This is a genomic window from Limisphaera ngatamarikiensis, assembly GCF_011044775.1.
Classification (GTDB): domain Bacteria; phylum Verrucomicrobiota; class Verrucomicrobiia; order Limisphaerales; family Limisphaeraceae; genus Limisphaera; species Limisphaera ngatamarikiensis.
The window spans coordinates 1-88,213 of the sequence record NZ_JAAKYA010000079.1; the positions used below are offsets into that span (position 1 = coordinate 1).

Below are 88,213 nucleotides of genomic sequence, written 5' to 3' on the forward strand. Positions count from 1 at the left end.
ATATTCAACGCCGAACCCAAAAAAATCTTCACCCGCCGGTGCAATACCTCAGGCGATGGCTAAGGTTTGGGGCTGCCCGGGGAACGCCCGGGACAACCCTGAGGGATCGGTCGGCCGCTGTGACATGCACAAAACAGCAGACCGGACCGGCCGGGCAGGGGGCCGAATCCAACCCGGGCGCGTGTGGTCCCTCGAAACCTCCGACCTCAGCATTGCACTGTAGCCTCCTCCACATCCCTTCCCGGGTTTTGCCGACCGGGGGATCTGCCTACGCGACCAGGTCGATGGGGGAACCCCACAGCTCATGGAACAACCTCAGTGCTGAAACCTTGATCCGGCCCCGGCGGTAAAGATTGTCCCGGTCGCCCCCAACTCCTCCGCACTTGCGCACCGCCAAAACCACTGTCCGGGGTCGGTCTGCGCGCCTCATTCCGGGGTAAGTACCCTGGCGGTCATGGCTGCCTTCGCGGGTTTCCGCGCCCTGCCGCTTCCAGGGTTACCCTCGCCGGGGTGCGGGCACCGAAGCCGCACCGCGGTTTGTTGCTCGTAAAACCGCCCCGACGTGCCCGGCCTCTTCAAAGATCGATGGGCAGGGGATCGGGAAGCGGGCCTGTAACCTCGCAGCCCGGGAAACCCGAACCCAACCACGGGAGTGTGGCTGATTGCCAAACGAGGAACGGCGATCGGTGAACTGCGCGCTGCCGGGATCTTGAAGAAATCCCGGTCGGCGAGAAGCCGGGCCACTTTTGGGCACCCGGGACCGCCCCTTGTAATTTCGTTCATGCGACAATCTTTCTGTCCCACCTTCGACCTGCGCGCCTGGTTGGCTGTCCGATGCCCGGCCGGACCAACTTTTCACCCCGCTACAGATCGGCAGGGTCATTTGGCGAGTCACATTCGCCCACTTGCTGGTACGGCCCTTCAGGGGTGCCGGGCCCTGCTAGCGCGTGGTTTTGAACACTCAAAGTCCGGGTGTAACCCAGGGTGTTGACATTTGGAAAAACGTCTCCAGATTGGCGGCGGTTCTTTGAACGTTCCGGAGTGGTCCGGAACACGCCGTGAACAAGTGCCCCGCACGAGCGGGGAGAATAGGGAAGCGGGTGAGAATCCCGCGCGGTTGCGCCGCTGTAACGAGCGACGAAACGCCTCAAAGGCCACTGTCCGTAAGGATGGGAAGGCCGGCGGAGTAGGATGACCTCGGAGCCAGAAGACCTGCTTGTTCACGCTCATCGGGCCCGGTTGGGTGACCGGGCCGCTGTCGCGCCAAACGACAGGGTGAGGAAGCCAACCAGCGCGGTTTTGGCGGCCGCGCATTCGAATCACCACCTGCCATGCTCATGCTCAACGGTGGCCGGCACCGATCGGCCCCGCGAGGTCCCTTTGACGGGACTCAAACCGTTGCCTCCGGACCGGAGGCCCTTGCAGCTGATTTGCCAACAGGAGACGCAGCAGCCGTTCTCGCCCGGCAACCGGATGCTCCGCACGCATCACCGGACCAGGGCGGGGGCACCACCAACTTCCCGGCGACCCCGGCCGGGCCTCTGCCCACCATTATCAAGCGGGACGGCCGACGCGTGTCGTTCGACGCCGAGCGCATCCGGCGCGCCCTCGAAAAAGCCTTCCGCGCCACGCTCAAACTACCTGCCGACGCGCCCCTTTCGGCCGAACTGGCCGAAGAGATCGAAGCGCTCACCGGCGCCGTGGTGCGCTGGTGCCGGGACCGCGCCGAGGTGTCTGTCGAAGAAATCCAGGACGAGGTGGAGCGCACGCTCATGCGGGCCGGACGCTACGCCGTCGCCCGCCGCTACATCCTCTACCGCGAGGCCCGCGCCGAGGCGCGCCGCCGCCAGCAACTCACCTACCGCCGCGCCGACGGCACCGAAGCACCGTTTCCGCACGAAGCGCTGCGCGTGCGCATCGAAGCGGCCTGCGACGGTCTGGACGACGTCGATCCCGGGCTGGTCCGAGAAGAGCTGCTGCGCACGGTCTATCCGGGCATTCCGGAAGACGAACTGGACAAAGCGCTGATTCTGGCGGCCCGCACGCACATCGAACGCGAGCCCAACTACACGTACGTGGCCGCCCGGCTGCTGCTGGACGCGCTCTACCGCGAGGTCTTCGGACGCCCGGTGCCGCCCGCTGAGCAGGCCGAAGCCTGTCGCGCCGGCTTCCGGGCGTACCTGGAGCACGGCGTCCGCCTGGGCCGCCTCGACGAGCGCCTGCTCCAGACGTTCGACCTCGACCGCCTGGCCGCGGCGCTCCGCTCCGAACGCGACCGTCAGTTCACCTTCCTCGGGTTGCAGACGCTCTACGACCGCTACCTGCTGCACGAGCCCGAAGGCCGCCGCTTCGAGCTGCCCCAGTATCTCTGGATGCGCGTGGCCATGGGGCTGGCGCTCGCCGAAGACGATCCCACCGCCCGCGCCATCCAGTTCTACGAGCTGCTTTCGAGCTTCCGCTTCATGAACTCCACGCCCACGCTCTTTAACGCGGGCACGCCCCATCCCCAGCTTTCGTCCTGCTACCTGACCACGGTGCAGGACGACCTGGGCGCGATCTTCAAGGCGATCCGCGACAACGCGCTGCTTTCGAAGTGGGCCGGGGGGCTGGGCAACGACTGGACGCCCGTCCGCGCTCTGGGCGCCCACATCCGGGGCACCAACGGCCGCAGCCAGGGCGTCATCCCCTTCCTGAAGATCGTCAACGACACGGCCGTGGCCGTCAACCAGGGCGGCAAACGCAAAGGCGCCGTGTGCGCCTATCTGGAAGTGTGGCATCTGGACATCGAGGAGTTTCTGGAGCTGCGCCGCAACACGGGCGACGAGCGCCGCCGCACGCACGACATGAACACCGCCTGCTGGATTCCGGATCTGTTCATGCAGCGCGTGCGGGAACGCCGGCACTGGACGCTCTTTTCGCCCGACGAGGTGCCCGATCTGCACGACCTCTACGGCCGCGCCTTCCGCGAGCGCTATGAGCACTACGAGCGCGAGGCCGAAGCCGGCCGCATCCGCAACTGGCGCCGCGTCGAGGCCGTCGATCTCTGGCGCAAAATGCTCTCGATGCTGTTCGAGACCGGCCATCCCTGGCTCACCTTCAAGGACCCCTGCAACATCCGCTCGCCCCAGGACCATGTGGGCGTCGTCCACTCGTCGAACCTCTGCACCGAAATCACGCTGAACACCTCGCCCGAAGAGGTGGCCGTTTGCAACCTGGGTTCGGTCAACCTGGTGGCGCACGTGGACGAGCGGGGCGAGCTGGATCGGGACAGGCTGCGCGACACGATCCGCACGGCCGTGCGCATGCTCGACAACGTGATCGATCTCAACTTCTACCCGATCCCGGAAGCCCGCACCGCGAACCTGCGCCACCGGCCGATCGGCCTGGGCCTGATGGGCTTTCAGGACGTGCTCTACCGCCGGGGACTCTCCTATGCCAGCGAGGCCGCCGTGGAGCTGGCCGACGAGCTCATGGAATTCATCGCTTACTGCGCCTACGAGGCCTCGTCGGACCTGGCAGCCGAGCGCGGTGCCTATCCCACGTTCAAGGGCTCCAAGTGGGATCGTGGCCTGCTGCCGCTCGACACGCTCGACCTGCTCGAAGCCGAGCGCGGCGAGCCGGTGCCCGTCCCGCGCACAGCCCGCCTCGACTGGGACGCGCTGCGCGAAAAGATCCGCCGCCAGGGCATGCGCAATTCGAACGTACTGGCCATCGCCCCTACAGCCACCATCGCCAACATCTGCGGCGTCAGCCCGTCGATCGAACCCACCTACAAAAACCTCTACGTCAAGAGCAATCTCTCGGGCGAGTTCACCCAGCCCAACCCCTACCTCGTGCGTGATCTTAAAGCACGAGGCCTCTGGGACGAGGAAATGCTGGACGACCTGAAGTATTACGACGGCTCGGTGCAGGAGATCGAGCGCATCCCGCCCGAGCTGAAGGAGCGCTACCGGACGGCCTTTGAAATCGAACCGCGCTGGCTCATCCAGTGTGCGGCCCGGCGCCAGAAGTGGATCGACCAGAGCCAGTCGCTCAACCTGTATCTGGCCGCGCCCAGCGGTCGCATGCTCAGCGAAACGTACCAGCTCGCCTGGCAGCTCGGCCTGAAGACCACCTACTACCTGCGGGCGCTGGCCGCCACCCAGATCGAAAAATCCACGCTCGACATCAACCGCCGCGGCATCCAGCCCCGCTGGATGAAAAGCCGCTCGCCTTCGAGCGACATCGTCGTCCGCCGCGACGGGCCCGCCTGCTCGCCGGACGACCCGAGCTGTGAGGCCTGCCAGTGATTAACGTCTTCCACGTCCAACCCCAAAACCAGGAACAGCCATGATGGAACTTCCCGCCTTCGGTTCGCGCCGCATTCGCGTCGAAGACAAGCGCCTGATCAACTGCCACGAGGTGGACGTCAACCAGCTCATGCCCATCAAGTACGCCTGGGCCTGGGAGCATTACCTCAACGGCTGCAAAAACCACTGGATGCCTAGCGAAATCCCCATGGCCCGCGACATCGAGCTGTGGCGTTCCAACAAGCTGACCGACGACGAGCGGCTGGTCATCCTGCGCAACCTGGGCTTCTTCGCCACGGCCGAAAGCCTGGTGGGCAACAACATCGTGCTGGCCATCTTCCGCCACGTCACGAACCCGGAGTGCCGCCAGTACCTGTTGCGCCAGGCCTTTGAAGAAGCCATCCACACGCACGCCTTCCTCTACATCGTCGAAAGCCTGGGCCTCGACGATGGTGAAGTCTTCAACATGTACCGTGAAATCCCGGCCGTGGCCCGCAAGGACGAATTCGAAATGGAGCTGACGCGCGAAGTGCTGCGGCCCGACTTCACCACAGCCACCGTCGAGGGCGCCCGGGCGTTTCTGAAAAACCTGATCGGCTACTACGTGATCATGGAGGGGATCTTCTTCTACAGCGGCTTTGCCATGATCCTCTCCTTCCATCGCCAGAACAAGATGACCGGCATCGGCGAGCAGTTCCAGTACATCCTGCGCGACGAGACAATCCACCTGAACTTCGGGATCGACCTGATCAACGGCATCAAGGCCGAAAATCCCGAGCTGTGGACGCCCGAATTTCAGCGTGAGGTGCAGCAGCTCATCGAAGAGGCCGTCGAGCTGGAGGTGGCTTATGCCTACGACTGCCTGCCACGCGGCGTGCTGGGTCTGACGGCGCCCATGTTCCGGGAGTACGTCCAGTACATCGCCGACCGACGCCTGGAGCGCATCGGCCTCAGGGCCCGCTACGGCTCGAAGAATCCGTTCCCCTGGATGAGCGAAACCATCGATCTGCTCAAAGAAAAGAACTTTTTCGAGACGCGGGTCACCGAATACCAGCAGGCCGCCGCGCTCTCGTGGGATGAGTGAGCGGGTGGAACTGGACTGGAAACAACCGGTCTCAACGCAAAACAAAACAGCAAGATGAAACCGCTGGATCGCATCACGATCAACCCGGAAATCTGCCTGGGTCAGCCCACCATCCGGGGGACACGCATCACGGTCAGCACCATCCTGAAGCTGCTGGCTGCGGGTAAAACCGTACAGGAGGTGCTGGAAGCCTATCCAGAACTGGAAGCCGAAGACATCTACCAGGCGCTTGCCTATGCGGCCTGGCATGTTTCGGAACAGGTTCATCCGGATCTGCCGGAACAGGCATGAGCGAAGCAATACGTCTGCTCGCCGACATGAACATCTCGCCCCTAACTGTTGCGCTATTGCAACAGCAGGGCTGGGATGTAATTCGTGTTTCGGATCGGCTGCCGGTCAACGCACCGGACTGGGAAGTGCTGCGACTTGCCCGGGAAGAAGGTCGCATTCTCATAACCCATGATCTTGATTTTTCATCACTTTTGGCAATTTCTGGATGGCCAAAACCCTCCCTGATCACGCTTCGCCTGTACAACGTAGATCCCAATACGGTCGCACGCCATATAGATCGTGTTCTGCGGCGATTCGGGCAACGCTTGCTCGAAGGCTATGCAGTCAGCGTAGATGAACAAAGCGTCAGATTACGCCCTTTGCCTATTTCCTAAAAAAACTTTGCACCCCATGATCCAGGCAACGAATCTCGGTTTTCCCCGCATCGGGCTCCATCGTGAACTGAAGTGGGCCGTCGAGGGCTACTGGGCCGGCCGCACGTCGGAAGACGCGCTGCAGGAGACGGCACGCCAGCTCCGGGCCCGCCACTGGCAATGGCAACAGGAGGCCGGGCTTGATCAGATTCCTTCGAACGACTTCTCGCTCTACGACCACGTGCTCGATACGATCGCGCTCGTGGGCGCCGTGCCCGAGCGTTTCGGCTGGAAGGGCGAGACCGTGGACCTGACCACCTACTTTGCCATGGCCCGGGGCGTCCAGGAAAAAGAGCTGGAAGCGCGGGGACTGGAAGGCACCGGCGTTCCGCCGCTGGAAATGACGAAGTGGTTCGATACGAACTACCACTACCTGGTGCCCGAATTCCACCCGGAGCAGCGCTTCCGGCTCGCCTCCACGAAGCCCATCGACGAATACCTGGAGGCTAAGGCGCTGGGCATCGAAACGCGGCCGGTGTTGCTGGGACCGGTCTCGTTCCTGCTGCTGGGCCGGGCGACGGTGGCGCACCTCGACCCGCTTACGCTGCTCGACCGCCTGCTGCCCGTCTACGCCGAGGTGCTACACCGATTGAAGGCGGCTGGCGCCCGCTACGTGCAGATGGATGAGCCCTGCCTGGTGCTTGACCTGCCGCCCGGTGCCCGACAGGCCTATGAGCAGGCCTACGCGGCGCTGAACCGGCCCGAGCATCCGGCGCTGGTACTGACCACTTACTTCGGCGGCCTCGAGGAAAACCTGCCGCTGGCGCTCTCGCTGCCGGTGGCGGCCGTCCATCTCGATCTGGTGCGCGCGCCCGAGCAGCTCGATTCGGCCCTGGCCCACCTGCCTGAAGACCGCATCCTGTCGCTGGGGCTGGTGGATGGCCGCAACGTCTGGCGCACTGACCTCGACGTGGCCGCCTCCATGCTGCGGCGGGCCGTCGACGCCCTCGGCCGCGAACGGGTCTGGGTTGGTCCCTCCTGCTCGCTGCTGCACGTGCCGATCGATCTGGACGCCGAGCCCGAACTCGACCCGGAAATCCGTCCCTGGATGGCCTTCGCCCGCCAGAAGCTGGACGAGGTGGTCACGCTCAAATGCCTTGTCAACGAGGGCGAGGCAGCCGCAGGGGATCGGCTCGAGGCAGCCCGCCGGGCGCGTCAGGAACGCCTGACTTCTGCGCGTCGGATCGACCCGGAAGTGCGGCGGCGCCTGGCCACGCTTTCGCCCGAGATGTCCCGCCGGGGCCGTCCTTTTGCCGAGCGCTACGCGCTGCAGCGCACGCGGCTGAAGCTGCCGCCACTGCCCACTACCACGATCGGCTCGTTCCCCCAGACCGACGAGCTGCGCCGGCAGCGCGCGGCCTTTCGGCGGGGCGAGCTGTCCCGCGCGGCCTACGAGCAGTTCCTGGAAGCCACCATCGCCGAGACAATCGCCCGCCAGGAAGCCATCGGGCTGGACGTGCTCGTGCACGGCGAGCCCGAACGCTCCGACATGGTGGAGTATTTTGCCGAGCAGCTTCAGGGCTTTCTGGTCACACAAAACGGCTGGGTGCAGAGCTACGGCACGCGCTGCGTGCGCCCGCCCATCCTCTACGGCGACGTGGCGCGACGCAGCCCCATGACCGTGCGCTGGACCACCTTTGCGCAGCGCTGCACCGCGCGTCCCGTCAAAGGCATTCTGACCGGGCCGGTGACGATCCTGCAGTGGTCCTTCGTGCGTGACGACCAGCCCCGGGCCGACACCTGCCGCCAGATTGCCCTGGCGCTCCGCGACGAGGTGGCCGACCTCGAAGCCGCCGGCATCGCCGTCATCCAGATCGACGAACCAGCCCTGCGCGAGGGGCTTCCCCTGCGCCGCCGGGACTGGCCCGCCTATCTCGAGTGGGCCGTCGAATGCTTCCGCCTTGCCTCCTGCGTCGTGCGCGACGAGACCCAGATCCACACGCACATGTGCTACGCCGACTTCGAGGACATCCTGGAGGCCATCGCCGCGCTCGACGCCGACGTGATCTCCATCGAGGCGGCGCGCTCGCGCATGGCGTTGCTGGACGCCTTCCGGCGCTTCCACTATCCGAATGCCATCGGTCCCGGCGTGTACGACATCCACTCGCCGCGCGTGCCATCGGTGGAAGAGATCGAGGCGTTGCTGGAACGAGCGCTGGAGGTGATCCCGGCCGAACGGCTGTGGGTCAACCCCGACTGCGGCCTCAAAACGCGCCGCTGGGCCGAGGTCGAGCCCGCCCTGCGCCACATGGTTCAGGCCGCTGTGCAGCCGCGCCAGGACCAGACCCCACCCTTAGGGCCCACACCATCCGGCCGGTTAACAGGGTGAAGCGGCCGCGACGAGACCCGGGTGAAGCCCGACCCAACAGCATCCCGCCCCGCACGGTTCGGAGCCCGGACGTGAAAGCCCCTGCCGGCGTCGCCTGCCTTCGCAGCGATGCAACCGAGCTGCCGGGGAGCGGGTACCACCCATGGGCCGGTTGCGTACCAAAATCCGCGGGCAATTACCGCCCTCAGGGCAGCTCAAACACCAGTCGGGTGCGGCTGCCGCGTTGGCGGTGGATCATTTCCAGTTCCGTGACCTCCCAACGCCCCTGGACCTTTCGAAAGCGTCGCGGCAGAAACTCCTTCATCAGCCGACCCTCGGCGTCGAACGCCTCGGCATAAACCAGCCCGCCCGTGTCGCGATCCCACCAGGCGCGCACCCGAACATAACCTTCCGGCGGGGCCTCGTCGGTTTCGCTCTCCACCACGTCGCAGAACTGTCCGCGCCGCATTTCGGAACGGATCAGCCGCTGTCGTGGCCACCAAAGAAACGCCATGGCGAGGTCTGCGGGGGTGAAATCACTCCCCGCCACGGGCCGCATCCATTCGCTCGATGGCAGCGGGGCTCCCTCCTTCGGCAGAGGTTCGTCGCGCCCGCACGCGGCACGGAACACGTTGGGCGGGCCGTCGGGCCGGTGCCGGATCCATAAACGGACCCGGACGCCCTCCGCGTCCGGCCCGGCCTCGTACAGGGTGCACCAGCCCGTCTCCAGCGGAAACACCGCCAGTTGAAGCGGTACTTCAAAGGGCGGCTGTGGGCGGGCCGGACGCACCACCAACCGTCCCCGATTGGTGAGAGCTGCCTCGGGCGTCATGCTGCGAATCCGCTGGATGATGTCCCGGCCCGCCCTCTCGGCAGACTCGGCGCCACGCACCATCAAGGTTCCGGAGAAAAAGGCTGCCGTCCACCAGAGCAGAACGGTCCGGAGCAACCGGGCGCAGGTCAAAAACGGTTTCATGCGCGGGGAAACACCAGAGAAAACACCTCCGTGATGTGACGCACGAAGAGCGGTTTGAGGCGTTGCCGGACCTCGGCCGGGACCTCCTCCCAGTCCCCTTGATTGCCCACCGGCAGAATCACGCGGCGCAGGCCGTGTCGGCAGGCCGCCAACAGCTTTTCACGCACGCCACCCACGCGCAGGACCTGCCCCCGGAGGGTGATCTCGCCCGTCAGGCCGAGGTCCGACGGCACCGGCCGTTGTTGTTCCAGCGACGCCAGCGCCATCAACACCGCAAGGCCCGCGCTGGGGCCGTCCTTTGGGACGGCGCCGGCCGGGATGTGCACATGCCAATCGTATTTGTCCTCCGGTTCCACCGACAGCCCCAGCGTCTGCGCACGGCTCCGCAGACAACTCAACGCCGTGCGTGCACTTTCCTTCATCACCTCGCCCAGTGAACCGGTGAGAAGCAACTGACCTCGACCCGGCATGCGTGTGACCTCGATGTACAACACCTCGCCGCCGTAGGGTGTCCAGGCCAGCGCCAGTGCAATCCCGCAATCCCGAATGCGTTCCGGCGGTTCGGCGGGAAACCGGGGCGGACCGAGCCACTCGGGCAGGTCCGCGGGCTGAATCCGCACCGGCGCACCTTGAGCCTGCGGATTCGAAATCAGCAGCCGGCGGGTGGCCTTCCGCGCCAGGGCCGCCAGGTCCCGTTCGAGTTGGCGCACGCCGGCCTCGCGGGTATACTCGCGGATGATCCGGCGCACCGTGGCCGACGGCAGGGTGACCTCCCGGGCCGACAGGCCGTGTTCCTGCAATTGGCGCGGCCAGAGATGCCGCCGGGCAATGTGCAGTTTCTCCGATTCCGTGTATCCCGGCAGTTCGATCACTTCCAGCCGGTCGCGCAGGGCCGGATGAACCGGGTCCAGCCAGTTGGCCGTGCCGATGAACAACACGCGCGAAAGGTCGAACGGCAGGTCCAGGTAGTGATCCACAAAGGCCTGATTCTGCAGCGGATCCAGCACTTCCAGGAGGGCCGAGGCCGGGTCGCCTCGGGCATCATTGCCCACCTTGTCCAGTTCATCCAGCACCAGGACCGGATTGCGGCTTTCCAACCGGCGGAGGGTCTGAAGGATCCGGCCCGGCATGGCCCCCACGTAGGTCCGGCGATGCCCCCGGATCTCGGCCTCGTCCCGAACGCCGCCCAGCGAGATTTGGGCAAATTTCCGTCCCAAAGCCCGCGCCACGCTGCGGCCCAGAGAGGTCTTGCCCGTACCCGGCGGTCCCACCAGACAGAGAACCGGGCCCTTGATCTGGCGCCGCCGCTGGAGCACCGCGATGAATTCCAGCAGCCGTTCCTTCACCTTCTCCAGCCCGTAGTGGTCCTCGTCCAGGATGCGCGCCGCGCGGTCCAGATCCCAGTTGTCCTCCGTCTCACGGGTCCACGGAAGCGCCAGGATCCATTCCACGTAGTTCCGCGCCACCGCATATTCCGGCGAGACACCGGGGATTAGCTCCAGCCGTTCCAGTTCCCGGGCCGCCACGGACCGCACCTCGGCCGGCAACTGAAGCTCTTCCAACCGCTGGCGCAGGATTCGCACGTCCGGGCTGCCGCTCTCTTCCTCGCCCAGCTCGCGCCGGATCACCCGCAACTGTTCCCGCAGGAAATAATCCCGCTGCGTCTTGGTGATGGAGGTGGCCACCTCGGCCTGGATTTTCGAGCTGAGGGAAAGGACCTCCCGTTCCCGATGCAGCAGCGGCAGCAGGATCTGGAGCCGTTCACGAACCGGGGCCGTTTCCAGCACCTTCTGCCGTTCCTCCAGCCGCAGGTTCAGGTGCACCGCCACCAGGTCGGCAAAATGCCCCGGATCCTCCGCGTTCAGTGCCGCCATGCGGGCCTGCTCGGGAATCGCCGGGGACAACTGCACGATGTCCTGGAACTCCGCCTGTGCGTTGCGCAACAGCGCCAGTGTCTCCACTGAATCATCGCGCTCGTCCCGCAGCAGGTCATACTTCGCCACCAGGTAGGGCGACTCACGCACCGCCTCCCGCAGCCGAATCCGCCACAGCCCCTCCACCAGAATCCGCACGTTGCCGTCCGGATACTTCAGCATCTTCAACAGCCGCACCGCGCACCCCACCGGGTGCAGGTCCCCCAGACCCGGGTTTTCCTGTTCCGGCCTGCGCTGAAGACAAACTCCGAGCAGCCGGTCGCCCGCCACCACGTCATCAATGAGTTGGATGCTCGGACCCGACTCGACCAGCAACGGCGTTACCATCCCGGGGAATACCACGATGTCCGACAACCCCAACACCGGCAGCGCCTCCGGCAACGACCGCGAGGAAATCCGCGACGGCGCACCGGCCTCCCGGGCGACATCGTGGATGCTCACATACTCCGTGTCGGTGGATTCCCTCGGGATGGACATCTCGTGGGATTGATTGACCGGCCTGCGACCGGGCCGCTTTATTTGCCGTTCGGCGCGGGCTCCACGGTGAGGCGCTTCCGTCCCGGCACAGACTCCCGCGCCAGGGGCACGTCAATCCGCAAAAACCCGTTTACATACACCGCCCGCGCCCGGCTCAGGTCGTAACATTCCGGCAGCTCCAGCACCCGCTCGAACCATCCATAGCTGATCTCCATCACCAGAAAATTGCACCGCGCGGCGCGGCAACTGTCCGGCCGGTGCCCCCGAATGCAGAGTCGGTTCCCCTCCACAAGGATCTCCAGGTTCTCACTGGACATGCCCGCCAGCTCCACCTTGACCACCAGGCCGTCCTCAGTGGTGTAGAGGTCGGTATTGGGCTGCCATTGGGCCTGTTCGGAAGGTTCGCGCCGGCTGACGACAGGCCGACCCGGCACGTGTGCGGAGGATTTCATCGTGGCCATGGAAAGAATCCCTGAAGAAAGAACCAATTCATGCGCTGAAACCATGCGGAGTTAACGAAAACGAACCACTACCTGCGGCCGCTCGCCCTTGCGAGCCCGGCAAACGATGCTCCCGGGCTGGCCCTTGCCGCCTCCACTGCATCCGCACAACCCGGCACCCGAACCGGGTTGACGCCGTCGACGCATCAAGCGTCCCAGCAACCAGACGGCTGCGACCGCCACGATGCCCAGGGAGGCTGCCTGTTGCCAGTCCACATTGCCAACATACCGCCCCCGGCCGGAGCCGCAACCGGGAATTCGCTGGTGTTTCCGGTGCTTTCGGCCGCTGCAAGGCTCAGTCCGGCCAACAACCCCCTTACCGGGGTCCTCCGTCAACGATAAGCCCACGATCGACGGGCTGGCTGGAACCTCGAACCGCAATCGGCTCTGCCAGCCACGTCCGGGGCGGCACCGGGATCGCCATCCCCACAACCGCTGATGAAACGCCGACCTGGCACACCCGGCTCTGGCCCTGAGTACCCTGGCTGTGAGGCGGTGACGGATTGGCGGCGCCGTGGGACGCGCGCGGTCCCGCATTGCCCGCATTGCGCCAGCAGCGAAGGGCTCCCAGGGTCCCAAACTTTCGGGTCCTGCCGGACGCAGCGCCCTCCCCGGCATCGGGAAGAGCAGGGCACCCGAAGCCACTTTGCCCCTTTCACCCCTGTCGAGCACGATTTCGTCTCACCCCGTGCGACCCAGCACGGCCCTCGAAGTTACCGCACAAGGAGAGCCGTTGGGCCCACCTTCGCATTGTCGACGCGGCCCTCGTAAGGCCGGGCCGCGGCTTGGACGGCTCCGCATCCGCTCTCTGACAATCCCGGTCCTCCGGGATTCGGTCCCTCACATGACCCGGGTGTGAGCCGGTGCGCGCACTTGTGAAGACCTGGGTCAAGGTTTCATTTCGCGAGCCAAAGGTAGCGCGGATTGGTGCCTCCGTGTTTTGGTGTTGACGCTCGCATCGGTTTTTTTTAATCGAACGCGACCGTTTCAAGACTTGGCAAGCAAAGGCGCCAAGGATTATGGTGGGGCACTGAACGAAACACGGCCCAATGGCAAGCGCACGGTCATTCTTGGCGGTGGATTTTGGGGCGGGGACCCTGAAGCTGGCGGAATTTGAGCCCAGCGAGTCCGGGGGGCTGCGACTCAAGCAGTACGGGTTCCGCCCGCTGGGCCTTCAGGGCTCCCAGGAATCCACCCGCGAGCAGGTCTCCCTCAAGGCGCTTCAGGAAATCCTCGCCGAAAAGCAGATCAAAGCCAGGGACCTCAACGTCTGCGCGCCCGGCTTCCACGTCTTCTCCAAATTCGTGAAGCTGCCCCCGGTGGACACCGGCAAGGTCTCCCAAATCATTCAATACGAGGCCCAGCAGAACGTGCCCTTCCCCCTGCAGGAGGTCGTGTGGGATTACCAGATCCTGGGCACCACGCCCGCGGGTGAACTGGAGGTTCTGCTGGTGGCCATCAAGTCGGAAATCGTGGAGGGCCTGTTCCGCCTGGCCGAGACCGCGGGGCTGAACCTCTTGCTCACCGATGTGTCCCCCGCCGCCCTTTGCAACGCCTTCCGGTACAACTACGCCGACGTCGAGGAATGCTGCATGCTCCTGGACATTGGCGCCAAGACCAGCAACCTCCTCTTTTTCGAGAAGGGCAAGGTTTTCGCCCGCAGCATCAACCTCGGCGCCAACGCCATCACCCAGGATTTCGCCCAGGAAGCCAAGCTGCGGTGGGAACAGGCCGAAAAGATCAAGATTGCCGAGGGGTTCGTCAGTCTCGGCGGCGCCTACGAAGAGCCGGAAAACCCCCACCAGGCGGCCATCGCCAAGATCGCCCGCCAGTTCATGACCCGGCTCCACATCCAGGTCAATCAAACCATCCAGTTTTACCGCGGCCAACAGGGAGGGTCAGCCCCGCAACGACTTTATCTCGCCGGCGGCGCCTCCATCATGCCTTATACGGCGCAGTTCTTTGCCGAAAAACTCAACATCCCGGTCGAGTACTTCAACCCGCTGCGGTCGGTGGAGATTGATCCGGCCATCAACTTGGAGGAGCTGGCCAAGGTGGCCCATGCCATGGGCGAGCTGGTCGGTTTGGGACTCCGCAACGTGGCCCAGTGCCCCGTGGAGTTGAACCTGATGCCGCCCAGCACGTTGCGCTGGCAGGCTTTCAACCAAAAGAAACCCTACTTCATCGCCTCGGCCTACAGTTTGGTGGTCATCGTGGCAGCGGTGGGGTTCCTGTTCTCCCGCCTGGCCACCGTGATGGAGGAGGACCTCAAAACTGTCAGCAACGACGTCCAGCCGTTGCAGGCCCGGGAACAACAGTTCAAACGCGCCCACACGGAGCTGCGCCGGCTCCAGCAAAACGCCGAGCAGCTCACCACTTGGATGGAACAGCGGTATTACTGGGCCGATCTGTTGATGGAGCTGCGGCGGATCCTGATCCGGGTCGAGGACGCCACCAAGCAGCGCTTGGGTGCAGACGCGGGCGTCTGGGTGGAACGGTTCATCACCGCCAACCTCAGCGCCCGCCAGACCGGTTGGACGGAACTGGGCCCGGATGCACAGCCCGGTGTGGACCAGCCCCAGCAGCAACAGCAGGGCCCCGCCGGCTGGGACCCCGAAATCCGCGCCATTTACGAAAAACGGTATGGCATCAAGTTCCCGGGCGGGCCGGCAACCCCGGCCAATCCGGAGGCCCCACCTGCGACGGCCGAACCTGAAAACCCGGAGGCGCCGGGCGGTATGCCCGGAGTTGCCGACACCACCGCTACCACCACCCAAACCGGGGACACCAACCTGATCGCCACGGTCACCCTGCAATGCCGTGCCGTGGACCTTTCCCGGGTCTCACCCTCGGCCAACACCGAACTGGCCATCGCGGTGCTGCGTGAATTGCAGCAAAGCCCCATGGTCAGCTCCGAAGGCACACAGTTCGAAGGAACCATCCAGCCGGATGAACAAACCGGAACCTACACCTTCGGCATCACATTGAAGCTTCGCAAACCCATCCGCATCTACTAGACCACGCCATGAGCCAGTCCCTCACATTGCCGCAACCAACACCGCCTCCCCGGGGCCGGAACGGCCGGCCCCACCAGCCCGAGTAGCCCGCAGGCACCATGGATTGGGTCAAACGAAATCTCCTGTTCGTGATCAGCAGTGCCGTGGCCCTGGTGCTGCTGGGATTGTCCGTCTTTTATCTCTGGTCCAGTTTGCAGAAGAAAAACGAGGTATTCGAGCGGTTGACCGCCCAGTACGCGGAACTGAATCGCCTTTACAACCTCGATCCCAACCCCGGCAACGAACGCGTCAACAACATCCAGGCCGCCCGGGACCAGCAGGCCCAACTCCGGAAATACCTCCAGAAAGCCTCGAAATATTTTGTTGTCCCTCCGCCCATCCCCCAGGTCAGCGGCACCAACCGGGTCACGGCCGAAATGTTCACGCCGGAACTGTGGCGGACGCTGGATCAGTTGCGCCGCGCAGCCGCATCCACCGGCGTCCAGTTGCCGCCGGACTACAGCTTCTCCTTCGAAGCCCAGAAAAACCTGATGCGATTTGCGCCCGGCAGCCTCGACCGTCTGGCCGTCCAGCTTGGTGAAATCAAGGCCATCTGCGACATCCTGTTCGCCGCCAAGATCAACAGCCTCGACAACATCCGGCGCGAACGTATCTCCACGGACGATTACAAAGGACCGCCCAGCGACTATCACGACCAAAAATCCGTCACCAATGAGCTGGCCGTCCTGACCCCTTACCAGGTCACCATCCGGTGTTTCAGCCCCGAGTTGGCAGCCGTGCTGAACGGGTTCCACAGCTCCCCCTACTGCATCTTGGTCAAGGCCATGGACGTGGAACCCGCCACCTTGGGAATCCTGCCCGGTCCCACAGAACCCGGGCTGGAAGACTATTATCGGCGCCGGTACGGACTCCCGCCCACGGGTGGTTTGCCCGAGGCCGAGATTCCCCCGACCGCGCCCGCCTTTCCACGTTACGCGCCTCCGGGCGGCGGCAGCGACCCCGCTACGGTCTACGCCCAGCGGTACGGCATCCGGCCCGGCGGCGGCCCGGCCGTCAACCGGTACGCACCGGAACTCGGGGGCGGTCAGCCCGGCCGCGGCGGCATCCCTTACCGACCTTTAACACCCGGCGCCCCCGGTGCGCAGCCGGGTTACATGCCGCCCGCCTATCCCCCGCCCGGCTATGCCGCTCCGGGCTTCGGTATGCCCGGTGCCCCGGGCGCTGCGGGCACACCCGGAGCCACACGCGGCGGACTCCAAACCGTCCTGGATGAAAAACCCCTGCGGGTGACCCTGTTGCTCCACGTGGTCAAACTCCTGCCCGAGGAGAACCGACGCTGATGGACTGGCTGAAAAAGCATTACGAAAAGCTGATTCTCGGCGTGGTGCTGGTGGTGGCGGCCGTCGCCGTGGCCGCCGTACCCCTGCTCATTTCCCAGACCCGCGCCCAGTTGGAGGAACAACGAAACAACATCGTTCGCCGGCCCATCCGTCCACTTCCACCGCTGGACCTCTCTCCCATGGAAGCGGTGGTTCAAAGGCTGGAAACCCCATTGCACACCGACTTTGGGCGACCGCACTTCCTGTTCAACCCCGTGCAATGGCAGCGGACCCCGGATGGAAACCTCATCAAGCTCGCCCGGGGCACCGAGACCGGCCCCGATGCCGCAGTCGTAACCGAGATCCGGCCTCTCCATTTGATCCTGACGTTTGACTCGGTTGGTCCGGTGCTGGATGGCCAGCCTTCCGGCTACCTCATTGGGGTCGAAAACGAGGCGGCTCCCACTCCTGCGGCACGTCGCAAGCGCCAAACCTTCGTCCGCCTCAACGAAAAAAAGGAAGACCTCTTCACCCTGCGCGAGGTCCAGGGACCACCGGACAATCCCACCGGACTCGTCCTGGAACTCAGCGACACGGGCCAGCGCGTCGTGATCAGCCGTGAACAACCGTTCCGCCGCGTTGAAGGTTATGTGGCCGACATTCGGTACGACCCCGAAAAACGAGTGTTCAGCGGGCGCCGCGTGGGCGACCGCATCACCCTGGCTGGTGAGGACTACAATGTCGTTGCCATCACGGACGAGGAAGTGGTAGTGTCCCACCGCCTGACCGGTAAGAAGTTCACCATCAGGATGCGAACCGAAGGATGAGTTCCGCCATACACCGTTGCTCAGGAGGGCCCGAGTTTTCAGGCAAGCCAGTTATGACCAACGTCCACAAGTCCCGATTGTGTTTCGTGCTGCTGGTCGCGAGCCTGGCCGGAGGCATCGCACAGTCCGTCCCCGATGCCGCCCAGGTGGCCGCCCAGGAAGCCGTTTACCGTCAGGCCAACACCGTCCTGCTCCGCCAAAAACTCCAGCAGGCAGCCGATGCCGAGGCACGGAAGGACCTGGTGGCAGCCGCCAAACTCTATGAGGACGCATGGGACCTGGTCCAGCGCATCGGGTCCGGCATCCCCGACGAAACCGAACAAACCATCCAGGGCCTGACCCGCGTGCGCCTCACCCTGGCCCAGCAGGCACGCAGGCGCGGCGATTTCAAGGAGGCCAATGTCCAACTCACCCGCATCCTGAAGGTCAACCCCAACAACGCCGACGCCCTCCGGTTGAAACAGGAAAACGACGCCGCGCTGGCTGACCAGCACGTCCGCACCCCGCACGACGAGGTCCAACAACGTGTCCCGGAGGTGGCCAGGGAGAAGGAAGAAGCCGCCAAGCTTGTCCGCGACGGCGTTCTTCTCTGGGAACTGGGCAAGCTGGACGAAGCCGAGGCCAAGCTGAATCAGGCACTCCGCCTCGATCCCGACAACCGGGCCGCACCCTACTACCTCGACCTCGTCAAGGACGCCCGCTATCGCAGGGCCGCTCGCCAGCGCGATGCCCAGGCAAAATCCGCCCTCGTTGAAGTGGAACAGGCGTGGGAAACCAAGGCCACTCGGGAAAAGCTGCCCGTACCCAACCCCTACGCCCGCACCAACCTCGTCCACGTCGGGCGGGGCCGCCAGCTCATCATCAGCAAGCTGGATCGGATCCGGCTGGAAAGCGTCAGTTACGACGGGCTGCCCCTGGAGGAAGTGATCCGTAACCTTTACGAGGAAGCCAAACGTCGCGACCCGGAAAGGAAAGGCATCAACTTCATTATCAACCCGAATCCCGAGCAGGCCTCCACCTCGACACTCCTGCCCGGCGCGCCGTTCGCCCAACCGCAGGCGATTGACCCCTTCACCGGCCTGCCCGTCCCGACCTCCGCACCCACCGCCCAGGAACAGGTGGACGTCGGCCAGATTTCCATCCGACTGGTCCCGCCGCTGACCGATGTGCGTCTGGCGGATGTCTTGGACGCCATCGTTCGCGTGGCCGAACGCCCCATCAAGTATTCCATCGAGGAATACGCTGTGGTGTTCTCCATGCGCGGACCCGAACCGCTGCGCCTGGAAACCCGCGTGTTCAAGGTGGATCCGAACACGTTTTACCAGGGCCTTGAGGCCGTGGAAGGTACCCAGTTCGGTGCATTCGCCACGTCCACGGGCGGCGGTGGCGGTGGTGCATTTGGCGGTGGCGGATTTGGTGGCGGCTTCGGCGGCGGCTTCGGCGGCGGTGGCGGCGGCATGACCCTGGGTACCATTGTCCCGCGCGTCAACGTGGCCGGAGGCGTCAGCTTCGGCGGCGGTTTCGGTGGCGGTTTTGGAGGCGGAGCGGCCGGTGCCGGAGGCGTAGGGGGAGGCGGCCTTCGGTTCATCACCCGCACCAACTCCACCGCCGACGTCAGCGCCGCCGTGCGGGATTACTTCCTCACATTGGGCGTGGACCTGAACCCGCCCAAGGCGGTCTTTTGGAACGACCGCGCCGGACGCCTCATCGTCCGGGCCACACCCGAGGACCTCGACATCATCCAGGCCGCCATTCAGGTCCTCAACGAAGCGCCACCCCAAGTCAACATCCGAACCAAGTTCATCGACATCTCGCAGGAAGACGCCCGGGCGCTCGGCTTCGACTGGTATCTCGGTAACTGGTTAATGGGCGGGGGCCGCATCGGCCTGCAGGGCGGCACGGCCCCGTCCTACGCCGGAGCCCCATCAGCGGCCAACCCCGCCGGCACGTTCCCCGGAGTTTTCATCCCCGGTGGCCTGACCGGAGGGGCAGGGGGGAATCAAGGTCAGGTCGGCGGAGGCCAGACCGGCGTGGGAACCGGCCAGGCAGCCGTCACAGACATCAATACCCTCATACTCCCGTCCGCGTCCGATTCCCGTGTAACTTCGGGCTTGCGCAACGAACTGAATGCACCCTCCGTCTTCACACTGACCGGAATTCTTACCGATCCCCAGTTCCGACTTGCCATCCAGGCACTCGAACAGCGGAAAGGAGTGGAATTGTTGACCGCCCCCGAGGTAACCACCCTGAGCGGACGCCAGGCCCAGGTCAACCTGGTGGACATCAAATCCGTTGTCGTCGGTCTGAGTACCGGCCAGACCGCTGCCGGCGGCGCCGGCAACCTGACGGGCGTGGGCGGCGCCGGCGTGGTGGGGGCACAAATTGGTTACGACATCGCCTCGTTGCCCTTTGGTCCCACCCTCGACGTCCTACCCGTGGTTTCAGCCGACGGGTACACCATCCAGATGACCATCCTGCCCACCGTCACCGAGTTTATTGGATATGACACCGAAACGGCCAGGCAGTTCGTACCGCAGGTCCAATCGGTCGCTGCCGGATCCATCGGTGTCCCGCTCACCGCACAACTGCCCCTGCCGATTTTCCGGGTCCGCCAGGTGACCACCACAGCCATCGTCTGGGATGGACAAACCGTGGTCCTGGGCGGATTGTTGAGCGAAAACGTGGCCAAGGTGCGTGACAAGGTCCCGGTGCTCGGAGACCTGCCGTTGCTCGGCCGGTTCTTCCGGAGCGAATCGGATCAAAAGCAGAAGAAAAACCTGCTGATTTTTGTCACACCCCGGATCATTGATCCGGCGGGCAACCCGCTGCACTCGGAGGACGAAATGCCATTTGCCCAAACCACCATCCCGGTGCAGCCGGCCTCGGCCCAGCCGTGATCACCGGGCCCAACAACAGGGAGGCAACCCGCAGGCACAACCGGTGGCCCTACCCGGCGACGCCACGGCACCTGCCAGGAAAACGATTGGACGTGACGGATTGGCGAACAAACCACGCCGCCCAACCGCGGCTGCTGTTGGTGGACGGTCACGCCTACGCGTACCGGTCCTGGCACGCCATCCGTGATCTGCATGCACCCGACGGCCGGCCCACCAACGCCATCTACGGGTTTATCCAGAGCTTCGAAAAACTTTGCCAGAAGCTCCAGCCCACCCACGCCGCCGTGCTCTGGGACGGAGGACTCGCCGCAGAACGGTTGGATGCCCTGCCGGAGTACAAGGCCCAGCGACCCGAAATGCCGGAAGGTCTCCGAGCCCAGCTCGATCCCATCGTGGAGTGGCTGCGTGCCCGGGGCATCGCCACCGGCTGCCGCCCCGGCGTGGAAGCCGATGATTGGATCGCTTCCCTCGCGCGCCGCGCCCGCAGTCAGGGATGGCAGGTCGTCATCGCAAGTTCCGACAAGGACTTCATGCAACTGGTGGAGCCCGGCCTGGGACTTGTCCAACCCCACGACTCCACCGGCCGTGTCTGGACCGATGAGGACGTCCGACAGAAAACCGGTGTCGAACCCCGGCAGATTGTGGATTGGTTGAGCCTCGTCGGCGACGCCTCCGACAACATCCCGGGCGTGCCCGGCGTCGGCCCCAAAACCGCCGCTCAACTCTTGAACCGGTTCGGCTCGGTGGAAACCCTCCTCCAGCGCCTGCCGGAAGTCCGGCCGGAACGCATCCGCAAAGCCCTGGAAGAGTCCGCAGAGTTGATCCGCCGCAACCAGGAACTGATCCGGTTACGGACGGACCTGGACCCCGGGTTCGATCCCGACCAGTTGGTCCTGGGCAAACCGGATTTCGAAGCACTCAAGGCGTTGTACCGGCAGTGGGGATTCCGAACCTTGTTGTCCAGGCTGGAGGCCGCGGAGCTACGGTCCGGGACGACGGATCAACCGGACCTGTTCGCGGGCGCAACCACATCCGCGGGACACGGGTTGCCGGAACACGGGGAAAGGTTGGACAAAGCCGTACACCATTGTTAAAGAAGGCTGGTTGAAACGAGGCTGGCTATGGACGTTCGCATCACCCAACGGCACCGCATCCGAAGCCTGCTGGGGCTGGCGTTGCTCTCCCTGTGGGTCGCAGCCCAGGGCGACGTCACCTTTCAGGGCGGCGAATACGCACTGACCGATCCCCTGCCCGGTGATCAGGTCCATCCGGCCTTGGCCCTCGGCCCCCTGGGCGGTTACATCGCATGGCAGGACGAATTTACCGACGGACAGGGCCAGGGCATCAGCGCCCGCCGTCTGGACGGCAGCTTCTCCGGCACACTCAGCGCCTTCCGCGTCAATGTCACGGGCGAGGGCGACCAGATCCGACCCGCGGTAACGGCACTGACCAATGGCGGGGCGGTGTTCGCTTGGTTGACCGGCCCGGCCAACCGTCGCCAGGTCGCCGCCCGGTTCCTCGGTTCCGACGGTCTCTGGATTACCGGCGAAGTCCCCGTCAACACCCACACCAACTCCGGCAAGGAAGCCCCGGCAGTGGCCCGCCTTAACGACGGCTCGGTCGTCTTCGTGTGGGGCAGCTGGAACCAGGAAAGCGGCGACCGCCCCATGCAGGGCGTCTACGGGCGCCGATTCAGCCCCTCGGGCCAACCCATGTCGGGTGAGTTTCAGGTGAATCTGACGACGCCCTATAACCAGCGGACCCCCGCCGTGGCCGGCCTTGACAATGGCCGGTTCGTGGTCGTCTGGGTCAGTGAACAACAACGCTTCGAAAACAGCGTGGACATCTACGCCCGATTGTTCCGCGCCGACGGCGTGCCGGTCTCCGGTGAGATCCTGGTCAACACAGACACCAACGTTTGCGCCAATCCGCAGGTCGCGCCCCTCCCGGGAGGCGGGTTCTACGTTGTCTGGGGGCAGAAGGACACCGTCGTCCTCCAGAACAGTTGGGACATTTGGGGTCGTGCCTTCGACGCCGGCGGCAACGGCGGCGCCGTGCGCCGGCTGAATACCCATACCTTCGGCGACCAGTTCGCCCCCCGAATTGCCCTCTCGGGTCAGAGCCTCCTGGTGGTCTGGACCAGCCTCGAACAGGACGGCTCGCGGGAGGGTGTCTTTGGCCGGGTGCTGGACATCAGCGGCCTGCCCCTGGGCGGTGAATTGGCCGTCAACACCACCACCTTGAGCCAGCAGATTCACCCCGTCGTGGCCGGGGACGGAGCCGGACGGTTTCTGGTCGTCTGGAGCAGCTTTACCGGCATTGACAACGGTTTTGACCTCCGTGCCCAACGGCTGGCAGCAGCTGCGCAACCCTTGCAACCGCTGGATCCGCCCGTGGTCAGCGTCCTCAGCTCCAACGCACTCTCGGTCAGTTGGCCCACCGTGGCCGGCCTGCCCGTGGCCGCCTATGAACTCTACATGAACGACGCCCGGCCGCCCGCGCCCACGCTGGTCACCTCCCAAAACGTGGTCACCGTATCCAACTTGTTGCACAGCACCACCTACACCTTCCGCGTGGCCTACGTCCTGACCAACGGACAGCGTTCCCCGTTGTCAGAGCCCGCCAGCAACACCACGTACGGCGTGTGGGTCTACGGCGGGGTGCCATCCGAGTGGATGGCCGCATGGTTCGGTGCCGACCTGAGCCGCTGGCCGCGACCCCAGGACGATACCGACGGCGACGGCGCCACCAACCTGGAGGAATTCCTCGCCGGAACCAACCCGCTCGACCCGGCCAGTGTCCTGAAGGTCAACCTGCTCCGCACCCCCACGGGCCTGTACGTGGAATGGAATACGCAACCTGGCCTGGTCTATCAGTTGCAAGCCTCGGGCGGACTGACCGGCTGGACCAACGTCGGTGAACCGCGCTTTGCCCGTGGCACCCGTGAAAGCGTCCGGGTCACGGGCGGGGACGCCGCCTTTTACCGAGTGATTCGCATCCGCTGAACCGTCTATGTGGCGTTTTTGCAAACGACTGGTCCTGACGATCCTGGCGGCCGGGTGGGCGGCCGCCGCCCACGCCTTCAGCCTGCTCGGCCCGGTCAACGAAGCCTGGCAGGTGCCGGACATTGGCTATAACCTGGTCAACAGGGATATCGGTGCGCCCAAGAACCTCGGTGAAGAGTACCGGTGGAACCTGCCCGTTGTGTATTACGCCTTCGACGCATCGTTCCTGGATTACTTCGGCTCCAACGGCGTCCGGGCGATCGAACAGGCCATCGCGCATTTCAATGCCCTGAGCAACGTTTCAAGCTACTCGGCCGATTTGTCGGAGTTCCCGCTAGATGTGGTGCGTTACAATTACCGGGCCCAGGCCCTGAGTTTGATCGACCTGAAGAGCGTCGCCATGCGATTGATCATCGAAGAACTGGGTCTGGCGGAACCGGTGCGATGGACATGGTGTTTGCGGGACCGCTATGGCCCCAACTGCCCTGAGGCCATGACCTACCACGTGATTCGACGCAACTTCGATCCGGTGTCCTTCGAACCCACCGCCTACGTGAACGGAGTGCTTTATTCATACCGAATCATTGAGTTCTGCAGTGGGGTGCAGCCACTGGCGGATGCCTACGAGTATTTGGTGGATCCTTTGGCGCAGGGCAATCTCCCCGTAGCCGAGACACTTTGGGTCGACTACGGCGCGTTTCTGACATCCCTGAGTCGGGACGACGTGGGCGGTCTGCGATACCTCTGGCGCAGCAACAATGTCAACTGGGAAGCTATCACGCAGGACAGCATCCTGTTTTACACCAATCCCACCCCGCAAATGCTGATCAGCTCGAATCTGAACCTCCTTCTGGCCGCTGCCTGGACCAACGATGCGGTCGCCCTGCAGACCCTCTACCCCGGGCTCGTCATTCTCGAAACCGAGCCGGTCTTCACCACCGAGGTGACCACCAACATCATTGCCTACTACACCAACTCCCCGTGGGCACCCGCTCCGTGGCAGACTCTCGTCCTCGCGACAAACTACGTGACGAATTACGTGGTCCGATACCGCCACACCTTTGGGAACGTGGTCACCAATCAGTACCACCCCTATACCCTGGCCACCGTGGTCACCACCAACATCGGGCCTTGCACAAACACCTGGGGATTCCCGGGCGGCGTCTGCACGAATATCACCACCAACCATGTGGTATTGAATGTACCTTCCGGCGACTTTTACCTCCTGCCCACCAACGCCCTGTGCGGCTACGTGGTCCTCTCCAATCTGCCGCCCATTCTCCAGGTGCTCACCAACGACATCGCGCTTGCCACCAACCAGGTCGGCCAGCAGTTCTCCCAGCAGGTCTACACCTACTTCACCAATCACGCGATGGTGATCCTGCCGGTCAGTTGCGAGACCAACGTGCCCATGAACCGCCAGGGCATCGAAAAAATGCAGTTCGTAAGGGCCGACTACGACTCGCTGCTGGGGCGGTTTTTCCAGCCCATCACAAACTATTACACCCTCAACGCGGTCACCAACGGAAGGGTGGTGAAACAGCACTTGCAGCGGATTGTCACCACACCGGATTTCCTGTTCACAGGCCGGGACGTGAATAATTTTCTTGGGCTCCGGACCTTTACGGCGGGCGTTTTTATCGATACGAATGCGGTTCCCGGTCTGGCCGGCCCGGGGCACATCGAGCCCAACATCACCATTGAGTTCAACAAGGTGGGCCCCATGAACATCAACTTCTACACACCCTTCCTTCCCTTCTCAGGTTTGGACGAGTACTGGTCCATTACGAACTTCGTCTGGGGCAGCTTCGACGGCAGTACGAATCCGCCCGTCGTTTACCCCAGCGGCACCAGTCTGCGCGATCTGGAGGCGATGGTCCTGACCTCCCTCAACATCCAGCCGCTGGCGTTGCCCTACGGAGTGGTCGGGCAGTTTTACCAGGTCACCTTCACCATCGGCGGTGGACAACCGCCCTACCAGTTCTCGCTCGCACCGGGCTCCCCCGGGCTGCCTCCGGGACTGGAGCTTTCGCCGGGTGGCGTCCTTTTGGGAACCCCGCGGACGCCCGGAGTCTATGATTTCGTACTGCAGGTCGAAGACGCCCAAGGCCGGCGCCGCCAGCAGTCCTACACGTTGACCATTCGCCTATGACGCCAATCCACAAGCGATTTCGAATGGCCCGCACGGCAGCCGTTGGCCTGAGCCTCTTGTTGGGGATGGCGACCCCGACCGCACGGGGTGCGCAGGATCTTTTCCTGAACGCGGGGGTCCTGCAGGCGACGTATCCGCCGGAACCCCTGCCCATGATCGATGCGATCCGCTTCCTCAATGTCGGTACGATCGGTCTGACCAACCTGGTCCTGCCCCAGCCCATCGAGTTCCAAAACACGGTTTACATCACCAACCGCGGGAGATGGCTGGGCAGTCCCGGCTATCGCCTTTTGACCTTCGACCCGACCGGAAACCCGCAACGCCGAATGGCCGCGGTCTTCCACAATGAAGGGCTGGTAAACCCGAATGCCGCGGAAGTCAGCGTGGATGGCTGGCTCATCGTGCAAGCCACCAACATCATCAATCGGGGACGATTGGAGATTTCCTCCTTTGGCCAGCTCAACCTCACCGGGGAAACCGTGGACCTGCGCGGAGGTGAACTGCGTTTCATGGAATCCGGCCTTACGAACATTACGGCGCGGACCTACGACCTCCACTGGGGTTTCGAAACCAATCCGATTGTGGGCCGGTTCAACGACTCGCCGCTGGCCAGCCCGCTGCACGTGGTGCAGGTCCTGAATGGCTTTGCCCTGGCCCGGGTTGTCCTGCCGGCGGGGTTCTCCAGTCACGTCCAAATCTATGCGCTGGGTCCCAGCAACTTGCTCATTCAGGCAGTGTATGTTTACAACGGCGGGGAAATCCAGGATGCCGAGGTCCGGATGGATTATCCCTTTAGCGTGATTCGATGGCAGGGGGTGGTCACCAACCCCGTCACCCGGACCCGTCTCACCAATGAGCTGTACCTCACCGAGTTTCTTACCCCGGGCAACTACAATTTTAACCTGACCAACGGGACGCTTTACCGAGCGTCGCTCAACCCCGTGGGCGCGGCCAGGCCCTTCAATTTCCTCGTGAGCGGCGCTCCTCCGGTGATCTACCCCTTTCTGCCCACTGTCCCGCCCGAGGCATTCGATCCAACACTCTACACGATCGGCACAAGCATTGTGGTGGAGGCCACCAATGCCGGTTACCGTACCCGGGTGATCCCTGCGGTCATGGTTCCATCAGAAACGCAGCCGGGCAGCGTGTTTTCCAATGTCATGGGTCGGTTTGAAATCCTGGCGAGTCGGGCGCTGGATCTGAACGCAGCGCGCCTCAGTGTCCCCAGTTATCTGCGGCTGGAAACCACGGGCCACTTCGCGGGTAGCGCCAACGCCCAAATCGAGGCGCCCTACAGTTCGATCCGATTAAGTTCGACGAACGGACTTTTGGAGGTCAGGCATTTGCAGCTCCCTGTCGTGTCCCGGATCGTTGGAGACCTTCAGGCCTGGGTCGGCATGTGGACCAACGCGACGGCGGACGGCATCAGCCTGCAGTACAAGGTCCTCATGGTCAGCAACTATTTCCTCCCGGGGGCCCAGCCGATGATCAAGGATTTGGTGCTCAGCAGCCCTCAAGGACAGCGCGAAGTGCGGATCGCCGACCGACTGAATGTCTTTGACAGCCTGCTGATCGAAGCGGAGCGACTGACCATCACCACCAATCCGCCCGTTTCTGTGACCCTGCCTCCGTTTATCTCGGAGCCTTTCCACATCGCCGGCGAACTGAACCTGGTGACAAACCGCATCAGCTGGGCCGAGAGCCTGCCACAATTGCGCTATCTAACGAATGAGGGAACCATCACCATCAGCAACGCGGCCACATTTGCCGGCCTGCGGCGCCCGCCCTATTATCCAACCGTTTATCAGGAGCCTTACGAGGGGTTTGTGAATCGAGGGACCGTAATCGCCCAGGGCCTCGAAGTGCAAAGCCGTTACCTCGAAAGCACCGGTACCAACACTACAACGGCCGGACATTTGCGATTGATTGCCACCGAAGCGCTCCTTGGCAGTGGCGCAACCAATCTCTGGGGTCGCATCCTGGCACCTTTGGGCGACGTCGAGCTGCGGGCCGGGCGTTTGTGGATTACCAACCACGAGGTGCGGTCCGGCCGGCGACTGATCCTTGGGGCCGACGAAATCCTTTCTGACCTGGACACCACGAACAACTGGCTGGTTGCCCGGGATGGCCTGACTCTTTCCGTCAGGCCAACCCGGGGGGACCTGCGGGGGAGCACCGTCACCAACGTTGCCCCGGATTACAGCCGGAACGTGGTGATCTGGGCCGGTGAGGACCGCGGGCCGACCCCGGCAGGCTTCACCAACAATGTCGCGCTGGGCCGTCTTGTCCTGGATGCAGGGTTCGGAGCCACGTTCCGTTTTCAAGGGTTGGGTGTGAGCAATGCATTGTACGTGGACCAGCTGATTTTGCTCAATTATGCCACCAATGAACTGAACAACGCGTTCACCGCCCTCGACATCGCACCCAATCTGGTGATTTATTACGCAGACCTCCTCGTGGGCACCAACCGACTGGCCGAGCCGGTGAACTCGTCCCGCTACAACAACGGGCGCCTGCGCTGGGTACCGGCCTTTGCCGACGGGTTCTACGGCGCAACCAACGTCTTCCTCGGCACCCGGGTAATCCGGATCAACACCGCCCTGGCATTGTCCACAGAGCTCGACTCGGATGGCGATGGCATTGTCAACGCTTTCGACCCTGTACCGGTCCTCGTGCCCGAGGACGTGACCGTGCGGGCCCATTGGGCCCAGGGGCAGGGCTTGGTCCTGACCTGGCCCACGGTGCCGGGGGCGACGAACACCCTGTGGGAGGCCACGTCGTTGACGGCACCGGACTGGCGGGTTGTCCTGCGCACCAATTTCGCCGTCCTGCCACTGCCACCGGCAGAGCCCTGCACCACGCCGCCCTGTCCGGCAAATCTCCTGCCGGGCCGCGGCGCCGTCCGGTTGCCCGTCGAACCCGCCCAGGGACCACGGTTTTACCGGGTCGAAGTCGAAGTGCCCAGTCGCTAACCCTTTTCGCGTGAACTATGAGCAGATTGTCAGGCAAACCCGGAATGAAAAGAAAGCTCGGGAGCCCATGGTTGCTGGCCCTTTGGTTGATCGTGGGTGGAAGCAGCCATCTGCTGGCACAGCCTGCCAATGACAACTTTGCCAACGCCGAAAGGTTGAGCGGCCCTTACGGCACGGTAAGCGGCTCTCTGGCCGGCGCCTCATGGGAACCGGGTGAGCCCAGCCATGCTGGATATCTCGTGCCGTCGATCTGGTATCGTTGGACGGCCCCGCGCAGCGGCGAGGTGACCTGGGACACCCTGGCCAGTCCCGGCGGCCCGGACACCGTTCTGGCCGTCTACACGGGTGATCGCCTGACCGAACTTCGCCAGGTGGCCGCCAATGACGACGCACCTCCATTCTCCTTTGGTAAAACCCCGTACGGGACGCCGGGGCAACGTTTCCGAATCCTCGCCGGCCGGCCCAGCGCCCTTCGGTTTGTCGCCGAGGAAGGGCGCACCTACTACATCGCTGTGGGACTGAAACCCAGCCTCGCAGCCGGTGCGGGAACCGACATTGTCCTGGGGTGGGCCTACCACTCCGGCGGGGTGTTCCGGTTCGCCACCGAGGACATTGCCACCCGGATCGGCCCCGGGGGAGTGCGCGAAGTGCCCTTGATCCAGTGTTCGGAATTGGAGGGGACAGGGGCCGAGGATGCGAGCACGTACCAGACGTATTATCAGTTCGGCGTACCCGGCGTCCTGGTCACGGTGACCCGGGTCGGAGGTGCAACGGGCCGAATGTTGGTGGACTACGCCACCGAGGAGATCGCCCAGGACGAAGTGACCATGCCGGGCCAGGAAATCCCGGCCCGGGCGAACCAGGACTTCATACCCGTGCAGGGCACGTTGGTCTTCGACCACGGCGAGATGACCAAACGGATTCTGATCCGGGTCATTCCGGATGGAGGCGTGCCCAACACGAACCGGACCTTTGCCGTGGTGCTGTCCAATCCGCGACCCGACCCGCAGGAATCCGCCGAGGTGGCTCCTCCGCGCGTGGACGGTGCATTCGGCCGTGTATATGTGCGGATTCTGGATGCGGACATTGACCCGGTCTGGGCGCGGAACTTCCAGCCGGTCGGGACCAATGATCCACCCGACGTGATCTTCCAGCCCACCAATGCCATCTTCAATTTCTACCGCGTGGTCCACCGAACAACCGAGGATGCTTCCGATTACTATGGAAGGATCAGGATTTGGGTGACACGCTCCGGGACCAATAACGAGGCCGTCACGCTGCGCTATCGCGTGAACAATTTCCTCGGCGCCGGAGACGATGCCAACGAGTTGGAAATGGACAACAACACGTTCCCGCTCCAACCCGGCTCCGACTACGCCACCCCTACCCCCCCGGATGAACCCATCGGAATTCGCGGGACCAACTCGGACTTTGTAGTGCTTGGCAACTACAGCTTCCCCGGCGGCGGAAGTCTGGACTGGGGACAAAATGACTTCCGGGACAAGGAGATTGAGCTGGTGGTGACCAACGACATCCTCACGGAGTTCAACGAGGACTTTCAGCTGTTTTTGTACCGCAACGTCGACAACCGACCCACGCTGGTGGGCACCGTCAACCAAACCACGGTCACCATCCTCTTCGATGACCAGGACCCGCCCGCCGGGTCGGTGGATCAGTATTACAACCCTGATTTCGGCTCGTACATGGTGCCGCCGGTCATAACGAGCCCTCTCAATCTTCCCACGCCCGGTGCGGACGGCGTGGTTTATGACGTGGCGCTGGAAGCTGACAACCGGGCCATCATCGTCGGCGACTTCACGTCCTACAACACCGTCAGCCGCTCCCGCATTGCCCGGTTGAACGTGGATGGTTCGCTGGACACCACGTTTAATCCGGGTTCGGGGGCGGACGCCTTCATCGCGGCCATCGCGGCCTCGCCCGGCGGCCAATGGGTGATCGGCGGTGGATTCACGTCCTACAACGGTCAACGGCGGGTGGGCGTGGCCCGGATCCTGAGTAACGGAGCCCTGGACCCGGGCTTCAACCCGGGGGACGGACCCAACGGAGCGGTGTGGGCTGTGGCTGTGGACGCCAATGGCAGGGTTTACATCGGCGGTGACTTTACCACCGTGGCCGGTATCCCGCGGCCCTACGTGGCCCGGTTGAACCGGGACGGGTCCGTGGATACGACGTTCGATCCGGGAACCGGACCGGACGGACCTGTATATGCCCTGGAGCTTCAACCCGACGGGCGTCTGTTGATCGGTGGCGAATTCTACAGCGTGTCGGGCACGGTGCGCGGCGGTATCGCGCGATTGATGAACGACGGCCGATTGGACAGCAGCTTCAATCCCGGGGCGGGGACCGACGGCCGGGTGTTTGTCATCCGGAGGCAATCAGACGGGCGAATCCTCATCGGGGGCGAGTTTGCCCATGTCAACCTCGAGCCGCGCAACAACCTGGCGCGGCTGACCGCCACCGGGGCGTTGGACCCGGACTTTGAGCCGGGCAGCACCGGCACCGATGGCCCTGTCTACACCATCGTCCTGGCGGGGGGCCGGATCTACATCGGTGGCAGTTTTGATTCCTACAATGGTACGCCCCGGAGAAGCTTCGCCCGGCTTTACGACAACGGGGTTCTCGACACCAGCTTCCTGGACACCGCCTACAATCAGTTCGCGGGCCTGTTCCGGGCCCGGTTTGCCGATCCCCGCGGGACTGTGTTTGGCGCGGCTGTACAGACCGATGGCAACGTCCTGATCGTTGGACGTTTCGACAAGGTCGGCGGTGGACAGGCCTCCGCCCTGGTCCGACCGGATTCCAACGCCGACCCCAACTTGTGGATCGAACCCAAGTCGCGGGACGGCTTGAGAAACCGGCTGAACGTTGCCCGGCTGATTGGCGGCGAAACGCCCGGGCCGGGGAACATCGGATTCGCCCGGGCTTCCTACACCGCCAACGAAAACCAGTCCTTGCTTTCGGTGGACTTGCGTCGCGAAAACGGCGCGCTGGGCTTTTTGGGGGCGAATTTCGAAATCGAAGACGGCCTGGCGCGCAGCGGTTTGGACTATCTCTACAATGCTGTCCCGCCCATCTACCTGACGTCCTGGCAGGCAACCTGGCCGGCCAGTGAACCCAATTCCACCACTCGGATGATGAGCGACGGGTTGTTCGGGGATAACTACGCTCCCAGGTCCATCTTTGGCCAGCAGTTCTACAACTATCGGGAGGGATGGGTCAACGTGACCCTCTTGAACGACAGCAGAAGTCAGGGGGATCGTAACACGACGTTCCGGCTGTCCACGCCGACGTTCGCCGATGTGTTCTTCCTGGGTGGTGAGAACATCCCCATCGGCGGTGCCCTGGGGCGGTCCCGGGTACCCCTTACTGTGGTGGACGACGACCGGTTGAGCGGTGTATTGGGATTTGCCACCACCAATTTTGTTGTGGTGGAGAGCGTCGGTCAGGCGGTCATCACCGTGATTCGGACGAACGGAAGTTTCGGCACCCTTACCTGCTATTATGAGGTGGTCCCCGGCGGCACCGCCACGGCAGGGTCGGATTTCCAGCCCAGGTCCGGAACCCTGACCTTCCTGAACGGCGTGACCAACCAGACGTTTACCATACCCATCATCAACGACACCCAGATCGAACCGGACGAAACGGTTTTCCTGCGTCTGGTGGGAGGCGCAGTCGGCGGCATTTCAAATGCCGTGCTGACCATCGTCGACGATGACACACCCGGAGGGAAGCTCAACTTCGACCCGCCCGTGGTCGGGGCCATGGAAGGGGCGGGGCGCGTTCTGGTGACCGTCACCCGGCGGGGCAGCAGCGCCGGTACCCTCAGCGTCACGGCCGTGACCGAAGACAACACGGCGACGGCTGGCGTGGATTACCTCCCGGTTTCCACCAACCTCACCTGGCTCCATGGCGATGTCACGCCCAAGTCTTTCTGGGTGCCCTTGATTGACGATGGCGAAATCGAACCGGACGAGCGGGTCACCTTGCGGCTGATCAACCCGACTCTCAACGGAATTCCCCATCCGGCCGCGTTGGGCCCGAACTCGGTGGGGACCCTCGTCATTACCAACGACGATCGCCCGGGCCTTGTATTGTTCCCGGCGACGGAGTATCGCGTGAACGAGAACGGGGGTGCCGCTCTGATCACGGTGGTGCGAACCGACGGCGCCGCCGGGGCCTTGAGCGTCAATTACCGGGCGGAACCCGGAACCGCGGTGCCCTTTACCGACTTCGTTCCAACGAACGGCACCCTGAATTTCGGGCCCGGCGAGGTCGCCAAGAGCTTCCAGGTCCAGATCCTCGACGGTCCGAATCAGGATCACGCGGACCGGTTTGTGGCACTGACGCTTTCGGGCGCAAATCCGCCCTCGGCGTTGGGAAGCCCGGCGACCGCCATTCTTCGCATCATTGACGACGAGAGCGTTAACGAGCCTCCGGGTGAACTCGACACCCTTTTCTCCTACGGGCACTTCAACGATGCCGTGCTGGCCGTGGGCCTGCAACCGGACGGGAAGCTCCTTGTCGGAGGCGACTTTACCCTGGCCAATGATGTGCTGCGGTATCGACTGGTTCGGCTCGAAGGCATGAGCGGGGCCCTCGATCCCTCGTTCTCCGCATCCATCAATGGCGCGGTCAATGCCCTGCTTCTGCAACCGGACGGTAGAATCCTGATTGGCGGAGCATTCAGTCAGGTGAGCGGGCTGGCCCGGCCTTTCCTGGCACGGCTCCAGACCAACGGGGGGGTCGACACCACGTTCGACCCTGGCAGCGGACCCGATCAGCCCGTGTTTGCACTGGCGCAAACATGGTGGCAGGGACAGCCGAGAATTCTGGTCGGTGGCGCATTCGGCTCCTACCGGGGTGTTGCCCGCCGGGGGATTGCGAGAGTTCTGGCCGATGGGAGTGTGGATCCGAGCTTTGACCCCGGGACGGGTGCCGACGGCACGGTGTATGCCGTGGTGGCCTACCCAACCAACAGCTTGCACGCGGGCAAGGTGCTGGTGGCGGGCCAGTTCCGTCAATTCAACGGGGTGCCCAGCCCGGGCATCGTCCGGCTCAACCCGGACGGCAGCTTGGATACCACGTTCCGGGTGGGCACCGGCACGGACGGGACGGTACGGGCACTGGCGTTGCAGCCGGATGGTCGGATCTTGATCGGCGGCGAGTTTACGCAGGTCAACGGCCGAACCCGGATCCGGCTGGCGCGCCTGCTGGATGATGGATCCGTGGACCCGACATTCGATCCGGGCGCCGGAGCCGACGACACGGTATGGTCGCTGGCTGTCCAGCCGGATCTCCGCATCCTTGTCGGGGGTGCTTTCCGGCACTGCAACGGCGTCACGCGGGGCGGGATCACCCGGCTGAATCCGGACGGCACTGCGGACCCAACCATCAATTTTGGCGCGGGCGCGGATGCCCTGGTGGCCGTCGTACTGTTGCAGCCGGATGGGAAGATCGTCCTGGGCGGGGCCTTCGAAACCTACGACGGTCAGCTCCGGCGCCGTCTGGCCCGGATTTACGGTGGCTCCGTTGCCGGCAGTGGTCGCATCGAATTCGCGCAAGGTCGGTTCGTCGTATGGGAGGATCAAACCAACGCGGTGGTGACGCTCCGGCGACGCGGAGGCATGGCGAATGCCCCGGGTGGACAGCCCGTGCGTGCTCAATTGACCACCATGGACGGCACGGCCACAAACGGCATCCACTATTTGGGTGGCAGTTTCGAGGTGACCTTCCCGGAGGCCGAGGCATTTGCGGAAATCTCCATTCCCGTGGTGGACGATTTTGAATTGAATCCAACCCGCACCTTCTGGCTGAGCATCACCAACCTGCTCCCCGCCGAAGCGCCCGGCCTCGGGTTGGGGAACCTTCCCGTGGCCGAAGTCCAGGTGGTGAGTGATGACACCGGCGTTTCATTTGCCCAGGACAATTTCACGGTCAGTGAAAACATTGGTGGCGGCCTGGCGCGCATCACCCTGCTGAGGTTGGGGAACCTGGAGCGCACAACCATCGTTGACTTCACCACAACAACCAATGGGACCGCCACGGCCGGGGCGGACTTTCAACATGTCACCAACACCGTAACCTTCCTTCCGGGCGAAAGTATCCGGTTTGTGTTTGTACCGGTTTTGGACGACGCCCTGCCCGAGGGCGACGAGACCGTCACCATGGCGCTCACCAACGTCACGGGCGGGTTCCTGGTCAGTCCGTTCCAGGCAACGCTGACCATCCTCGATGATGAGCGGGCGCCCGGTGAAATCCGGCTCGTCCAAACCAACTTGTGGGTCAGCGAAGCTGCCGGGCAGGCCGTCATCCAACTGATCCGTACCAACGGGCGCAGTGGCGTTGTGAGCGTGGGTTATGAAACTCGTGAGATCACGGCCACCGCCGGACTCGATTTCGTGCGGGCGGGTGGATCGGTCACGTTTGCCGACGGCGAGACCAACAAGGTGATCGTGGTCAACCTCCTCAATGACAGCCTGGTGGAGGGCGAGGAGACCTTCCTGGTGGTGCTGACCAATGTAACCGGTGGCGCCCGCATCGTGGGTCCGACCAATGTGCTTGTAACCATTGCGGATGATGAGGTGGGCTTTGGATTCGCGGCGCCGACCTTCCTGGCGTCCGAGGGGGACGGCGGCCTGACCTTCCAGGTTCGAAGAGTGGGCGACACCAACCGGGCGGTTCAGGTGAACTACGTGACCGAGGACGAAACGGCCCGGGCAGGGTTGGATTACCAGCCGACGAGCGGGACGCTGAGTTTCGCCCCGGGGGAGACGTTGAAGTCGGTGACCGTTGGCCTCCTGGAGGATCGGTTGGTGGAGGGCGATGAAACCTTCCGCCTGCGCCTGCTCCAGCCCGGCCCCGGGACCGAAATCATCCAACCGACGGCCGTGGGTGTCATTCTGGACAACGACGCCGGGTTCAAGCTGGCTACCAACCGGTACGAGGTCAGGGAAAGCCTGACCAACGGCGTGGCCACCAACGTGGTGGTCGAGGTCATCCGCATGGGGGCCATGCACGGCACCAACAGCGTGGGTTATACCACGGTTGGCGGCACCGCCGTGGCCGGCCAGGACTTTGTTACCACGGCCGGGACCCTGGTGTTTACCAACGGCGAGGTGATGAAACAGGTGATCATCCCGATTTTGGATGACACCCTGGTCGAGGACACGGAAACGTTCACCTTCCAACTGGTCAACCCGGACACCAACTCGGTCGTGGTTGAACCCTCGGTGGCCACGATCAGCATCCTTGACGATGACGCCGGCCTGCGATTCAGCTCTCCCAGCTACAGTGTGTCCGAGGGCGGAGTGAGCGTGACCCTGACGGTCGAGCGGGTCGGGGTTTTGGACACACCGGTGACGGTGGAGTGGCGGACCGAGGACGGGTCGGCGCGGGCCGGTCAGGATTACGTGCAGGCCTCGGGCCGGTTGGTGTTTACCAACGGCGTCCGGACCCAGACGCTGACGGTGTTCGTGCTGGATGATACCGAGGAGGAAGGCACCGAGAGCTTCAGCGTGCGGTTGTTCAACGTGACCGGGCCGGCGACCCTGCTGACGCCGGAGGTGGCCGTCGTTACCATCGTGGACAACGACGGTGGCGTGGTGGTGCCTGCCGGATCCAGGCTCCTGAGCGATCCGAACGGAAACGGCGCCCTGGATCCCGGTGAGCGTGTCACCGTGCGCTTCGCCCTGCGCAACGCCGGGACCGTCCCGCTCAGCAATGTGGTCGCCACCTTGCTGGCCACCAACGGGGTGGTGCAGCCCGGCGCGGCGCAAAGTTACGGGCCGCTGGCACCCAACGGGCCGTCCGTTTCCCGCGATTACACCTTCACCGTTCAGGGTACGAATGGCAGCATCGTACGGGCGGTGTTCCAAGTCCGGGACGGCAACCTTGACCTGGGACGGGTCACCTTCAGTTACCTGCTTGGAACCAGTACCGCCACATTCTCCAACACGGCGCCGATCGAGATTCGGGACGACGCCCCGGCCCAACCGTATCCGTCGGTCATCACCGTGACCGGCCTGGTGGGCGTAGTCAGTAAGACCGTGGTCACCATCACGAACCTCTATCATACCCGGCCGAGCGACATCGACATGCTCCTGGTCAGCCCGGCGGGCGGCAAAGTGATGGTGATGTCCGACGCTGGCGGCGGGTACTGGGTCACCAATGTAACGCTCACCCTGGACGACGCAGCGCCCGGTCCCCTGCCGGATGCCGCACCGCTGACGAACGGGGTTTTCAAACCGACCAATTACGGTGCGTTTGACCTGCTCGATACGCCGGCGCCCGAGCCGCCGTTCGCCACCAGCCTGGCGGCATTTAACGACACGAATCCGAACGGTCAGTGGCGGCTCTTCATCCGGGACGATGCGCCGGCGCAGTCCGGCCACATCCGCAACGGCTGGTTGCTGCAGATCACCACGAGCGGTCGGTTCCTGCCGGAGGCGGACCTCTCGGTGACGGCGACGGCTCCGGAAAGCGCGGTGGTCACCAGCAACTGGGTGGTCAGAGTGGAGGTGGCCAACCACGGTCCATGGGATGTCACCGGAGTGACGGTGACCAATCTGGTGCCCGAAGGCGCGGTGCTGGTCGGCAGCCAGGTCACACGGGGTCAGATGACCACCAACGCCAACGGCACCGTCTACTGGTCGGTGGGATCGCTCGGCATGGATGACGTTGCCACCGCGACCCTGGTGCTCCGTGCCGACACGGTCGGATCCGTGGCCTGGACCCTGGGCGGTTGGCACGGACAGACCGAGGCTCATCCGGGCAACAACACGGCGGCAGTGCAGGTGGAGGTGCTGCCGCCACGGGCAGACCTGGAGGTGTTCCTTGCGGATGAACCGGATCCGGTGGTGTTGGGCGGTCTGGTGACCTACACCACCGTCATTACCAATCACGGCCCGGGCACGGCAGTCCAGGTGGCTCTGACCAATCGGCTGCCGGCCGGGTTCAGCGTTGTGCAGGCCGTGCCCGGCAACTACACCGTGCAGGGCAACCAGGTGGTCTTCGGCAATCTGGGCAATCTGGGGGCTGGCCGGGCCCTGCAGGTCCAGGTTACCGCCCGACCTGCCATGGTGGGTGAGTTCCCGGTGCGGGCCGACGTTGGATCTGCCACGGACGATCCGGCCAAGGCCAACAACGTGGCCACGGTCCGTACCATTGTGATGGCGACCCAGTTGCGGGCCCGCCTGACTGGTGGTCAACTCGAATTGCGCTGGCCGGCCGGTATGGGGAACGTGGTATTGGAACGCGCAGAGAGTCTGACGCCGCCGGTGCAGTGGGTGCCGGTGCAGGTGGCACCCGTGCTCGACGGTGACCAGTACCGGGTGAATTTGCCGTTGGATGGCGCAGGCGGATTCTTCCGGTTGCGTGCGGCACCCTGAAGCGCCTGGGCTGAGGGTAATGTGGATTTCCCAAGGGCCCTTACGGGCCCGCGGTTACCGAAAGAAAACTTTGACCGGTTGTAGAGTCCGATGAACATGCCACTCTGGAGACGATGGACCCGGGCGGACCGAGCCGCCCTGGGGGTGGTGCTGGCGTGCTGGTTGGGGTGGAGCCCTGACGCAGGGGCCCTGTGGGCTTGGGACCGAAACGCAACCCTGCCGGACCAGGACCTGCGCGGTGCGCCGGGGGTGGCACCCGGGGATTGGGCCAGGCGTCAACAGGCCCTGGCTCGTCTGCAACAGGAACTGCCCGGAACCAAGGTGGATTACGATCCGCTGGTGGGTTCCGCCCGGTACGTCAGGCGGCTCTCCGGGTTCCTCACCCCCCCGGCGGGTGGTTGGAGCGGCCCCACAGCCGCAGCGGTGCCACCAGCGGATCCGGAATCCATCGTAAAAGCCTTCCTTGACTCCCACCGCGACGTATTCGGTCACGGGGGAGAAGTATTGGATCAGGCACAGCGGGTACGCGATACGGTCAGCCCGCACAGCGGCCTACGGACCGTGGTGTGGCAACAGGAACTGGCCGGCCGACCCGTTTTCGAGGCGGAATTGATTGCCAACCTGACCGCCCGGGGTGAGCTGGTCTCGATCTCGAGCCGGATGTTGGCGGATCCCGCCGTGGCCGCGGACTTGGGGTCGCCGAATTGGGCGGCCCGGCTCGGGCAGCCGCAGGTTCGCGAAGCGCTGGCGATCGAGAAGGCCGCGGCGGGCGTCGGCGCCGCGGGCGCCGGCAGCGAGGTTACCGGTACCGGTGAGGTGTTGGCCAACGGCTACCGCCGTTACTTCCTCCGGGGACGTCCCCTCCTGTTGCGCGAGGTCTGGTTGCCCCTGGACGGGTCCCGGCTGCGACCCGCATGGGAGATCCACTTCCCCAAACCCGGATCGCCCGAGCAATATCAGATGGTGGTGGACGCCGAGACCGGCGAGATCTGGTTGCGTCGGCAGACCACCTTTTTCATCAGCGACGCCTCCTACCGGGTCTACACCAGTGACAGCCCGTCACCGTTCACCCCCGGTTGGCCCACGCCCAACCCGGCCCAACCACCGTATACGAACCGGATCCTGGTGACGTTGAGTGCGCTGGACATCACGGCCTCGCCCAACGGCTGGATCAACGACGGCGACAACGAAACCCGGGGGAACAACGCGGATTGTTTCCTGGATCGCGATTTTGACTTCCAACCGGACGGGCCACGTCCGCAGGGCAATCCGCCGCGGGTGTTCGACTTTCCTTTGGACCTGAACCAGGAACCGATCGAGTACACCAACGCCTCCATCGTGCAAATGTTTTATTGGGTCAACTGGTACCATGACCGCCTGTATCAACTGGGGTTCACAGAAAGCGCCGGCAACTTTCAGCAGGACAACTTCGGCCGGGGCGGTCTCGGGAATGACCCTATAATCGGCTATGTCCAAAGCGGGGCCGATGCGGGCCTTTTCAACAATGCCTTTTTCATTCCGTCGCAGGACGGCTTTCCCGGACAGATTGCCATGTTTCTGTGGAACTACCCCACGCCGGATCGTGATGGCAGCCTGGACGCGGAAGTCATCCTGCACGAGGCCACGCACGGGTTGACCACGCGTTTGGTGGGCGCCGGCAACGGGATGACCGCCCTGCAATCCCGTGGGTTGGGGGAGGGTTGGTCGGATTTCTACGCCCTGGCCCTGCTCAGCGAACCCGGCGATGACGTGGATGGTGTTTACCCCATGGGGGGCTATGTTACGTACCAGTTCGCCGGGCTTCAGCAGAATTACTATTTCGGGATCCGTCGGTACCCGTACAGCACCGACATGAGCAAGAACCCGCTCACGTTCAAGGACATTGACCCCAACCAAATCAGTCCCCACCCCGGTGTGCCGCGCAGCCCCATCTGGCCCTTCGATCCCCGGGAAGCCAGCGAGGAACATAACCAGGGCGAGGTGTGGTGTGCGATTCTGTGGGACGTCCGGGCCAATCTGATCCGAAAGTACGGCTATGCAGGCAATGAGATCATGTTGCAGTTGGTGACCGACGGGCTGAAGCTTTGTCCCCCCAACCCGGACTTTATTGAGGCGCGCGATGCCATCATCCTGGCGGACTTGGTGGCCACCGGAGGTGCCAACGCCCGCGAGCTGTGGACGGGCTTTGCCAAACGGGGCCTCGGCTTCAGTGCACGGTCGCCGGGCAGCCGAACCACGGTGGGCGTGGTGGAGGCCTATGACACCCCCGGTCTGACGGTGGTGGGGGCGATTGTGGCCGGGGGCAACGGCAACGGCCTCGTGGACAACAACGAATGCAATGACCTGTACCTGCTGGTGGCCAACTTCAACAACTTCACCGCCACGCGCGTGCGCGCCCGGGTCACAACCACCACACCCGGTGTCGGATTGGGGAACCGGGAATCGGACTATCTGGATTTGCCCCCGCTTGCGGTGGGAACGAATCTCGTCCCCTTCCAGTTGAGCACGGCGCCCTACCTTGTTTGTGGCACGCCCGTGGTGTTACAGGTCGCCCTGGAGTCGGACCAGGAACAGGTTGCGCAGACTTGGACGCTGAACACCGGTCTCCTGGGTGAGGTGCGGCGCTTTGACAGTGATCAGCGTGTGCCGATTCCGGATAATGACCCGGTGGGTGCCAGCTCACCCATCGTGGTTTCAAACATTACTTCAGCCCTGCGTAAGGTGGCCGTTTCGGTGTATATCACGCACACCTGGGTGGGCGACCTCCGCTTGGAACTGGAAGCCCCGGATGGCACGCGGATTGTGTTGAGCGACCGCAACGGGGGCGCCGGCGACAATTACGGTGTGGCCTGCAGTCCGGATCGGCGACGAACGACGTTCGACGACGACGGTCCGCTGCCCATCGGATCGGGCATCCCGCCCTATCTGGGGACCTTCCGTCCCCAGCAGCCACTGGCCACCCTGGTGGGCAAGTCGGGCGACGCCGTGAACGGGATCTGGCGTTTGCGCGTGGTGGATCAGGAGCAGTTGGATACGGGTGCCATCGAATGCTGGTCGCTGTTCCTGTGGCCGGCCGAATGCACCGACGGCGGCGGGAGTTGTCCGGGGGCCGATCTCGCTGTGAGCCTCTCCGCTGCGCCGGAACCCGTGATGGTCGGCAGCAACCTGATTTACACCATCACGGTCACCAACCGCGGGCCATCCACCGGCCGGTCCACCGTGGTCCGTCATGACCTGCCGCCGGATGTGATCTACGTCAGCTCGCGGGCCAGCCGGGGTAGTGTCACACCGGCAGGGGGATCGGTGGTCTGGAACGTGGGTGACCTTCCGTTCGCCAGGGCAGGAGAGTTACAGGTCGTCACGCTGCCGGTGAAGGCCGGTGTGCTGACGTCGCGCGCGATGGTCACCTCGCTGGATCCCGATGGTGATCTCAGTAATAACGAGGCGTCGGTGGTGAGCCGGGCGATGCCGCAGGCTTCGGATCTGGTGTTGGAAGCCTCGGCGGCGCCTGAAAACGCCCTTCGCGGGCAACCCTTGGAATATCGGCTGCGCCTGCGGAACCTTGGTCCGTCACCGGCCTCGGGGGTGAGGGTGACCAACGAACTCGCCGCGAGTTATGTCCTTCAAAATGTGACCCTGTCGCAAGGCTCATGGAGCGCAACTGCGGCGGGTCTGATCTGGACAGTGGGGACCCTGGCCACGGGTGCAGAGGCCGAGCTCGTGATGCAGGGGATACCGGTGGCCGAAGGTACGCTCCTGTGGCGCGCGCGGGCTTCGGCCCTTCAGGGGGATCCGTTCCCTGAGAACAACCAGATCGAACTTAGAACCACCGTGGGCCCGGCTGCAAACCTGGTCCTCCAGGCCGCTGCCGTGCCCAATCCGGCCGTGGTGGCCCTGCCCTTCCAATATGTGCTGGTGGTCAGTAATGCCGGGCCCAGTCGCGCCAGTTCCGTGGCTCTGAATGCAACGTTGTCGACCGGACAGTCGGTGGTTTCGAATTACACGTCCCGGGGGACCATCTCCGGGCGCAGCAACGAGTGGACGGCTGCGCTGGGCAATTTGCTGCCCGGAGAACGGGCTGTGGTCGTCCTGACGGCCGTGGCGGGCACGCCCGGCAGCTTTGGGTTCCGTGCGGACGTGGCTTCCGCCCAGGTGGACCCTGCGGATGGCGACAACCATGCCGCGTTGCAGGTGCTCGTAAGACCACCCTTCGTGGAGATCATCAATGCGGGCGCCACGTTGACCGCCGAATCAGTCCGGCCGCCGAACGGTGCCCTGGACGAGAACGAAACCGTGACCGTGGAACTGCGCTTGCGGAACTCGGGGAACGTGGACAATACCAACCTGGTCGCGACCTTGTTGCCCGGCAACGGGGTGGAGAATCCCTCCGGACCGCAGAATTACGGCGTGCTGCCCGCGGGCGGGATGCCCGTCGGCCGAGAATTCACCTTCACGGCCAGGCCCACCCCGGATGGGGTGGTACGGGCCATCCTCCAGCTGACCGACAACGGCCAGCCCTTGCCCAACGTGGAGTTCCAGTTCCGATTGCCACGCACCCTGACCTTCTCGAATTCCCAGCTCATCGAGATCCTCGACAACCGGCCGGCCCGACCGTACCCCTCCACCATCAGCATCTCGGGTGTGACAGGCACCGTGGGACGGGTAACACTGACCCTCTCGGACCTGAACCACACCTACGCGCCTGACATTCAGATGTTGCTCGTCGGACCGCGGGGTCAGAAGAGCCTGTTGATGGCCGGCGCGGGTGCGCCTTATGGCGTCGCCCATGCCACGGTCCAGTTGGATGACACCGCCGACCAACCGCTGCCCCAGGATGATGCACTGGTCAGCGGCCGGTATCGTCCGGCAGTGTATGGACCTGTCAGCGATTTCGCAGCACCGGCCCCGGCAGCACCGTACGAGGTCGGTTTGTCGCCCTTTGCCGGCATGGACCCGAACGGCACCTGGTCGTTGTACGTTCGCGACGCAACCGCCGGGGATGCCGGACAGGTGGCAGGCGGTTGGAGCCTCACCTTGTACATGGTCACGCCCGTCAACCGCCTGGCAGATTTGCAGCTCTCGGCGTCCCCGACCGTGGCAACCCGTCTGGACCAGCCGGTTGAAGTGACGTTTGCCATCACCAACCGCGGACCCGACTCCGCTCGGGGCGTCGTGTTCGCGAGCGAATGGCCGGGCGGATTGAGACCGGTTTCTGTCCAAACCCCGACCGGCAATGCATGGGTGGATGGCCAAACGGTGCGTCTGTTGCTGGACGAACTTGCGCCGAACGCGGGTGTGGTGGTCCGCGTCACCGCCGAACCTGCGCAATCAGGCACTTTTGAGGTGTCTGCCGCGGTGAGCTCGGCGGATGTGGATCTGAACGCGAGCGACAATTCGGTCACCACGCAGGTGAGTGTGAATCCACCGAGGGCCGATCTGACTCTCACCATGGAAGCCGCCACATTGAACGCCGTGGTCGGACGGCTGGTCGAATTGCGGCTGACCCTCACCAACCGCGGGCCCGAGGGCGCTCTGCGGCCCCGGATCCGGGTGCCCTTGCCGGTGGGGTTGGAATTTGTCTCGGGGACCGCGCAAGGTGGCTTGGTGGAACCCGCCGACGACACGGTGATCGTGCGCTACGGCCGGTTGTTGCCCGGGGAGAGCAGCGAGGTGGTGCTCGTCCTGCGAGGTGTGCGGGCCGCCCAGGGTGAAATTCGCGCCGAGGCCACGAGCGAGTCCGCCGAGCCATCGCCAATGGATAACGTGGCTGTGGCGGCTCTGAGCATTGTGCCGCCACAGCCCAAGATCGTCATCGCAGGCATGAAATTGACCGCCGAAAGTGCCACGCCTGCCAACGGTGCGCTGGATCCGGGTGAGGAGGTTGTTCTGGCGTTGGGCCTGCGCAATGTGGGCGAGCTGCCCACCGAGAATCTGGTGGTCCAGCTGGCCGACACCGGCGGCGTGGCCGCCCCGGGTCCCGTCCAAACCTACGGTGCGCTGGAACCCGAGGGTGACGTGGTGTGGCGGACCTTCACCTTCACGGTGGCCCGGCCCGCGGGAGCCACGGTGGAGGCCACATGGAACTTGCAGGACGGCACCACGGCCCTGCCCGCTCTAACCCGCGTCCTCCGCGTCACGGAACCGCGGGTCGTGGAGAATGCGGCCGCAATTGCCATCCCGGAACGTGGACCGGCCACACCCTATCCATCCGTGATTCAGGTGGAGGGGTTGAGTGGCGTGGTTACGGGCGTTCGGGTCTCTTTGAACGGCCTGACTCATGGCTACCCGGACGACCTGGACGTGCTGCTGGTAAGTCCGTCCGGTCGCCGCGTGGTGTTGATGTCGGACGCCGGCGGCGGTTGGGCTGTGACCAACCTCACCGTGGGATTTGACGGTGCGGCCGGATGGGCGGTGCCGGATAACCTGCGGCTCACCAACGGGGTGTATGCACCGGCCGATTACGAGCCCGGAGACAATCTGCCGCTGCCCGCGCCTCAGCGGCCGTATGCGACGGCGCTGCAAGCATTGCTGGGCACGAATCCCAACGGCGAGTGGGGTCTGTACGTGGCGGACGATTTTGCCGGCGAACGTGGCAGCATCGCCAGGGGCTGGACCTTGGAACTGACCACGGGCGAACCGGTCAGCCCTCTGTCGTCGTTGCGGCTGACCGGCAGCGCTTCCACCCCTTCGGTCTCGTCGGGTGGCACCGTGACGTACACGTGGGAGTTGTCCAACGGCGGTCCGGCCGCGGCGGAAGATGCCGTGCTCAATGTGAGCCTGCCGACGGGTGCCGTGGTGCAGGATGTTACGGTCTCACAGGGGAGCGCGACCACCAAACCGAGCGGTGTACAAGTGGCCCTGGGTACGGTGGACGCCGGTCAGGTGGTTCAGGTCCGATTGACCGTGCGGCTGACCGTTGTGGGTACCGCCACGATCACGGCAGCTGCCGACACGGCCAACACGGACCTCGATTTGTCTGACAACTCCGCCAGCGTGGTCACCGAGGTTGTCGGTGTGGTGCCTCCACGCCTGACCGGTGAATGGGATCCGCAGACCGGCAGCTTCCGCGTGACCCTTGCAGGTCAGGCCGGCCAGACCTATCGGCTCCAAGTGTCGGAGGATCTCCGGACCTGGACGGACCTGCAGACCCAGACCGTGCCGGGCTCGGGTGAGATCAAGTTCACCGACCCCGACGCGGCCGGGCGCCCGCAGCGGTTCTACCGGGCGGTGCTGGTGCAACCCTGATGACGGCTCCCGGGTTCGGGGATAATGGTCTCCGTGCCGAATTGCGATGGCCGTCGCCGATTTTTTCCGGTGCTGCTCCCTTGCACGATCGCAGACGGCTGACACGGGGGCGGTTGGCGGTTGAGCGATCAAGCTTGGATTGCATGCGTTGCGGGAGATTGCCGCAAAAGCATCCGGACCGCCACCGAGCTCAAGCTCAGCCCCGGGCGAACCGGATGAGCGTGTTCATCCCCTGTTGTCCATGGAACGAATCGGTCTGACCGGTGGTCTCGGCATGGGCAAAACCACCGTCGCCCGCATGTTCCACTTGCGCGGCGTGCCCGTGGTGGACACGGATGAGTTGGCTCGCAAAGTGGTTGAGCCCGGCCAGCCCGCCTGGCAGGAGATTGTGGCGGCTTTCGGACCCGGGATCGCGGATGAAACGGGCAGGCTGCGCCGTGCCGAGTTGGGCCGGATCGTGTTTTCCGATCCGGGGGCGCGGCGCACCTTGGAATCCATCACTCACCCGCGAATTCGGCAGCTCTGGCATGAGCAGATGACGGCTTGGGAACAGGCCGGCATGGAGCGGGCACTGGTGGTCATCCCGCTCCTTTACGAGACCGGTGCCGAGCGCGAACTCGACCGGGTCGTCTGCGTGGCCTGCACCCGTGCCTCGCAGTACGAGCGGTTGCGACAGCGCGGGTGGTCGGACCGGGAAATCGAGGCCCGATGCGCCGCCCAATGGCCGGTGGAGGAGAAGATGGCCCGGGCTGATCACGTCGTTTGGACTGAAGGCACCCTGTTGGCCACCGAGGCGCAGGTGGATCGGCTTCTGGAGCGATGGTGCCGGAAGGCGGGTTGAGCACCGGCAGCTTTTGCGCCGGACCTTGAAGCCAGACCGCTGCAGGAAAGATCCACCCTCTCCAAGAGGAGCGCACGGCGGCCAGGTACGCCGGCACTTCGTGTGGCGTTCGAACCGGTGGATGGCCCCGGGGCCTGAACGTTGCGCGCCGCCGACGGACCGCCGGACCCTTGCCAGGGGCCCGGGCAGTCCAAAACACGGCAGAAACGCGTGCGCTGCGCCACGTTCCAGCTACTTTTGAAGTGTCATGAGGCCGATACGGTTCTGGCGATGTGGGGTCGGGCTGGTTTTCGCCCTGGCCGCGGCCGAGGCCGTTGCCGCTCATACGCGGGCGCGACTGGTCTTGTCGGCCGATGAGGCCCGTCCGGGTGATACCATTTGGGCGGGGGTCATCCTTCAAATGGATCCCGAATGGCACACCTACTGGCGCAATCCCGGCGCGTCCGGCATTGCCACCGAGATTGCGTGGGCCCTGCCGGCTGGTGTCCAGCCCGGGTCCATCCACTGGCCACCGCCGGAAAAGTATGCCGAGGGCGACCTGATCACCTACGTGTACCATGACGAGGTGATGTTGCTGGTGCCGCTCCATCTGGCGAAGGATCTGTCGCCCGGTCGGGTGGAGTTGCGGGCCACGGTCTCCTGGTTGGAATGCAAGGAATCCTGTCTGCCGGGCTCTGCCGAACTGGCGGCCTCCCTGCGGGTGGGTGGTGAACTGAAACCTTCTGCCGATCACGAAACGATCGAACAATGGCGCCGTCGGTTGCCGTCCGAGGGGTCCGCCCTGGCATTTCAGGGTCGATGGGATATGCCGGCGGGGGCGGAACGGCGCCGACCGGTGGTGCTGGAGTGGCGGGACCCAGTGGCCTCAAGCAGCCGGGCCGAAGGCGCATCGTGGGACTTCTACCCTTACGCCGCACCGGACTACGAGGTCCAGGCAGCCACCACCGCGTTGCCCGCGGAAGAAGGGATGGTCCGTGTGCGCAAGGAGGTGGAGACCTACCACGCGGATCGCTGGCCGGACCGGTTGGAGGGTTTGGTGGTGCTGCGCAAGGGCCGGGAGGTTCAAGCATGGGAGGTGAGGGGGCCGGTGCACGAGCCCGGAGAGACGGCCGCTGCGACCGGGACGGCCCGACGATCCCGGGCAGAGCCCGGTTGGGTACGGATCCTTGCCTACGCGTTTCTGGGTGGCCTGATTCTCAACGTCATGCCGTGTGTGTTGCCGGTGATTGCCCTGAAGATTCTGGGGTTTGTGAATCAGGCGCGTGAGGACCGCCGTCGGGTGCGGCGGCTCGGTCTGGTTTACACATTGGGCGTGCTGGTTTCGTTTGCCGTGCTGGCGGTTCTGGTGATTGGCCTTCAAGCAGCCGGTCGGCAGGCCGGCTGGGGGATTCAGTTTGGCAATCCCTACTTCCTGGTTGCGATGACCCTGTTGGTGACGTTGATCGCTCTGAATCTGTTTGGTGTGTTCGAGGTGAGTTTGGGAGGACGGGCCCTGGAGTCGGCAGCCGGACTGGCCCGGCGTGAGGGAGCAGCCGGGGCGTTCTTCAGCGGGCTGCTCACCACGGTGCTGGCGACCTCGTGCACCGCACCCTTCCTGGGCGCTGCCGTCGGATTCGCGTTTGTTCAGCCGCCAGGTGTGGTGGTTCTGGTGATGCTGACCATCGGGGCCGGCCTGGCCTTTCCGTATTTGCTGCTGAGCTGGCAACCGGCCTGGATGAAGTGGCTGCCCAAACCGGGTCCGTGGATGGAACATTTCAAGGTGCTGATGGGTTTCCCCATGCTCGCCGCGGGGGTCTGGTTGCTCACGTTGGTGGAGGCACACTATGGCGAGCGGGTGTGGGCGCTGGGATACTTCCTGGTGGTGGTTGCGGTGGCGGCATGGTTGTTCGGTACCTTTTGGCAGCGAAGTGTCCGCCGTCATCCGGCGGCCTTGTGGATCGCGCTGGGCCTGTTGGTGGGCGGTTACGCAACCCTGCTGGAGGGCAGCATGCAATGGCGTCAACCCGCGCCCGTGACGGCGGGAACGGGGCCCCGGGCGGAGCAGGACGGGATTCCGTGGCGATCGTGGAGCCCGGAGGCCGTGGCGGAGGCACGTCGTCAGGGGCATCCCGTGTTGGTGGACTTTACCGCCCGCTGGTGTTTGACCTGTCAGGTGAACAAGAAGTTCGCACTCGAAGTGGACTCTGTTCGCCAAAAGCTTCGGGAGACGGGCACGGTCGCTTTCCTGGCCGATTACACCCATTTTGATCCGGCCATTGGCGAGGAGCTCAAACGGTTCGGACGTGCCGGGGTGCCACTGGTGGTGGTTTACCCGGCCGACCCTTCCCGCGATCCCCTGGTTTTACCCGAGGCACTCACGCCGGGGATGGTGCTCGACGCCCTGGAACAGGCCGCTCGAAACTAGCCCGGTTCGGGACGCGCTCTCCGAGTGCGCCGGACCGGAACCTTCGAGCCGTGACGGCCCGGCAGGGTGCAACCCGCAAGTGACCGCACAAGGCCACGGGGGACCTTCCCCCGGGGCTTCAGAGAGAACGTTTCCGGCTGAGGGTGTGGGTGGCGTAACCGTAGTACGCCTCGGCGGCCTCCATCAGCGTTTCGGACAGCGTGGGATGCGGATGCACCGTGAGCGCGATGTCTTCCGCAGTGGCACCCATCTCGAGGGCCAACGTGGCCTCGGCAATCAGCTCGCCCGCACCGTGACCCACGATGCCCACCCCCAACACACGGTCGCTTTCCGGGTCCACGATCAGCTTGGTCAACCCATCGGTGCGATCGAAAGACAGTGCCCGGCCGGAAGCAGACCACGGGAACCGCGCCACCTCGTGCGGGATGCCACGTTCCTTGGCTTCGGCCTCGGTCAGCCCGCACCACGCAAGTTCGGGATCGGTGAAAACCACCGCGGGGATCACGATGTTCTCAAATCGGCTTTCCTCCCCGTTGATGACCTCTACGGCGATCCTGGCCTCTTTGTGCGCCTTGTGCGCCAGGAGCGCCCCGCCCACCACATCACCAATGGCGTAGATGTGGGGATCGTCCGTCTGCATGTACTCATTGACCTTGATGAAGCCCTTGTCGGTGAACTGCACTTTGGTGTTTTCCAAACCGAGATCCTCGGTGTTGGGCACCCGACCCACCGCGACCAATACCCGGTCGTACAGCTCTTCCAGCTTCTGCCCGTTGTACTCGATGACCACCCGGATCTGTTTGCCGGCCGTGGCCATGCTCAGCACCCTGGCCTGAAGGCGGATCTCTTTGAAAGCCTTTTGGGCCCGCTGCACCACCGGACGCGAAAGGTCCGGATCCGCACCGGCCAGGACCCGGTCGAGCGCCTCGACCAGCACCACCTCGCTGCCCAGCGCGGCGTACACGGTCCCCAGCTCCATGCCGATGTAGCCGCCGCCCACGACCAGCAGCCGGGGCGGAATTTCCTCCACCTCGAGCGCCTCGGTGGAGGTCATCACCCGCGGGTTGCCCAGATCAAACACTTTGGGCATGGCGGGCAACGAACCCGTCGCCACAATGGCGTGCTGGTAACGGATGAATTTCTGGCCCTCCTCGGTTTCCACCCGGAGGGTTTGGGAATCCTCGAAGTACCCGCGCCCCCGCAACACCTGCACACCGCGTTTCTGCGCCAGAAACGCCACCCCACCGGCCAGCTTCTCCAGGATGGATTCCTTCCAGGCCCGCAGCCTGGCCAGGTCCACGGTCGGCGGACCAAAAGTGATGCCCCGATGGGCGGACTCCCGTGTTTCGGTGATGAGGTGCGTGGCCTGCAGCAGTGCCTTGGAGGGAATGCAGCCCACGTTCAGGCACACACCGCCCAGCCGCTTGTCCTTCTCCACCAGAATCACCTTCTTGCCCAGGTCCGCCGCGTAAAAGGCGGCCGCGTAGCCGCCCGGGCCGGCTCCCACGACGACAAGTTCGGTCTCGATCGGCTGCATAGGTTCTTGTGTTGTCACCCTGGCTCCGTTGTGATGTTGCCCGTGCGGAAATCCCCTGCGCCCTACAGCGCCCTACAGCTTGACGGCCTCCTCTGGAAACTCCTCCAGCGCGCGCACCAGGTCCACGATGAACCGGGCCGCCCCTCCGCCGTCAATGACGCGATGATCGTAACTGACGGCCAGCGGCACCATCAGGCGCACCACAACCTGGCCGTCCCGAACCACGGGTTTGAGCGTGCCCCGGCCCACGCCCAGAATGGCCACCTCCGGCCGATTCACAATCGGCGTGAAATGAGCCCCGCCGATCGCGCCCTGGTTGGAAATGGTGAAACTGCCCCCCTGCATCTCCTCCCGGGCCAGTTTCCGCTCGCGCGCCCGCTGGGCCAGGGACTCAATTTCCCGGGCCAGCTCCAGCAGGGACTTCCTGTCGGCATCGCGAAGCACCGGCACCAGCAGGCCATGTTCGGTGTCCACGGCCAGCCCGATGTGGTAATACTCCTTGACCACCAGCTCGCGTGCGACCTCGTCCAGGCTGCTGTTGAAAACCGGATGTTTCTGCAGCGTGTCCACCACGGCCCGGACAATGAAGGGGGTCACGGTCAGTTTGACCCCCTTTTGCTCGTAGGCCGGCCCGTACTGTTTGCGCAGCTGATTGATCCGGGTGAAATCGGCCTCGTCGAACTGTGTGACGTGCGGGATGGCACTCCAACTTTCCCACATCCGGCGCGCAATCACCTCGCGCAGGGTGGTCAGCGGTTCGCGGCGTACGGGGCCCCATTTGGCGAAATCCACCGGCTCGGCCGGCGGGGGACCGGCAGGCGCGGTCGCGGGCGCGGCCGCCGGTGTGGATTGCCGCGACACCACCTGCTTGTATTTGACGGCGATGCTCTGAAGTCGCTGGATGTAATTCCGCAGGTCCTGCCTCGTGATTCGCCCGCCCGGGTCCGTGCCGCGAACCTTGCTCAGGTCAATCCCCAGCTCCCGCGCCAGGCGACGCACCGAGGGCGGCGCCACAGGGGCCGCCACCGGCCGGGGAGCCTCTTCTTCTTCCTCCTCTGCAAGGACTGCGGCCTCCGGCGTTTCTTCCACTTCAACCTCCGGCTCCGGAGGTTCGGGCGCGGCCGCGGGCGCGGGCTTGGCAGCGCGGCGTCGGGTTTCTGCGGGGGGTGCCGTGGCGGCGCCTGCACCGGCAGCGGTCGTACCGGTCTGCAGTTTCAGAATCCTTTGTCCGACGGAGATCTTCTCGCCCGGCCGGACGTACACCTCCACCACCGTCCCGGCATGTTCAGCCGGGATGGTGGCGATGGCCTTTTCGTTTTCCAGCTCGAGCAGTGGTTGGCCCGGACTGATTGTGTCGCCGGGCTTTACCAGAACGCTGACCACCACACCACTGTCCGCACCTTCACCCAGAGGTGGAAGTTTGATGTCCATGATTCGCAAACGTCCGGAAATGTTAAGCCGGAACCGCAGGTTGGCAAGCCCGGGACCTCGAACGGGCACGCAGTTGCGGGAACCAGCCGGAAAACTGCGCGGGAGTGTGAACGGGAGGAGCCATGGACGCAAAAAGCGCCGCCACGGGCACCCCCGCCGTTCCGACGGCCCGGGCATTGAGGACGTCCTCCCGCCGGCCCGGTCGGATCCGATCCTTCGGAACACACCTGCGCCGCGGTCTTTGGGTTTGGCAACCCGCCCGGTCCGGTGCACAATCCAGCCCTGCCGGGCCATGGATCTGGTGGAAAAGATTCGTTGGGCGGGCGTGGTGGGAGCCGGTGGCGCAGGCTTCCCGACCCATGTGAAATTTGCCAGCCGCGCGGGAATCGTGATCGCCAACGGTGCGGAGTGCGAACCCCTCCTGCACAAGGACGCCGCACTCATGGAAACCCGGGCGGAGGAACTGGTCCGTGGATTGCAACTGGCCATGGAGGCCGTTGGCGCGCGCGAGGGTGTCATTGGCATCAAAGCCAAGCGCAAGGCCGCTGTGGAGGCCGTCACCGAGGCATGCCGGGGAACGAACGTGCGGGTGCATCTCCTCGGGGATTATTATCCCGCCGGAGACGAATACGATCTGGTCTACACCGTCACCGGACGCCTCATCCCGCCGCGCGGGATCCCGCTGGATGTCGGCGTGGTGGTCAGCAATGTCGAAACGTTCATCAACATCGCCGCCGCGGCCGACGGACGACCCGTGACCTGGAAGACCCTCACCATCGCCGGGGCGGTACGACAGCCCGTGACCTTGCGTGTGCCGGTGGGCACCTCCTACCGGGACTGCATCGAAGCGGCCGGCGGTGTGAGCACGCCCGACCCGGTGCTGATCATCGGTGGACTGATGATGGGCCAGGTCACGGATAACCTCGACACGCCGGTCACCAAAACCGCAACCGGCGTCGTCATCCTGCCACGCTCCCACCCGGTCGTTCAGCGCAAACTTAAGCCCGGCGGGCTCAAGGCCCGGATCGGTAGGTCCGCTTGCGACCAATGCCGTTACTGCACCGAGTATTGTCCACGGTATCTCCTCGGTTATGCCGTCGAACCGCATCAGGTCATGCGAACGCTCGCATTCACCGGCAGCGGCGCCGAGGTGTTCAGTCAATGGGCGGTCCTTTGTTGTGCCTGCGGGTTGTGCACCCTCTACTCCTGTCCCGAGGAACTCTTTCCCAAGGAGGCCTGCGATGAGGCCAAAACCGCCCTGCGCCGCGCCGGCATTCCGTGGAGCGGGCCCACCCGGGTCCAACCCCATCCCATGCGGGATGGACGCCGCGTGCCCATTCAGGCCCTTACGCGCAAACTTCACGTCACCGAGTATGACCGGCCCGCGCCCCTGCGCCCGCAGCCGTTGGAGCCGTCCCGGCTCACGCTACCCCTGCGGCAGAGCGCCGGTGCCCCATGCAAACCCACCGTCCGCGCGGGCGACCACGTCCGCGCCGGCCAGGTCATTGGCGAACCCCCACCCAATGCCCTGGGCGCTCTCCTGCACGCACCGGTGGACGCCATGGTGCGGACGGTCACGGAGGACGCAATCGTCCTGGAACGATGACATGCAACCAACCCACCCCCTCCCAACCGAACACCAGTTTCCGGATGCAACCGGCACTGTCGACCAACCGGTTCCGGCCCCACAGTCACCGATCCTTCAACAGGGGTTGGGCCGCCTGATCACTCAAAAAGCGAGAAACGTGCCTGGTGGAATGCCGATGCGCCCCGACACCGGGCTCCGCACCGAATGAAACCCGGACAAGACCCTTTCCCATGATGGCCGAGAAATCCATCGGACTGATCGAGCTGTCGAGCGTGGCCGCGGGCTTTGCCGTTGCTGATGCCATGCTCAAGGCGGGAAATGTCAGGCTGCTTCTCTCCCGATCCATTTGCTCCGGCAAGTACATGGTCCTGGTGGGCGGGGAGACCGCAGCCGTCGAAGCCGCCGTTGCTGCCGGGGTCGAAACCGCCAACGGCTGTCTCATCGACAGTGTTACCCTTGCCAATCTGCACCCGGACGTCTTCGCCGCCCTGGGCCGCACACACCCGGGGGAACCCCGCGGCGCGCTGGGCATCCTGGAATCGTTCAACGTGGCCGCGCTCATCCGCGCGGCCGACGCCGCCGCCAAGGCCGCTGCCGTCCAGTTGCTCGAAATCCGTCTGGCCATGGCCCTGGGAGGCAAGGCCTTTTGCACCATGACGGGCGACGTGGCCTCGGTGCAGGCCTCCATCGCCGCCGGTCGCGCCGTTCTGGCCGGGGAGGGCGTGCTGGTCAACGCCGTGGTCATCCCGCGGCCTCACCCGGACGTCTACCGCGAACTGGTTTGACCCTTGAATGCCACCTGTTGCCGGGCGCCGCGCCGCACAACCACCACACGTCCCGGAGCCTTTGCGAGATGCCGCTGGCCCTCGAGAACAAGCCTGCAGCCGTGAGCGACCTCACCGCCCTGAAAATTCCGTAACGCCCCCCGCCAACCCTGCTGGTCCCCTTGCCACGCGCCAACGAAGCGCTGCGCCCGGAAAACCTACGAATCAAATCTCGGCAGCAGGTCTCATCTCGGTCCGCTGAGACCGCAAGGCGCATTCCCGAAGGACACCGACGGACTCGTGACTCTCTTCCAACCGGAACCAAAGGCGCACCCTGCGGAGTTTGCCCCTGCCATCTTCAGCGGTCCTCCACTGGCACGAACACCGCACACACCGGACTCGGTACCCGCGCGGAGTGCCCCGTGAACAACAATCTCCCCGTCGAGGTATCCACCCGGAACACCGCCACACCGTCGCTGTTCTGATTCTCCACCAGGCACCACCGCCCCCCAGGGTCCAGCGCAAAATGACGCGGGGTCCGCCCACGGGTGCTTTCGTGTCCCATCCCGCTCAGCAGGCCGGTGCGCGGATCGACCTGGAACATGGCAATTGAATCGTGGCCCCGGTTGCTGGCGTACACCCACCGGCCGCTCGGATGCACCACCACCTCCGCAGTGGTGTTTCCCACGACCTCTGTTCCTTCGGGCAGCGTGGGCAGCGTTTGCACCAGCTCGAGCCGGCCACTGCGTCCGTCCCATCGGCACACGGTCAGCGTCGAATTCAGCTCGTTCAGCACGTAGACATGCCGTCCATCCGGATGAAACGCCAGGTGACGAGGACCCGAGCCCGGTGGGAGCGCCAGTCTGGAAACAGGTTCCTCCCCCAACCACCTGCGCCATGTGCGCCATCGGTACACCAGCACCTGATCCAATCCCAGATCGCACACCAACAGATGGGAACCCTGCGGGCTGGGCATGGCCTGGTGCGCGTGCGGGCCACGTTGCCGTTCCGGGTGCACGCTTGAACCCCTGTGCTGGATCACGGCCGCGGGCTCTCCCAACTTCCCCTCCGCATCCACGGGCAACACCGCCACACTTCCGCTCGCGTAGTTGGCCACAAACAAACCACGCCCGCGCCCGTCCAGGGAAAGATGGCACGGGCCGTCGCCGCCCGAGGAACGCTGCCCCAGCGATCGCAACGTACCCGTCCCGACATCCACGGCGTACGCAGCCACACGACCTCCGGCCTCCCGACCGTCACTGACCTCGCTGACTGCGTACAGCCTGCGGCCGTCCCTCGACGTCGCCAGAAAGCTGGGATTCGGGAGCTCCGCGGCCGGTTGGGCCGGAGTGAGGCGGCCACGAATCCCGTCAAACCGGGAAACGTAAATCCCCCGACTCTCGCCCCTGGTGTACGTGCCCCAGAACACCCACCAGTCCCGGTCCGCCGCCTCCAAAAACGACCGCCCCACCAGCCACAACAACCCGAGGGCCACACGATAACTCCGCATGCCCCGAAAAAACATGAATCCCGCGCCGACGCAAGCGCGTCCCGCACCAAATCCTCGGGCGGGCGCAGCACGTCGCTCGCCAGCGCCGTTTTGTGGATTCCATCCGGACGATCACGCCGGGATCGCGTCCGGTCTCCATCCTTCCGTTGGCATAACATGCCAGCCTCGTGGGACTGTTGCCCGTGGCAACGCCGGGTGGAGTTGCGGTCCCTCGAATGGGAGCCGGGTGGGCGGCGATCATTGCGCTTCGGGGACGGTACCCGGGTGGTGCCGCCGGGTGAATGTTGGTGAGGCTCCCAAATGGTGACGGTTGCGGTCGAGGGCGGTGCGCAAACAGCCTGTAGGATCTGTATGGACCGCATTGGCGAGGCCGGGTGGTGGCTTTCAAGGGCTGCAATTCGAGAATCGTGCACTGCCGGCGCGGGCGCGGAGGCATGCCGCTATTTGCACGGCAGATCGCCTTTGGTGTGTGCTCGTTTCCATGTTCCAGGGAGGTGACACCGACTTTTGGCGCAACGACACCTTTCCACAAGCGAAACCGTCCCGTCCGGGGAATCGTCGTTGTGGCTCGATCGCAAATCGGCCGGTGGAACGGCACTGGCTTGAACTCGAGTTTCGCGCAGTCAAAACTCGGCGCTGGAATTGTTGAATATGAGGCGAAGCTTTGCCCTTGCTGCAGTGCTGGGTGTCCTCTGGCACTGCGGGCCTGCCCTGGCGGATGCGGCGCAAGCGGTGGTTTTCCATCCCGCCTACGCGCCGGCCCCGGCGGACAATCCCCTCAAGGGATTCGTGCCCTATGCAGGACAGGGGCGGAAGTTCCCGCATTCCCTTGAATTCAGTTACCTGCCCTTGGCGGCGGTGATGACCGGCCCCACGAACTTCAACTGGACGCCGTTGGAGAAACTGCTGGACGACATCGCGTCACGCGGGTGCCAGAGCGTGGTCCGTTTCTACCTGGAGTATCCGGGCAGGGCCAGCGGCGTGCCGGAGTACTTGGTGCGTGCCGGAGTGCGTTTACGGGTGTGGACGAACACCAACACGCAGCCGCTGCCGCCTGCGCCGGACCACACGCCCGATTATGAAGACCCCCGCTTGCGGGCTGCGCTGACCCGTTTCATCGCCGCGTTCGGGGCGCGTTATGATGGCGATCCGCGGCTCGGCTACATCACCGCCGGACTGCTCGGCACTTGGGGGGAATGGCACTGTCATCCGCACGGTGAGTGGTTTGCCTCCAAGACGGTGCAGATCGAAGTCATGGACGCCTACGAGGCGGCGTTCCGGAAGACGCCGGTGCTGCTGCGCTACCCGGCCGGCGACGGCGACCCTGTTTACGCGTCGAACAGCCGGCGAAATTTTGGATACCACGATGATTCCTTCGGCTGGGCGACGCTCGAAACGGGCCGGAAGGAGGACGAATGGTTTTCCCTGGCGCGCTTGCGCAGGGCCGGCCCGTCCGCATGGAACCGCTGGCGCGTCGCACCGATCGGCGGCGAGATTCGCCCCGAGCTTTGGCCCTGTCTGTGGAAGGCGGAGGGCTGCGGCCGGGGCCAGGACTTCGCGCAGTGCGTCCGCGAAACCCATGCCACCTGGCTCATGGATTCGAGCACGTCCCGCGCGTTGGCGCCGGACGAACAGGAGCGCGCCCTCGCGGCTGCGCGCAGCCTTGGCTATGAGTTGCAGGTCCTGGATGCCTCGGCGGTGCTGACCGGGCGCCGACTGGAGGTTTCCGTCACGTTGACAAATCGCGGCGTGGCTCCGTTCTATGCCAGCTGGCCGGTGCATCTGGTGGCGGCGGACTCGAAAGGCAGGGAAACGATGACCGAAATGCCCTTCAGCTTGAAATCCCTGCTGCCCGGCATGACGGGGAAGAGTTCCGTATCGCTTGACCTCACCCGGCTGGAACCCGGCGAGATTACCCTGCTTCTGGGCGTCATGAACCCGATGAAGGGGGGACGTCCCCTCCGGTTCGCCAACGCGGATCAGGATCGGGACCGCATCGGCTGGCTGACCCTTGGAAAGATTGTGGTGCCGTAGCGCATTGCTTCGGGCACCACCCATGGACGCAGGTTGCGACCCGTTGTTCCGCGGGCTTTTTCTGCATGGTCCGCAAGTTGCGGCCCAAATCCTGCGGCGCATGAGCACGCCCTGTTGGGGTGGCGTGCATCGGGTTGGGGATTTTCGTGGTGAACTTTGACGAGCCGGCTGCGGCGCGGGAAGTGCGCGGTGGGGTGGTGCGGGCACGGGGTTTGTGGAGGTGGGTTTCCGTCCAGCGCGCCATCAGGCGTGGGATTGACAGGGTACGGGTGCGCGCGCCGGTACGGTGATGGGAACTGACACCGGAAGCGGACGTCGAGGGCGTCAGTGGGAGACAGGCGCCGGTTGGACGGGTAAAATTCATGAGGGGGGACGGGGTGAAGAGGTTTCTGACCCGCAGATTTCGGGGCCGCGGCGCTGTAAAGAGGTCATTTCCGCTGAACCGATCCGGGGCCTGACCATCACGGCAATGCCGGCATGAAGGGCAGCTTCCGGCGGACGGCGTTTCTGGCGAACCGGCTGTTGGCCAACCCGGGCGTGCGCGGCCAAACGCCGTTGTTGTGGCGCCGGGGCACGCCCGTGCCGGCTGGCGAGGCCGGCCGTTGGCCGGAGGGCTTTTCCTTGGACCGGCCCGAGGAATGCGACGATCCCTGTCGCCTTTTCCGGTGGCGAGGCCGGGCCGGGCGTACCTTCGAAGGGTTCAATCCCGGGGACCGACATCCGGCCTGCGGCCTGGTGTGGAGGGTCCCGGGGCGGGATGGATTGTGCGTCCCGGGATAGCCCGGGCGGATGCGATTAGGCGGTGAGCGGCGGGGGCATGGAGGTCAGGATGCGCGGGCCCTGGTTGCGCGATCGCCGGCCCGATCTCTGATGGACCGGGCGCCAATGGCTTCTCCCCGTTCGTGGCTCGGTCGTGGCTGTGTGCGACCGGGCTGCTGTGCACGGGAGGCTGTGTGTGTTGTCTAATCGGCGGGGCGCAACTGAATGGAGCGAAGGTTGACGGGCCTCCAGCGGTCCGGCACCGGCCTGACTTCGATGCGATGCCGGCCAGCGGGCAGGTCGAGCATGCCGGCCTCGGTGCGTTGGAACCGGGTGTAATCGCCGGTGCGCGGAACGGTGACCTCGAGTGAGGCGTTTTGGGCGCGCAGGATGAGACGCGCGCCGTCGGCTTCGGCGGCCGTTTCGAAGACGACGCGATAGCGCCGGGGTTGGTCGAGTTGCACGTCCCAATCCACCCATTCGGAGGCGTCGGTCCAGAAACCGATGCAACGTTTGTTGCGTTCGGGTTCGTAGCGGATCTGACTGCCGTGGAGGTTGGCCTGGAGGGCGTCGAGGCGGAGGGTGCCGTTGGCCTCGGGGTAGATGGGGAGGGGCTCGACCTCGGGTTTGCCTGCGACGCGTACGGCCACGACGGTGGCGATGGGGTCGGGAGCCACTGCGGGCACGGTGATGATTTGTTCTTGTTCCCGTTGGGTGACGGTGAGGCGGGCGGCGCGGTCGGCCAGGAGCCAGGCTCGCTGGATGGGGTTTTTGAGTCCGGGGACAACGAGCTGACCATTGGTGGGCCATTGGAAGACGTGGAGGTAGAGAATGGTGTGTCGGCCCTGGGGTTTCACGGTGCATCGGCCCCAGGGCAGTCGGCCGAAGGGGCTGGCCCGTGTGCCGTAGATGGCCTCACCGTTGACTTTCATCCAAGCACCGATCTCCTTGAGGCGCTGGATGCTGGGCTCGGGGATTCGGCCGTCGGCGGTGGGGCCGACGTTGAGGAGGTAATTGCCGCCCTTGCTGGCGATGTCGATCAGGTTACGGATGAGGGTTTCGGTGCTTTTCCAGTTTTGGTCGTAGCTCTTGTAACCCCAGGTGTCGTTCATGGTCATGCAGACCTCGAAGTCGCGTCCATCCGGGTAGCCGGTGGCGGGGATGTATTGCTCGGGGGTTTCGGTGTCGCCGCGGTATCCGCCGCCGAGCCGGTTGTTGTGGATGATGCCCGGTTTGAGGCGGAGGAGGCGAATGAGCTGGTCGGCGCGTTCGCGGTTCATGTCCACGGGCGTATCCCACCAGAGGACGGCCGGGAACTCGCCGTAACGGGTGAGGATTTCACGGACCTGGGGGACGGCCACGTTGCGGATGTAATCATCCATGTCGCGTTGTTGGGCCGGGTCCCATTTGCCACCGGCGGCGGAGCCACCGTTGACCCAGTCCTGGGCCTGGGAGTAGTAGAAGCCGAGTTTGATTCCGTGTTTGCGGCAGGCGGCGGCCAAGGGGAGCAGCAGGTCCCGGCCGTAGGGGGTGGCGTCGACCACGTCCCAGTCACTGGCCTTGGAATCGAACAGGGCGAACCCGTCGTGGTGTTTGCTGGTGATGATGATGTATTTCATGCCGGCTTCCTTGGCGAGGCGGACCCAGGCGTCGGGGTCGTAGAAGATGGGATTGAAGGACCGGGCGAACTGGCGGTATTCGGCGACGGGGATTTTGGCGCGGTTCATGATCCACTCGCCGATGCCGGGGATTTGCTGGCCCTTGTAAGTGCCGGCGGGTACAGCGTAGACGCCCCAGTGAATGAACATGCCGAAGCGGGCTTCCCGCCACCAACGCATGCGGGCGTTCCGTTGTTCCGGGGTCTCGTCGGCGTAAGGGTCGGGTTTGACGATGCGCGGTCGGCCCCGGATGTCGAGTGCCACGACGGTGACCGCCGGGTCGGGGAGGGTTTCGGGCAGTTCCACCACCACGCCGTCTTCGGTTTGGGTGGCCCGGAGCGGTGTGTTGTCGGCCAGGAATCGGGCTTTCAAAGGGGCGTTGACCAGGCCGGGGAGGAGGAGGCGGCCATCGGCCGGGCGCTCGAACACGTGGAGGTACAGACGGGTGTTACCGTCGCGGAGGGGCTTCTGGGTGCAGCGCCCGAAGGGGAGGGTTTCGAACGGGCTGGCCCGGGTGCCGTAGATGGATTCTCCGTTGCGTTCCATCCAGCGGCCGATCGCTTGGAGACGCTGGATGGCGGGTTCGGGGAAGGTTCCCTCGGCTGTGGGGCCGATGTTGAGGAGGTAATTGCCGCCCTTGCTGGCACAGTCCACGAGGTTGCGGATGAGGGTTTCGGGGCTTTTCCAGTTCTGGTCATGTTTGTTGTAGCCCCAGTGGTTGTTCATCGTCATGCAGGATTCCCAATAGACGCCGGGGCCGAAGCCGGTGGCGGGGATTTCCTGTTCGGGCGTGCCGTAATCGCCCACGCCGCGGCCGCTGTCCATGCCCTGCATGCCGGCGCGGCCCTTGCCGACCCGGTTGTTGATGATGATGTCGGGTTGCAGGCTGCGGACGTAGTTGTAGAGGTCCACCCCACGTTCGTGGGTCCAGGGCGATTCCCATTCGCCGTCGAACCAGAGGATGCCCAGTGGGCCGTAACGGGTGATCAGTTCCTTGAGCTGGGCTTTCATGTAGGCCACGTAGCGGTCCATGTCCGGGGTGCCCTGGGCGCGGTCATTCCACGGACGTCGTGTGCCCCAGTCGGGATGGTGCCAGTCCATGATGGAGTAGTAGAAGCACAGACGGAGTCCCTCTTCCCGGCAGGCGTCGGCCAGTTCTTTGAGCGGGTCGCGGCCGGCCCGTCCGAAAGGTGTGCGGCCGATGTCCCAGTCGGTAACCGCCGAGTCCCAAAGGCAGAAACCGTCGTGATGTTTGCTGGTGATCACGATGTATTTCATGCCGGCGGCCTTGGCCCATCGAACCCAGGCGCGGGCATCGAACTGCACGGGGTTGAACTGGTCGGCGAAGCGCTCGTATTGGGAGACCGGCATGCGGGTTTCTTCGAGGAACCACTCGCCATAGTTGGTGTTGCCCTGCCATTCGCCGGCCGGTACGGCGTACACGCCCCAATGGAGGAACAATCCGAACCGGGCCTGTTCGAACCATGCCATGCGGCGGGCTTTGGCCTCGGGTGATTCCCGGGTGTAGTCGCGCGCAGTCGCGGCATGGAGGTCGTGCAGGGCCAGTGCACATCCGGCGAGCAGGACGGTCAGAAGCCGGGTACGGCGAAATTTTCCAGCGGGACGCAGGATGGTTTTCATGGGTGCTCGGTCGTTGGTTGCAGACTGGGCCCCGTTTGAGCGAGCGGCTTGAGCCCCCCGCCGGGGCCTTTTCCACGTGTACGATGCAGCCCCGGGCGAATCAACGGATTTTCCGAGGCGGGAGCGGGGGCCGTGGCGGAATGTCGACAGACCTGTACGGACCCGCGATCTGGCGGGGCGTGAGGTTCAGCGGTGCATGCGGCCGGGGTTGGCTCGCGCGGATAAGAAGGATTGAACCAGGGCGGCCATTTCGGTGGCCAGGGGGAGGCGCGCCGCCCATGCCAGCAGTGCGTACGCGAGAGTGCCGAAAACCGCCGGGACGAACACCTGGCCGATGCGGACGGACAATGTCTCGGGACTCCACCGGGCTCTGGTCCAGTGCCAGACCAACCCCGTGATAACCGCGGTGATCAGGGCGATACCGATGAGGCGCAGGGCCGCGCGGCGCAGCTCATTCCAATCCAACCGGCGGAGTTTTTTGCGCAGGGCGTAGGCCAGCAGGGCCGCGTTGAGCGCGGAGGTCATGGTGTTGGCCAGTCCAAAACCGGCTTGCCGCAGGGGGAACACCAGCAGGAGGGAAAGTGCCAGGTTGATGGTGAGACAAACGATGCTGATGCGCATCGGTGTGAAGGTGTCGTCCAGGGCATAGAAGGCCCGGGCCAGGACGTTGACAACCGAATACGCCACCAGGCTGGGGGCGAGAAACTGCAGGGCCCACGCAGCGCGCAGGGTGGCGTCGGGCCCGAAGCGGCGCCCTTCGAACAGCAGCCGGATGATCGGCTCGGCCAACACCACCAGCATGACTGCCGCCCAGGTGTTGACCACCAGGAGATGGCCGATGCCGTGCCGCAGCGAATGGCGGAACGCCTGCCAGTCCTTGGAGGCAGCCAGGCCGGACAGCGTGGGCAGCAGATAGGTGGCCACGGAGATCCCGAACACGCCCTGGGGTAACTCCATCAGACGTACGGCGTAGTTGTAGGGTGCGATCACGGGCGCGCCGGGCTGGTCCACCCACAATCCGAGCATCTGCACCATCATGACATTGATGTGGAAGGCCGCCACGCCGATGGCGCCGGGCACCATGCGCCGCACCACCTCGCGCACGGTCGGATCACGCCAGGGCGGCACCCACTGGTATCGAAATCCCTCCCGATGCAGTGCCGGCCATTGGAAGGCTGCCTGGGCCAACCCGGCCACGAGCACGCCCCATGCAAGGGCATAAATCTGCTCGTGCAGCTCATGACCCCAACGCGGGGCCACCCACAACACAAAGGCGATCATGACCACGTTCAGCATGGTGGCGCCCATGGCCGGAATGAAGAAATACCCCCGGGCGTTCAGCATGCCCATGAGCACGGCGGTAAGGCACACCGGCAGCATGTAGGGGAACATGATCCGCAAGAGCGACAACATCAGGTGCACTCGTGCTTCCCAGGCGCCGATTTCAAGGGCCAGGGACACGCCCAGCAACACGAGGGCGATGATCACCGCGGCCGCCACGATCAGCCCGGAAATCACGGCATTGGCCGCCTGCCACATCGCCCGGGTGTCACCGCTGCGTTCCTTTTGTTTGAAGATGGGGATGAACGCCGCGGTCAGGGCACCTTCGCCCAGAAGCCGACGGAACAGATTGGGCATGGTGAAGGCCACCTGGAACGCGCCGGCTACCCATCCGTCCCCCATGAAACGCGCGTACACCATCTCACGGACCATGCCGAGAATGCGGCTGGTCAACGTGGCCACGGCCATGGCGCCTGATGATTTCAGCAGCTGCGACATTCGTTCGGCGGCGCAGTGTAAGGGCCCGGGCCGCAGGGCCCAAAGCGGAAAGTCCACCAGGGCGATGGCATCTTCGTCAGCGGCCGGGAGGGGCCCGGGATGGGCCCGTGGACGTTCGCCGGTTCCGACCCTGTCAAACTTTCAGGAACCGCCAGAGCTCGGCCGGGCAGAGGATGCGTGAAGGTCGCCGTGCGGGAAGGCTTCGCGGCCCGGCAGAGGTCCCGGGGTCGCTCCGGGTCGGTTCATGCCCGGAGTGACAGAACGGAGAAGGCACCGGATACGGGTGAAGAGTGCACCCGCGCCGGCCCTGGTCGCAGCATGCCCGTTTCCGGAACCACTGGTGGTGGCTTGAAAAACCGGGAGACCCCGGAACGGAGAAGCCAGAGACCAGGGTCCGGGGCGGGTGGCTGCATGGGGTCAAAGCGATCGGTGGGGAAGCGGGGCGGGGCTGCGCGGTATGGCCCGGCGGGGCTTCATGGGGCTCAGCCGGGGCCCGTACCCGGTTCATGTGGAGTTCTGCAAGGCCCGGCGCCGGTGTGCCGAGACCTGGGGATGTCGTGGAGCCCTGCGGTTATTGGCGGCACCGGCGGGTTCTCTTCTCTTCGGCAGCGGGTGTGGACTCGATGCCGGTGAGGTGCTCTCCAAAAGGTCGTTGTGGGAAAGAGTCCGGGGTGATTCGCGCCGAGTGCCGTGGCGTTGGGCGGGTGCGTGTGGGTGGCGGGCAGGGGTCAAGGCCGGTACCAGTCCCGCAGGCGGATTTCCACGCCGGAGTCCTGACCGACGAGGGCGCGGAACCTTTCCAAATCGGATCCCCGGTAATGGTACGGGTAAACGATGCGGGGTCGGAACGATCGAACGGCGTCGGCGGCCTGTTCCACGCTCATGGTGTATGGCAGGTTCATGCAGACGAAAGCGATGTGAATGTCGCGGAGGCTCCGCATTTCGGGGATATCTTCGGTGTCGCCGCTGATATAGACGCGGCTGGAACCGGCCGTGATCAGATAACCGTTGCCGCGTCCCCTGGGATGATACTGGAGACGTTCCGGGGTGAGGTTGTACATGGGCACGGCTTGGATGGTGAGCCCCATAAGCTGGGTGCTTGCCCCGTTGGTGAGGATGGTGGTGGCTTTTCGGAGGCTGTCGGGGATGCGTTCCGCAACGGCCGGCGGGGCGACCAGCCGTGTGGCCGGGGTGCAGACGGCCTGGAGGGTCTCCACACTGAAGTGGTCGCCATGGATATCGGTGATGAGCACCAGGTCGGGCCGCGGCAGGGCGGCAAACCGGTTGGCGCCACCGACGGGGTCCACGTAAATGACGTGGTTCTGCCAACCCAGGACAAAGGTCGCGTGCTGGATGGGGTGTACGATCCACTCCCCCTCCGGGGTGGGGATGCGGTCACCGGGAAGTGTGGTGCCGGCTTCGGCGGCGGCCAGACGAAGTCCCCAAAGGAGGCAGCCGGCCAGGCAGGTTGCAATCGTTCTGCTGGAGCTCATGCAAGAAAGGTGGCGCCCCTGCCGCCGGGTGGCAAGAGCGGGGTGAAGGGGCTTGTCCCGGCCCGGGATCCGGCCGGGCCCGATGCGCGCGGGCGGCGCGGGTTTGGGCTTGAGCAAAAGGAACGGGCGGCCCTGGAAAGCGGACCGCCCGTCGTTAAAGTGAAGGTTCGACTGCGGATGGTTGAGCGGATCAGTCGAGCCGTTTGACGCGGATGTTGCGGTAGCGCACGACACTGTTGGGGTCGTGGGCCTGGAGGGCGAAGGTGCCTTCGCCGAGTTTTCGTTCGAACGGCCGGCCCGGCTGGGCGCCCTCGGGTTCCACATATTGGAGCACGATGATGCCATCGACCTTCACCGTAACGGTCCGACCCTCCACAATGATTTCCTGGGTCCACCATTTCCGGTCCTGGGAGAAGGCGTGGCCGATGTTGACAATGCCGTACAGGCTGCCGGTTTTGATCCAGTCGGAGTGTGTGCAATTGACCTGGGACTCGAAACCGGCGCGCGGCCAGTCACGGTCCTGGTAACGGGTATGGAAGTAAATGCCACCGTTGGAGCCCGGCTCGGTCATGACCTCGACCTTTAGATGGAAGTTCTTGAAGGGCCGGCCATCTCCCTCGTAGAAAAGGTGCGACCGTGGTCCGTGCGCGACAAAGGCGCCGTCCTCGATGGTCCAGCTGTCCGGATTCTCCGCCGATTTGCGCCAGCCATTGAAGGTCTTGCCATCCATCAACGGGACAAAACCCTCTTCGACTTCGGCGGCGCGAACGTGCCCGATCATGAGCGCACCGGTGAGGACTGCGATGCTGAGCAAGGTTCGTTTCATGCGGGCAAGGTATCGGGCCCGGCCACGGTGACAAGAGGAAAGGCCCGAAGAGCGGCCGAAAGGATTTCCTTTCGATCGGCCGGGACGCAATGGCGGCCCTTCACGTTGACGCGGCGGCCTTGCGTTGGGCGGATCCTTTTGGCCTCTGGACAGGGCGGGAGGAATCAGGGCCACGGGTCGGGTCTCTGTAAGGGGCCGTTGAGAAAGAAGTGGCTGAACACGGGAGTCTTCATCTCACGGGGCCTTGCTCAAGGAGGAGGTGTCGACTGCGGTCCCGAGAAGGGTTGTGTGACCGGGCTTTGAGGGACCGTGGGGTGGCGCGATGAGGTGGGCTGCTGCTGGAGGCGATTCGCCGGGACCGATGAGGAGCGACACGGCCCAATGGGATTGCAAAGGGCCGTGGCAGTGGATCGCCGCGGCGCTGGCCACAAGCGGCACGGCCGAGCCGGGCAGCGGGGGCGACCCAATGGCGGCGGTGCTTTGAGTGATGCTTGAGGTGCGGTTTTGGTGGGGGTCCGAATGCCGAGGTTCGCCGGTGTAGGATCCCCGCGTGGCGGGGCTCGCGGGAGGACGTCGCCAACAGCTGGGAATCCGGGCGCACGGCTGGCAGGTTATGGTGGTTCCCGGCGGGACGCGTTTTGAGATCCGGCAAGCCGGGCGTGTGGCGGGATTTGGTCGGCGATCCCGGGCGGATCTTTTTTGCAAAGAAACCCCTTGCGCGGGGACGGGCGGTTGCTATACTTCGTGCTCCGTTTCGCCCCGAAAGGCGGGGTGCGAAACACGGACAGCACCATGTTGGCGGGCCGATAACCGCGCCCGGGAGGGCCGGGACTGATGGTCCGCTGCTCCAAAGTGGCTGACGAAAGAGTGCACGTTTTATGCCTGTAAAGACTTTTCGACCGCTGACGCCGTCGTTGCGGTTCATGACGGTCGCGGACTTCAGTGATATCACGAAGACGCGGCCGGAGAAGAAGCTGGTCGTCACGCGCAAGAAGACCGGCGGCCGCAACATGTATGGTCGGATCACCGCGCGCGGCATCGGTGGAGGACACAAACAGAAGATCCGCCTGGTGGATTTCAAGCGGGACAAGCACGGGGTCGAGGCCACCGTGGTGGCGATTGAGTACGACCCGTGTCGGTCGGCCCGGTTGGCGTTGCTACAATACGCCGACGGGGAAAAACGCTACATCCTTGCGCCCAACGGGCTGAAGGTGGGCGCCAAGGTGATGAGCGGCCCCGACGCGCCCCCGGAGGTGGGCAACAGCCTTCCCCTGAAGGCGATTCCGATCGGCATGCAGATCCACAACATCGAGTTGGTCCCGGGTCGCGGAGGGCAGTTGGTGCGTAGCGCCGGTGCGGCGGCCACGTTGATGTCGCGGGACGGCGGGTACGCCCAGATCCGGCTGCCCTCGGGTGAGATTCGCCTGATTCACGAGAACTGCTACGCCACGATCGGGCAGGTGGGGAACCTGGACCACAACAACGTGGTTTTGGGGAAGGCGGGTCGGAGTCGGCATTTGGGGATCCGGCCGATCACCCGTGGCGTGGCGCGGAACCCTGTGGACCATCCCAACGGTGGTGGCGCGGGCAAGGCCAAGTCGGGTGGCGGCTGGCATCAACTGACGTCGCCGTGGGGTTTGTTGGCCAAGGGTGGGAAGACCCGGGACCGGCACAAGCCGTCGAACCGGTTCATCCTGGTGCGCCGGAACGGGTTGCCAATGAAACGGAAATAACGAGCCATGGGTCGTTCGCTGAAAAAAGGTCCGTTTGTTGATCCGAGCCTGATGGAGAAGATCCAGAAGGCACGGGCCAGCGGGTCGCGTGCGCCGATTCGCACCTGGTCCCGCCGCTCGATGATCACCCCGGATTTTGTGGGGCTGACGTTCAACGTTCACAACGGGAAGACGTTTCAGCCGGTGTTTGTGACGGAGAACATGGTGGGGCACCGGCTGGGAGAATTTGCGCCCACGCGGACTTTCCGCAAGCACGGGGCGCACACGGCCAAGGCGGAGAAGTGATATGGAAGTGTACGCCGTCACACGGAACGTGCCGATGTCGGCGCAAAAGATGCGGGAGGTGGTTCGGCAGATTCAGGGTCTTCCGGCGGTGGAGGCCCGGGCGCTGCTGAGCTTCATTCCGCGGAAGGGGGCCCGGTACGCCGAGTTGACGTTGCGCTCGGCCCTGGCCAACGCGGAGGAACTGGCCCGACAGGGCAAGATGGAGCGGGTGCCGCCGGAGCGTTGGCGGGTTCGTCTGGCCGTGGCGGAGACGGGCGTGACCTATCACCGGTGGATTCCGAAGGCGCGCGGGTCAGCGGGTCCGATCCGCAAACGGCACTGCCACGTTCGGATTGTGTTGAGCACGGACTAAAACGGTTTTGCGCATATGGGTCAGAAGACCAATCCCATCGGTTTTCGTCTGGCCGTCAACAAGGACTGGCGATCGCAGTGGTTCGCCAACAAACGGGATTTCCCGAAGTTGGTGGCCGAGGATTTCGCCATCCGCCAGTACCTGAAGAAGAAGCTGGAGTCGGCCTCGGTCTCCCGAATTTTGATTGAGCGGGCGGCCAATCGGTGCCGTGTGACGATCCGGACCGCGCGGCCCGGAGTGGTGATCGGGCGCAAGGGGGCGGAGATCGACCGGATCAAGGAGGATCTGGCCCGGATGACGGGCAAGGAGATCTACATCCACATCGACGACAATTTCAAACCGGAGGTGGAGGCCCAGCTGATTGCGGAGAGCGTGGCGCTGCAGCTGGAGCGCCGCGTGTCATTCCGGCGGGCCATGAAGAAGGCCATCCAGGCGGCGCGAGATTGTCGGGACGTGAAGATCGAGGGGATCAAGATTCGTTGCGCCGGCCGTCTGGGCGGTGCGGAGCTGGCCCGGGTGGAACATTACCACTGGGGCCGGGTGCCGCTGCACACGCTGCGGGCCAACATTGATTATGGGTTTGCCGAGGCCAACACCGTGTACGGCCGGATCGGTGTGAAGTGCTGGGTGTGTTTTGGCGAGGGCCCGGCGGCGGCCAACCGGGGTCGGACCGTGCCGGGTGCGACCGCGTCGGTGAACGGGACCAAAACCAACGCCTGAACAGGAGGGTTTGAGCCATGCCGTTGATGCCGGACAGGGTGAAGTACCGAAAGATGCACCGGGGCAGCCGGGCGGGCATCGCCTACCGGGGCAACACGGTCGCTTTCGGTGAGTACGGTCTACAGGCGCTGGGGCGGTGCTGGCTGGACACCAAACAGATCGAGGCCGCCCGCGTGGCCATCACGCGGCACATGAAGCGGCACGGGAAGTTGTGGATCCGTGTGTTTCCGCAGAAATCCTACACAAAAAAGCCGCTGGAAACCCGCATGGGTAAGGGCAAGGGACCCGTGGAATCCTGGGTGGCGGTGGTCCGGCCGGCGCAGATTCTGTTTGAGGTGGACGGGGTGCCCGAGTCGGTGGCGCGCGAAGCGATGCGGTTGGCGGCGAGCAAGCTGCCGATTGCAACCCGGTTTGTAACGCGGCATGCCCACGGTTGAGAGGGTTTGGAGGGCATCCAGTTGGAGACGTGTATGAAGAGGGACGAGTGGCGCAAGGTGCAGGAAATGACGATGCCGGAACTGCAGGCCCGGCTGCGGGAACTGCGCCAGGAGCTTTTCAACCTGCGCCTGCAGAAGGCAACGGCGCAATTGGAGAAACCGTCGCGGCTGCGGTTGCTGCGCCGGGACATTGCGCGGCTGGAGACGCGATTGACGCAACTGCGACGGCAGGCGAAATGACGGAGGTTTTTATGGTGGAGACGCAACCCACACCGGCGGTTCAGCGCGGTCATCGGAAGGAGCGCGTGGGCGAGGTGGTCTCCGCACGGATGATGAAGACGATTGTCGTCCGGGTGGAACGCCGATTTGCGCATCCGCGCTTTCGCAAGGTGGTCAAGGCGTACAAGAAGTACTACGTCCATGACGAAAAGGGCGAGGCGCGGGTGGGGGACCGGGTTCGGATTGTGGAGACCCGGCCGTTGTCGAAAACCAAGCGCTGGCGCCTGGTGGAGATTTTGGAACGGGCGGAGACCTGACGGAGGGAGTTATGCTGCAGGTACGATCGCATCTGGAAGTGGCTGACAACACGGGAGCCAAGCTGGCGTGGGCCATCGGGGTCTTGGGGCGCAACCAGCGGTACGCCCGTGTGGGCGACGTGATCAAGGTGCACATCAAGGCCGCCGCCCCGGATGGCATCGTGAAGAAGGGGGACGTCTGTAACGCGGTGGTGGTGCGGACCCGGCATCCGATCCGGCGCAGTGACGGGTCGTATTTGCGGTTCGACAGCAACGCGGTGGTCTTGATCGACAAGGACAACAACCCGCGCGGCACGCGCATATTCGGGCCGGTGGCTCGTGAGCTTCGGGAAAAGAAGTTCATGAAGATCATCTCGCTGGCCCCGGAGGTGATTTGAGGAGCCATGGGTGGATTGCACGTCAAACGTGGCGACGAGGTGGTGGTGATCGCGGGGGCCCACAAGGGCAAGCGCGGCCGGATCATCCATGTCGACCCAAAGCGGCAGCGCGTGCTGGTCGAGGGGGTCAACCTGATCAAGCGGCACGTGCGCAAAAGCCAGAGATATCCCCAGGGGGGCATTATCGAGCGGGAGGGCCCCATTCACGTATCGAACGTGATGCGGGTGGACGTGTACGAGGCGCGGCGGGCGCGGAAGGGCGCGCCGGCCGCCTCGTGAGAAGGACAACGGAGGGTTTACCGGCTGAGTCCCGTTCATGAAACCGAGACTTTATCAGAAGTACATCGAGGAGGTCGTCCCCGCGTTGCGGGAAAAGTACGGCTACACCAACCCCCATCAGATTCCGCGGTTGGTGAAGATCGTGGTGAACATGGGGGTCAAGGCCGAGCTGGAAAAGACGGCGGTGGACGATGCGGCGCGGGATCTGGCGTTGATCACCGGGCGGAGACCGGCCATCAACAAGGCCCGGCACAGCGTGGCCAACTTCAAGCTTCGCAAGGGGCAGCCGATCGGTTGTCGGGTGACGCTGCGCCGGGAGGTGATGTACGAGTTTTTCGATCGTCTGGTGTCGGCGGCGCTGCCGCGCATCCGCGACTTCCGGGGATTGTCCCCGCGCAGCTTTGACGGACGCGGCAATTACACCTTTGGGATCGCGGATCAGACGATCTTTCCGGAGATCGACCTGGACAAGATCAAACGGCATCAGGGGATGGACATTACCTTTGTGACCTCGGCGCGGACGGATGCCGAGGCGTACGATTTGCTGCGGTTGTTGGGACTGCCATTTGCCGCCGGCCGGTAAGGCGGTGGTTCGGCATGCCTGCGGAGAAGACTCTGTTATGGCCAAGAAATCGTGGATTGAGCGAAACAAGCGGAAGATGGCGACGGTGCAGAAGTACGCCGCCCTGCGGGCCGAACTGAAGGCCAGGCACGATTACGTGGGGCTGGCCAAGCTGCCCCGGGACGCCAGCCCGGTGCGGGTGGTCAATCGCTGTTCGATCACCGGCCGCCGTCGCGGGTACATCCGGAAGTTCGGCCTTTCGCGGCTGACCTTCCGGGAGGCGGCCCTGAACGGTCTGATTCCGGGAGTGATCAAGGCCAGCTGGTGATGCCCTATGGATCCCATTGCTGACATGCTGACGCGGATCCGGAACGGCGCCCGCGCGCTGCATCCGGTGGTGGAGGTGCCCTGGTCGCGGCTGAAGGAAAACATTGCCGCGGTGATGAAGAAGGAAGGGTTCCTGGCGGACTGGAACGTCGTGGGGGACAAGGTCAAGACCCTGCGACTCCACCTGAAGTACCGGGGGAAACGCTGCGTCATTGAAGGGCTGCAGAGGGTGAGCAAGCCCGGCTTGCGCCGCTATGTGGGAGCCCGGGAGATCCCCCGGGTTCGGGGTGGCCTGGGCATTGCCGTTGTGTCCACGTCGGAAGGGGTCATGACCGGATACGAAGCCCGGCGGAAAAACCTGGGCGGGGAACTGCTCTGTTACGTGTGGTAGGTGGTTTATGTCGCGCGTAGGGAAACAACCGGTACCGGTGCCTCCCCAAGTGAAGGTTCAGGTGGACGGGCGCACCGTCAGGGCCGAGGGCCCCAAGGGGAAGCTGAGCATGGAACTGCCACCGTTGACCTCGGCCCGGTTGGACGGCAACCGGATTGTGGTGGAACGCCTGGCCGATACCAAACAGGCCAAGGCCATGCACGGCTTGGGCCGTGCGCTGGTGAACAACCTGGTCCAGGGGGTTGCCCAAGGGTACCAGAAACGTTTGGAGATTCATGGGGTGGGGTTCCGCGCGTCGGTGCAGGGCAACACACTCACCTTGAATTTGGGCTTTTCGCATCCGGTGGTTTATCAGGCGCCCGAGGGCGTGAAGATCACCGTGGAGGAGAATACCAGGATCGTGGTGGAGGGTGCCGACAAACAGAAGGTCGGCCAGGTGGCCGCCCAGATTCGCAGCTTTTATCCGCCCGAGCCCTACAAGGGCAAGGGAATCCGCTACGAGGGTGAACAGATTATCCGGAAGGAGGGCAAGGCCGTTCAGTAACGGTCACCTCGCGATCACGGCCATACCGTGACACAACCATGAGAGTGGAACTCAAACACGAACGGGCTCGGAAGCGGCACTGGCGGGTGCGGAAGAAGGTGTCCGGCACGCCGGAACGTCCGCGCATGAGCGTCTGTTTCACCAACAAGCACATTTACGTCCAATTCATTGACGACACCAAGGGGGTGACGCTGGCGGCGGTTTCCACCCTGAGCCGGTCTCTGCCGGAACAGGAAAAGTTGGGGGCCAATGTCCGCAGCGCGCGAATCATAGGCCGGCTGGCGGCGGAGGCCGCCCTGGCCAGGGGGATTCGCAAGGTGGTGTTCGACCGGGGCTCGGCCCGGTACCACTGGTCGATGGGGAAGGACGGGCAGCCCGTGTACGGCAAGGTGGCCGCGCTGGCGATGGCGGCCCGGGAGGCCGGTCTGGAGTTTTGAACCAACGGAGGATCACCGTGGCTGACATTGAACCACAATTGCAGGAAGAGTTGACGGGCGGCGTCGACGACGTGCGCGAGGAGGAACGTCCCGCGCGCGGCGGTCGTCGGGCCATTGCGGAGGCGCCTGCGCTGACCTTTGCCACTTCCGAGGGCCCCGAGCTGATGGAGAAGGTGATCTTCATCAATCGCTCGGCCAAGGTGGTCAAGGGAGGGCGGCGTTTTTCGTTCAGTGCCCTGGTGGTGGCGGGGGACCGCAAAGGCCGTGTCGGTTTGGGCCTGGGCAAGGCAGGGGAGGTGGCCGACGCCATCCGCCGCGGCGGCGAGATCGCCAAGGCGAACATGGTGCCGGTGGCTCTGCTGGGTCCGACCATCCCGCACGAGGTGGTGAGCCGGTTCGATGGCGCGGAGGTCCTGCTCAAGCCGGCCTCGCAGGGGACCGGAGTAATTGCCGGACGCACCGTGCGGGCGGTGTTGGAGGCCGCGGGTGTGCGCGACGTGCTCAGCAAGTGCATGGGATCGCGCAATCCAATCAATGTGGCCCAGGCCACGTTGAAGGCATTGCTGAAACTGCGGCTGCCGGAGGAGGTTTTCGAGGAACGCGGGCTGAACCGCGGGCGCAAGACGGCCACGGAGCCGTCGGGCGCAGCGGCCGAATCTGCAAACACGGGAGCCTGAAGTTATGCGATTGCACGATTTGAAACCCCGACCCGGGGCCAAACATCGTCGGAAGCGTCTGGGCATTGGCGAATCGAGCGGCCACGGCAAGACCAGCGGTCGCGGTGGCAAGGGCCAGACAGCCCGGTCGGGATCGTCCATCCGACCCGGGTTCGAGGGTGGTCAGATGCCCCTGATCCGCCGGCTGCCCAAGCGCGGATTCAACAACAAGCGGTTTGCCACCCGGTACATCCCGGTCAACGTGGAGGCCCTAAACCGGTTTGCCGACGACACGGTGGTGGACGAGGCGCTCCTGCGCCAGGCCGGCCTGGCCAACGGACCGGCCGACGGGATCAAGATTTTGGGCCGGGGCGAACTGACCCGGCGTCTGGTTGTTCGGGCACACGCCTTCAGCGCGTCGGCCCGTGCGCAGATCGAGGCGCGCGGAGGCCGGTGCGAGGTGGTGCCGTTGAGTGGCACCGGGGCTCCGGCTGCGGCCGCTTGACCGTTGCGCGCACCATGTTCGCCAGCATCGCCCAGACCCTCAGCAACTGTTTCCGCATTCCGGAGCTGAAGTCACGGATCCTGTTCACCCTGGGTCTCCTGGCCGTGGCCCGGCTGACCGCCTACATCCATTGTCCCGGGCTGGATGGGAATGCACTGGCCGAGTTTTTCCGTGAGGCGGCCCAGCGGAATGCGGGGGGCGGTGTGCTGGGATTGTACAGCTTGTTCACCGGCGGTGCCCTGGAGAACTGTGCCGTGGGCGCCCTGGGGATCATGCCGTACATCAGCGCCACCATCATCATCCAGCTGATGACCGCGGTGATCCCCCAACTCAGCAAGCTGGCCCGCGAAGAGGGCGGACGCACCAAACTCATCCAATACGGCCGGTACCTGACCGTGGTGCTGTGTTTGGGCCAGGGTTTTGTCATGGCCCTTGGTTGGGAGCATCCGGAAAAAATCTTTGGCGAGGGCATCGGGCGGCTGGTCCTCTATGACGACACCCCGTTGCAGATCTGGTGGTACCGGATCCAAACCACCTTGATCCTGACCACGGGCACGATGTTGTTGATGTGGTTGGGCGAACAGATCACCGATCGCGGGATCGGCAACGGCGTGTCCCTGATCATTACCGTGGGCATTTTGGCGCGACTGCCCGCGGCGTTCATTTCGCTCAGGGACATGTTCTTCCCCGGGCAGGGACTTGAGGCCCGTTACAATCTCGGCCATGCCGTGGCCCTGGTGGTGTTGTTGCTGGCCGTGATCGCGGGGATCATCGCCGTCACCCAGGCCCAGCGGAAGATCCCGGTTCAGTACGCCCAGCGGGCCGTCGGACGCAAGGTATACGCCGGCGGCACCTCCTTCCTCCCCCTGCGGGTGAACTATTCGGGCGTCATGCCCATCATCTTCGCCCAGGCGGTTTTGATGTTCCCGGAGCAAATCTTCAGCCGGTTGGGGCAGCTGTATGACGTGAAGTTGTTCCGGGACCTGGCGGGCAGCCTGGGGCACGGCGGCACGCTGTACCTGGTGCTGTACACGTTGATGATTCTGTTTTTCTCGTATTTCTGGGTGGCGACCCAGTTCAACGAACTTCAAATTGCGGATGACCTGAAGAAGCACGGCGGCTACATTCCCGGCGTCCGCCCCGGCGCTGCCACCAGCGAATACCTGCACAATGCGATGCATCGGATCACCCTGGCCGGTGCGGTGTTCCTGATGATCATTGCCGTCATCCCCGAGTTGCTTTACAGCCGCATGCAGGTCCCCTACGCGGTGGCCACGTTTTTCGGGGGGACCAGCCTGTTGATCACCGTGGGTGTGATGCTGGACACCATGCGCCAGGTGGAAACCCACTTGCTGATGCGGCATTATGATGGATTTTTGAAGAAGGGCCGCATCCGGGGCCGCTTCTGAGGAGGAGCCACAACGGCTCCATCCGCCTGCGGGCAGGGCCCGGGGCGGCCGGGGCGAGGCAGCCATGATCATTCTCAAGACCGAACGCGATTTGGAGGCCATGCGACCCGCCTGTCGGGTGGCCGCACAGGTCTTGAAGGAGACGGCGGCTTTCGTCCGTCCCGGTGTGACCACCCGCGAGGTGGAGGAGTTCGCCGCGGAACGGATGAAACATTACGGGGCCCGAAGTGCGTTTCTGGGCTATCGGAAATATCCGTGCCACATCTGCATCTCGGTGAACAACGAAGTGGTCCACGGGCTGGCCGGACCCCGGCGGCTCGAGTTCGGCGACATCGTCAGCCTGGACGTGGGCGTGTACTACCGGGGGTTTGTGGGCGACACGGCCGTGACCGTGCCCGTGGGCGGGTGCAGTGTGGAGGCGCAGCGGTTGTTGGACGTGACCCGGCAGGCCTTGTGGGAGGGCATCCGGCGGGCCCTGCCGGGGAACCGCGTGGTGGACATTTCCCGTGCCATCCAGGAATACGTGGAGGGGCACGGGTTCAGCGTGGTCCGCGAGTTTGTGGGCCATGGCGTTGGCCGGAGTGTGCACGAGCAGCCCGAGGTGCCGAATTTCGTGGATGGAAAACCATCGCCGAAGCTCCGGCCCGGGATGACGCTGGCCATTGAGCCGATGGTGAACGCCGGCGGGCCGGAGATTCAGGTGCTCAGTGATGGCTGGACAGCGGTCACGAAAGATGGTTCACTATCCGCTCACTTTGAGCACACCGTCCTGATCACCGAGGGCGAGCCCGAGGTCCTCACATGCACGGACGAGGACAATGGACGGTGGACGCCGAGGTGAAGGAGCCCCTGGGACCGGGCGTGTACCGGGCGCGTCTGCCCAACGGGCACGAGTTGGTGGCCTTTGTGCGGGGTCGGGCCCGGACCCGGGCACCGGTGTGGAAGCCCGGCGACCGGATTCGCGTGACGGTTACGGCGTACGATTTGTCGGCCGGTTGGATTGAGTGGGAAGAGACGAAGGAGCAAACGTTATGAAGGTCAGAGCGTCAGTTCGGCGGCTGTGCGAGCACTGCAAGGTGGTGCGTCGCAAGGGCGTGATCCGCATCATTTGCAAAAACCCGCGCCACAAACAGCGTCAGGGCTGAGAGGAAGGTTCGGGTGAACAGCAACCCTTGAGTCAAAGGAAGCGTCGTTATGCCACGCATCATCGGTGTTGAGATTCCGGGCAACAAGCCCATTGAAATCGCCCTGCGGTACATCTACGGGATCGGGCCCACCCTGGCCAGGGAGATCTGCCAGCGGGCGCAGATTGATCCCCACATCCGGGCCAAGGACCTGACCGAGCAACAGATTTCCCAGATCGTCCACGCCATTCAGGAGGGCGGCTACGTGATCGAGGGCGACCTTCGGCGTGAGATCGGTCTGAACCTGAAACGGCTGCAGGCCATCAAGTGTTACCGGGGCCTGCGGCACATCCGGGGTCTGCCGGTGCGCGGCCAGCGCACGCAGACCAATGCGCGCACGCGCAAGGGCCCCCGCAAGACGGTGGGTGTGCAGCGCAACCCACATGCGAAGAAGGGCATCCACTAAACGGTCTTAAACCGGGACACCGTTATGGCTGAAGCGAATCCGACAGCTCCCGCACCCGAGTCCAAGCCGCAGTCCGCGGCCGCCGAGTCGAAGCAGGAAAAGGCGGACAAGGCGGAGAAACCGGCCAAGGCGGCCAAGCCCAAGGCCTCCAAGGCGGCCAAGGAAACCAAGGACACCAAGGAAAAGGAAAGCAAAGCACGGGCCGAGGCGGAGGCGCCCGCCGGTCCCACGGCGGGCACGGCGCCCACGGCCGAGGAGTTGCTGGGGGATGAACTGGCTCCCAAGAAGATCATCAAGGCCAAGGGCTCCAAGAACATCACCACCGGGATTGCGAACATCCTGGCCACGTTCAACAACACGATCGTGACCATCACCGACATGCAGGGCAACGTGATCGGATGGTCCAGTGCGGGCCGGGTGGGGTTCAAGGGCTCGCGGAAGAGCACGGCCTATGCGGCCCAGTTGGTGGCGCAGGATGCCGCCCGGCGGGCCATGGCCCACGGGATGCGCGAGGTGGAGGTGCGGGTGAAAGGGCCCGGTTCCGGTCGCGAGGCCGCCATCCGCGCCCTGCAGGCGATCGGGTTGGAGATTACGGTGATCAAGGACGTGACGCCGGTGCCGCACAACGGCTGTCGTCCGCGCAAGAAACGGAGAGTTTGAGGCTTCCACCAGCAGACAGAATCTAGGTTATGGCACGATATACCGGCCCGCGTGTTCGGATCAGCCGCCGATTCGGGATTCCGATCTTCGGCGATTCCAAGTACTTGGAGCGGCGGAATTACCCGCCGGGGGTGCACGGCCCCAAGGCGGCGCGTCGGAAGCTGACCGACTATGCCCTGGGGTTGATGGAGAAACAAAAGCTCCGCTATTACTACGGTTTGCAGGAGCGGCAATTCCGGCGCGTGTACGAACAGGCGCTGCGCCGTCGGGGTGTGACCGGCGAGACGATGCTGCAGATCCTGGAGATGCGGCTGGACAACGTGGTGTACCGTCTGGGGTTTGCACCGACCCGGCCTGCGGCCCGACAGATGGTGACCCACGGGCACATCCGCGTGAACGGTCGCAAGGTGACCATTCCCTCCTATGCGGTGAAGGTGGGCGATGTGATTGAGCCGAAAGACTCGGACGTCTCGCGGCAGCTGGTGAACCGGGGGCTGGAGAGCTCGACCGGGCGTCCGGTGCCGGACTGGGTTTCGGTCAACCGGGATGCGTTGCGGGGCGTGGTGATGCGGGTGCCCACCCGGGACGAGATCCAACCCATCGCCAACGAACAGGCCGTGGTGGAATTTTACTCCCGCTAAAGTTGAACCAGGGGCCCCGCGGGGGCGGGGCCATGCAATTATATGGGCCCGGTTCGGTGCGGGAGCCGGATCGGGTCAGGTTAAAATTGCAGGAAAGGAAACACATCCATGCCGGTACGACTGGGTCCGTTTGAAATGCCCAAGCGGTTGGTCAAGGACGAGGCCACCGCGACGGCGACCTATGCCAAGTTCACGGCCGAACCGTTTGAAACCGGTTACGGTCACACGCTGGGAAATTCCCTGCGCCGGGTGCTGCTTTCCTCATTGGAGGGCGCGGCCATCACCTCGGTCAAGATTGACGGTGCCCTCCACGAGTTTTCCGCCATTGACGGGGTCATCGAGGACGTGACGGACATCGTCCTCAATCTGAAAAAGATCAAGTTCAAGGCCCACACCCGGGAACCGCAGACCCTCCTGCTGTCGGTGCACAAGGAGGGGCCGGTGACCGCCGGCGACATTCAGCTCAACCAGAACGTCGAGCTGGTCAACCCGGAGCAGCTCATCTGCACGCTGGCCAAGAAGAAGAAGTTTGAGATGGAACTGGAGGTGAAGGTCGGGCGCGGTTTCTGTCCTGCCGACGAGAACAAGAAGCCGGGCCAACCCATTGGTGTGATTGCCATTGACTCGATTTTCTCCCCGGTGACCCGCGTGCGTTACACGGTCGAGGCCGCGCGCGTGGGCCAGAAGACCGACTACGATCGGTTGATCCTTGAGATCTGGACCGACGGCCGGATTTCCCCCGACGATGCCCTGGTGCAGGCTTCCGCCATCCTGCAGCGGCATCTGGACGTGTTCGTGGGCTACGACAAGAACGCCGTGCAGTTCGAGGAAACCACGAAGAAGGAGGACGAGGAACGGCAGCGATTGCGGAAGCTGCTCAACATGAGCGTCAACGAGATCGAGTTGAGCGTGCGGGCGGCCAACTGCCTCAACAACGCCAACATCACCACGGTGGGGCAATTGGCCATGAAGACCGAGCAGGAGATGCTGAAGTACCGCAACTTCGGCAAGAAATCCCTCAACGAGATCAAGGAGAAACTGGCCCAGCTCGGGTTGACCCTGGGAATGAAGTTCGATCCCAGCCTGCTGGAGCCGCCCAAGGAAGAATCCAAAAAGTCCCTGGCCACCTGAATGGCAGGGGTTGGTTCGATCTGATTCCGGCTTATGCGACATCGTAAACGTACGGCCAAACTGGGCCGGAAATCCGAACATCGGAACCGGATGCTGGCCAGCTTGGTTTGCAGCCTGATCCGGCACAACCGGATTACCACCACCCTGGCCAAGGCCAAGGCGGCGCGGTCCCTGGCCGAGAAGCTGGTGACCCTGTGCAAGAAGGGCACTTTGCACGCGCGGCGTCTGGCCAGCGCGCGCCTGTACCAGGACGAGGACGCCTGCCGCGTCCTGTTCAAACAGATCGCTCCGCATTTCAAGAATCGTCCGGGCGGTTACACCCGCATCATCCGGCTCGGCCAGCGGCGGGGTGACGCCGCCCAGATGGCAATTCTTGAGTGGGTGGAACTGCCCACCGGCGGAGCTGAAGCACAACCGGCCGGAGCGACTGCCGCCGCGGCAACGACCGAGCCGGCTACCAAGGCCTGAGCGACTCAGCCGGGTTCCCGCGAGGAAGCCGGCCGCAGCATTTTGCACAACCGCCCGTTCGGACTCGGAAACGACCGAACGGGCGGTTTCGTTTTTCGGAACCAGCCTCCGGGCAGCCAAAGCTTGAACGCAAGACCCGGCCGGGGACCCCCGGCGGCGCAAGGTTACGGCGATGGGCCAGGTTCGAGCGTAGGGCTGGCTGGATGGAGGCGTCGGTTGGGCCCGGGAGCCTGGTGGAGATGTGTTAAAGCCGATGGCGAATGCCCGGCAGACGACCGTGTATGTTCCGGAACTGCTCGGTTGTAAAGCATGCGGGGAGGATGCCGTCGGGGCTGTTGCGGGCTGTGATGGGCGGTGGCAGGCGGCCGGCTCCGGATGCCCCGCTTTGCCGGGCGGACAGCGGCGAAACGGGCGGCCTCATGGGGGCTCGATGCGACCGCCCGGACAAAGCCGGAGTGGTTACGCTGCATGGGAGTGGCAGAAGATCGAACATTTGCGGAGAAGCGCCGCTCCGGGGGCGGGCGTTTCCCGGACCTTCGGAGTGTGGCTGGAGTTTACTCTTGCGACGTCGGCCCTACCGCGGTTCGGGGGTGAAGGTTGGTTTCAAGGGTTGACAGCCGCTCCCACTGCGAACGCGCCTCCGGGTGGTCGGGTCGGAGACGGAGGACTTCCAGCAGATGCTGACGGGCTTCCGGCGTGCGGCCCTGACGCAACAGGAGCTGGGCGAGGTTGAAATGTGTTTCCGCATTTCGGGGATCGAGTGCGAGGGACCTCCGGTAGGCGGCTTCGGCGTCTGACCAGCGCCCCGATTCCACCAACACATTGCCCAGGTTATTCCAGGTGCGGGCATCGTCAGGCTGCAGCGCCAGGGCCCGGCGATAGGCATGTTCGGCTTCGGCCCAGCGACCCTGAGCAGCCCAGGCATTGCCGAGGTTGGAGTGGCTGGAGGCGTGGTTCGGTCGCAACCGGACGGCCTCCTGCAGGTGTTCCAGTGCCTCGTTCCATTGTCCCTGCCGGGCAAGGGCCACGCCGAGGTTGTTGTGGGTGTCAGGGTGGGACGGGTCCAGTTCCAGGGCCCGGCGGTAGGCCCGCAGGGCTTCGTCCAACCGGTTTAAATCGGCCAGGGCATTACCCAGGTTGTTCCAAATGGCGGGGTTGCGGGGCTGCAGTTTTGCCGCCGCTTCAAGGTACGGCAGGGCCTCGGCAGGACGGGCCAGCTCGGTGAGGGCATGGCCCATGTTGTTGAGCGCATCCGGGTAGAGTGGTCGGAGAGCCAGGGCCGCCTGATACTCGGCAATGGCCTCATGCCAGCGTTGTTGCCGGGCGTAGTAGTAACCGAGGTTGTTGTGGGCCAGTTCATTGTTGGGAGCCACGGCCAGGCTGCGGCGGAACAGCGTCTCGCTGTTGCGCCAGAAACCGATCTGCCGCCAGGTGAGAAGTCCCAGGGCAACCAGCCAGAGCCCGACCAGGACCGTGAGACCGCGGGTTGTCCGGGCGGACCGGCCCTCCCAATGTTGGAGGAGGCCGGCAAGGGCCAGGCTCAGGCCGATGGAGGGCAGGTAGGTGTACCGGTCGGCCATGGACTGCATGCCCACCTGAACAATCCCGAGCATCGGCACCAGGGTACCGCAGAACCAGCACCACCCGACCCACAGGCAGGGATGGCGCCTGCGCAGCCACCAGGCCGCCAACGTCAGTCCCAGGACCAACATCGACCCCCCAAGGACCGCTGTGATGGGCCAGTGAATCGGGTGCGGGTAGGGCACCGCAAGATCCAGGGGGAACAAGGTTTTGAGCAGGTACCGCGCGTAGGCGACCGGTACATTAGCCCACCGGGCTTCCCAAGGGAGAACTTCGGCGGACGCCATGGCACCTCCCTGTTTCTGCGCAACGAAGGTGATGACACACGACGCGGCGGCCAGGACGTAAAAGGGCCACTTTTCGCGCACCAGTGGCCACCAACCATGGAGGCTCCGGCAGAAGAAACGGCCGGGGACGGTGCCACCAACGTCCCGTGGTTGGGCTCCGTTTCCGATCCGTCGGAACGGCCAATAGTCCAGGAGCAGCATGGCCAGGGGCAGCGTGACCAGCGTGGGTTTGCTCATCAGTCCCCCGGCATACGCCAGCAGGGCGAGGTTCCGGAAACGGTGGCGGGCGGGACCGGCAGGCGCGCGGACGGCACGGGTCCAGGCGAGCAGGGTCAACAAGCCGAACATCAGGCTCAGCACGTCCTTGCGTTCGGAGATCCATGCGACCGACTCGACCCGGAGCGGGTGCCAGGCAAAGACCAGGGCCCCGAGAAATGCGGGCCGGATCCGGCCCGTCCATTGTTGCAACAGCAGGAACAGCAGGGCCGCGTTGGCGGCGTGCAACAGGGCGCTGACCAGGTGATGGCCGGCGGGTTGGAGACCGAAGCAGGCGACATCGGCCATGTGGGACAACCAGGTCAGGGGATGCCAGTTGGCCGCGTGACCCGTGACCAAAGCCCACCGGATGCCCCTCCAGGTCAGGCCCGCCTGGACGACGGGGTTGGTCGTGACGTAGTCGCCGTCGTCATAGTCCACGAACCCGCACGTGAGGGTGCGGGCGAACACCAGGGCGGTGACACCCGCCACCAGTGCTGCCGACAGCAGACGGGTGCGGCTGTCCCGGGCCTGTTGTCCTGCCCCTGAGCGGTTCATGGCCTCTTGAAGCCCGGACCGGGGAACCTTCACCCCCATTCATAACGTGTCGGACGACCTTCGGGAACGAGGAACTTGCGGGTCGGTCCGTGAACCGGCGACGGCCCCGGGGGAGCGGTCGAAGTCGGTGGCGGACGGGGCGCCGGGAGCCGTTTTTCCGCTTGTCACCTGGCGGGGGCGCGCCCGACCATGGAGAGGCCCTGAAGGCGCGCATTGGAGGCCGGGCGGGCGCTGACACTGCGGACTCGGGCAGAGCCTGCCGTTGCGGGTTGGCCTCGGCCCGGCCGGGGATGGATGCGAAGTCAGGTTCGGTGGAAGGCTCATCATGATGTCCATGTTTCAAGGTCAGACCGTTTTGATCACGGGTGGCACGGGTTCCTTTGGCAATGCGGTGGTCCGGCGCTTTTTGAACACCGACATCGGCGAGATCCGCATCTTCAGCCGGGACGAGAAAAAGCAGGACGACATGCGGCACGAACTGCGCAGTCCGAAGGTGAAATTTTACATCGGGGACGTGCGCAACTACGAGAGCATCCGCAACGCGATGCGCGGGGTGGACCTGGTTTTCAACGCGGCGGCGTTGAAGCAGGTGCCTTCCTGCGAGTTTTATCCGATGGAGGCCGTGTACACGAACATCATCGGCACGGAGAACACCCTGAATGCCGCCATTGCCGAGGGGGTCAAGAATGTCATTGTGCTGAGCACGGACAAGGCCGTCTATCCGATCAACGCCATGGGGATGTCGAAGGCGCTGATGGAGAAGGTGGCGGTGGCCAAGGCCCGATTGTTGGGGGACCGGAAACCGACCATCTGCGTGACGCGATACGGGAACGTCATGGCCTCGCGGGGCTCGGTGATTCCGCTGTTCGTCAGCCAAATCAGGAGCGGCAAGCCGCTGACCATCACGGATCCGGAGATGACGCGGTTCATGATGTCGCTGGATGAGGCGGTGGACCTTGTACTGTTTGCGTTTCAGAACGGCCAGCCCGGCGACACGTTCGTGCAGAAATCGCCGGCGGCGACCATCGGGCAACTGGCGCGGGTTTTGTTGGAGATTTTCAATGCGAGCAACGAGATCCGCATCATCGGCACGCGGCACGGCGAGAAAAAGCACGAAACGTTGCTCAACCGGGAGGAAATGGTCCGGGCCGAGGACCTGGGCCGATATTACCGGATCCGGTCCGACACCCGCGACCTGAACTATGCCCTGTACTTTGAGCAGGGGGAGCGCAAGGTGGACGAGATGCAGGACTACACCTCGGCCAACACGCGGCGTTTGACGGATGCGGAGCTGAAGGAAATGCTCCTGCGGCTGCCGTACATTGAGGCGGCCCTGCGTGGGGAGACACCGCCGGGCGTGTGAACACGGTGGGAGGGTTCGGGACCGGTCATGAAAACGGTGTTGGTTACCGGAGCGGCGGGATTCATCGGGCGAAATCTGGTGACGGCCCTGCGGCGGCGCGGCGACGTGACGGTGCAGGAGTTTGACCTGCCGGACCCGGTGGAGCGGATGGAGGCGCTGGCGTCGGGGGCGGACGTGGTTGTGCACCTGGCCGGCGTGAACCGCCCGAAAGACGAGAGGGAATTCATCACCGGCAATGTGGAACTGACCCGGCGGTTGTGCGAGGCCCTCCGGCGGGCCGGCCGCCGCGCGGTGTTAATCCTGAGTTCTTCGATCCAGGCCGCCCTGGATAATCCCTATGGCCGAAGTAAACGGGCGGCGGAGGACGTCGTGACCGAGTACCAGCGGGCCACCCGCGCGGCGGTCTACATCTACCGCCTGCCCAACGTGTTCGGGAAATGGAGCCGCCCGCATTACAACACCGTGGTGGCCACGTTCTGTCATCAGATCAGCCGTGGTTTGCCGGTGGAGATCAGCGATCGTTCGCGCCTGCTCCGCCTGGTGTACGTGGACGACGTGGTGCGCAGCTTCGAGGGGGTGGTGGTTCGGCCGGATCACCCGCCCGGCTGTTACCGGCCCGAGGTGCTGCCAGAGTTCAGTGTTACCCTGGGCGAACTGCACGACCGGTTGGTGGGCTTCCGCCAAATGGCCGAGCAGGGGCGGGTGCCCGATTTGTCGGACCCGTTCAATCGCGCCCTCTACGCCACGTACCAGTCGTTCTGTGATCCGGCAGCGCTGGCCCGGCCGGTGGTGATGAAACGGGATGCGCGCGGCTGGCTGTTCGAGTTGATCAAATCCCCCCAGGCCGGTCAGATCTTTGTTTCGTTGACGAAGCCCGGTGTGACCCGCGGCAACCATTATCACGACACCAAGGTGGAAAAGTTTTGCGTGATCCGGGGCCGCGGCCGGATCCGACTCCGCCCGGTGCACGGTTCGGAGATCCTGGAATACGAGGTGGATGACGAAACCATCCGGGTGGTGGACATCCCTCCGGGTTACACGCATTCGATCGAAAACACCGGCACGGTGGACATGATCACGCTGTTCTGGGCCAGTGAGATTTTTGATCCCGCCCGATCCGACACACACCCCGCGCCGGTGATGGAAACCCCGTCGGCGGTGCGCACGGATGATCGATCCTGATGCGGACGAGTACCGTCATGCGCAGTTGCCTGAAGGTGATGACCATTGTGGGCACGCGTCCGGAGCTGATCCGGCTCTCGCGTGTGATCGCCGTGCTGGAGGAGGTGACGCGCCATGTGCTCGTCCACACCGGCCAGAATTTTGACTACGAACTGAACGAGATCTTCTTCCGCGAGCTGGAACTGCCACGGCCCAAACATTACCTGGACGCCGCCGGGGCCACGCCGGCCGAGACCATCGGCAACACCATTGCCCGGGCCGACGCCTTGCTGGCGCGGGAACAACCGGATGCCGTCCTGGTCCTGGGCGACACCAACAGTTGTCTGGCGGTCATCCCGGCCAAGCGGCGCAAGATCCCGATCTTTCACATGGAAGCCGGCAACCGGTGCTTCGACATGCGCGTGCCCGAGGAGATCAACCGGCGCATCGTGGACCACGTCAGCGACATCAATCTCTGTTACACCGAGCACGCGCGCAGGTATCTGCTGGCCGAGGGATTGCCGCCCGACCGCGTCATCAAGACCGGTTCGCCCATGAAGGAGGTCCTGGATCATTTTCGGCCGGGCATCGCAGCCAGCAACGTATTGGACCGGCTGAAGCTGACGCCGCGCCGGTACTTCGTGGTCAGCCTGCACCGGGAGGAGAACGTGGATGATCCCCGGCATCTCCGGCAGCTGGTGCGTGCGCTCAACACGCTGGCGCGCCGGTACGATTACCCGCTGATCTTCTCCTGTCATCCCAGGACCCGTCAGCGTCTGCAAAAGGCAGATCTGAAGCTGGATGGCCGGGTTCGGTTGATGCCGCCCCTGGGCTTCTTTGACTACGTGGCCCTGCAAAAATCGGCGTTCTGCACCCTTTCCGACAGCGGCACCATCACCGAGGAATCCTCCATCCTGGGGTTTCCCGCGGTGACCGTGCGCGAAGCCCACGAACGACCCGAGGGCATGGACGAGGGCGCGGTGATCATGACGGGCCTGGACCCCCGGCACATCGTCGAAAGTGTGGCCGTCACCGTCCGATTGTTCGAGCAGTTCGGGCCGTGCCGGCTGCCGGCCGATTACCAGGTCGATCACGTATCCTGGAAGGTTGCCAAGATCATCCTCAGCTACACGGATTACGTGAACCGCCGTGTCTGGGCGAAACACTGAATCTCGGGATGCGGATCCATCCGCGGCGCCCGCAGGGAGCCACATCCGGCCGTTGCGCCTGCGGGTGCTTACGCACACGTTCCCCCCCAGCGCCCATCCCAATGCCAAACGTCCGTTTTACGTGGTCCGACATGCGCTGGCGGAGGGCTGGGAAGTGGAAGTTTGGACCAGTCCGTGGGGCGTCTTGTCCCCGGACGCGGAGTGTTTGAACCATCCCCGGTTGACCATCCGCCGGTTCGAGGATCCGGTTCTGCGCTGGCAGCAGCGGCTGCGACCGCACCCGCGCCTGCTCCGATGGTGGGCCTATTTGACGGGCGGCTTGATGTTTCCCGACGCCTGTGCCGGCTGGGCCCGGAAGGTCCTGGGGGCCCTGGCAGGGGCGCCGCCGGCAGACCGGACGCTCGCCTACGTGTTGCCGGCATCGCTGTTGATGGCGGGCCGGTTGGGTCGCGGGGTGGACCGGACCTGGGTGTTTGATTACCAGGAACCGGTGTCGCCGCAGCAACTGCGGGTGCAACGCCGATCTCCCCTGCAACGGCTGTGGCGACGCCGCCTGGCGGCCCTGGAACGTGACACCCTGCATCAGGTCGGGCGGGTTCTCTTCACGGCTGCAGCCAATCAGCGTGCATATGTGGCGATGGGGCTTGCCCCTGCGGCGCGCACGGCGCACGTGCCGTATTTTTACGACACCGGCGTGTTCGATCGGCCAGCCCCGCCGCCGCGACAGGGATTCGAGGTGGTTTACTTTGGGACGTTCGATTGGCGGGGCGCGCGGAGTCCTCGCACATTCCTGGAAGCCCTGGCCGGGTTTTTACGTCGGCACCCTGAAGCACGGGCGGAAACCCGGTTCCGATTCCACGGCCAGTGGCCTCCCCAATGTGACGAACAGGTCCGGGCGCTGGGGCTGGAGGACATCCTCGTGCGTGGGCCCGTCCTGGATCACGACCGGTATTTGGAGGAGGTCCGGATCAGCCCGATTCTGTTGTTGGTGATCTCGCCGCTGCATGACCTGTACATGCCGAGCAAGATAGTGGATTACCTGGGGGCACGCCGTCCGATCCTGGCCCTCGTGCCGCCCGGGAGCGAGATGCACCAGTTGCTGGTGGCTGCAGGTCAAGGGAGCCATTGCTGCGACCCCATGGAGGCGGCGGCTGTGGTGGCGGTTTTGGAACGGATGTGGTCGGCCTATCGTGCGGGCGCGTTGGAGGCTCCCCGGGGTGAGATCCGGTTTTGGTCGTCCGAGGTGCAGCTGCCGGTTTATCTTGAGCACTTGCGGGCGGCGCCCATGGAACCTGCACCGGCGCATGGCTTGAGGACATGACAGCGTCCGGCTGGCCCGGCCCTGCAACAGCGGGGCCCTGGCAGCCGAGGATTCCAAAACCCGGCAGGCAGGGCCATGACGCGTCTCATTTGTCGGTGGCGTCCCCGGAACCCGGTTTTGAGCGACGAGGCAGATAACCTCCCGGGGAGACCCGGCGGCTGGCATGCTGTCGCCGCAGAGCGACGGGAAAACAGAAAAGCGGCCGCAGAACTTCTGCGGCCGCCGTGCACGTGTGGGAAGCCAGGGTGGCTCACCCCGGTTCACTGTTCCCGCCCACCTCGGGTCTTCGGACCCGGGGCCCCCTGGACGGAGAACCCACCCGGGGTGCGACCGGTTATTCTTTCACCCGTTTGGCTTCCCAGTCCTGGGTGGTTTTCTCCCCGTCCCGGTCACGTTCGACGGTCCCTTTGATGGTGTCCCCCTCGAGCTTGCCCTTGTAGGTGAGCACCATCTTTTGACCATTCCATTCCCGCGTGACCTTGAAAGAGACCTCGCCGTCCTTGAACTTGAGGTCCTGGACGGGCGACTCGGTGTTGTTTCGGCCGGTGATGGTCCCGGTGAGTTTGTCCCCTTCTTGTTTGACGGTAAGGGTCATGTCGAAGGTGCGGTCCCCGCGACCCACCGTCCATTTCCATTTGCCGGTCAGGGCGGATGCCTCTGCGGCCAGACCGGTGACAGCCCAGGCCAGACATGCTGTGAGGGCCAAAACAACCAGTGCGGAACGAGCGATGGTTTTCATGGGAGATTCCGGTGCAGGCCTTTGAGTGTGTTCCGATCCGCGTTGCCGGCTCTCTACCTTTTACTGGAGTCCATTTAGGCCCGATTGGCCATGTCTGTCAAGTGGCAGGCTTCCCTTCCATTTCCTCCCCCTGAATCCTTAGCCAACCGTTGGGGTGGCGTGTCAAAGGGGGTTTTCGAATCGGAGGAGTCTCTAAAACGAGACTTGGGAGGGCTCTGGGGCCCATCGGGGAGGGGGCGCCCGGGCGCCGGAAGGGCCGCAGGGCCGTGCCAGGGTGGTCTTTTTCCCGGATGCGGGCATGCTCCGCCCTGGCCGCCAGGGGCGGTCGACGCGCGCGGGGTTCGTGCCGTGGCTCCAGTTT

62 protein-coding genes and 1 riboswitch are annotated in these 88,213 nt (G+C 64.4%); of the genes, 50 read left to right on the forward strand and 12 right to left on the reverse strand.

The window, feature by feature from the left end:
* The first annotated feature begins 1,047 nt into the window (after positions 1-1,047).
* Positions 1,048-1,234, forward strand: a riboswitch (cobalamin riboswitch).
* A 307-nt stretch (positions 1,235-1,541) separates the two neighbouring features.
* Genes G4L39_RS11575 through metE form a run of 5 tightly spaced genes read left to right on the forward strand, consistent with a single transcriptional unit; the run spans position 1,542 to position 8,406 of the window.
* Complete coding sequence (locus tag G4L39_RS11575; RefSeq protein ID WP_165108428.1) at positions 1,542-4,289, forward strand: ribonucleoside-diphosphate reductase subunit alpha; 2,748 nt, start codon at positions 1,542-1,544, stop codon at positions 4,287-4,289.
* A gap of 40 nt (positions 4,290-4,329) precedes the next feature.
* Positions 4,330-5,373 carry a ribonucleotide-diphosphate reductase subunit beta gene (locus G4L39_RS11580; RefSeq protein WP_165108344.1) on the forward strand — a complete coding sequence of 348 codons (1,044 nt, stop codon included), beginning with the start codon at positions 4,330-4,332 and terminating at the stop codon, positions 5,371-5,373.
* A gap of 54 nt (positions 5,374-5,427) precedes the next feature.
* Complete coding sequence (locus G4L39_RS11585; protein WP_165108345.1) at positions 5,428-5,664, forward strand: DUF433 domain-containing protein; 237 nt, start codon at positions 5,428-5,430, stop codon at positions 5,662-5,664.
* Complete coding sequence (locus tag G4L39_RS11590; RefSeq protein WP_165108346.1) at positions 5,661-6,038, forward strand: DUF5615 family PIN-like protein; 378 nt, start codon at positions 5,661-5,663, stop codon at positions 6,036-6,038. The genes G4L39_RS11585 and G4L39_RS11590 overlap by 4 nt, the downstream gene beginning before the upstream one ends.
* Before the next feature lie 16 nt (positions 6,039-6,054).
* Positions 6,055-8,406, forward strand: coding sequence for a 5-methyltetrahydropteroyltriglutamate--homocysteine S-methyltransferase (gene metE, locus G4L39_RS11595; RefSeq protein ID WP_165108347.1), 2,352 nt, complete (start codon positions 6,055-6,057; stop codon positions 8,404-8,406).
* Between the two features lie 184 nt (positions 8,407-8,590).
* On the opposite strand, the gene G4L39_RS11600 is transcribed toward metE, so the two are convergent.
* The 3 genes from G4L39_RS11600 to G4L39_RS11610 are packed head-to-tail and all read right to left on the reverse strand — an operon-like array spanning position 8,591 to position 12,233.
* Entirely contained in the window at positions 8,591-9,361 is a 771-nt protein-coding gene (locus tag G4L39_RS11600) for an outer membrane lipoprotein-sorting protein (RefSeq protein WP_165108348.1), read from the reverse strand.
* On the reverse strand, positions 9,358-11,772 hold the full coding sequence (gene lon, locus G4L39_RS11605; RefSeq protein ID WP_165108349.1) for an endopeptidase La: 2,415 nt from the start codon (positions 11,770-11,772) through the stop codon (positions 9,358-9,360). Before lon ends, G4L39_RS11600 begins: the two co-directional genes overlap by 4 nt.
* Positions 11,773-11,810: 38 nt before the next feature.
* On the reverse strand, positions 11,811-12,233 hold the full coding sequence (locus G4L39_RS11610) for an Hsp20/alpha crystallin family protein (protein WP_165108350.1): 423 nt from the start codon (positions 12,231-12,233) through the stop codon (positions 11,811-11,813).
* A gap of 1,088 nt (positions 12,234-13,321) precedes the next feature.
* Here G4L39_RS11610 and pilM point away from each other — a divergent pair.
* From pilM to G4L39_RS11670, 12 genes are all read left to right on the forward strand, one after another.
* The gene (gene pilM / locus G4L39_RS11615; RefSeq protein ID WP_165108351.1) at positions 13,322-15,289 is read left to right on the forward strand and encodes a type IV pilus assembly protein PilM; all 1,968 of its coding nucleotides are present in this window, start codon (positions 13,322-13,324) and stop codon (positions 15,287-15,289) included.
* A gap of 98 nt (positions 15,290-15,387) precedes the next feature.
* The gene (locus G4L39_RS11620; protein WP_165108352.1) at positions 15,388-16,629 is read left to right on the forward strand and encodes an Amuc_1100 family pilus-like protein; all 1,242 of its coding nucleotides are present in this window, start codon (positions 15,388-15,390) and stop codon (positions 16,627-16,629) included.
* A complete protein-coding gene (locus G4L39_RS11625; RefSeq protein WP_165108353.1) occupies positions 16,629-17,435 on the forward strand; it encodes a hypothetical protein in 807 nt (268 codons plus the stop codon). Before G4L39_RS11620 ends, G4L39_RS11625 begins: the two co-directional genes overlap by 1 nt.
* A gap of 53 nt (positions 17,436-17,488) precedes the next feature.
* Positions 17,489-20,332: a hypothetical protein gene (locus tag G4L39_RS11630; protein ID WP_165108354.1), complete on the forward strand. Its 2,844-nt coding sequence runs from the start codon at positions 17,489-17,491 to the stop codon at positions 20,330-20,332.
* A gap of 92 nt (positions 20,333-20,424) precedes the next feature.
* A complete protein-coding gene (locus tag G4L39_RS11635) occupies positions 20,425-21,426 on the forward strand; it encodes a 5'-3' exonuclease H3TH domain-containing protein (protein WP_165108355.1) in 1,002 nt (333 codons plus the stop codon).
* 27 nt (positions 21,427-21,453) lie between these two features.
* Entirely contained in the window at positions 21,454-23,337 is a 1,884-nt protein-coding gene (locus tag G4L39_RS11640) for a fibronectin type III domain-containing protein (RefSeq protein ID WP_165108356.1), read from the forward strand.
* 7 nt (positions 23,338-23,344) lie between these two features.
* Complete coding sequence (locus G4L39_RS11645) at positions 23,345-25,489, forward strand: Ig domain-containing protein (protein ID WP_165108357.1); 2,145 nt, start codon at positions 23,345-23,347, stop codon at positions 25,487-25,489.
* Positions 25,486-28,461 carry a hypothetical protein gene (locus G4L39_RS11650; RefSeq protein WP_205880976.1) on the forward strand — a complete coding sequence of 992 codons (2,976 nt, stop codon included), beginning with the start codon at positions 25,486-25,488 and terminating at the stop codon, positions 28,459-28,461. The genes G4L39_RS11645 and G4L39_RS11650 overlap by 4 nt, the downstream gene beginning before the upstream one ends.
* A gap of 44 nt (positions 28,462-28,505) precedes the next feature.
* A complete protein-coding gene (locus G4L39_RS11655) occupies positions 28,506-37,868 on the forward strand; it encodes a Calx-beta domain-containing protein (protein WP_165108359.1) in 9,363 nt (3,120 codons plus the stop codon).
* Between the two features lie 96 nt (positions 37,869-37,964).
* Positions 37,965-45,113 (forward strand): M36 family metallopeptidase, encoded by a 7,149-nt coding sequence (locus G4L39_RS11660; protein ID WP_165108360.1) that lies wholly within the window; start codon positions 37,965-37,967, stop codon positions 45,111-45,113.
* Positions 45,114-45,354: 241 nt separating this feature from the next.
* A complete protein-coding gene (coaE, locus tag G4L39_RS11665; RefSeq protein WP_165108361.1) occupies positions 45,355-45,954 on the forward strand; it encodes a dephospho-CoA kinase in 600 nt (199 codons plus the stop codon).
* A gap of 247 nt (positions 45,955-46,201) precedes the next feature.
* Positions 46,202-48,358: a protein-disulfide reductase DsbD family protein gene (locus G4L39_RS11670; RefSeq protein ID WP_165108362.1), complete on the forward strand. Its 2,157-nt coding sequence runs from the start codon at positions 46,202-46,204 to the stop codon at positions 48,356-48,358.
* 118 nt (positions 48,359-48,476) lie between these two features.
* Here the strand turns inward: G4L39_RS11670 and lpdA are convergent, their stop codons facing one another.
* Together lpdA and G4L39_RS11680 are read right to left on the reverse strand one after the other, a co-directional pair.
* Complete coding sequence (lpdA, locus tag G4L39_RS11675; RefSeq protein ID WP_165108363.1) at positions 48,477-49,895, reverse strand: dihydrolipoyl dehydrogenase; 1,419 nt, start codon at positions 49,893-49,895, stop codon at positions 48,477-48,479.
* A gap of 72 nt (positions 49,896-49,967) precedes the next feature.
* Positions 49,968-51,326, reverse strand: a complete 1,359-nt coding sequence (locus tag G4L39_RS11680) for a 2-oxo acid dehydrogenase subunit E2 (RefSeq protein WP_165108364.1) — start codon at positions 51,324-51,326, stop codon at positions 49,968-49,970.
* Positions 51,327-51,618: 292 nt separating this feature from the next.
* Here G4L39_RS11680 and G4L39_RS11685 point away from each other — a divergent pair, with 292 nt between their 5' ends.
* Both G4L39_RS11685 and G4L39_RS11690 read left to right on the forward strand, forming a co-directional pair.
* The gene (locus G4L39_RS11685) at positions 51,619-52,932 is read left to right on the forward strand and encodes a 4Fe-4S dicluster domain-containing protein (RefSeq protein ID WP_165108365.1); all 1,314 of its coding nucleotides are present in this window, start codon (positions 51,619-51,621) and stop codon (positions 52,930-52,932) included.
* Between the two features lie 212 nt (positions 52,933-53,144).
* Positions 53,145-53,699: a BMC domain-containing protein gene (locus tag G4L39_RS11690; protein WP_165108366.1), complete on the forward strand. Its 555-nt coding sequence runs from the start codon at positions 53,145-53,147 to the stop codon at positions 53,697-53,699.
* A gap of 337 nt (positions 53,700-54,036) precedes the next feature.
* Here the strand turns inward: G4L39_RS11690 and G4L39_RS11695 are convergent, their stop codons facing one another.
* Positions 54,037-55,188, reverse strand: coding sequence for a lactonase family protein (locus G4L39_RS11695; RefSeq protein ID WP_165108367.1), 1,152 nt, complete (start codon positions 55,186-55,188; stop codon positions 54,037-54,039).
* Positions 55,189-55,839: 651 nt separating this feature from the next.
* Between G4L39_RS11695 and G4L39_RS11700 the strand changes: the two genes are divergently transcribed.
* Positions 55,840-57,222, forward strand: a complete 1,383-nt coding sequence (locus G4L39_RS11700) for a DUF4832 domain-containing protein (protein ID WP_165108368.1) — start codon at positions 55,840-55,842, stop codon at positions 57,220-57,222.
* 477 nt (positions 57,223-57,699) lie between these two features.
* Complete coding sequence (locus G4L39_RS11705; protein ID WP_165108369.1) at positions 57,700-58,002, forward strand: hypothetical protein; 303 nt, start codon at positions 57,700-57,702, stop codon at positions 58,000-58,002.
* A gap of 182 nt (positions 58,003-58,184) precedes the next feature.
* Here G4L39_RS11705 and G4L39_RS15665 read toward each other — a convergent pair whose 3' ends face one another.
* From G4L39_RS15665 to G4L39_RS11730, 4 genes are all read right to left on the reverse strand, one after another.
* The gene (locus G4L39_RS15665) at positions 58,185-61,280 is read right to left on the reverse strand and encodes an alpha-L-fucosidase (protein ID WP_205880977.1); all 3,096 of its coding nucleotides are present in this window, start codon (positions 61,278-61,280) and stop codon (positions 58,185-58,187) included.
* A 186-nt stretch (positions 61,281-61,466) separates the two neighbouring features.
* Entirely contained in the window at positions 61,467-63,059 is a 1,593-nt protein-coding gene (gene murJ, locus G4L39_RS11720) for a murein biosynthesis integral membrane protein MurJ (protein ID WP_165108370.1), read from the reverse strand.
* Positions 63,060-63,787: 728 nt separating this feature from the next.
* Positions 63,788-64,552, reverse strand: coding sequence for an MBL fold metallo-hydrolase (locus tag G4L39_RS11725; protein WP_165108371.1), 765 nt, complete (start codon positions 64,550-64,552; stop codon positions 63,788-63,790).
* 190 nt (positions 64,553-64,742) lie between these two features.
* On the reverse strand, positions 64,743-65,378 hold the full coding sequence (locus tag G4L39_RS11730; RefSeq protein ID WP_165108372.1) for a 3-keto-disaccharide hydrolase: 636 nt from the start codon (positions 65,376-65,378) through the stop codon (positions 64,743-64,745).
* An 878-nt stretch (positions 65,379-66,256) separates the two neighbouring features.
* Between G4L39_RS11730 and rplB the strand changes: the two genes are divergently transcribed.
* The 25 genes from rplB to rplQ all read left to right on the forward strand — a co-directional run bounded on the left by rplB (position 66,257) and on the right by rplQ (position 79,418).
* Positions 66,257-67,111: a 50S ribosomal protein L2 gene (gene rplB / locus G4L39_RS11735; protein ID WP_165108373.1), complete on the forward strand. Its 855-nt coding sequence runs from the start codon at positions 66,257-66,259 to the stop codon at positions 67,109-67,111.
* Positions 67,112-67,117: 6 nt separating this feature from the next.
* Positions 67,118-67,396, forward strand: coding sequence for a 30S ribosomal protein S19 (gene rpsS, locus G4L39_RS11740; protein ID WP_165108374.1), 279 nt, complete (start codon positions 67,118-67,120; stop codon positions 67,394-67,396).
* A 1-nt stretch (position 67,397) separates the two neighbouring features.
* Positions 67,398-67,748: a large ribosomal subunit protein uL22 gene (locus tag G4L39_RS11745; RefSeq protein WP_165108375.1), complete on the forward strand. Its 351-nt coding sequence runs from the start codon at positions 67,398-67,400 to the stop codon at positions 67,746-67,748.
* A gap of 15 nt (positions 67,749-67,763) precedes the next feature.
* Positions 67,764-68,468 (forward strand): 30S ribosomal protein S3, encoded by a 705-nt coding sequence (rpsC, locus tag G4L39_RS11750; protein ID WP_165108376.1) that lies wholly within the window; start codon positions 67,764-67,766, stop codon positions 68,466-68,468.
* Between the two features lie 17 nt (positions 68,469-68,485).
* Positions 68,486-68,905: a 50S ribosomal protein L16 gene (gene rplP, locus G4L39_RS11755; RefSeq protein WP_165108377.1), complete on the forward strand. Its 420-nt coding sequence runs from the start codon at positions 68,486-68,488 to the stop codon at positions 68,903-68,905.
* Positions 68,906-68,938: 33 nt separating this feature from the next.
* Positions 68,939-69,145: a 50S ribosomal protein L29 gene (gene rpmC / locus G4L39_RS11760; protein ID WP_165108378.1), complete on the forward strand. Its 207-nt coding sequence runs from the start codon at positions 68,939-68,941 to the stop codon at positions 69,143-69,145.
* Positions 69,142-69,441: a 30S ribosomal protein S17 gene (gene rpsQ / locus G4L39_RS11765; protein ID WP_165108379.1), complete on the forward strand. Its 300-nt coding sequence runs from the start codon at positions 69,142-69,144 to the stop codon at positions 69,439-69,441. Before rpmC ends, rpsQ begins: the two co-directional genes overlap by 4 nt.
* An 11-nt stretch (positions 69,442-69,452) precedes the next feature.
* Positions 69,453-69,818 (forward strand): 50S ribosomal protein L14, encoded by a 366-nt coding sequence (gene rplN, locus G4L39_RS11770; protein ID WP_165108380.1) that lies wholly within the window; start codon positions 69,453-69,455, stop codon positions 69,816-69,818.
* Positions 69,819-69,824: 6 nt separating this feature from the next.
* Positions 69,825-70,097 carry a 50S ribosomal protein L24 gene (rplX, locus tag G4L39_RS11775; protein WP_165108381.1) on the forward strand — a complete coding sequence of 91 codons (273 nt, stop codon included), beginning with the start codon at positions 69,825-69,827 and terminating at the stop codon, positions 70,095-70,097.
* Between the two features lie 37 nt (positions 70,098-70,134).
* Positions 70,135-70,680 (forward strand): 50S ribosomal protein L5, encoded by a 546-nt coding sequence (gene rplE / locus G4L39_RS11780; RefSeq protein ID WP_165108382.1) that lies wholly within the window; start codon positions 70,135-70,137, stop codon positions 70,678-70,680.
* 37 nt (positions 70,681-70,717) lie between these two features.
* Complete coding sequence (gene rpsN, locus G4L39_RS11785; protein ID WP_165108383.1) at positions 70,718-70,987, forward strand: 30S ribosomal protein S14; 270 nt, start codon at positions 70,718-70,720, stop codon at positions 70,985-70,987.
* Between the two features lie 6 nt (positions 70,988-70,993).
* Positions 70,994-71,377 (forward strand): 30S ribosomal protein S8, encoded by a 384-nt coding sequence (rpsH, locus tag G4L39_RS11790; protein WP_165108384.1) that lies wholly within the window; start codon positions 70,994-70,996, stop codon positions 71,375-71,377.
* Positions 71,378-71,384: 7 nt separating this feature from the next.
* Positions 71,385-71,921 (forward strand): 50S ribosomal protein L6, encoded by a 537-nt coding sequence (gene rplF / locus G4L39_RS11795; protein ID WP_165108385.1) that lies wholly within the window; start codon positions 71,385-71,387, stop codon positions 71,919-71,921.
* A 38-nt stretch (positions 71,922-71,959) separates the two neighbouring features.
* A complete protein-coding gene (gene rplR, locus G4L39_RS11800; RefSeq protein ID WP_165108386.1) occupies positions 71,960-72,358 on the forward strand; it encodes a 50S ribosomal protein L18 in 399 nt (132 codons plus the stop codon).
* Between the two features lie 164 nt (positions 72,359-72,522).
* A complete protein-coding gene (gene rpsE, locus G4L39_RS11805) occupies positions 72,523-73,035 on the forward strand; it encodes a 30S ribosomal protein S5 (RefSeq protein ID WP_165108430.1) in 513 nt (170 codons plus the stop codon).
* 4 nt (positions 73,036-73,039) lie between these two features.
* Positions 73,040-73,519, forward strand: a complete 480-nt coding sequence (rplO, locus tag G4L39_RS11810) for a 50S ribosomal protein L15 (RefSeq protein ID WP_165108387.1) — start codon at positions 73,040-73,042, stop codon at positions 73,517-73,519.
* A gap of 14 nt (positions 73,520-73,533) precedes the next feature.
* Positions 73,534-74,928 carry a preprotein translocase subunit SecY gene (gene secY / locus G4L39_RS11815; protein ID WP_165108388.1) on the forward strand — a complete coding sequence of 465 codons (1,395 nt, stop codon included), beginning with the start codon at positions 73,534-73,536 and terminating at the stop codon, positions 74,926-74,928.
* Positions 74,929-74,992: 64 nt separating this feature from the next.
* Complete coding sequence (gene map, locus G4L39_RS11820; protein ID WP_165108389.1) at positions 74,993-75,769, forward strand: type I methionyl aminopeptidase; 777 nt, start codon at positions 74,993-74,995, stop codon at positions 75,767-75,769.
* Positions 75,766-75,963, forward strand: a complete 198-nt coding sequence (gene infA, locus G4L39_RS11825) for a translation initiation factor IF-1 (RefSeq protein WP_165108390.1) — start codon at positions 75,766-75,768, stop codon at positions 75,961-75,963. The genes map and infA overlap by 4 nt, the downstream gene beginning before the upstream one ends.
* Positions 75,960-76,073, forward strand: coding sequence for a 50S ribosomal protein L36 (rpmJ, locus tag G4L39_RS11830; RefSeq protein ID WP_165108391.1), 114 nt, complete (start codon positions 75,960-75,962; stop codon positions 76,071-76,073). Before infA ends, rpmJ begins: the two co-directional genes overlap by 4 nt.
* 49 nt (positions 76,074-76,122) lie before the next feature.
* Entirely contained in the window at positions 76,123-76,518 is a 396-nt protein-coding gene (rpsM, locus tag G4L39_RS11835) for a 30S ribosomal protein S13 (protein WP_165108392.1), read from the forward strand.
* A gap of 24 nt (positions 76,519-76,542) precedes the next feature.
* Entirely contained in the window at positions 76,543-77,178 is a 636-nt protein-coding gene (gene rpsK, locus G4L39_RS15820; RefSeq protein ID WP_165108393.1) for a 30S ribosomal protein S11, read from the forward strand.
* A gap of 29 nt (positions 77,179-77,207) precedes the next feature.
* The gene (rpsD, locus tag G4L39_RS11845) at positions 77,208-77,819 is read left to right on the forward strand and encodes a 30S ribosomal protein S4 (RefSeq protein ID WP_165108394.1); all 612 of its coding nucleotides are present in this window, start codon (positions 77,208-77,210) and stop codon (positions 77,817-77,819) included.
* Between the two features lie 108 nt (positions 77,820-77,927).
* Positions 77,928-78,950: a DNA-directed RNA polymerase subunit alpha gene (locus G4L39_RS11850; RefSeq protein ID WP_165108395.1), complete on the forward strand. Its 1,023-nt coding sequence runs from the start codon at positions 77,928-77,930 to the stop codon at positions 78,948-78,950.
* Positions 78,951-78,983: 33 nt separating this feature from the next.
* Positions 78,984-79,418, forward strand: a complete 435-nt coding sequence (gene rplQ / locus G4L39_RS11855; protein ID WP_165108396.1) for a 50S ribosomal protein L17 — start codon at positions 78,984-78,986, stop codon at positions 79,416-79,418.
* A gap of 554 nt (positions 79,419-79,972) precedes the next feature.
* Here the strand turns inward: rplQ and G4L39_RS11860 are convergent.
* Positions 79,973-82,099 (reverse strand): tetratricopeptide repeat protein, encoded by a 2,127-nt coding sequence (locus tag G4L39_RS11860; RefSeq protein ID WP_165108397.1) that lies wholly within the window; start codon positions 82,097-82,099, stop codon positions 79,973-79,975.
* A 334-nt stretch (positions 82,100-82,433) separates the two neighbouring features.
* Between G4L39_RS11860 and G4L39_RS11865 the strand changes: the two genes are divergently transcribed.
* From G4L39_RS11865 to G4L39_RS11880, 4 genes are read left to right on the forward strand one after another with little or no spacing between them, the layout of a single operon-like run.
* A complete protein-coding gene (locus tag G4L39_RS11865) occupies positions 82,434-83,462 on the forward strand; it encodes a polysaccharide biosynthesis protein (RefSeq protein WP_165108431.1) in 1,029 nt (342 codons plus the stop codon).
* Positions 83,463-83,489: 27 nt separating this feature from the next.
* Positions 83,490-84,644 (forward strand): polysaccharide biosynthesis C-terminal domain-containing protein, encoded by a 1,155-nt coding sequence (locus G4L39_RS11870; RefSeq protein WP_165108398.1) that lies wholly within the window; start codon positions 83,490-83,492, stop codon positions 84,642-84,644.
* Complete coding sequence (wecB, locus tag G4L39_RS11875) at positions 84,644-85,792, forward strand: non-hydrolyzing UDP-N-acetylglucosamine 2-epimerase (RefSeq protein ID WP_240893975.1); 1,149 nt, start codon at positions 84,644-84,646, stop codon at positions 85,790-85,792. The genes G4L39_RS11870 and wecB overlap by 1 nt, the downstream gene beginning before the upstream one ends.
* Before the next feature lie 52 nt (positions 85,793-85,844).
* Positions 85,845-87,113 carry a glycosyltransferase family protein gene (locus tag G4L39_RS11880; RefSeq protein ID WP_205880978.1) on the forward strand — a complete coding sequence of 423 codons (1,269 nt, stop codon included), beginning with the start codon at positions 85,845-85,847 and terminating at the stop codon, positions 87,111-87,113.
* 334 nt (positions 87,114-87,447) lie between these two features.
* Here the strand turns inward: G4L39_RS11880 and G4L39_RS11885 are convergent, their stop codons facing one another.
* Positions 87,448-87,852 carry a lipocalin/fatty acid-binding family protein gene (locus G4L39_RS11885; RefSeq protein ID WP_165108400.1) on the reverse strand — a complete coding sequence of 135 codons (405 nt, stop codon included), beginning with the start codon at positions 87,850-87,852 and terminating at the stop codon, positions 87,448-87,450.
* Between the last annotated feature and the right edge of the window lie 361 nt (positions 87,853-88,213).

Bases quoted from the DNA above. Each gene is read 5' to 3' on its own strand.
- G4L39_RS11695 (WP_165108367.1), bottom strand. From the start codon at position 55,188: ATGCGGAGTTATCGTGTGGCCCTCGGGTTGTTGTGGCTGGTGGGGCGG.
- coaE (WP_165108361.1), top strand. From the start codon at position 45,355: ATGGAACGAATCGGTCTGACCGGTGGTCTCGGCATGGGCAAAACCACC.
- G4L39_RS11610 (WP_165108350.1), bottom strand. From the start codon at position 12,233: ATGGCCACGATGAAATCCTCCGCACACGTGCCGGGTCGGCCTGTCGTC.
- G4L39_RS11650 (WP_205880976.1), top strand. From the start codon at position 25,486: ATGACGCCAATCCACAAGCGATTTCGAATGGCCCGCACGGCAGCCGTT.
- rplQ (WP_165108396.1), top strand. From the start codon at position 78,984: ATGCGACATCGTAAACGTACGGCCAAACTGGGCCGGAAATCCGAACAT.
- G4L39_RS11645 (WP_165108357.1), top strand. From the start codon at position 23,345: ATGTGGCGTTTTTGCAAACGACTGGTCCTGACGATCCTGGCGGCCGGG.
- rpsE (WP_165108430.1), top strand. From the start codon at position 72,523: ATGGAGAAGGTGATCTTCATCAATCGCTCGGCCAAGGTGGTCAAGGGA.
- murJ (WP_165108370.1), bottom strand. From the start codon at position 63,059: ATGTCGCAGCTGCTGAAATCATCAGGCGCCATGGCCGTGGCCACGTTG.
- pilM (WP_165108351.1), top strand. From the start codon at position 13,322: ATGGCAAGCGCACGGTCATTCTTGGCGGTGGATTTTGGGGCGGGGACC.
- lon (WP_165108349.1), bottom strand. From the start codon at position 11,772: ATGTCCATCCCGAGGGAATCCACCGACACGGAGTATGTGAGCATCCAC.
- G4L39_RS11640 (WP_165108356.1), top strand. From the start codon at position 21,454: ATGGACGTTCGCATCACCCAACGGCACCGCATCCGAAGCCTGCTGGGG.
- G4L39_RS11690 (WP_165108366.1), top strand. From the start codon at position 53,145: ATGATGGCCGAGAAATCCATCGGACTGATCGAGCTGTCGAGCGTGGCC.
- rpsS (WP_165108374.1), top strand. From the start codon at position 67,118: ATGGGTCGTTCGCTGAAAAAAGGTCCGTTTGTTGATCCGAGCCTGATG.
- G4L39_RS11885 (WP_165108400.1), bottom strand. From the start codon at position 87,852: ATGAAAACCATCGCTCGTTCCGCACTGGTTGTTTTGGCCCTCACAGCA.
- metE (WP_165108347.1), top strand. From the start codon at position 6,055: ATGATCCAGGCAACGAATCTCGGTTTTCCCCGCATCGGGCTCCATCGT.
- rpsD (WP_165108394.1), top strand. From the start codon at position 77,208: ATGGCACGATATACCGGCCCGCGTGTTCGGATCAGCCGCCGATTCGGG.
- rpsN (WP_165108383.1), top strand. From the start codon at position 70,718: ATGGCCAAGAAATCGTGGATTGAGCGAAACAAGCGGAAGATGGCGACG.
- map (WP_165108389.1), top strand. From the start codon at position 74,993: ATGATCATTCTCAAGACCGAACGCGATTTGGAGGCCATGCGACCCGCC.
- rpsQ (WP_165108379.1), top strand. From the start codon at position 69,142: ATGACGGAGGTTTTTATGGTGGAGACGCAACCCACACCGGCGGTTCAG.
- G4L39_RS15665 (WP_205880977.1), bottom strand. From the start codon at position 61,280: ATGAAAACCATCCTGCGTCCCGCTGGAAAATTTCGCCGTACCCGGCTT.
- G4L39_RS11730 (WP_165108372.1), bottom strand. From the start codon at position 65,378: ATGAAACGAACCTTGCTCAGCATCGCAGTCCTCACCGGTGCGCTCATG.
- G4L39_RS11655 (WP_165108359.1), top strand. From the start codon at position 28,506: ATGAAAAGAAAGCTCGGGAGCCCATGGTTGCTGGCCCTTTGGTTGATC.
- G4L39_RS11580 (WP_165108344.1), top strand. From the start codon at position 4,330: ATGATGGAACTTCCCGCCTTCGGTTCGCGCCGCATTCGCGTCGAAGAC.
- G4L39_RS11630 (WP_165108354.1), top strand. From the start codon at position 17,489: ATGACCAACGTCCACAAGTCCCGATTGTGTTTCGTGCTGCTGGTCGCG.
- G4L39_RS11700 (WP_165108368.1), top strand. From the start codon at position 55,840: ATGAGGCGAAGCTTTGCCCTTGCTGCAGTGCTGGGTGTCCTCTGGCAC.
- G4L39_RS11600 (WP_165108348.1), bottom strand. From the start codon at position 9,361: ATGAAACCGTTTTTGACCTGCGCCCGGTTGCTCCGGACCGTTCTGCTC.
- rpsM (WP_165108392.1), top strand. From the start codon at position 76,123: ATGCCACGCATCATCGGTGTTGAGATTCCGGGCAACAAGCCCATTGAA.
- G4L39_RS11685 (WP_165108365.1), top strand. From the start codon at position 51,619: ATGGATCTGGTGGAAAAGATTCGTTGGGCGGGCGTGGTGGGAGCCGGT.
- secY (WP_165108388.1), top strand. From the start codon at position 73,534: ATGTTCGCCAGCATCGCCCAGACCCTCAGCAACTGTTTCCGCATTCCG.
- G4L39_RS11680 (WP_165108364.1), bottom strand. From the start codon at position 51,326: ATGGACATCAAACTTCCACCTCTGGGTGAAGGTGCGGACAGTGGTGTG.
- rplN (WP_165108380.1), top strand. From the start codon at position 69,453: ATGCTGCAGGTACGATCGCATCTGGAAGTGGCTGACAACACGGGAGCC.
- G4L39_RS11850 (WP_165108395.1), top strand. From the start codon at position 77,928: ATGCCGGTACGACTGGGTCCGTTTGAAATGCCCAAGCGGTTGGTCAAG.
- G4L39_RS11620 (WP_165108352.1), top strand. From the start codon at position 15,388: ATGGATTGGGTCAAACGAAATCTCCTGTTCGTGATCAGCAGTGCCGTG.
- G4L39_RS11585 (WP_165108345.1), top strand. From the start codon at position 5,428: ATGAAACCGCTGGATCGCATCACGATCAACCCGGAAATCTGCCTGGGT.
- wecB (WP_240893975.1), top strand. From the start codon at position 84,644: ATGCGGACGAGTACCGTCATGCGCAGTTGCCTGAAGGTGATGACCATT.
- G4L39_RS11625 (WP_165108353.1), top strand. From the start codon at position 16,629: ATGGACTGGCTGAAAAAGCATTACGAAAAGCTGATTCTCGGCGTGGTG.
- rplF (WP_165108385.1), top strand. From the start codon at position 71,385: ATGTCGCGCGTAGGGAAACAACCGGTACCGGTGCCTCCCCAAGTGAAG.
- rplP (WP_165108377.1), top strand. From the start codon at position 68,486: ATGCCGTTGATGCCGGACAGGGTGAAGTACCGAAAGATGCACCGGGGC.
- G4L39_RS11725 (WP_165108371.1), bottom strand. From the start codon at position 64,552: ATGAGCTCCAGCAGAACGATTGCAACCTGCCTGGCCGGCTGCCTCCTT.
- G4L39_RS11660 (WP_165108360.1), top strand. From the start codon at position 37,965: ATGCCACTCTGGAGACGATGGACCCGGGCGGACCGAGCCGCCCTGGGG.
- rplX (WP_165108381.1), top strand. From the start codon at position 69,825: ATGGGTGGATTGCACGTCAAACGTGGCGACGAGGTGGTGGTGATCGCG.
- rpsK (WP_165108393.1), top strand. From the start codon at position 76,543: ATGGCTGAAGCGAATCCGACAGCTCCCGCACCCGAGTCCAAGCCGCAG.
- G4L39_RS11745 (WP_165108375.1), top strand. From the start codon at position 67,398: ATGGAAGTGTACGCCGTCACACGGAACGTGCCGATGTCGGCGCAAAAG.
- G4L39_RS11865 (WP_165108431.1), top strand. From the start codon at position 82,434: ATGTTTCAAGGTCAGACCGTTTTGATCACGGGTGGCACGGGTTCCTTT.
- rpmJ (WP_165108391.1), top strand. From the start codon at position 75,960: ATGAAGGTCAGAGCGTCAGTTCGGCGGCTGTGCGAGCACTGCAAGGTG.
- rplO (WP_165108387.1), top strand. From the start codon at position 73,040: ATGCGATTGCACGATTTGAAACCCCGACCCGGGGCCAAACATCGTCGG.
- rpmC (WP_165108378.1), top strand. From the start codon at position 68,939: ATGAAGAGGGACGAGTGGCGCAAGGTGCAGGAAATGACGATGCCGGAA.
- G4L39_RS11860 (WP_165108397.1), bottom strand. From the start codon at position 82,099: ATGAACCGCTCAGGGGCAGGACAACAGGCCCGGGACAGCCGCACCCGT.
- rplB (WP_165108373.1), top strand. From the start codon at position 66,257: ATGCCTGTAAAGACTTTTCGACCGCTGACGCCGTCGTTGCGGTTCATG.
- G4L39_RS11590 (WP_165108346.1), top strand. From the start codon at position 5,661: ATGAGCGAAGCAATACGTCTGCTCGCCGACATGAACATCTCGCCCCTA.
- rpsH (WP_165108384.1), top strand. From the start codon at position 70,994: ATGGATCCCATTGCTGACATGCTGACGCGGATCCGGAACGGCGCCCGC.
- rplE (WP_165108382.1), top strand. From the start codon at position 70,135: ATGAAACCGAGACTTTATCAGAAGTACATCGAGGAGGTCGTCCCCGCG.
- lpdA (WP_165108363.1), bottom strand. From the start codon at position 49,895: ATGCAGCCGATCGAGACCGAACTTGTCGTCGTGGGAGCCGGCCCGGGC.
- G4L39_RS11670 (WP_165108362.1), top strand. From the start codon at position 46,202: ATGAGGCCGATACGGTTCTGGCGATGTGGGGTCGGGCTGGTTTTCGCC.
- rplR (WP_165108386.1), top strand. From the start codon at position 71,960: ATGAGAGTGGAACTCAAACACGAACGGGCTCGGAAGCGGCACTGGCGG.
- G4L39_RS11705 (WP_165108369.1), top strand. From the start codon at position 57,700: ATGAAGGGCAGCTTCCGGCGGACGGCGTTTCTGGCGAACCGGCTGTTG.
- rpsC (WP_165108376.1), top strand. From the start codon at position 67,764: ATGGGTCAGAAGACCAATCCCATCGGTTTTCGTCTGGCCGTCAACAAG.
- G4L39_RS11870 (WP_165108398.1), top strand. From the start codon at position 83,490: ATGAAAACGGTGTTGGTTACCGGAGCGGCGGGATTCATCGGGCGAAAT.